The 115,343-nt window shown below is 44.2% G+C and carries 109 protein-coding genes, 2 tRNA genes and 1 pseudogene; 50 read left to right on the forward strand and 62 right to left on the reverse strand.

The window, feature by feature from the left end; genetic code table 11:
• Window positions 1-366: 366 nt before the first annotated feature.
• From CI957_RS04295 to CI957_RS11070, 5 genes are all read left to right on the forward strand, one after another.
• On the forward strand, window positions 367-1,860 hold the full coding sequence (locus CI957_RS04295) for a 2-isopropylmalate synthase (RefSeq protein ID WP_128754276.1): 1,494 nt from the start codon (window positions 367-369) through the stop codon (window positions 1,858-1,860).
• Window positions 1,861-1,865: 5 nt separating this feature from the next.
• Window positions 1,866-2,624 (forward strand): TatD family hydrolase, encoded by a 759-nt coding sequence (locus tag CI957_RS04300; RefSeq protein ID WP_096712882.1) that lies wholly within the window; start codon window positions 1,866-1,868, stop codon window positions 2,622-2,624.
• A gap of 10 nt (window positions 2,625-2,634) precedes the next feature.
• Window positions 2,635-3,270 carry an MBL fold metallo-hydrolase gene (locus CI957_RS04305; RefSeq protein ID WP_096712883.1) on the forward strand — a complete coding sequence of 212 codons (636 nt, stop codon included), beginning with the start codon at window positions 2,635-2,637 and terminating at the stop codon, window positions 3,268-3,270.
• Between the two features lie 9 nt (window positions 3,271-3,279).
• Entirely contained in the window at window positions 3,280-5,133 is a 1,854-nt protein-coding gene (locus tag CI957_RS04310; protein ID WP_128754277.1) for a YgiQ family radical SAM protein, read from the forward strand.
• Window positions 5,134-5,233: 100 nt separating this feature from the next.
• Window positions 5,234-5,356, forward strand: coding sequence for a hypothetical protein (locus CI957_RS11070; protein ID WP_277749684.1), 123 nt, complete (start codon window positions 5,234-5,236; stop codon window positions 5,354-5,356).
• 5 nt (window positions 5,357-5,361) lie between these two features.
• On the opposite strand, the gene CI957_RS04315 is transcribed toward CI957_RS11070, so the two are convergent.
• Both CI957_RS04315 and CI957_RS04320 read right to left on the reverse strand, forming a co-directional pair.
• Window positions 5,362-6,423 (reverse strand): (Fe-S)-binding protein, encoded by a 1,062-nt coding sequence (locus CI957_RS04315; RefSeq protein ID WP_096712885.1) that lies wholly within the window; start codon window positions 6,421-6,423, stop codon window positions 5,362-5,364.
• Window positions 6,420-7,796 carry an FAD-binding oxidoreductase gene (locus CI957_RS04320; protein WP_128754278.1) on the reverse strand — a complete coding sequence of 459 codons (1,377 nt, stop codon included), beginning with the start codon at window positions 7,794-7,796 and terminating at the stop codon, window positions 6,420-6,422. The genes CI957_RS04315 and CI957_RS04320 overlap by 4 nt, the downstream gene beginning before the upstream one ends.
• A gap of 82 nt (window positions 7,797-7,878) precedes the next feature.
• Between CI957_RS04320 and arcS the strand changes: the two genes are divergently transcribed.
• On the forward strand, window positions 7,879-9,711 hold the full coding sequence (gene arcS, locus CI957_RS04325; protein WP_128754279.1) for an archaeosine synthase subunit alpha: 1,833 nt from the start codon (window positions 7,879-7,881) through the stop codon (window positions 9,709-9,711).
• Window positions 9,712-9,730: 19 nt separating this feature from the next.
• A complete protein-coding gene (gene rimI / locus CI957_RS04330) occupies window positions 9,731-10,216 on the forward strand; it encodes a ribosomal protein S18-alanine N-acetyltransferase (RefSeq protein WP_128754280.1) in 486 nt (161 codons plus the stop codon).
• Window positions 10,217-10,223: 7 nt separating this feature from the next.
• On the opposite strand, the gene CI957_RS04335 is transcribed toward rimI, so the two are convergent.
• Together CI957_RS04335 and CI957_RS04340 are read right to left on the reverse strand one after the other, a co-directional pair.
• Window positions 10,224-10,508 (reverse strand): UPF0058 family protein, encoded by a 285-nt coding sequence (locus CI957_RS04335; protein WP_096712889.1) that lies wholly within the window; start codon window positions 10,506-10,508, stop codon window positions 10,224-10,226.
• Window positions 10,509-10,714: 206 nt separating this feature from the next.
• On the reverse strand, window positions 10,715-11,317 hold the full coding sequence (locus CI957_RS04340; protein ID WP_128754281.1) for a hypothetical protein: 603 nt from the start codon (window positions 11,315-11,317) through the stop codon (window positions 10,715-10,717).
• Between the two features lie 204 nt (window positions 11,318-11,521).
• Between CI957_RS04340 and CI957_RS04345 the strand changes: the two genes are divergently transcribed.
• From CI957_RS04345 to tes, 3 genes are all read left to right on the forward strand, one after another.
• Window positions 11,522-12,010 carry a 3-isopropylmalate dehydratase small subunit gene (locus CI957_RS04345; RefSeq protein WP_096712891.1) on the forward strand — a complete coding sequence of 163 codons (489 nt, stop codon included), beginning with the start codon at window positions 11,522-11,524 and terminating at the stop codon, window positions 12,008-12,010.
• A gap of 21 nt (window positions 12,011-12,031) precedes the next feature.
• Window positions 12,032-13,159, forward strand: a complete 1,128-nt coding sequence (locus CI957_RS04350; protein ID WP_128754282.1) for an isocitrate/isopropylmalate dehydrogenase family protein — start codon at window positions 12,032-12,034, stop codon at window positions 13,157-13,159.
• A 106-nt stretch (window positions 13,160-13,265) separates the two neighbouring features.
• Window positions 13,266-14,744: a tetraether lipid synthase Tes gene (gene tes, locus CI957_RS04355; protein WP_128754283.1), complete on the forward strand. Its 1,479-nt coding sequence runs from the start codon at window positions 13,266-13,268 to the stop codon at window positions 14,742-14,744.
• 12 nt (window positions 14,745-14,756) lie between these two features.
• Here the strand turns inward: tes and CI957_RS04360 are convergent, their stop codons facing one another.
• From CI957_RS04360 to CI957_RS04405, 10 genes are all read right to left on the reverse strand, one after another.
• Window positions 14,757-15,722, reverse strand: a complete 966-nt coding sequence (locus CI957_RS04360; protein ID WP_105460917.1) for a DUF128 domain-containing protein — start codon at window positions 15,720-15,722, stop codon at window positions 14,757-14,759.
• 61 nt (window positions 15,723-15,783) lie between these two features.
• Window positions 15,784-17,433 (reverse strand): AarF/ABC1/UbiB kinase family protein, encoded by a 1,650-nt coding sequence (locus CI957_RS04365; protein ID WP_241645907.1) that lies wholly within the window; start codon window positions 17,431-17,433, stop codon window positions 15,784-15,786.
• Window positions 17,434-17,497: 64 nt separating this feature from the next.
• A complete protein-coding gene (locus tag CI957_RS04370; RefSeq protein WP_096712896.1) occupies window positions 17,498-17,866 on the reverse strand; it encodes a phasin family protein in 369 nt (122 codons plus the stop codon).
• Between the two features lie 117 nt (window positions 17,867-17,983).
• Window positions 17,984-19,702, reverse strand: a complete 1,719-nt coding sequence (locus CI957_RS04375; RefSeq protein ID WP_128754284.1) for an ABC transporter ATP-binding protein — start codon at window positions 19,700-19,702, stop codon at window positions 17,984-17,986.
• A gap of 28 nt (window positions 19,703-19,730) precedes the next feature.
• Window positions 19,731-20,474 (reverse strand): geranylgeranylglyceryl/heptaprenylglyceryl phosphate synthase, encoded by a 744-nt coding sequence (locus CI957_RS04380; RefSeq protein ID WP_096712898.1) that lies wholly within the window; start codon window positions 20,472-20,474, stop codon window positions 19,731-19,733.
• 8 nt (window positions 20,475-20,482) lie between these two features.
• Complete coding sequence (locus CI957_RS04385; protein WP_013038400.1) at window positions 20,483-20,632, reverse strand: 50S ribosomal protein L40e; 150 nt, start codon at window positions 20,630-20,632, stop codon at window positions 20,483-20,485.
• A gap of 86 nt (window positions 20,633-20,718) precedes the next feature.
• Complete coding sequence (gene gatB / locus CI957_RS04390; protein ID WP_128754285.1) at window positions 20,719-22,149, reverse strand: Asp-tRNA(Asn)/Glu-tRNA(Gln) amidotransferase subunit GatB; 1,431 nt, start codon at window positions 22,147-22,149, stop codon at window positions 20,719-20,721.
• Complete coding sequence (gene gatA / locus CI957_RS04395) at window positions 22,150-23,571, reverse strand: Asp-tRNA(Asn)/Glu-tRNA(Gln) amidotransferase subunit GatA (protein WP_096712900.1); 1,422 nt, start codon at window positions 23,569-23,571, stop codon at window positions 22,150-22,152.
• A 10-nt stretch (window positions 23,572-23,581) separates the two neighbouring features.
• On the reverse strand, window positions 23,582-23,863 hold the full coding sequence (gene gatC / locus CI957_RS04400) for an Asp-tRNA(Asn)/Glu-tRNA(Gln) amidotransferase subunit GatC (RefSeq protein WP_096712901.1): 282 nt from the start codon (window positions 23,861-23,863) through the stop codon (window positions 23,582-23,584).
• Window positions 23,864-23,934: 71 nt separating this feature from the next.
• Window positions 23,935-25,098: a Coenzyme F420 hydrogenase/dehydrogenase, beta subunit C-terminal domain gene (locus CI957_RS04405; protein ID WP_096712902.1), complete on the reverse strand. Its 1,164-nt coding sequence runs from the start codon at window positions 25,096-25,098 to the stop codon at window positions 23,935-23,937.
• Window positions 25,099-25,196: 98 nt separating this feature from the next.
• Here CI957_RS04405 and CI957_RS04410 point away from each other — a divergent pair, with 98 nt between their 5' ends.
• Entirely contained in the window at window positions 25,197-26,174 is a 978-nt protein-coding gene (locus CI957_RS04410) for a radical SAM protein (protein ID WP_096712903.1), read from the forward strand.
• Between the two features lie 95 nt (window positions 26,175-26,269).
• Window positions 26,270-26,482 (forward strand): hypothetical protein, encoded by a 213-nt coding sequence (locus CI957_RS04415; RefSeq protein WP_128754286.1) that lies wholly within the window; start codon window positions 26,270-26,272, stop codon window positions 26,480-26,482.
• Window positions 26,483-26,485: 3 nt separating this feature from the next.
• On the opposite strand, the gene CI957_RS04420 is transcribed toward CI957_RS04415, so the two are convergent.
• Window positions 26,486-27,466, reverse strand: coding sequence for a restriction endonuclease (locus tag CI957_RS04420; protein ID WP_181079362.1), 981 nt, complete (start codon window positions 27,464-27,466; stop codon window positions 26,486-26,488).
• A gap of 321 nt (window positions 27,467-27,787) precedes the next feature.
• Between CI957_RS04420 and trxA the strand changes: the two genes are divergently transcribed.
• Both trxA and CI957_RS04430 read left to right on the forward strand, forming a co-directional pair.
• Window positions 27,788-28,180, forward strand: coding sequence for a thioredoxin (gene trxA, locus CI957_RS04425; RefSeq protein WP_096712906.1), 393 nt, complete (start codon window positions 27,788-27,790; stop codon window positions 28,178-28,180).
• A 12-nt stretch (window positions 28,181-28,192) separates the two neighbouring features.
• Complete coding sequence (locus tag CI957_RS04430) at window positions 28,193-29,629, forward strand: methanogenesis marker 14 protein (protein ID WP_105460915.1); 1,437 nt, start codon at window positions 28,193-28,195, stop codon at window positions 29,627-29,629.
• A 2-nt stretch (window positions 29,630-29,631) separates the two neighbouring features.
• Here the strand turns inward: CI957_RS04430 and CI957_RS04435 are convergent, their stop codons facing one another.
• Window positions 29,632-30,300 (reverse strand): DUF166 domain-containing protein, encoded by a 669-nt coding sequence (locus CI957_RS04435; RefSeq protein ID WP_096712908.1) that lies wholly within the window; start codon window positions 30,298-30,300, stop codon window positions 29,632-29,634.
• A gap of 62 nt (window positions 30,301-30,362) precedes the next feature.
• On the opposite strand from CI957_RS04435, the gene CI957_RS11075 reads away from it, so the two are divergent.
• Window positions 30,363-30,491: a hypothetical protein gene (locus CI957_RS11075; RefSeq protein ID WP_258082620.1), complete on the forward strand. Its 129-nt coding sequence runs from the start codon at window positions 30,363-30,365 to the stop codon at window positions 30,489-30,491.
• Window positions 30,492-30,500: 9 nt separating this feature from the next.
• On the forward strand, window positions 30,501-31,100 hold the full coding sequence (gene tmk, locus CI957_RS04440) for a dTMP kinase (protein ID WP_096712909.1): 600 nt from the start codon (window positions 30,501-30,503) through the stop codon (window positions 31,098-31,100).
• On the opposite strand, the gene CI957_RS04445 is transcribed toward tmk, so the two are convergent.
• Window positions 31,101-31,331 (reverse strand): hypothetical protein, encoded by a 231-nt coding sequence (locus tag CI957_RS04445; protein WP_096712910.1) that lies wholly within the window; start codon window positions 31,329-31,331, stop codon window positions 31,101-31,103.
• Between the two features lie 16 nt (window positions 31,332-31,347).
• Complete coding sequence (locus CI957_RS04450) at window positions 31,348-32,055, reverse strand: HisA/HisF-related TIM barrel protein (protein WP_128754287.1); 708 nt, start codon at window positions 32,053-32,055, stop codon at window positions 31,348-31,350.
• Window positions 32,056-32,101: 46 nt separating this feature from the next.
• On the opposite strand from CI957_RS04450, the gene CI957_RS04455 reads away from it, so the two are divergent.
• Both CI957_RS04455 and CI957_RS04460 read left to right on the forward strand, forming a co-directional pair.
• Window positions 32,102-32,803 carry a (5-formylfuran-3-yl)methyl phosphate synthase gene (locus tag CI957_RS04455; protein WP_128754288.1) on the forward strand — a complete coding sequence of 234 codons (702 nt, stop codon included), beginning with the start codon at window positions 32,102-32,104 and terminating at the stop codon, window positions 32,801-32,803.
• Between the two features lie 99 nt (window positions 32,804-32,902).
• The gene (locus CI957_RS04460) at window positions 32,903-33,580 is read left to right on the forward strand and encodes an RNA ligase partner protein (protein WP_128754289.1); all 678 of its coding nucleotides are present in this window, start codon (window positions 32,903-32,905) and stop codon (window positions 33,578-33,580) included.
• On the opposite strand, the gene CI957_RS04465 is transcribed toward CI957_RS04460, so the two are convergent.
• The 3 genes from CI957_RS04465 to CI957_RS04475 all read right to left on the reverse strand — a co-directional run bounded on the left by CI957_RS04465 (window position 33,577) and on the right by CI957_RS04475 (window position 36,239).
• On the reverse strand, window positions 33,577-34,416 hold the full coding sequence (locus CI957_RS04465) for a geranylgeranylglycerol-phosphate geranylgeranyltransferase (RefSeq protein WP_128754290.1): 840 nt from the start codon (window positions 34,414-34,416) through the stop codon (window positions 33,577-33,579). The two genes, CI957_RS04460 and CI957_RS04465, sit on opposite strands and share 4 nt — an antisense overlap.
• A gap of 15 nt (window positions 34,417-34,431) precedes the next feature.
• A complete protein-coding gene (nadA, locus tag CI957_RS04470) occupies window positions 34,432-35,349 on the reverse strand; it encodes a quinolinate synthase NadA (RefSeq protein ID WP_128754291.1) in 918 nt (305 codons plus the stop codon).
• Between the two features lie 74 nt (window positions 35,350-35,423).
• The gene (locus CI957_RS04475; protein ID WP_096712916.1) at window positions 35,424-36,239 is read right to left on the reverse strand and encodes an aspartate dehydrogenase; all 816 of its coding nucleotides are present in this window, start codon (window positions 36,237-36,239) and stop codon (window positions 35,424-35,426) included.
• Between the two features lie 101 nt (window positions 36,240-36,340).
• Between CI957_RS04475 and nadC the strand changes: the two genes are divergently transcribed.
• Complete coding sequence (gene nadC, locus CI957_RS04480; RefSeq protein WP_128754292.1) at window positions 36,341-37,177, forward strand: carboxylating nicotinate-nucleotide diphosphorylase; 837 nt, start codon at window positions 36,341-36,343, stop codon at window positions 37,175-37,177.
• A gap of 218 nt (window positions 37,178-37,395) precedes the next feature.
• On the opposite strand, the gene CI957_RS04485 is transcribed toward nadC, so the two are convergent.
• Complete coding sequence (locus tag CI957_RS04485; protein WP_096712918.1) at window positions 37,396-37,668, reverse strand: hypothetical protein; 273 nt, start codon at window positions 37,666-37,668, stop codon at window positions 37,396-37,398.
• Window positions 37,669-38,247: 579 nt separating this feature from the next.
• On the opposite strand from CI957_RS04485, the gene CI957_RS04490 reads away from it, so the two are divergent.
• From CI957_RS04490 to CI957_RS04505, 5 genes are read left to right on the forward strand one after another with little or no spacing between them, the layout of a single operon-like run.
• Window positions 38,248-39,495 (forward strand): COG1361 S-layer family protein, encoded by a 1,248-nt coding sequence (locus CI957_RS04490; protein ID WP_105460802.1) that lies wholly within the window; start codon window positions 38,248-38,250, stop codon window positions 39,493-39,495.
• 20 nt (window positions 39,496-39,515) lie between these two features.
• Window positions 39,516-40,622 carry a cell division protein FtsZ gene (locus tag CI957_RS04495; RefSeq protein WP_128754293.1) on the forward strand — a complete coding sequence of 369 codons (1,107 nt, stop codon included), beginning with the start codon at window positions 39,516-39,518 and terminating at the stop codon, window positions 40,620-40,622.
• A 29-nt stretch (window positions 40,623-40,651) separates the two neighbouring features.
• Complete coding sequence (locus CI957_RS11215; protein ID WP_394342260.1) at window positions 40,652-40,774, forward strand: hypothetical protein; 123 nt, start codon at window positions 40,652-40,654, stop codon at window positions 40,772-40,774.
• Window positions 40,775-40,819: 45 nt separating this feature from the next.
• Window positions 40,820-41,338, forward strand: coding sequence for an ABC transporter ATP-binding protein (locus CI957_RS04500; protein ID WP_308736820.1), 519 nt, complete (start codon window positions 40,820-40,822; stop codon window positions 41,336-41,338).
• 9 nt (window positions 41,339-41,347) lie between these two features.
• Window positions 41,348-41,797: a PPC domain-containing DNA-binding protein gene (locus tag CI957_RS04505; protein ID WP_128754294.1), complete on the forward strand. Its 450-nt coding sequence runs from the start codon at window positions 41,348-41,350 to the stop codon at window positions 41,795-41,797.
• Here CI957_RS04505 and CI957_RS04510 read toward each other — a convergent pair.
• Window positions 41,794-42,171: a transcriptional regulator gene (locus CI957_RS04510; protein WP_128754295.1), complete on the reverse strand. Its 378-nt coding sequence runs from the start codon at window positions 42,169-42,171 to the stop codon at window positions 41,794-41,796. The two genes, CI957_RS04505 and CI957_RS04510, sit on opposite strands and share 4 nt — an antisense overlap.
• Window positions 42,172-42,322: 151 nt before the next feature.
• Between CI957_RS04510 and eno the strand changes: the two genes are divergently transcribed.
• From eno to CI957_RS10865, 3 genes are all read left to right on the forward strand, one after another.
• Window positions 42,323-43,600: a phosphopyruvate hydratase gene (gene eno, locus CI957_RS04515; RefSeq protein WP_128754296.1), complete on the forward strand. Its 1,278-nt coding sequence runs from the start codon at window positions 42,323-42,325 to the stop codon at window positions 43,598-43,600.
• Between the two features lie 6 nt (window positions 43,601-43,606).
• Window positions 43,607-44,257 (forward strand): ABC transporter permease, encoded by a 651-nt coding sequence (locus tag CI957_RS10860; RefSeq protein WP_241645910.1) that lies wholly within the window; start codon window positions 43,607-43,609, stop codon window positions 44,255-44,257.
• Between the two features lie 104 nt (window positions 44,258-44,361).
• Window positions 44,362-44,775, forward strand: coding sequence for an ABC transporter permease (locus CI957_RS10865; protein WP_342764917.1), 414 nt, complete (start codon window positions 44,362-44,364; stop codon window positions 44,773-44,775).
• 1 nt (window position 44,776) lies between these two features.
• Here CI957_RS10865 and CI957_RS04525 read toward each other — a convergent pair whose 3' ends face one another.
• A complete protein-coding gene (locus CI957_RS04525) occupies window positions 44,777-47,533 on the reverse strand; it encodes a DNA-directed DNA polymerase (protein WP_128754297.1) in 2,757 nt (918 codons plus the stop codon).
• Window positions 47,534-48,233: 700 nt separating this feature from the next.
• Window positions 48,234-48,343: transfer RNA gene (locus CI957_RS04530), tRNA-Met, on the reverse strand.
• Between the two features lie 373 nt (window positions 48,344-48,716).
• Between CI957_RS04530 and CI957_RS04535 the strand changes: the two genes are divergently transcribed.
• The 4 genes from CI957_RS04535 to CI957_RS04550 all read left to right on the forward strand — a co-directional run bounded on the left by CI957_RS04535 (window position 48,717) and on the right by CI957_RS04550 (window position 51,383).
• Entirely contained in the window at window positions 48,717-49,766 is a 1,050-nt protein-coding gene (locus tag CI957_RS04535; protein ID WP_128754298.1) for a hypothetical protein, read from the forward strand.
• On the forward strand, window positions 49,753-50,034 hold the full coding sequence (locus CI957_RS04540; RefSeq protein ID WP_105460799.1) for a type II toxin-antitoxin system HicA family toxin: 282 nt from the start codon (window positions 49,753-49,755) through the stop codon (window positions 50,032-50,034). The genes CI957_RS04535 and CI957_RS04540 overlap by 14 nt, the downstream gene beginning before the upstream one ends.
• A 713-nt stretch (window positions 50,035-50,747) precedes the next feature.
• Window positions 50,748-51,032: an AbrB/MazE/SpoVT family DNA-binding domain-containing protein gene (locus tag CI957_RS04545; protein WP_128754299.1), complete on the forward strand. Its 285-nt coding sequence runs from the start codon at window positions 50,748-50,750 to the stop codon at window positions 51,030-51,032.
• Between the two features lie 12 nt (window positions 51,033-51,044).
• Window positions 51,045-51,383, forward strand: a complete 339-nt coding sequence (locus CI957_RS04550) for a type II toxin-antitoxin system PemK/MazF family toxin (RefSeq protein ID WP_128754300.1) — start codon at window positions 51,045-51,047, stop codon at window positions 51,381-51,383.
• Window positions 51,384-51,471: 88 nt separating this feature from the next.
• On the opposite strand, the gene CI957_RS04555 is transcribed toward CI957_RS04550, so the two are convergent.
• On the reverse strand, window positions 51,472-52,026 hold the full coding sequence (locus CI957_RS04555) for a hypothetical protein (RefSeq protein WP_128754301.1): 555 nt from the start codon (window positions 52,024-52,026) through the stop codon (window positions 51,472-51,474).
• A gap of 153 nt (window positions 52,027-52,179) precedes the next feature.
• Complete coding sequence (locus CI957_RS04560; RefSeq protein WP_128754302.1) at window positions 52,180-54,333, reverse strand: S-layer protein domain-containing protein; 2,154 nt, start codon at window positions 54,331-54,333, stop codon at window positions 52,180-52,182.
• Window positions 54,334-54,960: 627 nt separating this feature from the next.
• Here CI957_RS04560 and CI957_RS04565 point away from each other — a divergent pair.
• Window positions 54,961-55,734 carry an ATPase domain-containing protein gene (locus CI957_RS04565; RefSeq protein ID WP_128754303.1) on the forward strand — a complete coding sequence of 258 codons (774 nt, stop codon included), beginning with the start codon at window positions 54,961-54,963 and terminating at the stop codon, window positions 55,732-55,734.
• Window positions 55,735-55,844: 110 nt separating this feature from the next.
• Here CI957_RS04565 and CI957_RS04570 read toward each other — a convergent pair whose 3' ends face one another.
• From CI957_RS04570 to CI957_RS04655, 18 genes are all read right to left on the reverse strand, one after another.
• Window positions 55,845-58,505, reverse strand: coding sequence for an HAD-IC family P-type ATPase (locus tag CI957_RS04570; protein ID WP_128754304.1), 2,661 nt, complete (start codon window positions 58,503-58,505; stop codon window positions 55,845-55,847).
• A 75-nt stretch (window positions 58,506-58,580) separates the two neighbouring features.
• Window positions 58,581-59,753 (reverse strand): cation:proton antiporter, encoded by a 1,173-nt coding sequence (locus tag CI957_RS04575; RefSeq protein ID WP_128754305.1) that lies wholly within the window; start codon window positions 59,751-59,753, stop codon window positions 58,581-58,583.
• A gap of 3 nt (window positions 59,754-59,756) precedes the next feature.
• Complete coding sequence (locus CI957_RS04580; protein WP_241645913.1) at window positions 59,757-60,230, reverse strand: HPP family protein; 474 nt, start codon at window positions 60,228-60,230, stop codon at window positions 59,757-59,759.
• A 75-nt stretch (window positions 60,231-60,305) separates the two neighbouring features.
• On the reverse strand, window positions 60,306-61,613 hold the full coding sequence (locus CI957_RS04585; protein ID WP_128754306.1) for an energy-coupling factor ABC transporter ATP-binding protein: 1,308 nt from the start codon (window positions 61,611-61,613) through the stop codon (window positions 60,306-60,308).
• On the reverse strand, window positions 61,607-62,398 hold the full coding sequence (gene cbiQ, locus CI957_RS04590) for a cobalt ECF transporter T component CbiQ (protein ID WP_128754307.1): 792 nt from the start codon (window positions 62,396-62,398) through the stop codon (window positions 61,607-61,609). Before cbiQ ends, CI957_RS04585 begins: the two co-directional genes overlap by 7 nt.
• Window positions 62,399-62,492: 94 nt before the next feature.
• Window positions 62,493-62,786 carry an energy-coupling factor ABC transporter substrate-binding protein gene (locus CI957_RS04595; protein WP_128754308.1) on the reverse strand — a complete coding sequence of 98 codons (294 nt, stop codon included), beginning with the start codon at window positions 62,784-62,786 and terminating at the stop codon, window positions 62,493-62,495.
• Window positions 62,783-63,478, reverse strand: a complete 696-nt coding sequence (locus CI957_RS04600; RefSeq protein ID WP_128754309.1) for an energy-coupling factor ABC transporter permease — start codon at window positions 63,476-63,478, stop codon at window positions 62,783-62,785. The genes CI957_RS04595 and CI957_RS04600 overlap by 4 nt, the downstream gene beginning before the upstream one ends.
• A gap of 195 nt (window positions 63,479-63,673) precedes the next feature.
• A complete protein-coding gene (locus tag CI957_RS04605; RefSeq protein WP_128754310.1) occupies window positions 63,674-64,255 on the reverse strand; it encodes a cobalt-precorrin-7 (C(5))-methyltransferase in 582 nt (193 codons plus the stop codon).
• Window positions 64,252-65,271 carry a cobalt-precorrin-5B (C(1))-methyltransferase gene (locus tag CI957_RS04610; protein ID WP_128754343.1) on the reverse strand — a complete coding sequence of 340 codons (1,020 nt, stop codon included), beginning with the start codon at window positions 65,269-65,271 and terminating at the stop codon, window positions 64,252-64,254. The genes CI957_RS04605 and CI957_RS04610 overlap by 4 nt, the downstream gene beginning before the upstream one ends.
• Window positions 65,272-65,308: 37 nt before the next feature.
• The gene (mutL, locus tag CI957_RS04615) at window positions 65,309-67,102 is read right to left on the reverse strand and encodes a DNA mismatch repair endonuclease MutL (protein ID WP_128754311.1); all 1,794 of its coding nucleotides are present in this window, start codon (window positions 67,100-67,102) and stop codon (window positions 65,309-65,311) included.
• 2 nt (window positions 67,103-67,104) lie between these two features.
• Window positions 67,105-69,750 (reverse strand): DNA mismatch repair protein MutS, encoded by a 2,646-nt coding sequence (gene mutS / locus CI957_RS04620; RefSeq protein ID WP_128754312.1) that lies wholly within the window; start codon window positions 69,748-69,750, stop codon window positions 67,105-67,107.
• Window positions 69,751-69,787: 37 nt separating this feature from the next.
• Window positions 69,788-70,573 (reverse strand): ABC transporter permease, encoded by a 786-nt coding sequence (locus CI957_RS04625; protein WP_096712854.1) that lies wholly within the window; start codon window positions 70,571-70,573, stop codon window positions 69,788-69,790.
• Window positions 70,570-71,427: an ABC transporter ATP-binding protein gene (locus CI957_RS04630; protein WP_096712855.1), complete on the reverse strand. Its 858-nt coding sequence runs from the start codon at window positions 71,425-71,427 to the stop codon at window positions 70,570-70,572. The genes CI957_RS04625 and CI957_RS04630 overlap by 4 nt, the downstream gene beginning before the upstream one ends.
• A 102-nt stretch (window positions 71,428-71,529) precedes the next feature.
• Entirely contained in the window at window positions 71,530-72,966 is a 1,437-nt protein-coding gene (locus CI957_RS04635; RefSeq protein WP_096712856.1) for a TrkH family potassium uptake protein, read from the reverse strand.
• Between the two features lie 9 nt (window positions 72,967-72,975).
• Entirely contained in the window at window positions 72,976-74,304 is a 1,329-nt protein-coding gene (gene trkA, locus CI957_RS04640) for a Trk system potassium transporter TrkA (protein WP_128754313.1), read from the reverse strand.
• A 158-nt stretch (window positions 74,305-74,462) separates the two neighbouring features.
• Window positions 74,463-74,540, reverse strand: a tRNA-Pro gene (locus CI957_RS04645).
• A 34-nt stretch (window positions 74,541-74,574) separates the two neighbouring features.
• On the reverse strand, window positions 74,575-75,303 hold the full coding sequence (ribB, locus tag CI957_RS04650; protein WP_096712858.1) for a 3,4-dihydroxy-2-butanone-4-phosphate synthase: 729 nt from the start codon (window positions 75,301-75,303) through the stop codon (window positions 74,575-74,577).
• Window positions 75,304-75,318: 15 nt separating this feature from the next.
• The gene (locus CI957_RS04655; protein WP_128754314.1) at window positions 75,319-75,981 is read right to left on the reverse strand and encodes a winged helix-turn-helix domain-containing protein/riboflavin kinase; all 663 of its coding nucleotides are present in this window, start codon (window positions 75,979-75,981) and stop codon (window positions 75,319-75,321) included.
• A 257-nt stretch (window positions 75,982-76,238) separates the two neighbouring features.
• Between CI957_RS04655 and CI957_RS04660 the strand changes: the two genes are divergently transcribed.
• From CI957_RS04660 to CI957_RS04675, 4 genes are all read left to right on the forward strand, one after another.
• Window positions 76,239-78,215, forward strand: coding sequence for a copper-translocating P-type ATPase (locus tag CI957_RS04660; RefSeq protein ID WP_128754315.1), 1,977 nt, complete (start codon window positions 76,239-76,241; stop codon window positions 78,213-78,215).
• A gap of 79 nt (window positions 78,216-78,294) precedes the next feature.
• Window positions 78,295-79,188: a formylmethanofuran--tetrahydromethanopterin N-formyltransferase gene (gene fhcD, locus CI957_RS04665; protein ID WP_128754316.1), complete on the forward strand. Its 894-nt coding sequence runs from the start codon at window positions 78,295-78,297 to the stop codon at window positions 79,186-79,188.
• A gap of 36 nt (window positions 79,189-79,224) precedes the next feature.
• Window positions 79,225-79,713 (forward strand): PH domain-containing protein, encoded by a 489-nt coding sequence (locus CI957_RS04670; protein ID WP_096712880.1) that lies wholly within the window; start codon window positions 79,225-79,227, stop codon window positions 79,711-79,713.
• The gene (locus CI957_RS04675; protein WP_241645915.1) at window positions 79,706-81,133 is read left to right on the forward strand and encodes a PH domain-containing protein; all 1,428 of its coding nucleotides are present in this window, start codon (window positions 79,706-79,708) and stop codon (window positions 81,131-81,133) included. Before CI957_RS04670 ends, CI957_RS04675 begins: the two co-directional genes overlap by 8 nt.
• A 119-nt stretch (window positions 81,134-81,252) precedes the next feature.
• Here the strand turns inward: CI957_RS04675 and CI957_RS04680 are convergent, their stop codons facing one another.
• Both CI957_RS04680 and CI957_RS04685 read right to left on the reverse strand, forming a co-directional pair.
• Window positions 81,253-81,675 (reverse strand): hypothetical protein, encoded by a 423-nt coding sequence (locus tag CI957_RS04680; RefSeq protein ID WP_128754318.1) that lies wholly within the window; start codon window positions 81,673-81,675, stop codon window positions 81,253-81,255.
• Between the two features lie 55 nt (window positions 81,676-81,730).
• The gene (locus CI957_RS04685; RefSeq protein WP_096712864.1) at window positions 81,731-82,747 is read right to left on the reverse strand and encodes a hypothetical protein; all 1,017 of its coding nucleotides are present in this window, start codon (window positions 82,745-82,747) and stop codon (window positions 81,731-81,733) included.
• Window positions 82,748-82,949: 202 nt separating this feature from the next.
• Between CI957_RS04685 and CI957_RS04690 the strand changes: the two genes are divergently transcribed.
• Both CI957_RS04690 and CI957_RS04695 read left to right on the forward strand, forming a co-directional pair.
• Window positions 82,950-83,387 carry a transglutaminase family protein gene (locus CI957_RS04690; protein WP_241645917.1) on the forward strand — a complete coding sequence of 146 codons (438 nt, stop codon included), beginning with the start codon at window positions 82,950-82,952 and terminating at the stop codon, window positions 83,385-83,387.
• A gap of 623 nt (window positions 83,388-84,010) precedes the next feature.
• On the forward strand, window positions 84,011-84,577 hold the full coding sequence (locus CI957_RS04695; protein WP_096712865.1) for a hypothetical protein: 567 nt from the start codon (window positions 84,011-84,013) through the stop codon (window positions 84,575-84,577).
• 168 nt (window positions 84,578-84,745) lie between these two features.
• On the opposite strand, the gene CI957_RS04700 is transcribed toward CI957_RS04695, so the two are convergent.
• The 3 genes and pseudogenes from CI957_RS04700 to mfnA form a co-directional block, all read right to left on the reverse strand.
• A complete protein-coding gene (locus tag CI957_RS04700) occupies window positions 84,746-86,080 on the reverse strand; it encodes a TraB/GumN family protein (RefSeq protein WP_241645919.1) in 1,335 nt (444 codons plus the stop codon).
• 13 nt (window positions 86,081-86,093) lie between these two features.
• Window positions 86,094-87,194, reverse strand: coding sequence for a CBS domain-containing protein (locus tag CI957_RS04705; RefSeq protein WP_128754319.1), 1,101 nt, complete (start codon window positions 87,192-87,194; stop codon window positions 86,094-86,096).
• 230 nt (window positions 87,195-87,424) lie between these two features.
• Window positions 87,425-88,423, reverse strand: a pseudogene (gene mfnA / locus CI957_RS04710) (tyrosine decarboxylase MfnA); the annotation flags it as partial.
• Between the two features lie 697 nt (window positions 88,424-89,120).
• On the opposite strand from mfnA, the gene CI957_RS04715 reads away from it, so the two are divergent.
• On the forward strand, window positions 89,121-90,356 hold the full coding sequence (locus CI957_RS04715) for an ORC1-type DNA replication protein (RefSeq protein ID WP_105460771.1): 1,236 nt from the start codon (window positions 89,121-89,123) through the stop codon (window positions 90,354-90,356).
• A gap of 169 nt (window positions 90,357-90,525) precedes the next feature.
• Here the strand turns inward: CI957_RS04715 and CI957_RS04720 are convergent, their stop codons facing one another.
• Both CI957_RS04720 and CI957_RS04725 read right to left on the reverse strand, forming a co-directional pair.
• Complete coding sequence (locus CI957_RS04720; RefSeq protein WP_128754321.1) at window positions 90,526-91,872, reverse strand: lipopolysaccharide assembly protein LapB; 1,347 nt, start codon at window positions 91,870-91,872, stop codon at window positions 90,526-90,528.
• A gap of 121 nt (window positions 91,873-91,993) precedes the next feature.
• Window positions 91,994-92,548, reverse strand: coding sequence for a signal peptidase I (locus CI957_RS04725; RefSeq protein WP_128754322.1), 555 nt, complete (start codon window positions 92,546-92,548; stop codon window positions 91,994-91,996).
• Between the two features lie 140 nt (window positions 92,549-92,688).
• Here CI957_RS04725 and CI957_RS04730 point away from each other — a divergent pair, with 140 nt between their 5' ends.
• The 7 genes from CI957_RS04730 (at window position 92,689) to CI957_RS04760 (ending at window position 100,416) form a co-directional block, all read left to right on the forward strand.
• Entirely contained in the window at window positions 92,689-94,149 is a 1,461-nt protein-coding gene (locus CI957_RS04730; RefSeq protein WP_128754323.1) for a DNA-directed DNA polymerase II small subunit, read from the forward strand.
• A 39-nt stretch (window positions 94,150-94,188) separates the two neighbouring features.
• Window positions 94,189-95,121 (forward strand): 4-demethylwyosine synthase TYW1, encoded by a 933-nt coding sequence (gene twy1 / locus CI957_RS04735; protein WP_096712873.1) that lies wholly within the window; start codon window positions 94,189-94,191, stop codon window positions 95,119-95,121.
• Window positions 95,122-95,227: 106 nt separating this feature from the next.
• Window positions 95,228-96,475 (forward strand): peptide chain release factor aRF-1, encoded by a 1,248-nt coding sequence (gene prf1 / locus CI957_RS04740; protein ID WP_128754324.1) that lies wholly within the window; start codon window positions 95,228-95,230, stop codon window positions 96,473-96,475.
• A gap of 9 nt (window positions 96,476-96,484) precedes the next feature.
• The gene (argS, locus tag CI957_RS04745; protein ID WP_128754325.1) at window positions 96,485-98,188 is read left to right on the forward strand and encodes an arginine--tRNA ligase; all 1,704 of its coding nucleotides are present in this window, start codon (window positions 96,485-96,487) and stop codon (window positions 98,186-98,188) included.
• Between the two features lie 5 nt (window positions 98,189-98,193).
• Complete coding sequence (locus CI957_RS04750; protein WP_128754326.1) at window positions 98,194-98,463, forward strand: DUF1294 domain-containing protein; 270 nt, start codon at window positions 98,194-98,196, stop codon at window positions 98,461-98,463.
• A 301-nt stretch (window positions 98,464-98,764) separates the two neighbouring features.
• Window positions 98,765-99,868, forward strand: coding sequence for a hypothetical protein (locus CI957_RS04755; protein ID WP_096712877.1), 1,104 nt, complete (start codon window positions 98,765-98,767; stop codon window positions 99,866-99,868).
• 56 nt (window positions 99,869-99,924) lie between these two features.
• Window positions 99,925-100,416: a hypothetical protein gene (locus CI957_RS04760; RefSeq protein WP_128754327.1), complete on the forward strand. Its 492-nt coding sequence runs from the start codon at window positions 99,925-99,927 to the stop codon at window positions 100,414-100,416.
• 513 nt (window positions 100,417-100,929) lie between these two features.
• Here the strand turns inward: CI957_RS04760 and mtaA are convergent.
• The gene (mtaA, locus tag CI957_RS04765) at window positions 100,930-101,949 is read right to left on the reverse strand and encodes a methylcobamide:CoM methyltransferase MtaA (protein WP_128754328.1); all 1,020 of its coding nucleotides are present in this window, start codon (window positions 101,947-101,949) and stop codon (window positions 100,930-100,932) included.
• Between the two features lie 69 nt (window positions 101,950-102,018).
• Here mtaA and CI957_RS04770 point away from each other — a divergent pair, with 69 nt between their 5' ends.
• Entirely contained in the window at window positions 102,019-103,041 is a 1,023-nt protein-coding gene (locus tag CI957_RS04770; protein ID WP_105460765.1) for a methionine synthase, read from the forward strand.
• Here the strand turns inward: CI957_RS04770 and CI957_RS04775 are convergent.
• Window positions 103,031-104,032 (reverse strand): stage II sporulation protein M, encoded by a 1,002-nt coding sequence (locus CI957_RS04775; RefSeq protein WP_128754329.1) that lies wholly within the window; start codon window positions 104,030-104,032, stop codon window positions 103,031-103,033. The genes CI957_RS04770 and CI957_RS04775 overlap by 11 nt on opposite strands.
• Window positions 104,033-104,166: 134 nt before the next feature.
• On the opposite strand from CI957_RS04775, the gene CI957_RS04780 reads away from it, so the two are divergent.
• Complete coding sequence (locus tag CI957_RS04780) at window positions 104,167-104,904, forward strand: ATPase domain-containing protein (RefSeq protein ID WP_128754330.1); 738 nt, start codon at window positions 104,167-104,169, stop codon at window positions 104,902-104,904.
• On the opposite strand, the gene CI957_RS04785 is transcribed toward CI957_RS04780, so the two are convergent.
• The 8 genes from CI957_RS04785 to CI957_RS04820 all read right to left on the reverse strand — a co-directional run bounded on the left by CI957_RS04785 (window position 104,905) and on the right by CI957_RS04820 (window position 112,671).
• Window positions 104,905-105,945, reverse strand: coding sequence for an EF-Tu/IF-2/RF-3 family GTPase (locus tag CI957_RS04785; protein WP_128754331.1), 1,041 nt, complete (start codon window positions 105,943-105,945; stop codon window positions 104,905-104,907).
• Window positions 105,946-105,992: 47 nt separating this feature from the next.
• Window positions 105,993-107,156, reverse strand: coding sequence for an RNA ligase (locus CI957_RS04790; RefSeq protein WP_128754332.1), 1,164 nt, complete (start codon window positions 107,154-107,156; stop codon window positions 105,993-105,995).
• A gap of 9 nt (window positions 107,157-107,165) precedes the next feature.
• Complete coding sequence (locus tag CI957_RS04795) at window positions 107,166-107,942, reverse strand: CBS domain-containing protein (RefSeq protein ID WP_206631035.1); 777 nt, start codon at window positions 107,940-107,942, stop codon at window positions 107,166-107,168.
• Window positions 107,943-107,970: 28 nt separating this feature from the next.
• Window positions 107,971-108,810, reverse strand: coding sequence for a CBS domain-containing protein (locus CI957_RS04800; protein ID WP_128754334.1), 840 nt, complete (start codon window positions 108,808-108,810; stop codon window positions 107,971-107,973).
• A 24-nt stretch (window positions 108,811-108,834) separates the two neighbouring features.
• Window positions 108,835-109,803, reverse strand: a complete 969-nt coding sequence (locus tag CI957_RS04805; protein WP_128754335.1) for a CBS domain-containing protein — start codon at window positions 109,801-109,803, stop codon at window positions 108,835-108,837.
• A gap of 87 nt (window positions 109,804-109,890) precedes the next feature.
• Window positions 109,891-110,643, reverse strand: a complete 753-nt coding sequence (locus tag CI957_RS04810) for a CBS domain-containing protein (protein ID WP_096712657.1) — start codon at window positions 110,641-110,643, stop codon at window positions 109,891-109,893.
• 59 nt (window positions 110,644-110,702) lie between these two features.
• Window positions 110,703-111,305: a cyclic nucleotide-binding/CBS domain-containing protein gene (locus CI957_RS04815; RefSeq protein WP_096712669.1), complete on the reverse strand. Its 603-nt coding sequence runs from the start codon at window positions 111,303-111,305 to the stop codon at window positions 110,703-110,705.
• 241 nt (window positions 111,306-111,546) lie between these two features.
• On the reverse strand, window positions 111,547-112,671 hold the full coding sequence (locus tag CI957_RS04820) for an OB-fold nucleic acid binding domain-containing protein (protein WP_105460758.1): 1,125 nt from the start codon (window positions 112,669-112,671) through the stop codon (window positions 111,547-111,549).
• 130 nt (window positions 112,672-112,801) lie between these two features.
• On the opposite strand from CI957_RS04820, the gene CI957_RS04825 reads away from it, so the two are divergent.
• Together CI957_RS04825 and dnaG are read left to right on the forward strand one after the other, a co-directional pair.
• Entirely contained in the window at window positions 112,802-113,425 is a 624-nt protein-coding gene (locus CI957_RS04825) for an RNA 2'-phosphotransferase (RefSeq protein WP_128754345.1), read from the forward strand.
• A gap of 580 nt (window positions 113,426-114,005) precedes the next feature.
• Complete coding sequence (dnaG, locus tag CI957_RS04830; protein ID WP_128754336.1) at window positions 114,006-115,325, forward strand: DNA primase DnaG; 1,320 nt, start codon at window positions 114,006-114,008, stop codon at window positions 115,323-115,325.
• Window positions 115,326-115,343: the final 18 nt, after the last annotated feature.

Below are 115,343 nucleotides of genomic sequence, written 5' to 3' on the forward strand. Positions count from 1 at the left end.
TGCGTGAGTCAGACAGAATTGTTATCTCCTGTCTCCATGAATATGAAGGTGATTTATTCTCCCACACACGTTCTGTGCGGGAACTCATGAATATTGCTTCTGGTATATAAACCTTATGTTCCGGCCAGACCGGAACATTTCACACGGCAAACCAGGAAGGTTCGCGCATGAAACAGGTCATCGAAAGCAGCCCTAAGATACCATCATAGTATATATAGATTTCGTGGCGGGACATCTCACATAGATTTCCGGAATTAAACCATAAATAACACGCAAATATAAATAGTAGAAAAACAAAGTGGCTTGCAGGAATTATCATGTATGCGAAGAACAAACTGAGGGATCGCTTTTTACAGCGCTGAATCGATTAGAAATAAAGAAATAACCATTTTTGATACTACTCTTCGCGACGGGGAACAGACCCCTAGTGTATCCCTGACCCCAAAACAGAAGCTCAATATTGCAAAGCAGCTTGACAAACTTGGGGTAGATACGATTGAAGCAGGTTTTCCAATTGCATCCGAAGGAGACAAGGATTCGGTTAAATCCATAGCCGATGCAGGTCTAACTTCAGAGGTCTGTGGCCTTGCCAGGGTACTCACAAAAGATATCGACGCCTGTATAGACGCAGGAGTGGACATGGTACACACCTTCGTCTCCACATCGGACATCCAGAGGGAACACACCATACGCAAAAGTCGTGAAGAGGTGCAACAAATGGCCACCCAGGCCGTGGGATACGTAAAAGATCACGGACTGAGATGCATGTTTTCTGCCATGGATGCCACCCGAACCGACCTTGACTACCTGGTAGCAATCTATAGGGCAGCAGAAGAAGCAGGTTGCGACATTATTAACGTGCCAGACACCGTGGGTGTCATGTCCCCGTCGGGCATGTACAACCTGATAAGTGACCTTCGCCAAGAGATCAGTATACCGATAGACACACACTGCCACAACGACTTCGGGCTTGCTGTGGCAAACAGCCTGATGGCAATCGAAGCAGGCGCCAACCAGGCGCAGGTGACGGTAAACGGTCTTGGTGAAAGAGCCGGCAATGCAGACCTGGCGGAAACGGTTATGAGCCTCAAATCCATATACGGTGCCAGTCTGAATATCAATACTGAATATGTGGTTGAAACTGCACGTATGGTCGAGCGCTACACCACGGTTCCAATCACAGCCCATCGACCGGTGGTTGGTGAGAATGCGTTTGCGCATGAATCAGGAATTCATACCCACGGCGTCCTCGAAAATTCTGACACCTTCGAACCGGGCATAATGACTCCGGAGATGGTGGGCCACACGCGCCGTATCGTACTGGGCAAACATGCCGGCAAACATGCAGTACGCAGATCCCTTGAAGCTGCCAACCTTAACCCCAATGATGAACAACTCAATCACATCATTGAAAAGGTAAAAACAATAGCAGACAAGGGCAAACGACTGACAGATGCTGACCTTTACGCGATTGCCTGTGCAGTCATGCACAAACCAATGGGCAAGCCTGCAATCGACCTCAAAGAGCTGTCTGTAATGACGGGTAACGTCACAACACCCACAGCAGTTGTGAAAGCACTGGTTAACGATGAGGAGAGAGTACTCTCCAATATCGGAATCGGGCCGGTCGACGCGGCACTGAAAGCAGTTACAGGAATAATCGGTGAACACGCAAACATCAGTATCCATGACTTCCGTATTGAAGCAATAACCGGAGGATCGGATGCCGTTGCAGAGGTAATAGTCGGCGTACAGGATGAAAACGGACGGATAGTATCCGCACGTTCTGCAAGTGCAGATATTGTATATGCATCCGTTGAAGCACTCGTAACCGCTATTAACATGCTCCTCCAGAAGTGAGGAACATGTCACCTTATTTTATAGATTCACACTGCCATCTTGATTTTTCCAAGTTCAACAAGGATCGTGAAGAAGTCATCCTCCGTGCACAGGAAGCCGGGGCAGGAGAAATGATCAATTCGGGAATTGACCTGAAAACCAACTTTTCAACCCTTGAACTGGCCAAAACCCATTACTGCATCCACCCAACAATAGGGTTAAGCCCCATGCTTGCCACCAATCCCGATAAAGACAGGGTACCGGAAGTCCTTTCCCAGCTTGATGAGTATGCCCCCCAGGCTATCGGCATTGGAGAAGCAGGGATGGACTATTATCACTGCACCGATGAAACTCTACGTAAAAAACAGAGGGAAGTATTTAAACAGGTCATCACGATTGCAGAGAATCATGCAAAACCCCTGGTTATCCATGGCAGGGATGCCGAAGATGAAGCGCTTGCAATGGCAGGTCATCTCGACACAGTAATCTTCCACTGCTATGGCGGCTCCTTAGAGACAATGAAAAAAATAACTGATGCCGGCCACTACATATCCATACCTACCCTGGTTTGCTTCTCCAGCCATCACAAAGAGATCGCTGCCACCGTACCTGAAGAACTTATGCTGATAGAAACAGACAGCCCTTATCTTTCACCGCGTAAAGGCCGCAATGAACCCAAGTTCCTGGTCGATTCCATAAATACAATCGCAGAAATAAAGGACATGGAACCTGCCGATGTGGCAGAAATCACACGGAAAAATACCTATAACGCATTCAAAATCTAAAGGGATTTACATGAAAGTCATACAATGCAATGCCACTACCAATGATGCAAACTCCTACCTTATAAATGACAGTATCCTCATCGATACCGGCCTGAATGGAGAAAGACTTGCCCGGGAAATTGAAAGTCATATAGACCTCAATAAACTGGAACTGATAATCCTGACCCACTGCCACTATGATCATACAGCAGCTGTACCCCTGCTTGTGGAACTCAGCGGGGCAAAGGTCGGTGTCCACAGGGCAGATGGGGCCATGCTCGCGGATGATATGGGAAGCGTATCAACATTCTTTGGGCAAAAAGCGCCTGCTATTGAGCCGGATATCCTCTATGAAGATGGGGATATGATCAAATTAGACGAAATCGAAGCCCTTCAGATAATCCACACACCCGGCCACACTCCGGGAGGCATATGTCTCTACGAACCTTTTTCCAAAAGCCTGTTCTCGGGAGACACAGTCTTTGCATCCGGCGGATTTGGACGCACGGATTTTGAAGGCGGCTCAGCCAGGCAACTCACAGAATCAATCGAAAAACTGGCAGAAATAGATGTAGAAACCCTCTATCCAGGCCATGGACCGGTGATAAAAAGTGATGCCAACCGCCAGATCCAGCTTTCAATGCGTGCATCCCGAACCATATGGTGATCCATAACAATGAAACACGATAAGAAAACATCAAAGCCCCTCCCCATGTCAAAAAAAGAAATGCATCAGAGGGGATGGGACACCCTTGACATAATCATAGTGACAGGCGATGCATACGTTGATCACCCTTCCTTCGGGGCTGCCCTGATAGGCCGCCTCCTTGAGGCCAGAGGATTCAGAGTGGGAATAATAGCCCAGCCGGCTCACGATAAACCGGAAGAGTTTAAGAAACTTGGAAAACCAAAACTTTTCTTTGCCGCCACCGCCGGCAACATGGACTCAATGGTGTCCAACTATACGCCATCCCTCAAGCCACGGAAACGTGATATGTATTCTCCGGGAGGTACTCCCGGTATGCGACCGGACAGGGCGACCATTGTATATTCCAATCGTATACATCAGGCATATCCGGATGCCCCTATTGTGATTGCAGGCGTGGAAGCTTCCCTGCGCAGACTTGCACAATATGATTTCCAGTCAGGAAAGGTAAGGAAATCAATTCTTGCAGATGCCCCGGCAGACCTCCTTATATATGGGATGGGCGAAACCCAGACAGAAGAAATCGCACGCAGATTACAGGCAGGAGAAGATATCAAACAAATAAAGGACATTCCCGGTACCGTCTGGAAAACCCCGGTGAAGAGCTGGAAAGAAGAACTTAAAGGCATGTATTATATCGAACTGGAATCCTACACTACGGTTTCAGAAGAAAAGGAAGCCTTTGCCAGAAATTACAGAACCCTCTGGCAGCAGCAAAATCCGGGAAATGGGAAAGTACTGGTCCAGCCCCACCCCAAAACTATCATTGTCCAGAACCCTCCGGCAAAACCTCTTGAAACCCAAAAACTGGATGAGGTTTATGAGTTACCTTACACCAGACAAAAACACCCCGCTTACAAAGAAGATATCCCTGCTATTGAGCCGGTGCGCTTCTCCCTCACTACCCACAGGGGTTGCTTTGGTGCATGCTCTTTCTGCGCCATCGCCCACCATCAGGGCCGCATGGTTAATTCCAGGAGTATTGAATCACTCTTAAGAGAGGCAAAAAGCCTCACCAAAATGAAAGATTTCAAGGGAAATATCAATGGAGTGGGAGGACCCACCGCAAATATGTATTCAATGGAATGCCCCCAATGGAAAAGCAAGGGCGTGTGTACCGACAAGTTCTGCCTCTACCCCAAGGTCTGTCCCTCAATGAATACTGACCACAGCAAAAACATGGAACTACTAAATCGCCTGGAACAAATTCCGGGGGTGAAAAAGGTTTTCATAACCTACGGTGTGCGCTACGACCTTGCCCTGACCCAACCTGAGTATCTGGAAATGATATGTAAAAAGCATGTCAGTGGGAGACTTGCTGTGGCACCGGAGCATTATTCAAAAAAAGTCACCGACAGCATGAGAAAACCCGGCAGGGATGTTTTTGAAAAGTTTGTGGAAATGTATTCAGCAATCAACAAGAAAATGGGCAAAGAGCAATACCTCCAGACATATCTCATGTCCGGCCATCCGGGTTGCGGGCTAAAAGAGATGATCGAAACTGCCGAATACATACGTGATAATAAACTTTATAGTGAGCAGGTCCAGGATTTTACACCAACCCCCATGACAGCATCCACCTGCATGTATCATACCGGAATTGATCCCTTCACAGGGGAAAATATAGAAGTTGCTACATCACGAAGAGACAAGAAAATCCAGCGCACAATCCTCCATTACAGGGACAAACGAAATCGTAAATATATTCTTGAAGCTTTAAAAACGGCAGACCGAATGGATCTTGTGGGTAACAGCTGGAAATGTCTGATTTCCGGCAAAAACGGCATGTGGGAATCCAACAGCCATAAACAACAGGGAAGATAAAATCAGGGCCTTCAATAATTGTGCAGACGATTTTGTCCTGAAACCAATTGATGAGTTCATACTCAAGAGCCGTATTGAGACCCTGCTAAAAGTAAAAGGATTGCAGGAGCAGATCCGCCAGGAAAGGGACCTGGCACTTAAGTACATAGACACGACAGATTCCATAATATCCATCACAACCCTGAAAAGGGAGGATATCGATATATGGAAACTTCCGCCATAGCAAAATTAACACATTGCCCTTTCGAGCAGCTCAATAAGATCTATGAGCTCACAGTCTTCTGCAGCCATCTCAAGATTGGAGCGGCACAGGGGACAGGAAGTTACGAGTAATTCGGCCTTTTCTGGAATCTCATCCAGTCTTTTGGAGGCAAGAGAGCGGGAAAGATCTGAGAAACTTCTCCTCACACCACCTCCGCCACCACAGCAGTGTGCATTTTCATGGTGGGTGTCCATCTCCTCTAGATTGCAGATACGCCTGATAACATTGCGCGGTGCTTCGTATATACCATGTGCCCTGCCTATATGGCAGGGGTCGTGATAGGACACGGAAATATCAAGTTTGTGGATATCCAGTTCATCGAGTTTTTGTTCTAAAAACTCGGAAACATGAAGTACATCAAACCCATCGGGATAGTCCTTTTTCAGAGTAGTGTAGCAACCAGCACATCCTGTGATTATGGTTTTTGCTCCGCTCTTTTTTATCTGCTCCATGTTGTGCTCGATTAATTCACAGGCATCAGAGCCTGTGCGAAGCAGAGGGGAACCACAGCATACCTCGTCCTCCAAAACACCCACCCCAAACTTCTTGAGTATATCAAAGGTTTTACGTGCAACTTCCGGATACCTGTATGCAGTCATACAACCTGCAAAATAAACATATTCGCATTTATCAGGCAGTTCATCTCTCTCCGTCGGTTCAAGCCAGTGCAGACGTTGCCGGGATTCGCGCAGGGGATTGCCCCATTCAACAGTATCCTTTTTGAGTTTTTCCTGAGCCTTACTGGCTCCGGCCTTGCGCACAACTGCTGCACGTGCATTTTCAACTACATCCGGAGGTATTGCCCCTGAAGGGCACATTTGCTCACATATGCCGCAGGTTGTACAGGTATCCAGGGAAAAACGGAAACTGTCATCAATATCCGCCCCTTCATCTATTTGCTGGGCGATGAGCATTCGGCCCCGTGCATTGGTGGATTCCCAGCCATATTCATTGAATACCGGGCAATAAGCCCTGCAGGTTCCACAGTGCACACATTTCAGGATCGACCTGCGATTTTCATCATTCATTTATCCAACCCCAGTTTTCCTGGATTGAGGATTCCTTTGGGATCAAGGGCTTTCTTGATAAGGGACATTACCGGCAGGGATGTAGGATGCTCAAGTTCCATATAGTTCGAGCGTGCACCACCAATTCCGTGTTCTGCGGAGACAGTCCCCCCCAGTTCTATTGCCTTGCGGTAGATAAGGTCAGCAGCCCTGTGGAGCTTGTCCCATTCTTCCTCACTGAGCATATCGATACTCATACCGGTATGCAGATTGCCATCTCCTATATGGCCATATATCATGATCGGAATTCCTACTTCATCGGATATCCTGTGTACATTCTCGATCATCTCAGGTATCTTTTTTATTGGCACACCGACATCTTCTCCTACATACACCCGATTGCGCAGGGGATCCAGGCGACTTATTGCCGCCCCCACGATACGCCGACCGGCCCATATGCGGTCACTTTCCTGTTCATCCTTTGCCGCACGTATGTCATCTGCAATCCCTTCACATACCTTTTTCACCATTTCTGACGCCTCGGAGACCGCACCTTCTGAACCGTCCACCTCAACCATGAGAATAGCACCTGCATCAGGGATATCAAGACTCGGATCATAGGATTTCAGAGCACGGATAGTGGTACTATCCAGTATTTCACAGGCGGAGGGAATAGTTCCCGAGGAAAGGATACGCACAACTGCGCCTCCCGCTTTTTCTGCACTATCAAAGGAAAGGAGAATTACCAGCCTGGCGCGGGGCAGGGGATAAATCTTCAAAACCGCCTCAGTAATTATGCCCAGGGTTCCTTCAGAACCTACCATCAGGGATGTCAGATCATAACCTGAAGCCATTTTTAGTGTTCTTGAACCGGTCCTTATGATGCTGCCGTCCGCAAGAACTACTTCAAGATCCAGCACATAACGTTTCGTAGTTCCATATTTCACGGAACGCATTCCGCTGCCATTGTTCGCTATAAGGCCCGCCAGGGTACACATAGCAGTACTGCCCGGATCGGGAGGGAAGAAAAAACCATGGGGTTTCAGGGTTTCGTTTAGCCTGGAATGCACGACCCCAGGTCCGATGGTTACCTGCAGATTATCAATGTCTATATCGATAATCTCATCCATACCGCTCATATCCAGCACAATTCCACCACGTACCGGTACTGCACCACCTGCAAGCCCACTGGCAGCACCCCGGGCCACCACAGGCATTTCATTTTCAGAAGCAAGTTTTACTATCTTGCTTACCTGTTCTGAATTATGGGGGCGTACCACATATTCAGGACGACCTTTTACCCGGGATGCATCCGAAGAATAGCAACAAATGTCCGAGGCCGAATTACTTACGTTTTTATCGCCGACTATCTCCTTCAGCCTGTTAAGAAGCATATACGTTCAACCTGTAATGTATTGATCAATATTATGTGATTGAGTAGAAAACGTTTAGATCTATATAGTTCTATTCTATGCCATGACCAGATACTTTGAAGTCCACCAGAGAGATGGGGCTGCAAGAACGGGAAGCCTCTATCTTAACAACACAATCCCTACACCAGCGGTAATTGACCCTTCTTCCCTCAAACCAGAGGCAGAAGGAGATATAATATATCCAGGCAGCCAATGGCATTTCGGGAATGGAAAAGCAGCAACACAAGCTACCCTGAAATTAAGGGAACGTGTGGGAAAAAATAAACTCATAATCATGCCTTCCTGCACATATTCGTCCATGGTAGCAGGAGATGTTACCTGTGAAAAGATTGATGTGCCAGCTGACGAGGGACCCACGGGTATAGCCTATTCTGAAAGAGACCCGGAAACTACACGGGACCTCTATGTGGCAGACGGCATCGGCTGTCATGAAGGCAACCCTCGCAGGCTGCTGGCCGAGCTCATGAAGGTAAGGAAGAACATTGCACCGGATTCGGCCCTGTATGCACCGAATATCGCCCTGCCTGAAAATGTTGCCATGCTGATTTATCTGGGCGTGGACATCCTGGATACGACAAGGGCAACGATCGCTGCCTTTGAAGATAAATACATGACATCTGCCGGTTTCATCCACCTGGACAGACTTGCAGAATTGCCCTGTTGCTGTGCTCATTGCAGCGGTACGAGTGCAAAAGAAGTAAAAGACATGGATAAAAAACAACGCGCCCGGCTACTTGAAAAACATAACATCGCTATTCTTGAGGCAGAAGTGGCCCTTGTCAGACAACGGATACGCAGTGCCTCTCTCAGGGAATACGTGGAAGGAAGATGCCGTCATAACCCCGCCCTTGTGGCAATGCTGCGCCTGAGTGATGCAGAATACGATTTCCTCGAAGAAAGAACAGCCCTATTCAAACCCGCACCCCTGCTTGCAACAACCTCTGAATCCCTGACAAGGCCCGAAGTTGTACGCTTTGCCCGACGAGTACAACAGCGATACACACCACCAGAAAAGGATGTCCTGCTACTTTTACCCTGTTCGGCCCGCAAACCTTACTCTATTTCTATGACCCATTCCAGATTCCGCAAGGCACTTGGCAAAAACCTCAAACTTGTGCAGGAAGTCATAATCACCTCACCCCTGGGAGTAGTACCCCGGGAACTGGAAGTCACATATCCTGCAGCACATTATGACACCACGGTAACGGGCTACTGGGATGCAGAGGAACACAGATGGGTAGGGGAATGTCTGGAGAATTTCCTGCTAAAACATCCTTACAAACATATTGTAGCACATGTGGAAGATGAATATCGCAGTATATGTGAAAACGTATCCAAAAAACTCGGATTGGAAATAACTTACACATCCGACGGAAATGTAACCTCCCAAAACTCCCTGCACAAACTGGAAGATACGATGAAAGAATTGTGTAACGGGCTCAGCTACAGAGGAGATTACAGACGGGACATGCTAAAAGCCATTGCAGATTACCAGTTTGGTGTGGGTTGCGGTGAAGCCCTTTTACCCCCGGATTCAAAAATAAAAGCCCCATTCCCCCGCTACCAGGCATTCCTGGATAAGGAACAACTCATAACCCTGATTCCCGAAAATGGTACAATAGCCCTGACCATTGAAGGAGCTAAAAGGATTATTGAAACAGGAAATTATGTTGTAAATATCGATGATTTCGTGCCACGCGGTTCAATACTGGCACCGGGAGTCATCGATGCAGATGAGCGGATTCGCCCCAATGATGAAGTATTCATATGCGGAGATAAAGCATTCTGTGTCGGACGTGCTGCAATGAGCGGCCCCGAGATGATACATTCCAACCGGGGCATTGCCGTGGATGTGAGGCACGTTAAAAAATTGTAAAGGCCCGGGAGGGGTAACATTGCTGTTTAGAAAATTCGAAGGAAAGGATTTTGCCGAAGTGCTGCAGATTGAAATGGAGGCATTCGAAGACCATGACCCCTACACCTACATGAATTTTTATGAAATGAACCCGGAAGGGTTTCTTGTTGCTGAAAGTGAGAAAACCATTACTGGTTTTGTAATGGGATATCGCAGTAGTGAACAGGAAGGGAGGATATTTTCCCTTGCCGTTAAAAAAGAATTCCAGAGAAGGGGAATCGGTCAGGCATTATTGCAGGTAATACAGAGATATTTTCGCAACCGGAACGTAAAATATGTGCGCCTGGAAGTACGTGCCAGCAATAAAAACGCCCGACGTCTTTATAGTCGCATGGGATTTGTTGACTGCTGGTATGAACCGGGTTATTACATCGACGGGGAATGCGGAATAATTATGAAGAAATATCTATATCCCGCAGGTTTGTATGAAGATTTATTGACAGATAATTGGCCTGTCATATCTTAAGTTCCTTTCAGTTACTATGTGAAAACCCATCTCCCGATCTCTCGGCAAACTCCTGCATCCTGACAGAAGTCCTGCTTATACTGGAGATCTCATCTTCTGATATGATGGATGCCAGGTGATTGCCGAGGATAAAGATTGCATGCTTGTGTTCTGCTTTGCTTCGATGGATGTGGACCGGACTTATGGAGAGGGAATTATAATCCTCAAAATCATGCTCTACACCCTGATCTTCCAGATACCTTTTGATTTGGACCATCAAAGTATGCAACTGGATCAGTTCATCTTTGTGCATTGTAACAACCTGTATTATATCAATTTAAAGCAGCATAAACTCAGAGATAGAATCTAAATGAGCTAGATAAAATCATTCCCTAGGGAAAAGACTTTCCTTGTTGACCCATATATTGTTTTCTATTTAATTTCAACTAATAATAATTAACAATCCTGAATACAAAAATACAGATTCCGATTCAGTGAAAGAGGTTTTTAAAAAATATTTCATACATTAATTTTAAAAAATACTCTTACTAAAAGCATTGCCATAAGTGCAGCAAATGGTATAAAAAGGTTATCATGGCGGGAAATAGAACATTCCGCGACCATACCGGCCACACTACCAACTACAGCCAGCGCTCCAACAAAATAAAATCCTACTATAGAAGACAGGATTATTCCTCCGGTAGTGCCCTCCACCGTCTTGCATGAGCCAGGCAGTTTCAATTTCCCCAGATGACCGATCAGCGGAGCTACTCCATCACCCAGAGCCAAAACTACCATGGAAGCATAACATATACCTTCGTTTACAAAATAACTCAGACCCAGAAGGACAAAGAAAGATAGAATGTAAAAAAAAGGATCCAGTGCAAACACTTCTTTCTCCCTGTTCCTCCATAAAAGACCATATACATACCATTTCTTTTCAGCCGGTTTGATAACTTCCATAATGAGAAAAATAAGTGTTGCACTCGCAAGTGCCAGTGCGGCATATTCTCTGCCATAAATATCCGCGATAAAAGGAACCGCCACTCCCGACATATGCACTATTTTGCGTAAAGGAAGGGATTCATTGACGCACAATGGATTATTATGAGCTGCCATCATCTGGAATCTGGCAGGTAAGTGGATATATTTTGCTATTGGAAACCCGATACAACCATACATGATGCTACAAATTGCTATTTCAGATGAAATGTGGGAAAAATATATCATTCAGGGATGAGATTATTATATGATTATTTGTATTATTAGCACAATTCTGGATACAAGATGCCATCTCATCCAGTGATTTGATTTGCCGGTGATAGAATGGAAGGAAAAGTATGGAAATTCGGAGATGACGTGGATACTGACGCGGTTATCCCGGGAAGATTTCTGGTCCTAAACACCCCTGAAGAACTTGCAGCACATGCATTCGAAGGAGTGAGATCAGATTTTGCAGAAAATGTAAAGGAAAATGACATAATCGTTGCTGGAAGCAATTTTGGCTGCGGTTCATCCAGAGAACATGCACCCCTGGCACTAAAAGGGACAAAGGTTGGATGCGTTATTGCAAAATCCTTTGCAAGAATCTTTTTCAGAAACGCGATCAATATCGGTGTACCATTACTGGAATGTGCTGATACCGACAGGATAGATGAGAACGATAAGCTTAAAGTGGATATTTCCACCGGTGTAATCGAGAACCTGTCCAAAGGAGAAAAGTATCAGGCAACACCCCTCCCTGATTTTGTAAGGGAGATTGTAAATACCGGTGGACTGATAGAGTACACACGAAAGATAATCGATAAATCTTAATAATACCGGAGATAATTAACAATGACCCAATATAAAGTGCCTGTAATTCCCGGAGATGGCATCGGCCCGGAAATTGTAGCAGAAGGAATGAAAGTTATAGATGCCGCAGGAGAAAAATTCGGATTCGATGTGGATTGGATTGATTATCCGCACGGTGCTGACCATTACCTTGAAACCGGAGAACTGATAAGCGAGGACACACTCAAGGAACTGTCCAACTATTCAGCCATATACCTGGGTTCTATAGGAGACCCCAGGGTTGCCCCGGGTGTACTCGAGAAAGGCATCCTGCTTGCTGCACGTTTTTATTTTGACCAGTACGTTAACCTGCGTCCAATAAAACTTCTCGAGGGAGTATGGACTCCTGTAAAAGATAAAACCCCGACAGATATTGATTTTACGGTGGTAAGGGAAAACACTGAAGATTTCTATATCGGAATCGGTGGAAGGTCCAAAAAGGGTACCAGCAAGGAAATGCTTGAAGTCTCACGTTCCCTGTACTCCGCAAAATTTGACCTTGACATCGAAACCGACAGCGAGGAGATCGCCTATCAGATAGGAATGATCTCCAAAGAGGGTACCAAAAGGGTTATCGAGTATGCCTTTGATCTTGCAGAAAAGCGTGACCGGCATGTGGCTTCTGTGGATAAGGCAAATGTGCTCTCCGAGATCTATGGATTCTGGAGAGAAGAATTTGAAGAGGTAGCTGCCACACACCCCGATGTTGATACAGATTTCAACTATGTTGATGCTATTACCATGTGGTTTGTTAAAAATCCCGACTGGTTTGATGTAGTTGTAACCCCCAACATGTTCGGGGACATTATCACCGACCTGGGCGCAATGATACAGGGAGGACTGGGACTTGCACCCGGCGGAAACATCAATCCCGAAGGAACCAGCATGTTCGAACCAATCCACGGTTCTGCACCCAAGTACAAGGGGCAGAACAAGGTCAACCCTATCGCCACAATATGGGCCGGTTCCATGCTGATAGACCAGCTCGGAGAAACCGAAGCTGGTGCAAGTATTGTTTCTGCCATTGAACAGAACATAATGGAAAACAATGTCAAAACCTATGATATGGGAGGCAACTCTAAAACCTCTGATGTGGGAGATGACATAGCAAGAATTATACTTGAAGAATAAGTGATATTTAAGGGAGGTTTGCTGATGGGGTGATATATACCTCCCTTTTATAGGCACCTGATAAATAGATGCAGAACATAAGTTCACAGTTGAGAAGGATACATATATGCATAGCACTAAATCTGTTTGTCCGGAATGTAAGGAAATCATAGAAGCCAGTATATTTGAGAAAAATGGCAGAGTATTGATGGAAAAAGAATGTCCGGAGCATGGCAAATTCGAAGAAGTCTACTGGTCGGATGCCAACCTGTACCGAAAATTCCAGAAATATCGACATGAAGGAAACGAAGTTTCAAACCCGCGGACTTCAGATGATGAGGGTTGTCCCTTGAATTGCGGACTTTGCCCGTCCCATAAAACAACAACCCTTCTTGGAAACATCGATGTTACAAATCGTTGTAACCTCAATTGTCCCATCTGTTTTGCCAATGCAAAGAGCCGGGGCTTCATTTATGAACCTAGTTTCCAGCAGATAGAAGATATGCTAAAAACTCTGAGAGAAGAAAAACCAACCCCCTGTCCGGCAATACAATTCTCAGGCGGAGAACCAACTGTCCGAGATGACCTGCCTGCTATGATCCAGAAGGCAAAGGAACTGGGGTTTGTCCAGATTCAAATTGCTACAAACGGCGTCAGAATCGCAAAGGATATTGAATTTGCCCGAAAACTGAAAAATGCGGGATTGCATACAATATATCTCTCCTTTGATGGGGTCAAAGAAGAAACTTACCAAAAGATACGTAATTTCAATGCCTTGCCTGTAAAAGAAAAAGCAATAAATAATTGCCGTGAAGCGGGTATTCGCAGTATTGTTCTTGTGCCCACCCTGGTTAAAGGGGAAAATGATGATCAACTTGCCGATATCCTTCACTTTGCCGCCGATAAGCTGGACGTGGTGAAAGGAATCAACTTCCAGCCTGTGGCATTCACCGGTAGAATCGACAGACAAAGCAGAGAAAAACAAAGATTCACCATACCTGACCTGATCAAGGGACTTGCAGATCAAACCTCTGGCCAAGTACCCGAAACAGCCTGGTACCCAGTACCTTTTGTTGTACCCATCTCGCGTTTTATAGAAGGAATACAGGGAAAACACCTTCCCGAATTCACAGTCCATCCGCACTGTGGAGCTGCAACATACCTTTTTGTGGAGGAGGGCAGGATAATACCGATTACGGATTTCCTTGATGTTGAGGGATTCGTCGAGTTGCTTGATGATGCCACACAAAATCTCAACGGTAAAAAAACCAGAAATTTAATTACCCTTGCCAAAGTAGTCCGACAGATTCCGGGTTTGGTCAATCAGGAAAAAGCCCCGAAATCAATCAATGTTACAAAAATGCTGATCAACATAATAAAGGAAGGGGATCGGGAAGTAACCAGCCAATTCCACCGAAAAACGCTTTTTGTTGGAGCAATGCATTTCCAGGATCTCTATAATTTTGACCTGGAAAGAGTTTGCCGCTGTGGCATCCATTATGCCACACCGGACGGAAGGATAATACCTTTCTGTAGTTACAATACATTCCACAGGGATGAGGTAGAAGGACAATTCCTTAAACCCTACGATATAAATAAAAAATGAAAATAGATGATCTTACAGGGTTTTCATTGTTCCATAATCCATAATCATTGAAACCGGCCGGGTAGTTACATCGATACCGTATTCTTCAACAACAGCCAGGGCGTTTACACCTACAGAAACAACAATCCCCGACATACCAACATCTACAGGTGCTCCCAGCACATTACCCGATTCATTATCCATTGCAAGTAACCCGCCTATATCAGATTCATGCAATTGCTGGAAAAGAAGACGGGCATCTCCCGCAGCAGATTGTGGAATACTACGCATATTAGCCAGTATGGTCCCAGAACCCGACTGAAGCAATCCTGTTACCAATGTGGATTGGCGCATCAAAAAAATCTTAATCGGGTCTATAGATGTACCCCTGTACGAGATAAGGTCTTTAAACACCACTGGTTCATTGTTTTCCACGGCAAGAATTCCCCCAAAGTTAGGCTTGACCGGAATTCCATGCCGCAGGAGAACCCCATCAAAAGTAATACTGCAAACTGTCGCAATCCCCACTTTCCCCGGTGAAACAAATATATCCTCCGAATCTTCTTCAAATATTCCCACCCTGGGACTTATTGAGTAATTAACTGCACTTCTCATCAAGTCGGCAGTTTTTTCAAAATCATCCTTGTCCACATAAGATACGTTTACTATCACATTCCCTTGCTTTGTTACGGGGTCATAATCTGTGCGATAGATCAAGTCCTCAATCCTTGTGATTACAAAATCAAGCCTGTCACCTATAAGGGCCTCTTCCAGTTCTTCCTTACCTCTTAATGTGATGGAGCGACCTGTATAGCCGTGTTTTTCGGTAAAGCCACGCTCGTCCAGTATCCTGAGGTGATAGCGTACCGCCCTTTCACCAAGATTGTAACCCCTGTTGCGTAATTCGTCGGCAATGATACGGGCACCTACAGGCCTGTCACTTTCATTGATAATACGCATGATTTCGATAAGTTTTCTTTCGATCTGGGGATCAGTCATAGGATTCCTCCGTTTTTATGGGCATTATATTTAGCATATTTGCAATATGTAAATTGTGATATTATAGACTTCCAGTCCTAATAATATATATAATCAGACCCATACCGAAAATCCCGGCAGCAAAAAAGCCAAACAGACCAAATAACGGAACACCCCACACCTGGGGTTCCATACCGGTTTGTATAACCAGGGAAGAACCAACTATAATGGCAGAAATAATAAGACTGAAAGCAAGCCGGTTGGAGGCAACGCTTATTTCCGAAAGGAGACGGTCGGTGCCTTCATGTTCAAATTTAAGATTGAGGTAACCTTTTTCGGCGACCTCGAGAATGTGTGAAAGTTGCAGCGGGGCACGACTGAGAAGCCTGCTTACATACCAGAGATTTTTGGAACTGTTTTTGGCCATATTACGCGGAGAAAAGCGCTTTTTCATGAATTTACGTGCATAGGGCTCGGCGATCTCAGTTACATTGAAATCCGGGACCATTTGCATAGCAAACCCACCCACAGTCATTACTCCTTTAAAAAGCAGGGCAATATTCGGAGGTACCTGTATCTGATGTTTACGCAAAAGAGACAGCATTTCAGAGGAAACCTCTGTGGCATCCACCTGATCCAGCGTGCGTCCGTAATATTTGAAAAGGAAATGATCATAATCAACTTTGAAGGAACGCACATCCAGTTTTTCATCCGCTACTCCCAGATCACGCATAACCTCTATGTATTGGGTGCTATCCCCGTTTGTTACGGCTAGAAGGGCATCTACCAAAAGCCCACGCATATCTTCGGACAGATGACCCGCCATACCGAAATCCAGCAGGGCGATTCTGCCGTCTTCCAGGGCAAATATGTTGCCTGAATGAAGATCAGCATGGAAAAAACCATGTTCAAAAACCTGTTTCATAAAAGCTTCAGAAACATCTGTGGCAATTTTTTCCCGGTCCAGATTCTCATTTGCCAGCTTTTCAAATTTGTTACATTTTATCCCTTCAATATATTCGAGGGTCAGGATGCGATCACTGCTGTAATCATTGTATACACGGGGAATTACAATAACAGGATCGTTTTCAAAGTTGGACAGGAAGTGTTCGATATTTCTTGCTTCCTGAGTATAGTCCATTTCCGAGTGAATTGACCTTGACAGTTCGTCTACAACAGCTACCGGATTATAGAGTTTTATTTCCTCAATATGCTGCTGGGCAAATCCGGCAAGACTGTACATGATATCCAGGTCCGCTTCAATTATGCGGCGGATACCGGGCCTCTGTATCTTTACAACCACATCTTCCCCACTATGGAGGCGTGCTTTATGAACCTGACCTATAGATGCAGCTGCGACCGGTTTTTCATCAAAATCAGAAAAAAGTTCAGGTATATCCCCGCCAAGTTCAGTTTTGAGTACTGCTTTTACATCTTCGAAGGGAAAAGGAGGAACATCGTTCTGAAGTTTTGTAAATTCCTGTGCGTATTTCAGGGGTATCAGGTCTTCCCGCATGCTGAGTAACTGGCCGAATTTGACATAGGTGGGGCCCAGTTCCTCAAGTACCTTACGTGCCCTTTCCGGCCGGGTATCCTTTTCCTGCTCCCTTCCAAACCGACCTTTTACACGGCTGCGAACAGACCCCATTGACCTGAGGCCCATTTTATCCACAAAGTAACCAAATCCGTTCGATACAAGTACGTCTATGATACGCCCGTATCGTTTAACCATTGAATATCTGTGAGAAATACCCGGTACCATGGTATCAAAAAAGAGATGTTAGAAATGAATGGTATCAGGACCACTCATCATCTTTTTCATGCTTGTCTTTTTCTTCAGCGGGTACATCCTCGCCCAAAGATTTTGCAAGCATCTTTTCAAGCCGGTCGATTTTTTCTTCCAGGTTCTTTACATGTTCCTGGGTTGCAACATCGGATTTGTTGACAGCTTCCTTGACCCGGGAAGACATCTTTTCCTCCATCTCTTCCTGCTGCTTTCTCTTGGATTCAATCAAGTCTGTCACGAACTTTTTACCCTCTTCCCTGTTAATTTCCCCCCTTTCGACGAGTTCTTTCACATATTCATTAATCTTCTCTTCGGTCAGGGCATACAAGCCCACGGTAAAAAGCCCAAATTTTTTCATATAATATACTGGATCGTACATTTTATTAAACCTCCAAGAAGTATATTGTATTTCACCATATATAAACAAAATGAAAACAAGCAGAAGAAAGAATTACCACACAGCCTGAAAACTGTATCCGCATAAAAAATATCAGAATTACTTTGAAATCATCCCGTCAATACCCTTTCCAATGTAGGTCACACCGGTTGATTCTATGAATTTATCACATACTTGCCGGGCATCCCCTTCTTCAATAACCGAACCTCCGGATACCAAAACTGCCCTGTGGGCTACTTCTTTCACAAAATCCATGTGATGGCTGACAAAAACTATTGTCGTGCCAAACCTGCGATTTATTTCCTTGAGCGAATTGGTAACATCTCTCAGAGTAATCGGGTCAAGATCTCCAAAAGGTTCATCCAGCATGAGTATATCCGGAGATGTGGCAAGAGATACCGCTATGTAGGACCTCACATGTTCTCCGCCACTTATCTGTGCAGGTTTCTTTTCAAGTATGTCAGGAGAAAGATCCAGAGCATCAAATACAGGTTCTGCATATTTGGCCACATTAAGGTCCGGCCACGCAGGGAATAATTCAAGATAGACCTGTGGCGTCAGTCCCATTTTTGAAAGGGATTGTTCTTTTTCTGCCTCTGCCATATCGGGCAACTGATAAATCGTATCCAGCATCTTTTCAGAAATACCCAACTCCTCTGCTTTTTGACGGGCGTGTTCTATCGCACCCTGTCTTTTGAGCCTGAGTTTAAAGGCAATATGCTGTCCTATTGTGGAATGGGGGGACAACGTAAATTCCTGATGCATGATACTCATTCTGCGACGCATTTCCATTCTTTGCGGGCTGAAACGGGAAATATCAATCCAGTTATCCTCAAGAGAATAAAGGACCCTTCCGCTTTGAGGTTCGAGAAGGCCGGCAAGCATCCGCAGCAGGGTTGTCTTGCCACTTCCGGAAGGGCCTATCAAACCCAGTATCTCACCCCTGTTAACAGAAAGAGAGATATCCTTCAGGTCCAGAACTTCTCCTACCCTCCAGAGGGAATAACGCTTGGCAAGATTTTCTGCCCTGACACAAACCTCCTCTGAAAAAGTACCCAGAGGTTTTTTGTCAGCCATCCCATGAAGGAACTTGTCCAGAACTTGTCCAGAGTCACCTGATGCTACAATTTTTCCTTCATCAATGCAGAGCATATCATCGGCAAGGTAACTCAAAATTTCCGGCAGATGGGATACTACCAGAATAGGAATGTTGAGTTTTTCTTTCAGAAGAAGAATTATGTCCAGTATTTGCTGTTTGGAATCCGGTCCAGCCATTGTGACAGGCTCATCAAGAAGCAGCACGGATGGCCGGGATGCAAGCTGGCGGGCAAGAATCAGACGTTGTTTTTCTCCTCCACTCAATGCTCCGGAGAAATGCAGGGCTTTTTCCTTCAAACCCACAATACCCAGATAGGCCATTGCCTCCTCATACATTTCATCGTAAAGAGGGTGATCGTTATCCGGAAGGGCTTCGTAACCTTCCCTTGCATAATAAAGCCTGCGGATTATATTTTCAACTGCTTTACCGGACCAGAGGCTGAAGTTGCGCTGAAGATGAAGGGCACTATTGCTCATCAAAAAACGTTGACCGGTTTGCCCCATATCCGGACTTATAGCCGTTTCGTCAATCTCAATCGTTCCACTGTCAAAGGTTTCAATTCCACGCAAAATTTTAAGCAAGGTAGATTTGCCACTACCGCTTTTACCTGTAATACCAAGTATTTCGCCATTCTGTACGGTAAAACTGATGTCCTCAAGTACCTGTTTTTTCCCGCAGGGAGAATCGTAAATTTTTGAAATACCTTTTACTTTAAGCATTTCCCACCTCATTAAGGGAAATCCATTTTTAACTTTTGATCGCAGAAACGAATTCAGCAATCTTTGCGCGGACATCGCCAGCATCTTCCACGGCAGTACCTGTCACGATCATATCCGCCCCTGCCTTTGCACAGGCAGCTGCAGCATTACGGTCGCGGATACCTCCACCTACTATCAAGTGTCCTTTATCGATAGCATGTTTCACAGCACCCACCATTTCAACCGGAACCGGATTATCTGCACCCGAACCTGCCTCGAGATAAACATAGCGCATTCCAAAGTAGGATCCTGCAAGAGCATAGGCTGCAGCAAGCTCCGGTTTTGTACGGGGCAGCAAACGTGCATCCCCTACCCATCCAACCGTGCCGCCTGGTTCCACTATCAGGTAGGCCATTGGAATGGGTTCAATGCCGAATTTGCGTACAAGAGGTGCACCCATCGCCTGGTTGGTAACAATATAGTTGATATCCCTGGAATTCAGCAGGCTCATGAAAAAAATAGCATCGGCGTATGAACTCACGCCTGCGGAATCGCCGGGGAAAAGAATAGTTGGCACATCAATTTGTTCTTTCATCAGCTGAAGGGTCTGGTCAAGAACCTGACCCATCGCTCCGGTGGAACCCCCAATCATTATAGCATCGGTGCCTCCCTCAACGGCAGCTTTTGCAATCTCTGCCGCCCTTTCGGGTTTTTGGGAGGCGGGGTCTATAAGTGTCAGATGGACACAACCGTCCCTCTTTACAATATTATTGAGGTACTCTTCCACCTGCATCAGACCGATCAGCCTCTCTTTACTTCCTTGGATTTTACACGGAGATTTTTGTAACCACACTTTCTGCATTTAACAGCCCTTACAGCGTTACGGGCATTGCAATTCATGCAAATCTTCTTATTAAGTATACGTTCCTCAGCTTCGGGGAATCTTGCCATATTCTCACCTTTGTAATAATTGTAATTAAATTAATAGTATCGGGCTGGCTAAATAGCCCTCAAAACATATAATTGTTTTGGGGCAATCATCGATAATTCTTATCAATTTCCTCCAGCATCATCTCACGTACTGAGCGGGCATCCGCACGACCACGTGTTTTCTTCATTACCTGACCTACAAGGAAGTTCAGGGATTTTTCCTTACCTGCAAAATAATCCTCCAGAGCTTGCGGGTTTTCTTTCAAAACTGCCTCTACAGCCTGGTCGACCACATCCCCTTCTACCTTCAGCAGCCCCTTCTCCTTTACAATGTCCATCGGGGACCCGCCTTCATCAAGGATGGTACGTATGATCTCCACAGCTGCCTTTTCGGTAACCTTACCACTGACTACCAGCTCGATGATCTTTACCATATCTTCTACTGTAAAGGAAGCTACGGTGAGATCACGGTAATTGAGCTCTCCCTTGAGGACATCGGAAACCCATACCGCTGCTGCTGCAGGATCTACCTTAGAGGCAACCTCTTCATAGAAATCCGCCACCCTGATGTCAGATGTCAGCGCCTTGGCATGGGTATCCACCATTCCGTAGTCCGAAATGAACCTGCTACGCCTGGCATCAGGCAGCTCGGGAAGGGTTTCAAGGATACCCTCAACCCAGCTTCCAACCCTCATGGGTACCAGATCAGGTTCGGGGAAATAACGATAATCGTGCTCTTCTTCCTTGGTCCTCATGGAAATCGTGACCCCACGGGCCTCGTCAAAGTGACGTGTTTCCATAACAACCTCTTCTCCACGGCGTTTGATATTCTTCTGACGCATGATCTCATAGAGCAGGGCCCTTTCGGCGCCTTTGTGGGAAGAGATGTTCTTAACCTCGGTTCGGTCACCCCCCGCAATAGAGATGTTGGCATCCACCCTCATCGAGCCTTCCAGGGTGCTGTCGAAGACGTCCAGATACTCAAGGATGTTACGCAGCTTGTCCAGGAAACGTCTGGCTTCCCGGGGACTGCGCATATCCGGCTCGGAAACAATCTCAATCAGGGCCATGCCCGAGCGGTTGTAGTCAATCAGTGTACCCTTGGACCTATCAATGGAACCCATGTGCATCAATCTACCCGGATCTTCCTCCATATGGGCGCGCCTGATCCGAACGACATGTTCACCGTCCTCACCTTCAATTACCACCCTGCCATCACTGACAATCGGGTAATCATACTGGGTGGTCTGGAAACCTTTTGGAAGATCGGGATAGTAGTAATTCTTACGATGGAACTGGGTTTGTTCCACAATCTCACAGTTTAGGGCCAGTCCGATCCTGATAGCATATTCCACAGCCCTTTTGTTCAGCACCGGCAGACATCCGGGAAGGCCCATACATACCGGACATACATGAGTATTGGGTTCTGAAGTATGATAGTCCGTGGAACAGCCACAGAATAACTTGGTAGCAAGCTTGTTGAGCTGGACATGTATCTCCAGGCCTATCATGACACCATCGGGATTTTCGTATACCATTTATACCACTCCGGGGGCCAGTTTAGTATGATGATTGGTATTTTTCTCAAAAGAGTGGGCTGCCTTGAGAATGGTAGCTTCATCAAAGTAGTTCCCGATTACCTGCAGTCCTACAGGCAGACCTTCGGAGAAACCACATGGCACTGATATGGAAGGCACTCCTGCAAGATTAATCGGGACAGTGTTGACATCCGAAAGATACAGGGAGAGGGGATCATCCATTTTTTCCCCTATCTTGAAGGCAGGAGTTGGCATTGTGGGTGCCATCAATACATCCACGTCCTCAAAAGCTCTTTCAAAATCCTGTTTTACAAGGGTGCGAACCTTGAGGGCCTTTAGATAATATTTGTCATGATAGCCCGCAGAAAGAGCATAGGTTCCAAGCAGGATACGCCTTTTTACCTCTGCACCAAACTTTTCCTGCCGGGTCTTTGAAGCCATCATATGCCAGTTTTCCCCTTCTGAACGATTTCCATAGCGAGTACCGTCAAAACGGGCAAGGTTGGAGGAGGCTTCACTCATGGCTATGATATAATACGCTGCCAGTGCATAGGGTGTGTTTGGCATCGAAACTTTTGTGTACTCAGCTCCCATATCCTCAAACTTGCCAATAGCCTCCCATACCAATTTCTGTACATTATCATCGATGCCTTCCCCGAAGTATTCGGCAGGAACTCCGATCTTTAACCCTTCCACATCGTCCTGCAGGGCATCAGTATAACCAGCATTATGTTTAACACAGGTTGAATCCCGGTTATCATATGTGCCAATAACGTCCATCAGGGCTGCTACATCTTCCACACGATTTGCCAGTGGACCAATCTGTTCTAAAGAGTTGGCATAAGAAACCAATCCGTATCTGGAGACCGCCCCGTAAGTCGGTTTCAGGCCCACAGTCCCACAAAAGGCCGCCGGACAGCGCACCGAGCCACCTGTATCCGAACCCAGCGAGACAGGAACCTGCCCTGCAGCTACAGCAGCGGCACTGCCACCTGATGACCCCCCGGCCACTCTTTCTGCATCCCAGGGATTAAGAGTCGGGCCATAGGTACTTGTTTCAGTGGAGGTTCCCATACCAAACTCATCCATGTTGGATTTACCGATTATCACTGCACCGGCCTTTCGCAATCTTTCGATCACATGAGCATCATAGGGTGGCACATAACCATCCAGGATGGCAGAACTGCAGGTTGTGGATAACCCTTTCGTGGAAATATTATCCTTAATTGCAATGGGCACACCTGCAAGAGGGCCTTCAATGTCCAGAGAGTCAACTTTTCTAGCCTGATCAATAGCGTCTTCTGCAATACAGGTGAAGGCATTAATATCACTTTTTTCTATTCTTTCCAGATAGGAGGCAACAACATCCTCGGCTGATGAGGAACCTATCTTGTTTTTTAGATCAGATAAACCTTCCAGCATTTTTTGGCCCTCAGATGATCTTTGGAGTTTTTATGTAGCCTTCCTGTATGTCTTCAGCATTTGCAAGAATGGCAGCCTGCTCCAGGGAATCTGTTGGCTTATCTTCCCTGAATACATTCATGACATCGGCAACATGATATGTAGGCTTGACACCCGAGGTTTCCACCTCATCCAGCTGTCCGAAATAATCCAGCACAGTGCTTAGTTCCGATGCAAATTCAAAAGCGTCCTCCTCATCGATATTGACCCGTGCAAGCCAGCCGATGTGTTCTACCTGTTCCTTTGTAATCATAATATGAAGCCTCTGTAAGCGTAATATAGCGTATGTGTTACACAAAAGGTAATGCTATTAATATGTTCTTATCAGGTCTTTTTACTCCTGCGGTTTACACCATACATCTGTACCTTTTTCATCCTGGCAAGATTGAGTACCCTGTCCATCTCATAATCCTCCAGGGCCCGGGCCTCCAGAAAACCATTTTCCACAGCTTCATTGAATATCTCATAACCAATACTGGAGCGGGCAAAAACCGTGGTGTAACCATCCGGCGTACCCACACCCCCGAAACTTATATCGGAATTTTCTGCCGCCATGTCGGTACAGAACTTGCATGAGGAGGACCTGTATTCATCAAATTCGGACAGAGAGAATCTGCTTATCTGACCTGCCTGCTCAAACTCGAACTTACCCTTACGAATCTTCATTGCATCGATATCCGCAAGTCTCATACCATGGGTTTCAACAAATTCCTTAATGCCTTCGTAAGAAAATGTATCCATACAGAATAATCCCAGACGCAACACATTGGCTCTCATGAACAGATGCAAAAAGCCATAGGGACTGCGCTGCATCTTGTGGACCGCATCTATATTGCAACTTGGACCTACAAAAGCAATACTTCGCATACCCTGCTGAATGGCCTGCATCAACTGTTCCATTGTCATGCTGTGAGAATACATGCTACCAGAGGACTCAAGCACCTGTGCACGATCCTCAGCAATAATTGCAACCGGTTTCCAGGGTTGATCCTTTGAATGAGTGGTTACTACCGCACAATCAATCAGGCCTTCCTCCAGTCCATAAGCCAGCAATGCCGTAACAGCACCTCCATCCTGTCCATTATGCCGGGGAAGCAGGCTTTTGGCACTGTATGCAAACCTGAGTTTGCCCACAAGTTCCTCTTCTGTAGTAATAGTGCGAGGGCACTGGTTGTAACACACACCACAGGACGTACATGGGCCTACAATCCTGGGACGTTTACCCTTTATTGCTATGGATTCACAGGATGCGGCACAGGCTCCGCAAAGGGTACATATGCCTGGCTTGATAACATCTTTGTTAAGTTTGCCAAAAGAAACACGTTTTTTCTCATCAAGACTGCGTTTGAGACGTATTACGCTTTTTTTCATCTCATTAAATGTTTTCAGGCATTCACTTGAACAAAAATAATAGGTCTTACCATCATACTCCTGCTGGAAAGAAGTGTCTTCCTCTACTTTTTTTTTACAAATCGGATCCTGTTTCATTATATCCACCGCAAAAACTGTCTATAATAGGATATAGCTGCACTATTATAAACTGATGGCAGAAAACTATAATTAATCTTACTACCCACCATGAGTATATGGATGCCCAGACAAAAGCCGAATTACTGGCAACAGGAAGAGTGGCAATCGATGAAAAACTACTCGGGAAAACTACTGTTTCAACTGCAGGACCGGGTGCCGGCAAAGTAGGATTCTTTTTTAGTTCCGGAGGACGCCGGGTAAAACTTGGAGCAGATGCAAAATCTCCTTTAAAAGCGATTGAAAAGGATGGAAAGATCTGTATCTACAAAGAGGATAAACTGCTTGCCTGCGGACAAATTGAGGAAGAACTGCTTCACTGTCCCGAGCAGGCGTATATTAATATGACCGAGACCTGTATATTTGACTGTAAATTCTGCCCTGTCCCAAAACTCAATGGCAGGGTCAAATCAGTTGAAGAAGTGCTGGATATGATAGAAAAAGCACATGATACGAAAAAGATGAAAGCCATATCCATCACTGCCGGGGTTGATGAGACAGTTGAAAAGGAAGTTGAACGGGCGGTTGAGGTTGTCAGAAAATGCGAAAGATACCATGTACCCATCGGGGTTTCAGTATATCCCACAATCAATTCCAACAAACTGCTAAAAGAAGCCGGCGCAGATGAGATAAAATATAATGTAGAGACCATGGACCGCCAACTGTACAGCGCACTCTGTGGTGAACAGGACCTTGATTTTATACTGGACTGCCTTTCCGAAGCTGTCCGGATGTTTGGCAAGAACAAGGTTTGTTCCAATTTCATAATCGGTCTGGGAGAGAGCGATGAAACCGCAATGGAAGGAATCCGGGAACTTGTACGAAGAGGTGTGGTTCCTATCCTGAGACCCGCAACAAGCCATCCCCTCAGAAAGAAAGAGGTTAATATAGAGAGGCCTTCAAAGGAACGTATCCTCAAACTCACCCGTTTCCTGAAAGAGGAGCTGGATCAAGCAGGGCTTGATACAAGACTGTTCAGGACAATGTGCCTGCCATGCACAGGTTGTGATCTGGGCCCTCATAGAGATCTGGGATAAAAATCAGTCGACAAATTTTGTGCTAATTATAAAATATGCCACTGTGCGATAATAAAGGAAAGTATTTATTGCAAAGGGATTCCAAGGGGTTGACTATGAGTCTGTTAGAAAAACTCTATAATATCAATGTGGGCTATATCATAATAGCAGGGATCGCCCTGAGTGCCCTGCTCTTTAAGTTCCTTCTCCAGTATGCTGAAGAAGGGAATCTGGTACTTGTTATATTGCTTGGTCTTGCTATTGGTTTTGTGGCCACATTAATTACCCGGGTTGTCAAGAACCAGCGCTATTTGCAACAACTTAAATAACATTCATTCCTTTCCCAGGCCTTTCAGGAGTGCCTCCCTCCATTCAGAGGCATTTTCCACATCATATATGTGCCTGGTAATACTTTCCTTTGATTCAAGGATTGCAAGTTTATCCTTGTGCAAAATACCCTGTTTCTCAATCTCTGCCCCTGCAATGTCTTTCAACCTGATAGTTTCGGTGTTGCCTTTATCCATCATGAGAAATCTGCGGTTGGTAAGCACCATACAGCCCTTTTTTTCCTTTTCAAATTTCAGGAGGGTTTCGCCCCGCAGAAAAGAAGGACGAAACAATTCAAGATTCTCTGCAAAACTATTTGGCTCCCTGATAGAAAGGGCCAGTACCTCAGGTTTTTTCTCATCGATTACTATATAAAGCGAGTTTGTATCCTGTTTTAAACCTATAATTGAACTTGCATCTATTCTCCTGATAAGTTCTTTTTTCTTCGAGAAAAGGGTGGCAGTTATTTTTTCAAAATAGATATGTTTCTTTGTGAGTACCAGCCAGATTTTGTTCCCTTCAATTGTTGCGCTATGTCTTCCAAACACTTCCTCTCCTGTTTCAAGTACATCAACACCCCTTCCTTTCCGGTGGAAACTCTCTCCTTCATCAGGACAATAATGATTAAGCATTTCAGTAAGCAGTGGGCCTTCTATCAGCTTGAGATTGTGTTTTGCCCCTTCTTTCCTTCCTTCACCGGTAAAACTGGAAGTAGTAACAATAATTACTCCATCCACATTTTCCCTGTAGGACAGGCTGCCATATTCACGTACTTCCTTGACTCCGACGGGTCCTGAATAACGTTTGGCCTGGACAAGCCATCGATGGGAAAGACCAAAATTATCGATAGATATTTCGATATCTACACCACCATCCCTGCTTTGTTGTGTCGAGCGGGTATTATAGCCCATTTTATCAAAAAGGTGAGCTACGAGCCTTTCAAAATCATACGGGTCAATATTGAGCAGTTGATTAATTTCCCACATCAAATCATTCATCCACGGTATAGGACAGACCACATTCCGGACAGGAATATGTTACTGTTGTGGTAGCATTTTTATTTTTATTCTCTATCCTATCCATCCACGTGCCACAGGTTACACATTTCTGATCGAATATTGTGCGGTTGCTTGATTTTTCACTATCTGCTTTTGTAATGGAAACCCCTCCAGGACGGGCAATTGCTGGTTGTGCACTATTTGTGAATAACCATACAAACCTTTAAATGTATGCAGTACAATATAATTCGTAATTAATCAGAATGACAGATATAGCTTATGAAATATCTAAATGATGCGAGGGGAAGCATGGACGAACTCGAAGAAATAAGGAAGAGAAGAATGGAAGAGATTAAGACAGATCTCGAAAAGACCAACTGGCCTGCAGAAGCCATGATAATATCAGATGCCGATTTTGAAGACTTTGTAAGCCGTTATCCACTTGTTGTAGTGGACTGCTGGGCAGAATGGTGTGGTCCCTGCAAAAGGGTCGGACCGATAATAGATTCCCTTGCCGGGCAGATGCAGGGAGATGTTGTTTTTGGCAAACTTGATACGGACCAGAACCAGGTTACTGCGAGAAAATTCCAGATCACTGCAATTCCAACCCTTCTTGTGTTCAAAAATGGGCAACTTGCAGACCGAATGGTGGGTGCATTGCCACAGGTAAGCATACAGGAAAAAATTAAATCATACCTCTGAGGGACAGACCTTATGTCACACAAACCCAGGATGGCCGAGACTCCTTCCGTTAGACTGATAGACCTGAAATCAAAATCCAATTCCTATTTCATCGTGGCCTCTGTAGAGGTGGGCAATACGACCACCAAATGCATCCTTACGGCCACAGACCTTGAAAAGGGTACGACATACCATGTGGTGAAAACCGTAAGGATGACAAGGGATGTAAGACAACCAAAACCTGGAGAAAAAGTATTCGGCAAGACGCTTACAGGTGTGGAATTAAGCCGCGAATCCGTGGCAGAGCTTGTCAAGAATACGCTTCAGGAGGCTGTAAAGAAAGCCAATCTGGATATTAAAAAAGATATTCACTTCGTTGTCCGCTCCACCGGCGTGGTGGCCGGATTCGATGTACCGGAAGAAGTGGGAGAATTTATCAAAGCTCTTGCAGACGGTTGCCTTATGGCGGGTGTCCCACCCAGGAACATGACGCCTCCGATGTCCCAGGATAACATAAACCCCAGATTCCAGAAGTTCAGTAAACTCAATAAAGTTATTTTTGATGGTGCAGTTGCCAGTGTCCTTCCTCCCACAGGGGCCACAGGTGTGGAAATCGTGGCCAATGAGATGGAGGGAGAACTTGCAACCGCCGGTATAAAAGAAGGAGCTAAATGGGTGGATGTGGATTTCCGTAATCCCTGTTTATCGATGGATTTTGGAACCACACTTGACGGGCGTGTCATCAGCCCGGAGGAACCCTATGCAAAGACCATTGGCAACTTCTGTGGCTATGCCGGAGCCATTCCCGATGCTATAATCCGTGGGACCCAACTTGTGGATTTGGAACTGGGAACCGCTCTGGATGTCTTTGACGAAAGACCACCGGGCATGATTACCATGTTGTTGAAGGGGAAGAAAATAAAAGAATATGCAAACCGCTTAATGGAAAAAATATCTATCGAAAAGGTACCTGAAAATGTCACCCGTTATGGAAGTGTCCCTGTAAATCCTGCCGCTGCAGCTGAAATCGGAGTCGTGCTCATTGGATGTGACGTGGGCACCAATGGTTCAAAAATGCATGAATTAACAGAGTTGGGTGCACAGATATACAAGGAAGAGGGACTCAAGGTACTGTTCGCAGTAATCGATGAAGTGATGGCAGGTGTAATCTACCGCCTTGTGGAAGTGGCACAGAAAGAAGGAGTTGTATTTCCTGAAACTTCCATTGGAATCACCGGAAGGGCCGGCATATCAGGAGATAAACCCAAACTTATCCTTGAAAAACTGGAAACAATGGGATTGGGAGATAAAATTGAAGAAAAAGTCGTATTTGTCGATGACGGGCTAGCCAGAGGTGCAGCCGTTATGGCACGATGTATGAACTCTCTGGGAACGCCTCATAATCCCCTGGGCGGCCATACAGGTGGAAAATGCATCCTCAAGGACAGGATAAAATTGCAAAACCAGTAATTTTATTTTTCGGAGAGGGTTATTAGGGCCCTCTCCATTGCTTTTTTATGTAACTCCGCCGAATCATGAATTCCTCCCAGCTGCCCTCTGACGGCTCTGCAAGGATATTGCTGGATTAACAAACCTGCCTTTGCGGGAGCATCCTCTACTTTTGTACCGATTAGTTTTTCCGCCATTTTCCATGTGCTGCCGCATGGTGCACCCTTCCGGACCCGGACATCCGATATATAGCCGCTTTTAGTGGAGACTTCGAATTCCGGAAGACCAAAGACACTGGAATATGGTGCTGTTTCTTCCTTTTCCGCAAGAGTACAGCATACCTCATCCACCTCGATATAGATACCATATTCCGAAGATATTCTATCCAGTTCGACAAGCGGGGCCCGGGACGAGCCTCCGGGTACGATCAATGATGACACACCGGCCTGTCCGGCCAGGCGGGCAATCACCGGTGTAATATCGGGATGCAGAGAGTAAGTTATAATGGTGTCTGCATTGAATACATCCGGATTGATATCCAGTTTCTTTACAAATTCTTCCGGCTCATCCAGAAAATCGGGTAACCTGGCGGGCAGGGAGGCAGTTTTGACAGAAAAATCCGAATGTTGATGTAGCGTGTCTATCAATCTGTTGCCGTACTTACCCCTTGTAATTACTCCTATAATCGTCATACACTGGAAATGGAGAATAAGTAGTTATATTATTTACCGATAAATATTATGCAGGTGAAAATATGGATGATATAGACCAATCAAAGGTATATTTTGTATGCAATACATGCAGCTTCGTATTTCAGGCAGACCCCAACTTCATACCTATAAAATGTCCCCAATGTGGCAGTGAAGACACTGTCCGTACCTGAGAGGTATAAATGAAAGGAAAACTTGTCACCATTGAAGGGATCGACGGGTCGGGCAAGACCACCATTATGGAATACCTGAAACAAAATCCCGTTTATTCGGATATTATTTTTACACGGGAACCTACAAAAGACTGGATCGGCCAGGCTGTAATGCGGGCAATCCATTCGGACGTTGATCCCCTTGCAGAGCTCTTATTGTTTACAGCCGATCATGCAGAACACATCCGAAATACGATCAAACCTGCAATTAAAACTGGTAGAGTGATAATTTCAGACAGGTACTCAGACAGCAGAGTTGCCTACCAATCGTCTACCCTTAAAGACAGGTTAGATGAGCCGGTGGAGTGGATCAAGCAACTGCACAGGGGATGGACCGTTGTACCGGACCTTACTTTACTACTTGATATCGACCCCGAAATTGCCGTATCAAGATGTAACAGTCGTGATGCACAAACCAAGTTTGAAAAGGTGGATTTCCTTTCGGAGGTTCGCAATGTATTCCTGCAACTTGCAGAGGAGAATCCTCAACGATTTGTAATCATCGACGCATCACAGAGTTTGGACAAAGTGAAAAAGGAAGTAGATAAAGTCATCAATGGACTCGAATGATCAAAGCTCATTGGAGTCGGCAAATTCGATAAGGGCCTCTCCCAGCTGTCTTGCATATTTGGGATTGAGATTAAAACGACCCCGTTTCTGGCCTCCTCTTTCCTTTGCAATTTCCACATATTCTTTTTCATACTTTTCACTGGTTTCCAGTGAGATGGTAAGATACCACCCTCCACCCATTTTTATTTCATGATACGCTGCTTCAACATCCTCAAATGAATCTTCATCCATAGTTATCACCTGATTTTTATCGTAGTTGTTTTACTGGTATAACTTGTTTGTGCACTGCCGTTGCGACAAGTGCACCTGAAATCCCGGCGTTTTCAAGTTCTGCAATATCTGCCATATCCCGCACACCACCCCCCAGCAGAAGGGGATGACGGGATATTTTAGCAAGATGGGAAAGCATATCAATGTCCATCCCTGAAGAGGTGCCTACACGGTCCAGATCAAGGTAAATTATGTCTTTCAAGGGTAAATCATTGAGCATTTCTATTGCCTGATCAGGATTTTCAGGGATATCCGATGATTTGGACAGTAATTGACCATTTTTGCGATCAATGCTCACACTTATGCGGCCCGGATACCGGCCTGCCAGGTTCCTGATCACATCCATTGAAGCCGTTTCAGTGCCCAGCACCAGAGTATCGGCAATTCGCAGCCATTTATCCGCATCCTCCTGTCTGTCTACACCAGCGTCCAACATGACATTAGATGTGGATGAAAGGGATTTTAGTTCATCAATATTGGCTTTGTTTTCCCCTTCCCCCTGCAGGATATTGAGGTCGGCAATATAGACTTCCCGCGGACTGAGAGCTTCTATTATACCACAGGGACTGGAAGTTTCACATACCTGGCTGGATAGATGAACCGCCTGGTAGTTTTTCCGGTCACCTCCCCGGGCATGGACTGCAATACCATTATATATATCCAATACAAAGACAATTCGAAACATATTTAATATGACACTTTATTCCATCCTATAAAAAAGAGGCCATTACATGAAACTGCTGGTTAGTCCAATAAATAACGAAGAAGCAATCTCCGCCCTAAAAGGCGGTGCAGATATAATCGATGTCAAAAATCCAAAGGAAGGCTCTCTTGGTGCCAATTTCCCGGGAGTGATCAAAGAAGTAAAGGAAACTGTAGGAAACCAAAAACCCATCAGTGCCGCCCTGGGGGATTTTAACTACAAACCCGGCACCGCTGCCCTTGCTGCCTATGGTGCAGCAGCTGCAGGTGCGGATTATGTCAAAATCGGCCTGTATGATATCCAGACCGAGGAACAGGCCTATGAGATGCTTGCCGGAATTACTGAAGCTGTCAGGACAATGGACAATGTTGCGAAAGTTGTCGCATGTGCATATTCCGATTATGCGAGGATCAATTCCATCGACCCGGCCCTCTTACCGGCAATCGGTGCAAAAGCAGGAGTTGACCTGGTCATGGTTGATACGGGAGTAAAAGACGGACGTTCCACCTTCGAGTTTCTCAATGAAGCACAGCTTAAGGATTTCGTTGAGAAAGCACATGCAAATGGACTGGAGACGGCTCTGGCAGGCAGTATCAAATTCGAGGATATAGAAGCAATAAAGGCCATCAAGCCGGATATCCTGGGTGTCAGGGGTATTGTCTGTGGGGGGGACCGTAGTACATCCATCAAGCAGGAACTTGTAGAACAGCTTCACGCCCGCCTTGGCTAATTTTTTTTATTACGCTCGTGAATCCCTGCTTGACATATAGACAAACTTTTTTAAACAGCAGGGATATTTTATATTATACTTTTTTAGCGGGGAGGTAACATGTTGAGACAGAGGTTTATAATGGATACCACCGGGCTTACCGACATTCAGGCCCGCCAATCACTGGGACAGGATACCATCTGCGCAGGTATGAAAGATATTCTGGACCTGATAGCCGATGCCCGGCTGCATCTCCAGATCAGCTGCTATGTCCCTTTCCCTTCTGTTTATAATGAACTTCAGGAATTTACCAATAACAATAACTGTGACCCTGAAGTAGTGGCAAAGATCGATACCTGGCTTGTCAAGAAAACCCCTGACAGGTATGAGGTACAGATCCCCTCTCGCATCTTCCACGAATACGTATCCTACATGAGGGAGAGGATCAACAAAGGCATGAATGTGGCAGAGGAAGCAATACGTGAGGCTTCCCGTGAGTGTCTTATCCAGAATTCACAGGCAGAGACAAAACCGATGGTGGAGAAGGATATCGATCGCGAAGTAGTGGGTTCTGTTGTGAACAAATTCCGCAACAAATACCGTTCAGCCCTGCGTTACGGAATACTGGACAGTGCACCTGATATCGACGTGCTACTGCTGGCAAAAGAACTTGATGCAGCTGTGGTTGCCAAGGACTACGGGATTCAGAAATGGGCCGAACAACTGGGTGTACGGTTTGTTCCCGCCGAAACATTTCCCCGGATGTTGCAGGAATATCTCAGGCATACATCCCGTTAAGCACCTGCCACAAAGGCAAACAATGCCATGAACATAGCCAGTTTGAAGCGTTTTGAGGATAGAGCAGGGTCATTTCTCAGTATTGAATAGACAGCCGCGATAAAAAGCAGGTCAGCAATACCCACCAGAGGGAGGTAGTATTCCCCCAGCATGGAATTCAGGTAGGGGTAAGGACTGGCAGCAATACCTATCAGGGCAAGAGACGAAGCTACAAAGCCTGCCTGTTTTTTCCCGATGAGAAGGGGGAGAGTGGTTGCTCCTGCATTTAGGTCCCCCTCCATATCCTCGATATCCTTCACAATTTCACGTGCAATTGTAGCCAGAGTTGCAAGCAGGAATAATACCGAAAGGGCATACAATCCTTCTATCCCAAATACAGCGGCACCGAAAAGAAAAGTGGACCCTGTCAGGTAACCCACCGCAGCATTGCCAAAAAAGGGAGTAGTCTTAAGATTACGGGCATACAGGACAAGCAGGAGAGAATTGAAAAGCGCTATTAAAGCACAGACCAGATTAATGAACCAGGCAATGGTTATTCCAACAATGAAAAGGAATGCAGCGAAAAAAAGAGCCTGTTTCTTACTTACCCTTCCAGAAGGAATTGGCCTGTCAGGCCTGTTTATAGTATCAATAGCCACATCGAAATAATCATTGATGGTATTGCCGGCCCCTGTTACAAGTATTACTGCAATTCCCACACCCCCTGTCTCAAAGAATGGAAGGGCCTGAAAGGGTTGTTCAAAAATGATTCTAAAGGCAATTAACACGCCGATAACTGCGGCAAAGGCTGCCATTGCACAATTGGCAATACGCATTAATTGAAGATAAGCGTGCATGGAACTGGGCCGCCTTTATTCTCTTCCTGCTTCAAGCATGCGATCAAGGGCTTTTTTGGCCTGCGCTGTGACCTTTTCCTCTACTCTTACCTCATATTCTTCATTTTCCAGACAAGCCAGAACAGATGCAGGGTCAATGGTTTTCATATCCGGACATATAGCATATTCGGAGCAGGGGTAAAAGTGCTTATCCGGATTGTCCTTGCGCAGGCGATGGAGAAGGCCGTTTTCTGTAGCTATAATAAATTCTTTTGAACCCGAAGAGGAGCAGTGTCTTGTCATTCCTGTGGTACTGAATATGTGATCAGCTTTTTCAAGTATCTCACGCCTGCATTCCGGATGGGCCAGAATCTCAGCGTCTGCATGGGATATCTTAGATAAATGCATATCTGATTCAAGCATATGATTGTGAGTCGGACAGTAGCCATCCCATAGAATTATTTCTTTATCAGTGTTTTTGGCCACATAGTCCCCCAGGTTTTTGTCAGGAATGAACAGTACTTTCGAGCAATCCAGTGAGTTGACAACTTCCACCGCATTGGCGGAGGTACAGCATACATCACTCTCTGCTTTCACCTCTGCACTGCTGTTTACATAGGACACAACCATCGCATCAGGATGTTGTTTTTTGGCTTTCCTTACCTCATCTGCAGTAGCCATTGCCGCCATCGGACAGCGGGCAAACCTGTCGGGAATGAGGACTTTCTTGAGGGGACTCAGGATAGCAGCGCTTTGCGCCATGAAATCCACACCACAAAAAACAATGATATCAGTGGCCTGCTCGACTGCCTGACGGCTCAGGCCGAGTGAATCACCTACAAAATCAGCTATATCCTGTACATCGCCACGGCAGTAATTGTGGGCAAGGATCACCGCATTTTTTTCTTTTTTCAAGACATTAATCCTGTCTATTATAGCCTGCTTATCCTGCATATTACCACTGCAATCCCGGGATAATGAATTCCGGGCGAATACATAGATTATATAACATATAAGTTTATGCGATTTCAGGTCCCCACGTTGAAGGATTGAGTCAGTTTCTTCAAAGTAGAAATTACGGAAAGAGGAGCCAGATAACTTGTTTTTGGGTTTGTGGGAGAAGGCACGTTTTCCACTCTGGAGGTAAACCTTCCAAACTCACCTTCAACTGCGATTTCATGGATATTTCTTGTCAGGGCAGGATTGAGCACTATCCTTACCCTGGTATTATCAAATCCAATCCCTGCAAGACTTAGAGTAGCAGCCACATTCACATTTGCAGGGAATGACTGTACCGCCTCGGTTGCAGAGCCTTCAAAAAGAACAGTTCTGCCAGTTATGGAATCAATATCGATATTATTTTTAAGGACATAGGGGGCACCCCTTAATCCCTCTGGGGGTTTTTCGGTTGTCAGGGTGACTGAATGCAGAGCAGCTGCTGATGCGGATATCAGCCCATCTATTCCACAAATGGCACCAGAAGGGACGTAAATCCGGCAATTTTTTTCACGGGCTATGTTTTCGGCCATTTCAAGAAGTTGTGTGTCAACAAAGGCCCCTACACTTACTACCATGACATCACATTTTGCATGCAACGCCGCGGGAACCACTTCATAAACCGCCTGCTGGGAAGCACATTCTACCACCAGGTCTACCTCCCTGACCATTTCAACAATTTCCATGATCTGCGGGTCAAAATTTTCCAGTGAACTTTTCACCCATTCTAGGGATTCATCATGGTGGTCATATATAGCATAGAGTTCTGCTTCAATCTGGCCATTATCAATAGCCCTACAGATCTCGCCACCAATGGCACCACAACCGAAAACTCCTATTTTAAGCATTAATGAGACTCCTTTATGTTCTAGAGAGCCAGCGCATAAAAGTATTATCATTACAAAGCATATTAAAACTCCCCGAACATAAAGTAAAACTGGTGAAAAGGATGCTGAAAGGACAGATAGAGAGTTTCATCCGGGAAGACCTGGGTTATTATGATATCTCATGCCAGCTGGTGCCGGACACAATTGCAGAAGCGGTGATTTTTGCAAAGCAGGATTGTGTGGTTGCCGGTGCAGAGGTTGCAGAGGCCATATTTGATTATTTTGATATCGAATATGAAAGAAAGGTTGCAGAAGGAGAAAAGATCCAGAATAACGATGTGGTCTTTGAACTTAAAGGGAGAACGGTATCCTTATTACGTGCTGAAAGGTTGAGTTTGAATTTCCTGGGACACCTGAGCGGTATTGCGACCCTTACAAGAGATTGCGTGGAAGCTGTAAATCAGTGTTCTGAAGCAGTTGTGGCTGCAACCCGTAAAACAACTCCGGGAATCCGGGAGTTCGAAAAACTGGCCGTAATCGCAGGTGGAGGTGACCCACACAGGTTCAACCTCTCCGATTCCATTATGATAAAAGACAACCACAGGAATATAATGGGCCTGGAAAATGCAATCCTCAAAGCAAAGGAAATGGCAAGTTTTACCCAAAAGATAGAAGCTGAAGTTGAATCCGCAACCGATGCCATCCTGGCTGCAAGGATGGGAGTGGACATCGTTATGCTGGACAATATGTCCCCTTCAGAAATAATATCAACCGTGGAAAAGTTGCGTCACGAAGGATTAAGGAATAAGGTAATAGTAGAGGTATCGGGAGATATAAACACCGAAAACCTTGCCGAATACGCAAAAACCGGAATTGACGTAATCTCTATGGGCTCCCTGATCCATAAAGCACAATGGGCCGATCTGAGTATGGAGATGAAAGGGTATTTTATGCCATGAATTCCGTAGCCGAGTTGAGGTTTCTTCCTTTTCTTTTACCCTGTTTGCAACTCTCTTAAAATCTTTCGGCCTTAGGTGTGTGTAGAGTGGAGGGAAGTGGGAGCAAAGAGCCTCTCTCCAATCATCAGGATCGCAATCAACCATTATTTTATCTATATAAACAAAATTCATTTGTGTATTGCATTTTGGACAATTGGCAGTCATCATAATCACCCCATTCAGATTATTTCTGCATAATATTCATTATCTTGAATCCCAAACTCAACATTTGCAGGAAATGCATTAAGGCCACTATGTGCTAAAGCAACACAATCATATGCCCATCCAGATAATTCTTGAGGTAATTTACAAATTTGACCATTTTTCAAGTGAGCCAAAGGAAGATTTTCTATTGCTTCTTTGGTCTTATGCCTTACAAAAGCCACCTTTTTGACATTATATATTTGACCCTCATTACCATCACTAATATTAGGTATTTTTAATTCTGGCAATTTATCTCATTCTTCTTTAGATTCAATCATTATTACACCAATTGAAAATTGTACTCCCAGTTTAAACAAATGTTTCAACTGATGTGAAAGTAATTAACCATATAAATGACAGTCAAGCCTGTTAACCCTACACCATTTCCACTCGAACACAAAAGTGCCCGGCGTGGCAAAAATAATCCCTCTATTTTTATTCCACAAATTCCTTGATAGCGATTTCTAAACCACTCCTCTTTTCAAAATACCCAGTACCCGGCATCTTCCATGCTACGTAATGCCTCTGGCTTTTGATTCTGCCGTACCCTTAGGTACACGATTAAGGAGTGTGTGCCACTTCTGGCAGACACAAAGAGGGGCTTGTTCTACACTTTCTTCTACCTTTTTTAGTGCATGCAGTATCTAAGAATAAATACTCATGACAGAGCTCTAGTATCCGTGTACTTTTTTAGCCCAGCCTTAGCAAGGTGAAAGGGATTTTAACTCGGGCTACAGTTTTATGTCATAAACTTTATATTGGTTTCCAGTAGTGTATTTAGGCAGTATTCAGATAATAAATTATGAAAAAATCATGGCGAGGGGAACATGGAATTCAAAAAAATGATCGTATGCCTGCTCTTGATAGCAGCCTTGTCCTCAGTGGCATTTGTGGGCTCTGCCTCTGCAAAAAGTGTTCTTTATGAAGGAGAGATACAAGCCGGTGACGGGTACCAGATAAACAATCATGTAATAGATGTAGCCGATGTGTTCCCTTCAAACGAATATGCATCGTTTTATGTGTATGAAAAGGACACTGAATTGATGGACAAAGGGCTGGATATTAACGACACTTTTACCTTTGAAATCGATAATGAAGAAGTTGAAGTAAAACTTCTCGATACAAAGAAAGCTACTTTAAATCTTGTCAATATACTCATTACAATTACCGATGAGGACATAATCAATACAAAGGGAGTTGTCGATGGTGGTCATGAAAAGGCGGAATTTTCCGGTACACCCATTATTGAAATTACCAAAAGTGTAAGTTCAAATACCATACAAGCAGGTGATTCAGTAACAGTTACCGTCAGCGCAGAAAACAAAGGGGATGACGAGGCAACTGATCTCAGATTTTCCAACAACCTCCCCGAGAAATTCATCCTGGAGGAAACATTCGTAAGCCAATCCGGCAAGATGTCCCTGAGCATTGGGGAATCTCAGCAAATTTTTGTCTACCGCATCAAATCGACAGAACCCGGCACATTTACACTCAAACCTACTACTGCAACCTTTTCTAACAATGCAGGAGTTGATTTCCCGCAGGCAAGTTCCAATACTCCTACAATCACAGTGGAAGGCGAACCCGCAGCCATGGCAGATGTGGAAGTCTCGGCAGAGCTTCAGGAACCTGTTATACCGCGGGGCGAGAGTACTGAAGTAACTTTACTCATAAGAAATAACGGTGAAGGGGGTGCTGAAGCAGTTTCCGTGGACATCCAGCTTCCCGATGGACTTGAGTATGAAAGCGGGGACAGTGAGATCGAGATTATCAGTGGTACCCCCACAATATACCTGCAAACCCTGGGAGTGCAACAGGAAAAGGAATTCACTTTCAACGTCAAAGCAGAGGAAATGGGAAGTTATCCGGTAACAGCCTCCTATTCCTACATCAGTACTGAGGACCCTGAAGCAGAAAAAGTAAACAGTGAAACAACAACAAATGCACTGGAAGTCACAAAAGGCAAATACGATGTGGTCTTCGAGCAGCCGCTATATGTATATATCGTGCCTGTAGTCATTATCCTTGGGGCAGCAGCATGGATATATTACCGCCGCCAACAATACCGCTTTTAAATATCACCTGGAGGAATTAATTGCTCAATATACTTATGGTCGGAAACGGACAGTGTGGCAACCGTATTCTGGACTCTATAAACAGGCAGGCATTCGGCTCCAAAAGTCGATTTGCCAAATTCTACGCAAAACAACAGTATAAAAGTAATGTACAAACCCTTGCCATAAATACTGCCGTAAACGACCTCAAGGAAATGAAATATACCAAGGCAAAGGATCGAATCCATATACCTCACCTGCATGGAGTTGGTGCAAACCGGAATGTGGGAAGGAAAGTTTTTGATGAAAATAAATCCCAGATTATGCGCAACCTCGATGAAAGAGGCAGTTTCGATATTGCTTTTGTTATAACTTCTGCCTCCGGAGGTACAGGATCATCTTTTACTCCGTCCCTGATCAGGGAATTGAAAGAACAAAATGATTATCCGGTATATGCAGTCGTTGTCCTCCCCTTCAGGGAAGAAGGGACATTATACCTGCAAAACGCCGCCTTTGCCCTCAAAGATATAAGGGAAAGTGGGGTTGACGGGATAATCCTTGCAGATAACCAGTACCTCAAACAGATGGGCGGGGACGTCGAATCTGCCTATGATTCCATAAATGAGATGATTGCAAAAAGACTTATTTTCCTGCTGGATTCCCTGGACAGCGAGATGATGATGGTCACAGACCTGGGTGATTTCAAGACGGTCATGAGCGGAGGAGCAGGGATTGCAACCATTGGTTACTACGAAGCAGACGGGGAAGTGCCTATCAGGACAGCTATACAGAAGGCTATATCCCCAAGTGGATTACTGTTTAATACCAATGTTTACGAGGAAGCAAGCAGGTCTATGATAATCATCAAGGGTGACAAGAGTTACCTGAGTATCGATGAAATCTCTAATGAAGTTGAGAAATTGTCTGATTCAGTAGGCCATGTTTTCAAAGGAATAATTGTCCGCAAAGGTGAATACCCCAAAGTACTGTCTGTCCTTACCCTTGAATCCGCTTCCGAGCTGGAAGAACTTTATCATCTTGCAGTCGATGCAATCAATACCGAAAAAGAGAAAAAAGAACGGGTCCAGGAAGAAAAAGAAGTAGACAAGGCATTCTCCCAGATCGAAGGTCTGGAACCGCATTACTGACATTAGGTGCAATGTTTCCAGGGAGGGACATGCCACAAACAGACAATATCATCGAAATCCATGGATTGACAAAAGTTTATGGGGATGGTGTCGAGGTTAAGGCGCTTGACGGACTGGACCTTGATGTAAAAAAGGAGAAATCCTTTCCATAGTTACCCTTCCGGATCCGACAAAAGTACCTTCGTACCTTGCTCCACATGATAGATATTCTGGACACGCCCACAAAAGGCACTATCCTGATTGATGGCCAGGATATCACCAGCATGGATGACCGGCAGCGATCCAGTGCACGAAACGAATTGCTTGGCTTTATATTCCAGTACCATCATCTTTTACCTGACTTCACCGCACTGGAAAACGTCATGATGCCTCTTTTGATAGCCGGCAAGAAAAAGGATGAAGCTACCAGAGAAACTGAAAAACTGCTCAATGAAGTTGGACTTAAAGACCGTCTGCATCATTTTCCAGACCAGCTTTCAGGGGGACAAAACCAGCGTGTCGCCGTGGCAAGGGCACTTGCCAACCAGCCAAAGATCATTATCGGGGACGAACCTACAGGGAATCTGGATAGCCATTCCAGTGACAAGGTCTACGAACTTTTAAAGAAACTGAACCGAGAATTTGACCAGACATTCATCCTGGTGACCCATGATGAAAACATGGCCCGCAAAACTGACAGAATCGTCAGGATCGTAGATGGCAAAATTACTGAATAAGGGAATAACATGGAATACAGAGAAGGAAAAGTAGGAAGAGTATTTGTCCTCAGGGTAGATGACGGTGAAGACATACTGGAAAGTATAACCGCCCTTGCAGAAGAAAAAACTATAGAAAAGGCATTTCTTTTCATGCTGGGAGCATGCAGAAATTCAAATCTGGTCACCGGCCCACTCAAAGATATGATTCCTCCGGAGCCCATATGGAATTCATTTGTGGACCCGCATGAAATAATCGGTATTGGCAACATAATGCTTGAGAACAAAAAACCCGTAGTTCACCTCCATACCGGTCTGGGCAGGGATGGAAAGGCCAGTATTGGATGCATGCGAAAGCACAATGAAGCCTTCATGGTAACGGAAATTCTTCTTCTTGAAATTGACGGAATGGATGCTTTACGCAAATTTGATAGTACAAGAGGATTTGCCCCCATAAATTTCGGGGAAGAAGAGAATTAAGTACAGATCTGCTTTAACCTATTAAGAGCATAAGATTTGCACTCTATTTCGGCCGATATGTCATTTTCCAGATTCCTCATGAATTTATCAAAGGGTAATTTTAATTTATAGTAACGACGAGGCCTGCCCCGATCCTTTGATATTTTCTGATCCCAGGACTCCACTATACCTTTTTTGCAGAGAGGTTTCATGGCAACACTTACTTCAGGCTGTCTCAGGCCGGTGAGATTTTCAATCTGGCTTGATGTAAGCGAATCGCCATCAATAAGGCAGGTCATAGCTAGAGCTTCTATCCGGGAGAGGGAGAGGTTTTGAAGTAGGCCTGCAATTTCCCTCTTGCTGGAATCAAGCTGTATGAAAGCAGCATCATTCATAAAGGAAGAAAAATGGCTCCATTAATATATATTTTATGAATGTATTATAGGAAAGGATGTACAAAGCATTAGCAACAAGGATTTCAGGGACAAGAATATTATATATACAGTAATTCCCTATTCAGTAAACAAAGTCCAAGGCGGAATTATCATGAGTTACAGGGCAGAAGAAGCAGGATACCGGATAGAAAAGATTCATGCAAGAGAGATATTGGACTCCAGGGGAAATCCCACAGTGGAGGTTGATGTGTTCACGCCAAAGGGTTTTGGCAGGGCCAGTGTCCCTTCAGGAGCTTCCACAGGAACAAATGAAGCCATTGAAATGCGGGATAAGGAGGATGAACGCTACAATGGTAAAGGTGTCCTCGATGCCGTGGACAATGTCAATACAACAATAGCCGGGGAATTGACGGGTTATGATGTGCGCAGCCAGAGGGAGATCGATGGGTTAATGATTGCCCTTGACGGAACCGACAACAAGATAACTTTCGGTGCAAATGCCATCCTGGGTGTTTCAATGGCTGTTGCCAATGCAGCTGCGGATTCGCTCAATATGCCCCTGTACAGGTATCTTGGAGGATCGAATTCCTTTGCACTACCCGTTCCCACAATGAACGTCCTCAACGGCGGCAAACATGCAGGCAATGGTCTTGCAATCCAGGAATTCATGATCCAGCCCAAAGGGACTGATACTTATTCAAATGCCCTGCAGATGGGAAGCGAGACCTATCATACCCTGGGAAAGGTCCTTGAGGACAAATATGGTGCTTCAGCAACCAATGTGGGATATGAGGGAGGATATGCTCCACCCATCGACCAGACAGTGGATGCCCTTGATGCTTTGGTAAGTGGGATCGAAGAAGCAGGATATACCGAATCCGAGGTGACCATAGGGATGGATGCAGCTGCCTCTGAGTTTTTCGATGGGGAGAACTACAATATCGACGGGACCACCATGACCGGAGCGGAACTTACCGATTTCTACGTCGACCTTATTGACACATACCCTATAGTAATGATTGAAGATCCCTTCCAGGAGGAAGCTTTTGAGGATTTCGCAAACCTCACAAATGAAGCCTGGGAAACCATCATTGTGGGGGATGACCTATTTGTCACAAATGTTTCAAGGCTTGCCAAAGGCATCGAAATGGAAGCCGCAAATGCCCTTCTGCTCAAGGTAAACCAGATCGGTACTCTTTCTGAGGCTTTCGATGCTGCAAGTATGGCATTCCGCAGCGGCTATAATGTAGTGGTAAGCCACAGGTCCGCAGAAACCGAGGATGCGATGATTGCAGATATTTCAGTGGCAATCGGAGCGGATCTCATCAAGACCGGTGCCCCTGCAAGGGGAGAAAGAACTGCCAAGTACAACCAGCTTCTGCGTATTGAAGAAAACCTGGGAGATGCTGCACGTTATGTGCAGCTCTGAAACTTTATGTTCGAATTCAGGATTGCGCGCAGGCATATCGTTTCAAAACAGCGGAATACATTCTTTTCCATTCTTGCTGTAGCCCTTGCTGTGGTGGTTATTGTAGTCCTGATGTCCCTTATGAGCGGGTTTACCGATGAACTGATAGAAAAGACAGTGGAAAACTCTCCTCATATAGTGGTGTATCCTGCAGAAGAAAAGGATGCAGGTATACATCTCTACGATTATTATAAATCTGTAATCGAAAGCACCCCTACAGTTACTGCTTCCTCTTCATACCTTGAAAAGCAGGCCGTGATTACATACCGGGATAATTCCGCAGGGATCAACATATTCGGAGTGAACCCACCGGATGAAGACAATGTGATGCATCTTAAATCCGATATTGTGGAGGGAAATTATGAAGACCTTGCCAGGAATGGCAAAGGTATACTTATCGGGGATGGCCTAGCCGATGACCTGGAAACAAGGCCTGGTGAATGGATACAGATCACCTCCCCTCAAGCCGGTGACCTATCCCTGAAAGTTATCGGGATTTTTGACAGTGGTACAGGTCGCGACACAAGTGTTGCATATGCAAGACTGGAAACCCTGCAGGATTTTTATGATGAGAAGGGGACAATCACTGCAATATCCATGCATGTCACAGATCCGTAAATGCAAAGACAACCACTTTAGAAATTGAAAAAGAAACAGGCCTAAGAGCTGATAGCTGGATTGAGATCAACAGTCAACTCCTGGATCTACTCAATACCCAGAAGGTGTTTGTTTGGCTTTACTATATCCTGATTTATATAACCGCAGGGTTTGGTATTGCCAATACACTGATCAATATTGTTATGGACAAGAAAAGTGAGATCGGAATGCTCATGGCAATGGGCACTTCCAAAAAAAGCATCACTAAAATATTCCTGATAGAATCCACGATCCTGGGAGCTTTCGGCATCCTGCTGGGTCTTGTAGTGGGATATTTTACAGCTGTGGCAATTGGGTCCTACGAAATTGAATTGCCTGCCGAAATGTATCTGGGACTTACACGTATGCCCATGAAAATTGAGGCAATGAATTTCATTTATGCCTCCATTTTTGCTTTTATAATAAATGTGATCGCAGGGGTATATCCGGCAAGAAAAGCATCAAAACTGGATCCCGTGGAAGCTATAGAAAGTATATGATTCAGAAATCAAGAAGGGAACTCTGGTTGCCGCTTTCTGGAAGTTTTTCCTTTTCAGGTTCCCTTACTTCGGCATTCATCTGACATCCTTTGTCAGCAGGTTTGGATTTTGCAAAATCAAAAAGCCCTTTTTGCCTGGAGTCATGATCTAGGGTTGCCATATTCACACCGAATACTGAAAGGATACGTTCCACCGGCGGAAGGAGCTGTTTCTGTATATAGTAATCAACATCCAGAGCTAGGTTGTGCTGCCTGACATACTCAGGGTCTTCCGCACGATTTACAAAAAGATCCTTCCCCGCAACTATCACAAAGGGAATCCTCTCTCCGATGGAAGGACGCATTCCGGTACGCCGCTCTATCTTCTCCACAACGGTGAGATGAGGTTGCTTGTTCTTGTAACTGGAAGGACTCTTGGAAAAGGTCTTTGTCAGTACCAGATCATCAATTATATCAGAATCCCGGGTGACGTCCAGATTGCGCACCCTGTCCACGGTGGTTTTCACATGTTCCACTGCCTTTTCGACATTACCTTCTTTCAGGACATATTCCAGTACCTGATTTAACATATTGGATGTTAACTCACACCAGTCACGTCTGACGGTTTCCAGACCTTTGACCTTGATCTTATCTTTCCAGCCATCTCCCTCAGGTTCAAACAACCATTGTGCATAGCGTTTCTTTGCTACAAGTAAAACACGCCTGGCGGTGGCTTCGAACTCAAGTTCCATGGGATCCGGTAAGGATGCGGTCACCAGGGAAGCAACTTTGCTGCCCACCCGGGCAGATTCTTCCAAAGTCAGGTCATCAGAAGACAGTTCCTTGCTATCCCTGTCCATACAGTGCACAAAAACACTGTCCGTATCGCCGTAAACAATGGAAAGGTTAACTTCTCTGTCATCAGGCTTCAACTCACCTGCTTCATCCCTGAAATAGACCTTGTCATTCCTGAGAATCACACTGCCTATCTGGCTGCAGACAATCTCCTCGGTGCGGGCGATATTTTCCCTGCCAATACTTGTTACTGAACCGGCCATTCCCAGACTGTACAGACGGGCCCGGGCATAACCGGAATAGCCATAAAAACTGTTGAGCAGGATTTTCAGGGCAAGCTGGGTGGCATCAAGGACACGGTGTTGATTTTCATCCCGGGTCTTTTTCATTATTTGCTTTGTCTCACTGCGCCTTCTCAAAAGTTCCTCGAGTACCGAGGGTACGATGCCTTTGTATAAATGGGGCTTGACAAATTTATCCCCGGTAGGAGAGACTATAAGGTCATCTGCCTGTAAATTGGTGTTTTCCACAACGGTAGTATAGCAGAGATTGTGGGCCATTATAATGGTGGGATAAAGTGACTTATAATCCAGCACAAGAACGTTTTCATGTAACCCCTTATGGGGCTCAAGGACTGCCCCTCCTTTCAGATTCTCATTCAGCTTCCTTCTTTGCTGGGATGTATGTTCATCGGGTTTGGATGACATGACCCTGTTCTGCTTGCCATATTCACTCAGGAGCAACTGTTCGACCATATTGGTCTGGCCACCGCTTATAACGTCCTGAAGCAGAGTTCCGCTGACCTGGGATACCGCTATATGTTTATCGAGTAATTTTAGTTGCAGGAGCAGTTCAAGGGCAAGCTCGGAGTCACGTCTGGCATAATTAATAAATTCGTAGAGTTTGGCGCCATCATCTTCCCAATATTCTTCCATGTCCTGAGGCGAAACATCCAGTTTTTCCTTGTCGAGCAATTCATGAGAGACATTCCTGAGTGTATAGCGTTTCAGGCTGAATTCCTGTCTGATCAGGGGCAAAACATCGACAACGGCCCTGCCGGTTATATCAACCATTGTGCGAGTACCTATTTTCCTGTAACCCAGGCTTCTGCCATCCCTTCCAACATCGGATTTAATCCTGTGACCATTTTTGTTGAGAATGGATACACGATCTGTTACATAGGGAATATCAAAATCATTGCTGTTGTAGCCGGTCACTACGTCGGGATCATATTCCCTGAAGATCTCAAAAAACCGGGACAACATGGAAGCTTCATCCTGACAGGCTTCCACATCAGTGTCCACGCCATCAGCTGGTTTGGCTATCAGGACTATGGTTTCTTTGCCCTGATAGGCCGGTGCAAAGGAGATACTGATCATTATCACGGGAGAGGTTTCAGGAGTGGGCATATTGCCATCCACTGGTAAACACTCGATGTCAAAGGCCAGATGTCTCAGAGGGGCAGGTTCCTTTCTTTCAAATTCTTCCACGTCCTCACTGCTGCAGGTTATATTGCAGAGAGGAAGGTCCTGCAGGGCAGTCTGAGGAGTCAACCGCATCCAGCCCATCCCATGCAGGCCCCTGTCAATCAGAAAGCGATTCCTGAATAGGATGTCTGCCTCGTAGATCTCTTTTACAGCAGGCATGGCGGCTATATCATCCCTGATCTCCGGCACGTTACCCGGATCATGGGTGATTATCTTTAACATGCGGGTGGGTGTGGTCTGGTAGCCTACCGGTTCAAATCTCTCAACCTCATCAATGGCTTTTACCTGCTCGAACTTTTGCTTTATATCAGATGCAACCTGTTCCAGATCTGCATTACAATTTACATAAAAATAAGGTTCAAAGCCGGGTACCTGACAGCATATACTTTTACCTTCTGAAGAACGCCCAAACAGGCGGATTACAGGAGAGTTGTCCTGTCTGAAGTAGTCGGCATCTATGAGCTGGAACTCTAATTGATCAGGTAGGTTTGTGGTCATGGTTTTCACTGTGAAAGATGATTGATTATGGGTTGCTGTATGAGATTTCTTATTTATAACTTAAACCCCGTGACATATCTACAAAAGCCAAAGTGTTTGGAATTCATACCAAACAACCCTCACGCAAAATATTTTAGTATGTTGATGCAAAGCCACAATTTAATCCTGCGATGGAAGACCGCAATCATAGTTGAATATGATTTACTTTTCAGTTGTCTTTGTAACGCTCTTTTTTCTCCTGAATGCAAGTTTTTCAACTTCCTTTACATCCAGTCCCGTATCGATGTGCCACCTCGGACTGTAGATTCCATTACCGGGGCTTTGCTATCTTCGTTCATGATTTTTTCCCCTTTCATTGTTTGAGTTTATGCACTGTGCTGCTATGATTATCGTACTGCGGTGCCCAACTTCCTAGTTAATGTTAGCAGATTTATCAAAAAAACCAATCAAGTAATAAGCTAAGACAGATGCTTAATTATACTCTCAAACCCACTAACATTTTTCGTTTTGCTCTATAAATAGAATCTCATATTTTCAAATGGTGTTGATATCTTAGTCTTGATGGATGATAGAATGTGAGCCAAATGATATGTAAGTGGTTATACGATGTGAGAATGAGTCAGAGATCCAAACAACAGATAATTTCTGTGCCTCTAAGTTCTATTTAGCAAAAAAGGGAACTAAAAATGAGAAAGTAAAGTGCCCGGAGCGTGACTCGAACACGCGGCCTCCAGATGTCTCAGGAGACATGGGAGCACCCAATCGTTTACCCTATGAGTCTGGCGCCCCAACCAACTAGGCTATCCGGGCCTGGTAGCACATACAGAAGGTAAAAGTGATATTAAAAAGTATCGATTATAATCGAGTTGCATTGCAAGAAGGTGTCTATCGATTAGAAGTGTGATCAGGATTAAGGGGAGCTTACATCCCGATGCGCCATTTTAAAAATGAAACTCCTATTAAATCTGATTTGATGCGATTCAAAAAACACAGAAGTTTTACGTTTAAATTATAAAAACAAATTAGAATTAAATATTTTCTCTGCACGTTCCAATTTGATATTGCTATAGTTATCCTTTATAGTGCAAGTATTTCCCAAAATGTATATAAACTTTAAAGTGTTATACCCAGTACAAGGGTAGAAAATTTAATATACTGATAGCATATCCTTTCAGGTGGTACAATGGAAACTCCAAAAGATAAAGGTAAAATGTCTCTATCTATAGATGGAGAAAAGAAGATTCCTGTACTGGATGTGGCTAATGCAATCCAGAATCTTCAAAATATCATTTACAATCTTGGTGATTACTATTTTGAAAATCCTTGTCGTGAAGCCGGAGATTTCCCACAGGATGTGAAAAAATACTGCACATTACTTTTTACTGATATTGAAATGGGTAGTGTACATGCCGACCTCCAAATAAGTAATGAGCAGACAGCTCTTGGAGAAAGTAGAACTATCGGTGAAAGGTCTATAGTCGCTACCAGGAATCTTCTTGAAGTTCTCTCTAAAAAAGATATTCCAAAAGAAGAATTGTACGATATTGTTAATGATCCTCATCGAGTTAACAAATTACTTAGAGAATTTTATGCAATGTGGCCAGATGAACATTCCAAACGTATATTATCGATAGGATTCCAGGGCAATTCGCAAATACAACTAAAGGGTTTTCGAAAAGAGAGTATAAAGAAACTTTTACACAAACCCATTGAAGAATATGAAAAGGAAATTTTTGGATGGATATTCGGAATAAATATTGGCCAGAGTAAGAAGATTACGGTTGAAAGTAATCAAGGGAAAATATATTGCTATTTTGATCCTGAAATTAAAGATTGGGTGCAAGAGCATCTTGGAAAATTTGTAGTATTACGTGGAACGATGAAACCGATACATAAAGGAAACTTTGGATTGTTCATTGATAGTGAAGATTCGATAGAACAAACCTGTTACTATACTCTTGATAATATGTCTTCCCCGGATAGAATTATGGAACTAAAGAATAAAGTCCCCATTGAATTTATGTTAGAAGATGAACTTTTTATTGGTTCCAACGATGAACTGGGTCTTTTTGCTATGAATACAAGGATGAAAGATATTTTTAAAGAACTAGAAGAACAACTCTTCATATTATATCAGGAATATGTCCTGACTGATGATGAGTTATCTAAAAGTGGCCAGCTACTGAGGGAGAGACTGATTTCAATCGTGGGGGACTCTCGTGGCCTCATATAAAGCAAAAACGATACAAAAAGCATTGCCCAAAAAAGGTTTTGAAGAAAGACGTAAAGGTCATCACATATTGTATGTTTATTATCTGGATGGCAAGAAAACCGGTAATAGAACATTCATAAGCCACGGGAGCAAAGTGGAATATAATAGCAATCTTTTAAGTAAAATGGGCAAACAACTAAATCTTTCTAAGGAACAGTTATGTGATCTTATAGATTGTCCTTTGACCAAAGAAGAACTTCAACAGATTTACATCCAAAAAGAGAGGTAAGTCATTTATTCAGCCCCGCAAATATTCGAATCCGCTTCATAGTTTATACATACGTTTTTTCGGACAAAGCTGATCAAAGTCTTCCGTATTTTTTATGTGCCTGTTCGGCTGTCAGGACATCAAAAACAGTTGATGGAACCCCATCAAATAGATTCGGCAATATTAATACATCATATTTCATCGACACTAATAAATTCCTCTTTCCGATCAGTTACAATTTTTCGTGAATATTCCAGGAAAGAGTTACGGTTATGCTCTATAATCAATTTCTCAATTACAGAGTTATAATCATCCCCCATGGAGCCTATTTATCTCAAAGCGTTACGAGTCTGCACTTTAACCTGTATTGTTGTACTGTCCACCATTTGGTTTTCATTCTTTTTTCTATTTGATTTATGTTACTTCTGGTTATTATGATTTTCATTGGATTCTATAGTTATTATAATAATTGATGTTGGCTATAATAATTATAGTTTATTATAGTATATATAATTGTACCATTTCCGCTCCATCCTTAAACCCCAATATAATCCGGATAGACAAAACACAAAGAGGATGTATGTATTTTCCAGATTGAAAAATCTGGCACCATAAATTTATGTATCATTCCTGAGCAATACAGAGTAAGATGAAATTTTACCAAAGATTTTGTCTTACATAAACTCCAAATAAATGAGAGATATCGTTATACAAAATAAAGAGGAGAATTTGGAATGGACGCAATAATTGGATTCAAAGAAATGACAGTGTCCTCAAAAGGACAAATTGTCATACCTAAGAATCTGCGAAACAGCACATTCCCGGAAGGCTCACATGCCGCAATTGTGGCATACGCGGATCATATAGAGATCCGCCCCCTCTCATACGTATTGGAAAAATTAGAATGTGCTTTAACATCCCAGCCTTCGTTTGCCAAGGAGTGGGATACACCAGAGGAAGATCAAGCATGGGACAACTTGCTTGAACATGCCCTGGAAAATGAACAGACCGAAACATGAGGTATTTTACCAATGGCAGGAGCGGTCAAAAAAGGGGATGTGGTGGTTATACCATTTCCCTATACAGATATGTCGAAGTTAAAAACCCGACCAGTATTGGTAGTTGCCTGTCCTAGAGGGACTAATGTAATTGTATGTCAAATTACAAGTCAAACGACACGCAATGACGAATATGCAATACAGGTGAACTCAAAAGATTTCACAAAAGGATCATTACCATCATCCAGTCTTGTAAAAACTAACATGATAATGACCCTGGATGTAGATACAATTCTTGCAAAATCAGGAACACTGAGTTCAGAAAAGATGCAACAAGTCGAAGAGAAATTAATTGAAGTATTTACTTCCTGACTACCTGTTATTCTGCCCGGTAGCAATCATAGCAATGATCGATTAGATATTTTTCAAATAAAAAAAGAAGATGGGGAAAAACTCCCCATCAGTAACCTGTGGCCTCTGCAAAGGCAAACAGCAGGTTGGGATCAGAAGTAGTGCCCCTGACCTGGATTACCATGCTGTCATTGTTCCAGACATAGGCATAACGTGGCACGTCCTCGCCGCCCTCGGTCACATGCCAGATGATGCGTGTGGCGAAGTGGTCATTGATGGAGTGCTCGGTGAACCTCTCTCCCTGTGCCATTGGATTAAATTCGTTTTTGTAGTCGTTGACCAGGGTTTGGGCAGCCTCCGTGTCAGTGCATTCAATGGCGCTGATTTGCACTTCCACACTATCCCCGTTTTTGTAGATACCCTGCGTGGCTTCAACTACCGTATCTTCACTGCCCACACCGTCCAGCACACTTCCAAAGTCCAGCTGGCGCTCACCTATCATCTCAAACCCTGCCGGCACTTCGTCAAGTGACACTGCATCTGAAACAGACCCGATCTCAGGATTATCGATTTCTTCACCAGTACTGCCTGTATCGGTACATCCCGACACTGCAAGCATTATCATTGTAATGGCCAAAAGCAATGCTACTATCTTCATTTTCATAAAAATCCCTTTTCAAAAGTGGATAAACTGTAATTAAGATTCAGATATTTAAAAGTAATCCGCAATGAGCAGATCAAAAAAAGAATAAAACACAAACCAAAAAAAAGAAAAGAGAAGTAGAAGGGATTATTCCCTTCTATCATTCAAGTCTGCTTAGTTTCTCCTTACGAGGTAGGCAACTGCCAGAAGTCCGGCGATTGCGAAGACTGCTTCAAAGCCAGGGATTCCTGGTTCTTCAGTTTCGTTGGTTGCTGGTTCCTCAGGCTCGGTTGGCTCGGTTGGCTCGGTTGGCTCGGTTGGCTCGGTTGGCTCGGTTGGCTCAGTTGGCTCAGTTACGTTGTCCTTTGGCTCGGTTACGTTGTCCTTTGGCTCGGTTGGCTCGGTTGGCTCAGCTGGTTCTTCGCCTTCGATGGTGACTTCCTTGTACAGATAGTACCTCAGTGTGTCATTGCCAGATTCAACATCAGCCGTCCTGAAGGCAAGACCTTCAGCAATTTCCTCTGTATCATCTTCATCAAGGGTCATGGAATTATCATTCCACATCATAATTCCATAAACATCATTACCGAGATTACCTGCTGTCTGAACTTCGAGCTCGCCAAATGTGTCGTCATCTTCGATTTCAACAACATTCATATAGTCAATCATCCAGACACCCTCAATTACAGCGAGGCTGTCGACCTGACCCTGGAAGACATCAGTGACGCGTACTCTGAGAACTTCAACATCGTCCTCACCGGCAACGTCTTCTTCATAACTCCAGGTTGCAGAGCCAGTTTCTCCTGTAAGATCAACTACCTGATCCTCTACAAACTCTCCATCCTTGCTAAGCTCCATCCAGACCTTGTCACCCTCAACATCGATCTGCTGTGCGGTCAACTCATAACCGTGACCAAGATCATATGATGAACCGGTTCTGAGAGTTACCTCGTCATCATTGTCCAGGATAAGTTTGGCGAGAAGGTCAGGTGTGTCGTTCTTGAGTGGAACATATGCTTCGGCAAAGAGACCAATAACTGGATACGTTTGGCGGATTTTGTCCCCATCTGTATCATTGTTATTGTAATCGATCTCAAAGCCGGTTTCTGTGATGTTGGCATAGTAAACCAACTCTGTATCATTAATTTTTGAACTGGTTTGGTTGAATGTACCTGATTTATCTATGATCAAAGATTCACTTGTAAGATTGTCATCAAGGTCATAGTAGAATCCAGCAAAGTTTGCATAAGTCCAGTTTCCTGGCTCATCTTCAAAGACCTCTCCTCTGATTTCATATGTACCTGGTTCGGTGTATTCTTTCATGAGGTAGAATCTCATTGGGCCACCAGATTCAACATCAGCCGTCTTGAAGGAAAGACCTTCAGCGATTTCCTCTGTATCATCTTCATCAAGGGTCATGGAATTATCATTCCACATCATGATACCTTGATCATCGAAACCTTCGATATTACCTGTTGTCTGAACTTCGAGTTCGCCAAATGTGTCGTCATCTTCGATTTCAACAACATTCATATAGTCAATCATCCAGACACCCTCAATTACAGCGAGGCTGTCGACCTGGCCCTGGAAGACATCAGTGACGCGTACTCTGAGAACTTCAACATCATCCTCACCGGCAACGTCTTCTTCATAACTCCAGATTGCATAGTTCTTATCTGTAAGATCAACTACCTGATCCTCCACAAACTCTCCATCCTTGCTAAGCTCCATCCAGACCTTGTCACCTTCAACATCGATCTGCTGTGCGGTCAACTCATAACCGTGACCAAGATCATATGATGTACCGGTTCTGAGAGTTACCTCGTCATCATTGTCCTGGATAAGTTTGGCGAGAAGGTCAGGTGTGGTGTTCTTGAGTGGAACATATTCCTCGGCAAAGAGACCAATAACTGGATACTGGCTGCGGATTGGGTCCCCATCTGTATCTACTTCAGTTTCATTGTATGCGTACTCATAGTCGGTCATGTTGATAACGGAATAATAAACAAGTCCACCTTCTGGTATCTTGTCACCGCTCAAAGGATCAGCATCCTTAGTACCTTCCTTTCCTTTATTGTATATCCTGAGATATTCGAATTCGAGTCCGTCATCAAGATCGTAGTAGAATCCTGCAAAATTCGTTGCATTCATTTCAATGTATTTGTTACCGTTAGTGTCAGTTGTGCCATAGTTTTCTACTATCTTTTGCACACTAGAACCGTTATAGACCGGTCCCCTGACCTCCACAGTATCTGCAGCGCTTGCTACGCCAGCAAATACTGTCAAGACCATAAGGGCAGCCATTAAAGTTGCTGTTAGTCTTTTCATAATTCTCCTCCGTTAGTTAATTTGTAGATATATGGTCAAGGTAAAGAGTGATTGATAAACAATAAAACGTACACATGTACGTCAAATCAACCTTTCATCGGTGAACATTACGCTCATTGACGAAAGGAAGCTCATCACCCTCTTGATCCCGTCATATTGGTTTGCAACCCTCTAATAAGAAAATTGCTTATTAAATCTTTTGTGGTCTCCAGGGTCAAAAAACGCTCTTTTTACTGGTAAATATCGATGTATTTCACGGCATATGCCGAATAAATTTCGTCCGAATTAATAAAGGGACCATTGAAAATACAGCTGATACTTGGCATATTGTCGACTTCCATATTTTTCGCATACACTCCCGGCCATGAGTTGCCCGGGGGCAAAGAGCCGGATACATTCGACATAGTATCAATGGTCTTAATCCTTTATCAGTTTGACCCCCAGATAGGGTAATGACGTACATTACCTATTTATATTAATCCATATCAATACTTTTTATACGAATATACGAAAACACTGATAAATCGTAAACCCGATTCCAGTAAAGTGAATGAGTGCTCATAAATAATTGCTATACATGAATTCATCAGGGGTACTACCCGACTTACACGAAAAAGGCGATGCTAAATGTTTACAGGCGCAGAGAATATTTCCACTGAAGACGAAGGAAACAGGGTTAAGACCGGCATTCCCGGCTTTGACGAATTGTGCGGGGGAGGCCTTGTACGTGACAGGAGTTATCTGGTATCCGGCACCTCAGGAGCCGGCAAATCCATATTCTCAACCCAGTACATCTACAACGGGATCACCCGGTACGGGGAAAACGGGATAATCGTGGCCACAGAGGAGCGGCCCGAACAGATACGTGAGAACATGATGCGTTTTGGCTGGGACCTGCAGGCCTTAGAAGAAGAGAACAAACTCGCAATAGTCGATGCCTGTTCGACAAAGATAGGAATCCCCTCCCAGGAAAAATATGTGGACGTGCGTCCCTTCGACATTCGCTCAATGATGGACCAGATCATCGCCACACAGGAAGAGATCGATGCCAAAAGGGCCCTGGTCGATTCAACGACATCCATCAGTTTCTATCTGCATGAAGCCGCCCGGATACGTGTGGAATTACTCAAACTCAGCACCACCCTTGAAATAATCGGTCTGACATCCCTGATGACCTGTGAAGTAATCGACGAGAAACAGCCCTCCAGATTCGGTGTGGAAAACTTCGTCACCGATGGTACATTCTCCCTCTACTACGACATGCATGACAATGTCCGCACCCGCAGTGTCGAGGTCTGCAAGATGCGCGGCTCAGACCACAGTAAAAAGGTCCACCCCTATGAAATCACAAAAGAAGGCTTCGTGATCCATCCCCACGAAGAAGTCTATACCCCCTTCTAAGCCCGGCCCCTAAGATCGGGCTACATTTCCCCGTTTTCATATTGGATACACCTGTATACTACAGGGTTGCGTCCAGACTGTAGTCATGGCGCTTAAGGATCTCCACCTGCTTACCCGTAATTCTTCCTGAACAGCAACCCCTTCAAAACTTCCACAAATCCCAGTGTAACTGCCGCAAAGCCAAGAGGCAACAACCAGTCCTGCAAAGCAAGCGGCACAAGGTCAAATACATCAGCCAGGAAAGGCACATACATAACCAGCAGTGTCAGGAGCAACGTGCTCAAAACGCCTGCAATGATCAATTTATTCCTGAAACCGGTTTTCAGCACAGACATCTCAAGGGAGCGGAAAGCAAACGGCACAAACATGATCATACTCACCACCGTAGCAAACGTGATTGTGCGTGCCCGCTCCAGATCTGCGGTCGGGTCTGCAAGCAAAAAGGAAGCAAAACAGGCAAGTCCCATCACCCCGGCCACAGAACCCACAAGTACAAGTTTCCTGCCGGCCAGGATTCCTTCACCCACAGGCCGGGGTCTGCGGTGCATTACTTCTTCTCTTGCCGGATCAAGGCCCAGCGCAATTGAAGGCATAATCTCGCCGAACATATTGATAAACAGGATCTGCAGGGCAAGCAGGGGAACCAGTTCATAGCCCAGCAGGGAAATCCCCAGCATAATCAGTATAATCTCATTGAAATTGCGTGAAACAAGGTAACTTGTAAATTTCTCTATATTATCATAAATGGTCCTGCCCCTCTTGACAGCCTCCACAATAGTAGCAAAATTATCATCCTGCAGCACCATATCACTGGATTGGCGGGCCACATCCGTGCCCTTAAGCCCCATCGACACACCGATATCAGCTCTTTTAAGCGCAGGAGCATCATTCACCCCGTCCCCGGTCATGGCAACAACATGTCCCTCTGCCTGCAGGGCTTTAACGATCCTCAATTTCTGCTCTGGCATAACCCTGGCATACACATGGATGTGATCCGCAATCTTTGCAAAGGCTTCATCACTCAAACCGGCCAGTTCATCTCCCGTAATCGCCCCGTCAGCCAGTATACCATCGGGATCTGAAATATTATCAGGCTGCTCTACAGGAATTCCCAGTTTGTCAGAGATAGCCAGTGCGGTTTTTACATTGTCCCCGGTAATCATCACCACTTTGATACCCGCCTGATGACACAAACCGATAGCCTCGGTAACACCTTCCCTTACCGGATCGGTCATTGCCATCAGTCCCAGGAAGGTCATCCCCTCTTCCAGATCAGTTTCATCCCACTTATCCCCCACATCCTTGCGGGCAATTGCAATCACCCTGTAGGCTCCGGAGGCAAGCCTGCCGTTTTCTTCCAGAATGGTCTTCCTGATGGTCTGGTCAAGCTGCACCCGCTCATTATCTTTAAGAATGTGATCACAACGCTCCAGCACAACCTCCACAGCCCCTTTGGTAAAGGAGATCGATCCCTGATTTTCCCGGTGAACTGTAGTCATCATTTTTCTATCAGAAGTGAAAAGGATCTCATGCAACCTTTCATGCTCCCCGGCAAACCCCTCCTTGCGGATACCCGCCTTTGAGGCAGCCGCCAGCAGGGCAAGTTCTGTGGGATCTCCCACCACATCCTCTGAATTGCCGTTTTGATTCAGGGATGCATTGTTGCAAAGGGTTGCCCCTTTCAACAGCAATTCCAGTGTGGAATCTTTGGGATTGAAACTATTCCCCTCAAGCACAAATTCCCCTTCAGCTCCATAACCCGAACCCGTAACCTCAAACAAACCTTCCATGGTCCAAATCTTTTCAACCGTCATCTCATTACGGGTCAGGGTCCCGGTCTTATCCGTACATATCACCGAGGTCGAGCCCAGGGTTTCTACCGCAAGCATTTTGCGTATGATGGCGTTTTTGGCAGCCATGCGGCGCATCCCGTAGGCCAGCGTAATAGTCAGGGTCAGAGGAAGGCCTTCGGGCACCGCGGCCACTGCCAGTGCCAGGGCAATGATCAACATCTCCTCGACAGGAGCCCCCGCAAAAATACCCAGCCCCAGAGCCATCCCTGATGCCAGCAAGGCCACAACTGCCAGTTTTTTGGAAAATGCCGAGATCTCCCTTTGCAGGGGAGTAACTTCCTTTTCAGGTTGAATCAGGGAAGCGATTGACCCCAGTTCCGTATCCATACCCGTGGCCATCACCACAGCCCTGCATTTACCTCTGACAACCTGAGTTCCGGCATAAAGAGGCTCATTCAAGTTTTTCTCCACAGGCAAACTTTCCCCGGTCAATGCCGATTCATCCACCTTAAGTTCCTGCAATTCAAAGACACAGGCATCTGCAGGTATACTGTCACCGGCTTCCAGTACCAGAATATCGCCTGTAACAACTTCCCTTGTGGCAATCTGGCGCAGGGTACCTTCACGTAAAACAGTGGTCTTTGGCCGCACAATCCCCTTGAGGGATTCCATGGCCTTTTCAGCCCTGTATTCCTGCACAAAACCCAGTAAGATTACAAAAATAATAAGCCCTAAAATCACCCAGAAATTTACCACTTCATCTATATACAGGGAAATCAGGGCCGCTGCAGCCAGCACCCATACAATAACATTACCCAGCTGGCCAATGAAGATCTTAAACGGAGTGGTTTTTTCCGTCTCTTCCAGCTCATTATACCCTTGCCTCTGGAGTTTGGCAGAAACTTCAGCTCTTCCAAGCCCTTCAGAATCTGCGATATTCTCGGGCAATTGCATACAACCCTGCTCTGATAATTTCATAACCTGCCAGCTCCCCGCTTAACTTTGAAATATACTATATTAAATCTTTATTGCAGTCATAAATGCAGGCAAAAGTCAGCCTGAAGCAGAATTCTTGTTCTCCTTGTCCTTTTGTATAGCAAATTTAAGCAATATTGGTGCAACAAAGATAGAAACAGCAGCCAACAATACAACTGCCGAAAATATTTCCTCTCCTATTATGCCCATCTCCCTGCCAATAGAAATCGTCACAAGAGTAACCTCTGCCCTGGGCATAACTCCTGCGCCGAATATAAGACTTTCATAAAAATTAAAGCCAACCGTTTTAGCACCTACAAAACCACCTACAAGTTTACCCAATAAACCAAAAACCACAATCAATACAGTAAAAATACCTGCAGCTCCCAGAGACGTTGGATCAACAGACATTCCTATATATACGAAAAAAACCGGTGTAAGCATACCATAAGCCAATCCTGAAACCTTACTTTGCACATCTTCGATTTTGGCAACGGATATATTTGAAAGCAGTACACCCCCCACAAAAGCACCGATAACGGCATGTAATCCCATCGCTTCTGCAAAATAGGCAGCAAACAGTGCAATCAATATTACAGTAGCAAATATGGATTCTCTTGAATGCATTTTTCTTACATATCCAAAAAGACGGGAAAAGACATAATGGGAAAGAAGAAACATTACACCAATGAATACAACCAGCTTGCCTATCATTGTCAAAAATTGCATGGATGAAGGAATTGCATTATGCTGCGCCATGGTACTAACAATAGATACCAGGAAAATGCTGATAATATCATCAAAGATCGCTGAACTTAACATCATTGACCCGGCTTTACTGGATAAATAATTCATATCCAATAATGTTTTTACAGTAACTCCTATACTCGTCGGGCTGAAAGCCACTGCCAGAACAAGACTTTCCAGATTTCCCAGGCCAAAAAGATATCCCAGTCCAAAACCAGATATAAAAGCTATCAATATCTGGAAAACTGTCGCAACGATCGCCTTTTTAGAAGATGCTTTCAAATCCTCAATATGAACTTCTTTATAACCTGCAATAAATAAAAGAAAAATGACACCCAGCTCTGCAACAGAAGAAATTGTATCAGTATTTTCCAGAACCGTCATCCCGAGGAATATACCTGCCAAAATTTCCCCCAGTATACCCGGCATCCCGGCTCTTTCAGAAACCTCGGATAGCACTCTGGCAGATAGCAAAATAATGAGGATCTGGAATAAAAACTCCATCTGTTAACCCCTTATACTGTAGATTGCCTTTATAACATCCGGTTTGCATATTATGCCCACAAGTTTATCGTTATCGACCACACAGAAACGGTCCACTTTATGTTTTATCATTATTTCTGCTACTTCACATAGATCCATCTCAGGTGGAATGGTGACAGGATGAGGAATCATAATTCCCCGGGCAAATTCACTGAGGGATTTCACTGCCATAAGATGAGTATGATCAAGCCGGGACACACGGTGGGTTAGCAATAACTGCAGGATAATATTCTGGTCAATTATACCCAGAAAATCGCCATTATCCTCCACCACTGGATAGGTATGGAACTCATTTTCATTAAATACTTCAAGTACCCTTTCCACAGAATCATCTGCCTTAATGGTAACCGGACGTGTCTCCATTATATCTTTCACATAAATCCGGCTGCACTTCTCATCAAGGTCTGAATATCCTTCTTCAGTAGATAAACGATTCATATCAAGTTCCCTTCCAGAAAACACACCTATCCAATGACAATATATTTCTTTTTCTACAAAGACATTATCCAAATATCAATTCTCATTCAGGACCCTGACATTCAGGGCTATGCCACTTCTTTCAATATATTCATTGATCCTTTGCATTGAATGGGGAATCATGCCACCACTGGTCAGTATCATACATCTTTTCCCGCACAGTGCCATCAGGATGGTGCGATCGATAACTCCGGTTGCTATATCGACACATATCGAATAATCCTCGGCAAGTAACTTGCTCTTTTTACCCATGGCCCCCACAATATCTATTTCCTCTTTTTCCATGTAACCTTCAAAATCAGCCGGATCGAACCTATCCATATCGTAGATCAGGATACCGCCGGCCTTTATTCCATGTCTGGTAAGTTCCACGATAGCCTTATTGTTCTCATGGATGTGTAAAACCCTGGCGTTAACCGCTTCATAAGGACAGTGCAGGGCATACTCTCCATGCAGTACCCCCAGATTCAATATGTCGCCTTCCCGGGTTTCAGGAGGCACCTCCACCCACATCAGTTCCGGAGGTTTCAGGGAATCCACTATTTCAGGAACCGTTTTGGGCTGCCTGTTGCCATGAGCAAGCCCGCGCCTTTCAATCTCCTTATATATATCAAAGGTCACCGGGCGTTTCAGGTGGGCCTGTCGCAGCAGTTCATCATCCTGGAATACTTCATCCGGAGTACCTTCCCCGATAACCTCCCCGTCCACCATGAAGAAAACATAATCCGCCCAGCTGTAGGCCAGATCAACATCATGGGTGGAAATGATCAGACTGGTACCCATGTGATTGAGCTCATGGAGGACATCCAGAAGTTCATCGGCACCCACCGGGTCCAGGCTTGCCAGTGGCTCATCCAGTATGATAGCCTGGGGATCCATAGCCACGATCCCGGCTATGGCAACCCTCTTTTTCTGGCCGCCACTCAAATGATGCGGAGGTTTATCCCTAAGTTCACTCAGGCCGAAATATTCCAGGGTCCCGTTTACCTTCTTTTCTATCTCTGCTTTGCTGTAGCCAAGATTGACCGGCCCAAAAGCCACATCCTGATATACGGTGGGTGCAAATACCTGATCATCGGAATTCTGGAAAACAATACCAATGTTTTTTCTTATTTCCCTCAGGGAAGCCTGATCGTAAACAAGTTCCCTGCCATCATAAAATATCTTGCCTTCAGCAGGCTTGAGGGTACCGTTAAGTAACAAAAATAAGGTGGACTTGCCCGAGCCGTTTTTTCCCACAAAAGCAATCCTTTTGCCCTTCTTTAACTTTATGTCTACACCTTTAACAGCTGTAGTCCCGTCAGGATAGGAATATTTCAGTCCGCGTGTTTCAAGTATTACCATAAACTAACCTCCAGCATACCATTAGAAACGTACCATACCCCCACGATTGCAACCATGTACCCCAGACTCAATGCAACTTCTGAAAAATTCACCGGTCTTTTCTCTTCAAAAATCATCATTTTCCCGTCATAACAGCGGGCATTCATTGCCACAAACGTTTTTTCTCCCTGCTCCCAGGACCTCAAAAAGAGAGTCGAACAGAGCATGGCCATTGAATGCAGGGATGTCCTCAGATCATGATAACCCAGCCTTACTGTCTGGGCATGCTTGATGCACCACGCAACATCCAGAAACACAAAGATGTACCTGTACATCATCATTGACAGTTCGATGAAAGAATCCGGCAGGCGTGTTTTTTTCAGGACTGAGAAAAGCTCCACCATGGGGGTTGTCAGTGCCAGGAAGAACAGGCAGCACATTCCTCCCAGGGTCCTGGAAAATACCAGGAAAGCCATTGACAATCCACCGGTATTCACACCCAGATGATAGTCCAGCACATTGAAACCAAAAAGTTCAGGACCACTGCCAAAAAAGAAGGCAATAATGATTACACTTAACACAACAAAAAATGCAGGTCCCATCAAAAGCTTCAGGTAGAATCTCGGAGGGACCCTGCCAAAAATAAGCGTTGCCAGCGACATACAGATAGCTATAGAAAAAGGCACAAGCGGAGATTGAGAGGATATACCCATAAGAATTCCAAAGCCAACCACCCCAATTTTCAGCCAGTTATTGGTATAACGCAGGGGGCTGAGCAGTGCATAATCATCAAGCATCTTGGTCATAATAAAGATTTCCGTATGTGAATTGTAGTGCACAAAATTGATTTTTAGGTATTAATATATGTCGTCAAAAAAAGGAAAGGAGGTAAAAAGCAAATCAGTCAGAGCGACCTTTACCCTTATAGTAACCAAAGAAGTATCCTATCACAACTGCACCGATAGCTGCCTGCAGTGCGAACAGGAGACTTTCAGTTTCCCCGCCTGGAGGCTCGAATCCAATGTTACCGATCCAGGGCTCATAACCACCCGTTACATCAGTGATCACTTCCTCGGCAGCACCGTCTACACCCCCGAACTCAGAACCCGGGTTTGCAGCCATCCCATAGAAGAAGGATGCCACAAAGAGTACAGCGATCACAGCAAATAGGATCTCACCTTTGCCGACCTTCATGCGGGAGTCCCCCTTATCTTATTAATCGTCTCCTGAGAGACCACTTTCAATTCCACAAGAGCATCACTTTTGACCTGTATAATGTACTTGAATATTAATGCTGTCAGAGCCCCTTCCATTATAGCCAGTGGAACCTGGGTTGTAGCAAATATTGCTGCAAAGGCCTGGAAGGATCCCCAAAATCCGCCGGCTTGCGACGGGAACGCCAGGGCAAGCTGGGTGGACGTTACCACATAGGTAATCCAATCCGCAAAGGTAGCCGCAAGGAAAACCACCACATAGAAATTGATGTTGGCCTTCATGCCTGCCTTATAGATCAAATATGCGACTACCGGACCTATAATACCCATTGAAGCCACATTTGCACCCAGGGTTGTCAGTCCGCCATGTGCCAGGAATAGAGCCTGGTACAACAATACGATTACACTCAGTACTGCTGTGACTGCAGGTCCAAACATTATGGCGGCCATTCCTGTTCCCGTGGGATGTGACGAACTACCCGTTACAGAGGGTAATTTCAGGGAAGACAGGACAAATATGAACGCACCTGCCACCGCCAGTAACGGCAGGAGATCACGTCTTTCAGAGACCAGTTTGTTGAGACGATACATACCAAACATTATAACCGGAATAGAGAATACAAACCACAATTGCCACCATGGGGAGGGCAGAAATCCTTCGAATATATGCATACTATATCACTCCTGATTGCAACATTTTACAAGTAAACTTAACTAAACAACACATTAGTTGATAGATCCCATAGAGAATTTATTGTATAAATATCTTGTTGTTTAATAAACCAAACTTGATTACAATACAAAACAAAGGCCTACCAGTTGGTTAAATTTTTTAAACAATGAAAATAAAACAAAATTGCTGGATTCTTATCTGACAACCAGCAGACAGTGAAGAGCCGATTGTGCCACAGGGGGATTGTCAACTGTGCCCTCAATTATACTTTCCTCAGGATAGCCCAGTTTTTCACAGACGTATATCCTGGCCTGTAATCCCATCCCTTCCAGGATTTTAGCAACTTCCACGGAGCCGAAAGTGTCTGCAGGAAGCAGGAGGACATTCTTCCCCAGTTCGATTTCAGCAACAAAAGCCTCTCTTGCAGGATGGGGATCTCTGCCATGAGCCGTTATCACCGCCAGCCCGTTCATACTCGTTTTTGTCCTCGCACAGGCAACATGCATCGAGGATATACCCGGAATTATACTGTCCCCTTCTCCGGCAAACTTGCCCAGGCCGGAAAACATGGGGTCCCCAGTGGAAAGCACTACCGCATCTTCGCCCAGCAGATGCAGGTTCTTGTAATCCTTTATCTTCTTTGCCTCTCCCTTTATATAGGGACCAGCGAGCTCAAGAGATCGCGGAGAACCATAAATTTCACCTGCAGTTTCGATTATCTCGATAGCCTGTTCTGTGAGCATTCCGGGCCCCACTCCCACACCCACAACTATCATTTCTTTTCCCCGCTGTCCATAAGCACAGTACCGTCACGCTCAACGATCACAACACGGGCACCCTTTGCCTTTTCCACGGTTTTTTCAAAGGCCCTGCGCAGATGCTGCCCTTCAGGTTCCATTTCCACCATTTCGGCAACCGTAGCAAAACCCGTGCCTTCAAGTACATCCGGGTAACCCCATTTTATGATAAGTCCGGGCAGGCCACAGATTATGACATCTCCTGTGGCAGCCTCGAGTGCTTCGGAAATGCGGCTGCCTGCAAGTACAACAGTGTAATCGGGAAACAGCATTGTGGAATAACGAATACCTATGCGGCCGGTTGTGAGGACAACTTTATCGGAACACCGGATCAGATCACCTTTCATTTCCCCGAGATGGTCATTCCAGGGTTCTACAAACCCGGTGGTACCCAGAATGGAAATACCTTCCTCCACACCGATAGTGGAATTTAGGGTCTGTCGTGCAATTTCTTCTCCCCTGGGCAGGGATATTTCCACTTCCGCACCCTTAAGACCCAGTTGTTCAACAGCTTCAAACACGGCCATCTTAATTTGCTGCAGGGGTTTGGGATTGATAGCAGGGTGGCCTTTTTTAGCCTGCAGGCCCCCGCGTGTTACTGTACCTATCCCCTCACCGGCATTAATTATAATTGAATCTGCTTCACGGGCATTCCCTACAAACTCAAGCCCCCGGGTAATATCGGACTCATGGTCATTATTGACCTTGGTCACCATCGCATAACCCCTGTCCGTTTCCTTTACATCAATATATGCACGCAGACCCACAGGAGTAGGGATGGAAACGGTCTTCACTTGCTCTTGCAGGGAAAGCACAGCTGCTTTGGCAGCCGCAGCCGCAGTTGTCCCTGTGGTATAGCCTCTCTTGAGAACTGAACCGTCACTTAAAACTACGAGCCTTCCGTTCTTTATACCCTCCACGAGTTCCTCATGTGGCATGGTCGCCTTTTCAAGCCACTCATCGGGAATTTTGGATTTATTCACAGGATCGATCATTGTCATTTACTCCATCTGTACGGTTATAAAATTAGCGTCATACACCTGTACGCTTGAACAGCTTATCCAGTTCTGCTTTGCCCAGGGTTATCATTGTGGGTCTGCCGTGGGGACATGTATAGGGATTTTCGGTCTTTTCAAGCTGGTCCAGCAAATTTTGCATCTGTTCCATATTACAGGGTGCCCCTGCCTTAATGGCACTCCTGCAGGCCATTGTCTTGCACAACATGTCTTCCATGCCCTTCTTCTCCTTTATCCTTCCCTGTTCAAAGAGATCAGCCAGTAAATCGTGCACGACCGAAGGGTCCTCTATCTTCCCCATCACAGTGGGAACGGTTGTTATCACATAGGTCTGCGTACCGAATTCTGACAGGGAAAATCCTAGGTTTTCCAGACAGGGTATGTATTCTTCCAGTAACACTTTTTCCCTTGTGGTCAGATCAACTGTCACAGGAGAGATCAGTTCCTGCCAGTTGTGTTTTACTCTCCTGGATATCTGTTCATACATTATCCGTTCATGTGCAGCATGCTGGTCTATCAGCAAAAGTCCCTCATCGGTCTCAGCCACTATATAGAGGTCATTGACCTGCCCCAGGATACGTGCCTCTGACACACCCGATCCCACCCTTTCAGGTTGAGCTTTTTCTTCTGCCAGGGCCCTTTCTGAGCTTTTGAGTCGGCGCTGGGTATCTCTGGCAGGGGCAGTGTAATTTGAGGTGTTTTCCCGGATAACAGGAGATTCAGAAGAGATAGGTTCCTTTGGAGTTGGTTTTTCAGGAGATGCCAGGGATGACTGCATGGTCTTGGTGCGGGACGGCTTTACTTCGGGTACCAGTTTCTCCTGTTTCAGCGCCTGCTCAACAGCCGCCGTGATGCCATCCATTATTTCATTCTCCCTGCTCAGCCTGACATAACGTTTTGCCGGATGGACATTGACATCCACCTCTTCCAGATTAATCCTCACGTTAAGTACCGCGGCAGGATAGCGACCTTTGGGCAGCATGGTATAATATCCAAGTCTCACAGCATTACTGATAGCAGGGGACAATATATTCCTTTTATTAACGAAAAAATAATTCATCTCACGGTTGCTGCGATAATATCCCGGTTTTGAGATATATCCCCACAGAGATAACAGGTCATCCTTGTATTCCACGGGTATCAACTGTCTTGCAACATCTGCTCCCAGCACCTGTACCATTCTGTCGAATAGTCCACCTTGCCCGCAACGCAGCACCACCTTGCCCTCATTTAACAAAGTAAAGGCAACCCCCGGGTTACCAAGTGCCTGACGGGTTACGGTATCAGTTATGTGGGAAAGTTCGGTCCTTTTGCTCTTGAGATACTTGCGCCTGGCCGGTGTATTATAGAACAGGTCCCGTACCTCTACACGTGTACCCACCGAAGATCCGGTCTCTGTTACCTCCCCAACTAAACCTCCTTCCACCCCGATTTTTACAGCCGAAAGACAATCTGCGGTTCTGCTGATAAGTTCTACTCTGGAAACCGCCGCAATAGAGGAGAGCGCCTCGCCCCTGAAACCCAGGGTAATTATCCTGTGCAGGTCATCCTTGCTTTCGATCTTGCTTGTAGAATGCTTGGAAAAGGCCAGCGGAGCTTCGTCCCGGCCTATCCCTCTGCCATCATCTATCACGGTGATGTTTTTTGATCCGGCCCCCTCTATTTCCACTCGAATATCCGATGCTCCTGCGTCCAGAGAGTTATCTATCAACTCCTTGACCACAGAGGCAGGTCTTTCTATGACCTCTCCTGCAGCGATCTGGTTGATTGTGGCCTCATCAAGTAAATGGATATGCTCCGGCTTTTCCATAATCAACTCTCCTTCAGTTTTTTCTGTATATCATGCAATCTGTTCAACGCTTCCATTGGAGTGAGGTTATTGATATCCAGGTCCCTTATTTCCTCTGCAACCGGATCAAAATCCTTCTCCCCACTATTTTCCGGATCTACCAGCAAAAGCTGGGTATACTTGGCACCACTCTTGCGTTTTCTGGAACCTTCACTTTCCCTGCTGATCACACTCTCACTTTCAATATCTTCCAGGATCGACTGCGCCCTTTTAGTCACCTTATGGGGAACTCCTGCAAGCCTGGCCACATGGATACCATAACTTTTGTCAGTGGCACCGGGTACAATCTTGCGTAAAAACACCAGATCATCTCCGTCCTCCTTGACTGCTATATGATAATTCTTAACCCTCTTGAGCGATTCAGCGATCTCGGTCAGCTGGTGATAATGGGTAGCAAAAAGGGAGCGTACGCCCTGGCGGGCCTTGTTATGGATATACTCCACAACGGCCTTGGCTATGCTGTAACCGTCATAGGTACTGGTCCCCCTGCCGATCTCATCCAGCAGCACCAAGCTTTTCGGAGTGGAATTATTCAGGATATTGGCAAGTTCCACCATTTCCACCATGAAAGTACTCTGTCCGCTTGCCAGGTCATCAAAAGCCCCCACACGGGTGAATATCCTGTCCACGATGCCCACCGATGCATGGGTAGCAGGTACAAAGGATCCCGCCTGGGCCATTATGACAATCAGGGCAACCTGTCTCATGTAGGTGGATTTACCCGCCATATTGGGCCCCGTTATAAGAAGGAACTGCTCGTCAGAACAATCCATTTCCACATCATTGGGAACAAATCCTCCATCCACCGAGTTTTCCACAACAGGATGCCTGCCTTCCCGTATCAGTATCCTGCAGTCATCGGTTATGGAAGGACGCACATAATTATTGTTCACCGCAACCTCTGCCAGGGAGGCCAAAACGTCCAGCTCTCCCAGCAATACTGCCATCTCCTGCAACTGTTTCGAATGATTTGCTACCACCGAGATTACTTCATTGAACAGTTCATATTCCAGTGCCACCCTTTTCTCATCGGCAGACAGGATTTTACCTTCCCAATCCTTGAGCTGTGGGGTGTAAAAACGCTCGGCATTGGTCATGGTCTGTTTGCGGATGTAATCATCGGGTACCTGAGAAATATTGGGCTTGGTAACCTCCAGATAGTAACCTATCACCTTGTTGTAGCCTACCTTGAGGGATTTGATCCCGGTCCTGTCCCTCTCCTTCTGCTGGAATGAGGCTATCCAGGATTTGGCATTACTGGAAGTTTCCTTCAGTTCATCCAGTTCCTCACTGTAGCCGGGTTTGATCAAACCGCCCTCACGCACGGACAGAGGTGGCTCCTCCACAATAGCCCGCTCGATCAGGTCAGTGAGAGTATCGATTTCCCTGAAATCTTCCATCCCCTGTACTATCCGGGCAAGCATTGCCTTATGCTCCCCCTTCAGGGTTTCCAGGAGAGAGGGCACAGATTGCAGGGATTTTTTGAGAGCAACAAGGTCCCTGGCATTGGAATTGCCATAAACTACCCTGCCCACCAGTCTCTCCACATCCTTTACATAGGAGAGATGGGAGCGCACATCAAATCTCAACAGGGTGTTATCAGACAATTCTTCCACAGCATCCAGCCGTTTATTTATAAGGGAGACATCAAGCAGGGGCTTGAGGATCCATTTTTGAAGCAGACGGCTTCCCATTGGCGTTTTGGTCTCATCCAGTACCTGGAGAAGAGTAGTATCCTTTCCTTCTCCCCGGACATTTCTCACAACCTCCAGATTACGCAGTGTAATGGAATCCAGTATCATGAATTCGGAGGATGAATAGGTATGGAGGGACTGGACATGATTTAATTCACGCATCTGGGTTTCCAGGGCATATTCCAGAGCACAGCTGGCCGCCATTTTTGCATAGGTAAGACCCGCACAACCCATGCCTTCCAATGTGGAGACACCCAGATGTTCACATAGATGCCTATCCGCATAGTCCGGGTCTGTGGAAGCAGCATCAAATTCATTGGTGGAAAGCTTCAACTCTGCCAACCTCCTTTGTAATTCCTCATTTTCCCTTAATTGAGGGAGGACAATACATTCTGCAGGTCGCATTCGTGCCACCTCTCCCGCAATTCCGTCAAAAGGAGGTTGATCGTTGATCTGGGTGGTCAGGAATTCTCCTGTGGATACATCCAAAAAGGCCACACCAAAATCCTGACCCCTACCGGCAATTGCCATCAGGTAATTGTTCGATGGATCAGAAAGCATGGAAGGATCTATAACAGTACCGGGGGTGACCACCCTTACCACCCCTCTTTTGACAACTCCTTTCGCCGTTTTGGGATCTTCCAGCTGCTCACATACTGCTACCTTGTAGCCTTTCCTGACCAGCCTGGGAAGATAGTTATCCACCGCATGATAGGGAATTCCTGCCAGAGGCATTTTTTCCCCCTCTTTTCCCTTACCGCGGGTGGTGAGAGTTATGTCAAGTTCATGTGCGATGGTCTTTGCATCCTCCCCGAAGGATTCATAGAAATCCCCCATACGGAAGAATATCAGGGAATCGGGATGTTGCTCCTTGGCAGCATAATACTGTTGCATCGCAGGTGTAATCTTGCTCATTGGTAATCTATCCGGCAAACGTGTAATTCTTGGTCTATTACACTATAAGCCTCTTTTTCATAAGGTTTATTGACAGCAGGAAAACCAGCAGGGTTGCTCCAAACATCCAGGCAATGTTCAACAGCAGGGAAGCCTCTATAATTCCACTCATCAGTGACCTGACAACAATCACTATATGTGCCAGGGGCAGGATTGCCAGTGATATGTACTGTACCGTTTCCGGGAGCAGGGATAGCGGGAAAAAGGTACCGCTGAACAGGAACATGGGGGTTATCAGCAGGATGGAAGGGTAGGTCAGGGAATTGATATTGGGAGTGATTGCCGTAAAACACATGGCAATACAGGAAAACATCAATCCTGCCAGAAAGGCAAAGGGGATTACCAGCAGGGAATGCGGATAGACAGCCAGGCCAAAAATTGACAGGATAGGCAGGATAATACTGGCATTGATCACACCCCGCGTCGCTCCCCAAAATAGTTCCCCGGCTATGACTTCATCTATGTTCAGGGGAGTTGCAATAATGGCATCAAAGGTTTTCTGGTAATACATTCGCACATAGGAGCCAAAGGTACATTCATAAAAAGCGGCAAACATTATGGAAACCGATATCAGAGCAGGAGCAATGAACTTTGTATAGGGTACACCTTCGATTTCATTGATGTAATTACCCAATCCAAATCCCAATGCAAACAAATACAGGGTGGGTTCCACCAGTGGGGGGAGGAAGTTCACCGTCAAAGTGGCCATGAACACATCCCGGTTGCGCATCCAGACTTTCAGGACACGCGGGGTAATATCCGGCAGGGCAAAATACGACATCATTCCCGCAACTTCCTCCCTGTAAGTTTAAGGAACACGTCCTCCAGTGTTGCAGCCCTTGCAGTAATCTTACCCAGCCTGCATTCACTAAAAAGATGTTCAGTAATGTCATGAGGATCATTGGTATATATCTGGACCATATCTCCGGTTTTTTCATACCTTGCATTGCTGTTTTCAAGACAGGCTATCACTTCAGGGGTATTTTCAGCTTCTACTATATCCGTACCGATATGCTCCCTTATTATCGATGAAGGGCTGCCTTCCACAAGAATATTGCCATAATCCATTATAACCAGCCTGTCACACAGCTGGGCGGCCTCTTCCAGATAATGGGTGGTCATTACAATGGTAACTCCTTGTTTTTTGAGACTGCGCAGTTTATCCCACATCACATGCCTGGACTGGGGGTCCAGGCCCACTGTGGGTTCATCCAGAATCAGTAACCGGGGTTCATTCACAAGCGCCCTGGCAAGAACAAGTCGCCTTTTCATACCCCCTGACAGAGAATCGGTCATTGTATCCTTTTTTTCATTTAGCTGCACAAAATCCAGCAACTCATCAATTTTTTGTTCGGCTTTTCTTTTGGGGATATCAAAGTAACGTGAATATACATAGAGATTCTTGTAAACGGAAAAATCGATGTCCAGATTGTTTTCCTGAGGTACAACTCCCATTAAATTTTTAATTTTGCGCTGGTCACGTGTTACATCCATATCGAAGACTTTGAGACTGCCTCCGCCGGGAGGAGATACACATTGTATAATCCGCATTGCAGTAGTCTTGCCGGCTCCGTTGGGTCCCAGAAAACCGAACAGTTCACCTTTATTTACCTCAAAACTGACATCATCAACAGCCACAAAGCTTCCAAATTTCTTGTGTAAATTTTTCGCAACGATTACAGGTTCAATAGGCCATCACCACATCATCCATAATAAACTGAAATAGGGTTTATTAATATTTCATTTTTTCCAGAAAGCAAAAGTCAGCATTACCATCACTGTAAATACTTCCAATCTGCCAATCCACATATTCAAAACAAGCAATAATTTACCCATAAACGGCAACAGGTCATAATTTGCCATCGGTCCGAAAAGATTGAAAGCCGGCCCAATGTTACCCAGTGTTGCTATGGATGCACTCAATGAACTGAACACATCCATTCCCATCATCGAAAGCAGACCCGAGCTTACGAAAAAAATGATGAAATAAATTATAACAAAAGATACAATGGAATGCATTACATCATCAGGTACTGCTTTTCCATTGAAACGAATAATACGCACAGCTTTAGGGTGAACAGCTTTGAAAAGCTCCCTGTTTGCATACCTTAAAAGAAGAAGGATACGCACAATCTTAATTCCGCCTCCGGTTGAGCCGGCACATCCCCCAAAAAACATCACTATAAACAAAAGCATCCTGCCTGAATCTGGCCATTGGTTAAAGTCAGCACTTGCATAACCCGTAGATGTCAAAATAGATAGTACCTGAAATACAGAATACCTGAAAGAATTACCCAGATCATAGATACGGTCCTTAAAAAGAAGAAGTGTAAGAATTGTGGTTGCAATTACAATAATCAATGTATAAAATTTGAATTCGTCATCTTTTAAAAGACTGCCTTTATCCACATAGAACATTCTGTAATGCAGTGCAAAATTTGCACCTGCAAGGAATATAAAGAAGCATATTATACCTTCCACAACCGGATTATCAAAAGCAGCTATACCGGCTGCATAAGGTGAAAAACCCCCACATGCCATGGTAGTAAAAGTGTGAGTGACAGAGTCATACAGGTTTAGTCCGGCAAGGTAGAGTGCTACACATTCTACAACAGAAATAGCCACATATACCATCCAGAGAATTTTTGCAGTCTCTCTGATACGTGGGCGTAGTTTGTCCTCCTGCGGGCCAGGTACTTCAGCCCTGAACATCTGCCTTCCGGCAACACCCAATTTTGGAAGAATGGCTATAAACAGCATAATTATACCCATTCCACCAAGCCACTGGGTCATAGACCTCCAGAATAAAAGACCTCTACTATGACTTTCAATATTCACCATCACCGTAGCTCCGGTAGTAGTAAAACCGGACATGGATTCAAAAAAAGCATTGATTGGAGTCATTCCTTCAAGAACAAAGGGTATTGCACCGAAAATTGCTGCTGCAAGCCATCCAAAAGCAACAATCATAAAACTTTCTTTAAGTTCCCAGTCTTCTTTTGCAGGCTCTATCCTGAAAGCAAAAACCGTACCTGCTATCATTGTTATAGTAAAAGCTATAGCGAATGTCTGGGGGGATTCACCATAATACATACCTACAAAAAGAGGTATGAGCATCAATAATCCAAGAAGCCATAGTAAAGTTCCCAGAACGCCCATTACAACTTTGAAATTCATGCAAGCACCTTATTTGAACAGTTTTTCTACATCTGGAAGTACAGAAGGTATAGAAAACACAAGAATATGATCTCCTTCTTTTACTTTATAATTTCCACGGGGAACAATAGTTGAGTTCTCATTGATAACCATACTTGCAATTGAACCCTCCGGGAAGTTCACATTTTTGAGAAGTTTGTCGTTTATTTTTGATTTTTTAGAAACTGTGTACTCCACAATTTCAGCCTTATCTCCTTCAATGGTTGTCAGAGCCTCTATTCCTGTACCCATTGTGAGTTTGAGCACTTCATTGATCGTTGCTTGCCTGGGACTTACAGCACGATCTACACCAACCATCTCAAATAATGGTACATAATCAAAATGGTCTGCTCTTACTACCACCTTTTTTGATCCTAGCTGTTTGGCCAGAAGAGAGCAGAGCAAATTTTTTTCATCACTGTCCGTAACAGATATTACCACATCCATTTCCCCCACAGCCTCCTCCCTGAGGAGGTTGAGGTCAGAGCCATCCCCAAAAAGCACAAGAGTTTTTTTGAGATGGTTCGCTATCATTTCAGATCGGTGTCTATCTTTTTCTATTATCTTTATTTTCATATCAGTCGTTTCAAGCAACTGAGCCAGATAAAGTCCAACGATTCCGCCACCAATAATCATAGCAGTATTTTTTTTGATCTTTCCAAAAAAGGAAGATATATCTTTCATTGCAGATTTTTCACCGATAATTACAACGTGATCTTCTGCACGGATAATGTCGTCACCATGGGGAATAATAATTTGCGAACCCCTGAAAAGGGCACTCACAATACAGCAGTCAAATAAGCCAATATCACGGATGTGTTTATCTACGAGATGACTGTCTTCTTTGACAACAAATTCCATCATTTTTATTTTTCCATCGTCAAATGACTCCGAATCAATCGCAGAAGGTATAGAAAGAATATCAGCAATTTCAGATGCAAGCGCGAGTTCAGGGCATATCATTACATCGATACCAACCTGGGTACGTTTGGCTATTGGCCTGTCTATGTAATCAGGATTACTGACTCGTGCCATGGTTTTAAAGGTATTACTGGATTGCTTTATCAATTTAGTTGCCATACAGGCGACAATATTTATCTCATCATCACCTGTTAAAGCCAGAAGAAGATCGGCATCGATCAAAACTTTTTCAAGAATTGTAGCGTTTGCACCATTTCCCTTGATTACCTGTACGTCAAGTTCATCCGCTCTCTGGCAGGCATCTTCATCTTCATCAATGACAACAATATCATTTTCCAGATACAATGATTTTGCTATATGGTAGCCAACTTCCCCTGCACCTATAATGACAATTTTCATCCATATTCCCCATAAAATTATACTATATAAAACAAATTCATAATCCTACTATTAAGATCACTCATATTAATCTTTGTTAGTTTACCATCCTTCCTGTGTGTTAATATAGGGAAAATGAACAAAGCCACAGAAATATCATTTAAAAAAAAGCCGATGTATGGTGGGACCGCGGAGATTTGAACTCCAGTCGCAAGACCCCCAGCCTTGCAGGATGGACCAGGCTACCCTACGGTCCCACGGGGATTGGTTCTAATAGGAACTTTCCCTATATCACTTTTTCTGCCGGGCTACCCATTCCTTATAGACCTTTGTGATCTGGGCACCTTCCAGGAAAACACATCCATGCAACTGGGCATAGGTCCTGGCATCCTCTTTTGAAAGGGCTTTGCCGTTGGTATCATCGAGCATTTCACAGACTACCATAACAGGGGTTATACCGGCCATCTGTGCAAGAGCAACCGACAGCTCGGTCTGGCCCCGGCGGTTTTCCACAAGTCCTTCAGCTGCCCGTAGCAATGCAACATGACCCGGTGCACGGAAATCGTCTCCAAAAACAACGGCTTCCCCGTTTCTACCCTTTTCAGAAATCTCAGCCAGCTTGTTTATGGTCAGGGCCCGGTCATTATCCGGAATACCCGTACGGGTGTCCCTGTGATTGACCCAGATGGAAAAGGATGAACGACTATCATACGCCAGGTCACCGGCCTGCTCCACGATATTACCAATTGCAGGCCATCTGCCTGCCCCTTCTGCCAGCAAATCTGCCATGAAAGGCAAACCCAGCGTAGTACAGACCTCATCGGCCAGGGCAGTACAGATCAGACCACCACCATCGCGACGCATCCAGCGTACATCATCAGGAGTAATAGCCGAAGCCGCAATCACAAAATCCGTCTCTCCTTCCCGGCTGTCCGAATCAAATATAAATACCATTTCTCCCCGCTCAACCGCCTCAACGCCCTTTTTAACTTCGGGATCTGAAAATTTAAAATTGTCCATAATAGATACCTCCAATCAATAATCAACAGTAACCTCAACCTCATCTCCGTCCTTCAAATCAAGCTCATCACGCAATTTCACGGGAGAGATTATCTCCAGCAGATCAACCGGATAATGGGTCCTGTCGGGAACCACAACTGCTGCCTCAAAACCCTCAACTTTCACACAGAAACAATGACATGCACCGAAAGTACGCTCCCCGCTTGTGAAACCGGAGATAGGAATCACAGCACTTTCTGCAAGTTTATCCCTGAACTTCAGGCTAAGGTCATCCAGATGCACATTGAGAGTTCCCGGGTAAGGGGCAAAACCGAGTTTGTCCCCGAACTGGCGCTGGTAGCCTTCCTGGCCAATATAGTAGTGACCCTCACCAAGCCCGCTTACAATATGTCCCCGCAGGTGAATCGGGTTTTTCTCAACGGTTTCGGTGAATATATGCCTGTAATCTTCGTATTCTTTTTTTAGCAATTGCCGGCCAGCAGCTGAGAGCAGCACTTCCTGTCCACCAGGCACAATACGCCTCTCAATATAACCTTCATCTTCCAGGGATTTGAGAATCCTGGCTGAAGTCTTGGAGCTGGTCGCCATGTATTCGGCAAACTCAGCTGAGGATAGTTTAACCGGCTGGTTCAGAGCCCCTAAAAGGCCCAGTTCTTTCAGTGCTGGAATTAGATGCATGTGAAATACTCCATCTCAAAATTGAGACGTATCTCATATCTGGCTTATCGTTAATAAATGTTCGCCTGGCAACAGAGTAAATTATAACCATCGGGAAAACCATGAGAAGTTAGGGATATGCATCGCTAAAGCAAAAATCGTAGAACAGACAAAAGGAAATATGCCTTTAAAAATATCCGGGTTGTGCTTTTCAGGGACATGACCTGGATGCTGCCTACTGTAAAAGTTGCGGAGGAAAGACTTGAGGAGGAATAAAAATGGAACATGGAGATAATAATGGACATTCGCATCATGCAATGATGCTTGAAGATTTCAGGAAACGCTTTTTCGTATCTGTAGTTCTTACATTACCGGTTTTATTCCTGTCACCTATAATTCGACAGGGGTTGGAAAGTGCAGGAGTGAGCCTGCCGACAATTGCAGGTGCTTCTTATCTGCTTTTTGCCTTTTCCACACTGATCTTCTTCTACGGTGGCAAACCCTTCCTTACCGGCCTGCTGGATGAACTCAAATCCCGCCAGCCCGGCATGATGACATTGATTGCCGTTGCCATAAGCGTGGCCTATATTTACAGCAGCCTTGTGGTATTCGGTCTGGCAGGCAAATTCTTTTTCTGGGAACTGGCAACCCTTATCGACATCATGCTCCTGGGCCACTGGATCGAGATGAGATCTGTGATGGGAGCCTCCATGGCTCTTGAGGAACTGGCAAAACTCATGCCTTCCCAGGCCCACCGTATAGGAGAAGATGGTGAGACCGAGGATGTAGCTCTTAAGGATTTACAAAACGGGGACAGGTTACTGGTCAAACCCGGGGAAAAACTTCCCGCAGACGGCAGGGTGGCAAAAGGGCAGTCCTCGGTCAATGAAGCAATGCTGTCCGGGGAAACCACTCCTGTATCCAAAGAAAAAGATGATGAAGTGATTGGAGGTTCCATCAACGGGGAAGGGTCCCTGGAGATTATTATCGAAAAGACCGGTTCCGATTCTTTCCTTTCGCAGGTAATTGAGCTTGTAAAACAGGCCCAGGAAAGTCGCTCCCGTGCCCAGGACCTGGCCAACCGGGCCGCCCTGTGGCTGACTGTCATAGCCTTAAGTGCAGGTGCAATAACACTGTTTGCCTGGGTTAATCTGGCAGGCTATGATTTCGCCTTTTCCCTGGAAAGAGCGGTTACAGTAATGGTAATCACATGTCCCCATGCCCTTGGCCTGGCAATTCCCCTTGTGATTGCAGTATCCTCTGCACTGGCCGCCAACAACGGCCTGCTGATCAAGGACAGGGCGGCTTTTGAGAAGGCATATGAGGTCGATGCAGTGGTTTTTGACAAGACCGGCACCCTGACTGAAGGAAAATTCGGGGTCACCGACATAATTGCCTTTGAGAATGTATCAGAAGAAGAAATCCTGAAACTGGCTGCTTCGGTGGAAGCCGAATCGGAACATTCCATAGCCCGGGGTATTGTGGAATCAGCAGAGGAAAAATATTCTATTGAGGATTTTAACAGTATCCCGGGTAAGGGCGCCTTTGCTACAGTTAAAGGCAAGCAAATCACTGTTGCAAGTGGTTCCTATATAGCTGACCAGGGGTTCGAACCTGGCGCAGCTGAAACCGAGGGGTTAACAGCTCAGGGTAAGACTGTTGTTTTCGTGGTTGAGGAGGATAGGTTAATAGGTGCCATAGCCCTTGCAGACATTATACGTCCTGAATCAAAACAGGCTATTGCAACCCTTAAAGAGCGGGGCATACGCTGTATGATGCTTACAGGGGATAATGAAAATGTAGCTCGCTGGGTATCGGAAAGCATAGGTCTTGACGAATATTTTGCTGAAGTACTCCCCCAGGAAAAAGAAGGGAAGATTAAGGAAATCCAGAATCGAGGACTGCGTGTAGCAATGACTGGTGATGGTGTGAATGATGCGCCTGCCCTGGCCCGCGCAGACCTGGGTGTAGCCATCGGGGCCGGAACTGATGTGGCAGTGGAGACAGCAGATATTGTGCTGGTACGCAGCAATCCCCTTGATATGATAACTGTCCTGGACCTCTCGGCAAAGACCTACGGGAAAATGAAGCAGAACCTTTTCTGGGCCACAGGTTACAATGCCATCGCCATCCCACTTGCAGCAGGGGTGCTGGCCGGCCAGGGAATCCTGCTGTCCCCGGCTGTGGGAGCGGTGCTTATGTCGCTGAGTACGGTTATAGTTGCAGTCAATGCAAAATTCCTCTCTCTTGAATGAAGCAAAAAGCAATGTCGAAGATTATTTGTACTGCAAACAGTATCTCCCTTGTACCCTTAATTAAAGAGCAGGTGTCATTATGGAAATTAACGGAGTAGAAATCGAAGATACTTTTGCAGAAGCATTTCCGATAAAGATCGGAAGAGTACTGATCACAGCCTTGAACGAAAAATGGGCAAGGGTAGCTGCACAGGAAGCCACAGGTTTTGGTACCTCTGTCATCATGTGTCCCGCAGAAGGCGGTATCGAAAGGGTTGCCAGTCCGGATGAAACCCCTGACGGAAGACCTGGTGTGTACATCCAGATCTGCACCTTCGGCTACAAATCCCTGGAAGAACAGCTCCTGGAAAGACTGGGCCAGTGTGTATTGACCGCTCCCACAACAGCAATGTTCAACGGTCTGCCGGATGCTGAAAAACAGTTTGACACAGGTTTCAAGCTCAAATTCTTCGCAGACGGTACCGAATCCGAAACCGAGGTCGATGGCAGGAAAGCCTACAAGATTCCAATAATGGAAGGCGACTTCATCACCGAACACTCCATGGGTGGAGTAAAAGGTGTAGCAGGCGGCAATTTTTTTATATTAGGAGACTGCCAGATGAGCGCTCTCAATGCCGCAGAAGCAGCAGTTGAAGCCATAGAAAAGGTCGAAGGTTCCATTACTCCATTCCCCGGCGGTATAGTGGCCAGTGGCTCCAAACCAGGTGCCAACAAGTACACTTTCCTCAAGGCAACAGCAAACGAAAAATTCTGCCCCTCCATCAGGGACCAGATCGAGGATACCCAGATCCCCGAAGATGTGGGAGCAGTTTACGAGATCGTTATCAACGGTATCAGTGAAGAAGCAATTTCCAGCGCAATGTCAGCCGGTATAAAGGCATCCGTAAAGGTGCCTGGTATCAAGAAGATCTCCGCAGGCAACTACGGCGGAAACCTTGGCCCCTACAAATTCAATCTCCATGACCTCGTATGAGCCGGGGTCCTCTTTTTTTCTTTTTCGGATCCGGTAATGATGTTTGAAAATGAACCTTCTGAGTGTATCGATTCACGTGCATTGAAATCCTGGTTTGTAAGCGGACTCTTGCTAGGTATTGTCGCCTTTTCGATTCCATTAGCATACATTTTTCTGATAAGTCCTGCATGGGATTTACCTCGAGAATGGGGCTGGATAGGTATAGCACTGGTTACAGTATACACATTATGGTCAGCAATAATTGCACCACAACTCAGGATACGTTTCTGGCGCTATGAAATAAGAGAAAATGAAGTAGATATCCAGAACGGTATTTTCATAATCAAAAGGACCCTTATCCCTATGGTCAGGATTCAGCATGTTGATACTGAACACGGTCCTGTGATGAGATTCTTCGGGCTGGCAACATTAAGGATCTCCACAGCTGCTACAGACCATTACATTCCCGCTCTATCAAGGGAAAAAGCTGCAGAGCTCATGGGAGAAATAGCAGCTCTTGCAAAAGTAAGTGATGAAGATGTCTGAGTATAAACACCAGCATCCATTCATGATAATCCTGGAAACTGTCAAAAGCATAGTATATGCAATACCACCAATATTCTTTTTTGCATTATCACGAAGGGATGAATTGGGTAATGTGAACATTCCTCTCCTGGCTGCTATTGCTTTGATCGCAATCCTTACCTATTCTACAACAAAATGGTATTTTTTCACCTATCAGTATGAAAACGGCTACCTGCACATAAGAAGGGGATTGCTGTTTAAAAAGGAAAGATCAATCAAGAGGGAAAGAGTCCAGACGGTTAATGTAATCACAAATTTTATACAAAAACTCCTGGGTGTCACGAGTTTACATGTCAAAACAGCCGGCAGCATGGAAGCAGAACTATCACTCACCGCTGTAACCCTGCAGGAAAGCCAGAACATAAAGACCTATTTAGAAAACCATACAACAAACGGGTCCGGCAAAAATCATGCAGAGGAGTCAGAAACCGGGAACGCCAATGTAAATACTTACAATGTCCCCCTATTGAACCTGCTTCTGGCAGGAGCCACTTCAGGAAGGTTCATGTTGCTTTTTTCCCTTATAGCGGCTGCATTATCCCAGCTTTATCCATATATTCCTGAAAGTTATATGGGACTCATTCTTGAGCAGGTAATTCCCCGGAACAATATCAATATCAGTCTACTCCTGATACTAATATTTGGATTATTGCTGCTTTCATGGATCATATCAACCCTGGTCTTTGCAGTCCAATACTCCAATTTTACCCTGCAACGCCAGGAAGATGACATCCGGATATCCTACGGCCTTATTGAACAGAAGGAATACAACCTGAATATGAAACGAATCCAGGCTCTGTCTGTAAAGGATAGTTTGCTGCGACAGCCCCTTAACCTGTGTTCGATCTATGCAGAAGTTGCCGGAGGCAGCTCTGAAAAACAGGATTACGTGACTACATTATATCCCCTGCTGAATTTAAGGGAACTGTCAAGATTCATGGACAACATGTTCCCTGAATATATTATTCCTGAAAATATGCATCCTCTGCCATTAAGGTCAAGGAAACGCTATATTATACGCTTACTGGTTCCGGCTATTGTTATTGTTTTATTGCTCCAGCTGGTTCCCTACGGATGGGTCTCCCTGCTGGTCCTGCCCCCTACCTTCCTATTGGGGCTTTCCCGCTACAATACAGGAGGAACTGCCATCCTGGAAAAACAATTAACGCTCAGATTCCGCAATATCCACCGCTATCATGTATTCGTATTGAGAGACCATATCCAGACTATGCAGATAAGTTCCAACCCTTTCCAGCGCATGAGTGACCTGAACACAATCGGGATTTCCGTATTATCATCAAGAGGCGGAAACAGGTTTGCACTCGCTGATATTGACAGAAAAGAAAGTGGGAAAATCTGGAACTGGTTTTCCCGCAACTAAACACGATCCACATTAGAGACCCAGCAGGGATAATCCCAACGAGAAGCAGCTGCTTATCAGCTCCAGTGGAACCATTCCTGAAAAAGTTATTCTTACATGCATATACGAAGCGATGGAAGTTACATTGAATCAACAAGTTTATCAATTGTTACAAGATCAAGAGGTGAGTTAATGACATCATAGTAAACTTCATCAACTTGCATAATTTTAGAATCTACAATAACTATATTTGAGATTTTACTGGAACCACTGTAAAATTTTATTGAATAACGATACCCGAACATAGGCTCTTGATTACCTTTTTCTTCCAATGAATACCTATCAAGTTGACTGATTAATTTTTCTATTTTTACTCTATCATTTGTTGTACTCAAATCTCCACTCATTCCATTCCTGACGGAAACTTTTGTGATTATATGCTGATCGATATCTGTCAGTTCAGTGACTTTTTTTTCTTCAGTTTGATTTGATATACAACCAGAATAAATTACTGTGCTGCACAGGATTAAACATAAAATTAAACTGTTCATTATTTTGCTCATTTTAAATCCCCAAAAATAAAAAAGAAAATATTCTAATAGAATATTTTCAGGAAAATTATTCGATCCACACTTGGTTAATAAGATAGTCACCAACAAGAACATTGATATTGTTATCTCCCCACCCATTATTGACCACGATATACGGTTGCGGAACAACATATGGGACATCCTGTACAAAGTATCCATGTGCTATTATCCAATGGTCATCAAAAGTTGGATGATTATTAGTCGAAACATCGACAGGTTTATCGTCATCTATGAGAGACATTAATTTACTGTAATCGAAAGCAATTGCGTAAGCACTGTACTCATTAGCAAGATTTCTATCTTCAATATAACTGTTCAATCCATTCCTTAATTGCCATGCATACGTCCCACTATTATCAATATAACCATTGGTTATAAAATCTAGCAAATCATTCTGATTTTCATAACCGGAGGCTACAAAATCATTATCAAGGTAATCATCCAAATAAATTAAATTGATTCCAGCAGCAATTGGACCACAATAAATATTGTTGTCTTCCCAAGTCCTTAATGAATGGCTCAAAATACCACTTGCACCCGAAAGTAATTGAACATTAGAAGTTTCCATAAATATCTTCTTCAATTCAGAGAGTCTCTTAGATTTATTCACCCTTTCCTTTTTGTAAATGTAAGCAGTTTTGATTCTTTCACTTTTTAGTTCTCCTTCAACATAAGCAAGGGGTCCATTGTAGTAATAGTTTTTATTTTTGTCAACAAATGGATTTTCGCTTGTCATTGAATATTCAGGCACAGATAAATCGTTTACATTAATAATGATGTAACCTTCATTATTTACCGAAAAAGCAACAGCTTCAACATTACCTTCCAGATTCTTCAATGGAATTGAAGAAGTCAATTCTGCAGAATAGCCCATTTTTTCTAGGAATAATTTACCATATTCTTTTTCAATACTGAAATCAATATTTTCAGCCTTTACTCCCACATTTTCATTTGCTTGAGCACTCACCGTAGGCACAAATGCCATGCTCACCAGCAACATTGCAGTTAGTATTATACCCACTCCAGATTTTGCATTTATTTGCATTTATTTTATCTCCTGATTTATTCAGTTCAGGAGGCAAAGCCATGCTTATATAGCGTAAAAAACAAACCTAGCTTTGCCTCAGGGCACTGGGGTTCAGCCATCACTGCTAGGTCAAACTGAACCCCAAAATATCTTCACGATATTCTAAAAGAGAGTTTTTTTATTACTATAAATATTTTATGACCATATCATCAAACTGAAGGTGAACAAAATTAAAAATAGAGAAGATATGCAGGATTACCTGAGAGTGACTGAAATAATCGACTGGAACCACCCAGAGGTACTAAAAAGGCAAAGGAGCTTGCAGCTGATCATACTAGATTCGGTTGAAATATCCAGACACTGTTTTGAATGGGTGCGGGATGAAATACTGCACAACAATGATTACAAAATGAATCCTGTTACCTTAAAAGCCTCAGAAGTTCTGGAACACGGTACAGGTTACTGCTATGCTAAAAGCCACCTGATGGCAGCCTTTTTGAGGGCAAACTCCATTCCTTGTGGAATTTGTTATCAGCGTTTGAGCAGGGATGATAACGGGGAACCGTTCTGTCTTCACACTCTTAATGCCGTATATCTTCCTTCCGGTGGATGGTATCGCATTGATGCAAGGGGTAATAAAGAAGGAGTTGATGCCTGATTAACACCCCCTGAAGAACAACTGGCCTTTGGGATAAAATTCGAAGAGGAGGCAGATCTGCCTGAAATCTGTCCAGACCCGCTTCCTGTTATCGTTGAGGTGTTGAAAAAATACACCAGCTATGACGATGTTGCCGAAAATCTGCCAGATATACAGCTAATACAAAAAAAAGGAATGTTGATGATTTGAAATTCTTACAATCCAAACCTTATCATCAAATTGTTAAAACAGATGCTCACAAGCACAAGTTCCTATCAAGAGGCGGAAACCGATTTGCACTCGCTGATGTTGACAGAGAGGAAAGTGGGAAAATCTGGAACTGGTTTTCCCGCAACTAAAGTTACCTATAATATTGGTAATATACCGGGACCACAGTTCCTGTTCAAATGAAGGGATTCTACAGAGATTTATCTTTTAGATGAATATTAACCCAAGTGATGAATCTTCATTATGATTATTAATTTATAGAATACTGTACATAAGAAGTTGCAATGTGGGGCTCACTTGAACCTTGTAAGAACCGTTGAGTCCCACATGTACGCTCAAAGGCATCGCTAAGTTTGCTGTTTATACTACATAAGCGTAGCTTTGCCTCTGGAGTAAACAAACGAGGTAAACAAAGAATGAACAAAAATAGATTAGCTGGAATGGGCCTGTTGCTTATGACATTGCTGTTAGTAAGTATGGCTTTTGTATCTTCTGTGAGTGCACAAACTGATTCATTGAGCAAAAATAATTCGATTGATAACCAGAGCCTCAATAGAAACATCGTTTTAGATGCAGATATTGATATCTATCCTGACACGTATTCTTACAACAAGTATGATTATGGAACAATTAATGTAAACATCGATAATTATGTACTTCCTGGTGGATTTAGCAACTATTTTTTAAAAATACCAGACGGTGTCGAATATAAAGAAGTATACGATGGCAAAGAGCCAGACAACGTATATTATCTTGGAAATGGCGAATCGACTATTATTCCAGAGTGGGGAAGTGTTAATGGACCTGCTACAGTATTATATTGGATGGACCTTCATACATTTGGATACGATGAAAATATGAAGGTAAAAGTAAAATTCAATAGTATAGATGACTTTGAATTTTATGCCGGAGATTCTGCAACTGAAGCAATAACAGGAGCTACAGCAACTGATAATGATAGGTTTACTGTAAACGTATCTTAATTGAAAAATATAGAATGGTCTAGTTTAATATGACCATTCTATATCTCTTTTTATATATTTAGTTGAAACACAAGATTGTCTATCCTATTTAATCTATCTAAAGTTAAACAATTTTTTATTCAAATGTTAGTAGCACAATAACCAAATATCCTATTTTTCTCTCATTATTTAAATACCAAGTCTTATCATCAGGTTATTAAGGCCCGCTTCAATAATATCTCTGGGATCAAGTCCTGTTATAGTCACGACTACATATAGTGCAATTATACTACCGATTACACTTCCAATATTTGCAAGACCAGCTACTAATATTACCCTGAAGAAATTATTCTTCTTCATTTCACTGAAGGTTTCAAGCTTCATTATTTCCTTGAGATCATCGGTCGTGGGATGGCGCTGTTTTGCTTCCACAATACCTGCAAACCAGCCTGCAGCCATCATGGGATTCAAGGAAGTCAGCCAAGCCACACCAAAGGATGTTGCAATCGAATAGGGGTGGCCACCTGCAATAATCGTTCCTAGAGCACTGAGTGTACCATTTATTGCAAACCACCACCCAAAAGCAATCAATAAAAGTTCGATAGAAGTACCTGAAATGATAAGCAAAAGGAAGATAGCAAGTGCCAGAGCCACGATACCGATACCGAATACCTTCATCAAACTAAAGCGTTTCTTGGGCAGGGTTACCAGCGAGGATAACGGGGGTATGGTCCTGGGGTCGGAGAGATATTTCTCGATACCACTCCTGTGACCCGCACCCACAACAGCCACTATATTCTTACCGCCACCTGCAGCCGTTCTTGCCAGGCTGCCCGCAATGTAGGCATCCCTCTCATCAATCAGTACTTCTGCAGCATTGGGGGATGTATGACGTAATTCCTCGATCAGGACTGTAACTGTATCCTGCTCGGTGATATTATCTATATCTATCTCATCGCCGCCTCCAATTCCCAGGGCTGCGGCTATCAGGGTCCCTACCATTTTTGTTTTTTCGATCAAACCCATTTTTCCCCAGAAACGCTGGAGAGTAACCTGGATATCCCGGTCCACAAGGGCAACATCTGCCCCTATTTCCTCTGCTGCTTCAATCGCAGCTAACATTTCAGCACCGGGCTGTACACCCATATCCTTCCCTATCCTTTTCTGGACATGGGCAAGCAGCATATGGACCAGGAAAAAATAGACCTTACCCTCTGCAAGCAGTTCCTTAACAGATATATCCGAGGTTTGGGTCTTACCTTTAAGGGCATCATAGCGGCCCTTGCACAGTTCAACCGCAACTACATCAGGTTGCTGGTTGTGAATTGTCTCCTTTACTTCACGGATACTTTTTTCCGAAACATGGGCCGTTCCCACCAGGCTTATCCTGGAAGGAGCAGGAGCCACATTTTCAGAAGTGGAATCTGTTGAAAAATCGTGTTCCAAAACTTCTGAAGAGCTGGTGGCGCTCTCATAGTTGTAACTCATGGTGTCCTGCCGGGAATCGGTAATATACTTAGCCATTAAAATCCCTGTTTTACTCACTTAGAAGTGTCATTGTATGCATAAGGTCTGTTCTTGAAAGGATGCCGATAACCTCTCCATCTTCCATTACCACAAGGCGACCCACATTATTATTGTTCAGGACTTTGAAGGCTTCCGATGCATTATCATCAGGTGAGATAGTAACCACATCTCTTGTCATCACATCGGAAACGAGGGTACTTATCCTGTCCAGTTGCGTTACCTTATGTACATCCGTAAACGTAACAATACCTTTTAAAACATTGTGCTGGATTACGGGATAACCCATGTGTTTATGCTCAAACATGAATTGTACGAGCTCTTCCAGGTTCATCTCAGGAGAAACTGAAATAATATCACTGCTCATCACATCCTTTACCTTGACATTTTCAAGGGTACGGGTAACAGCAGTGGAACGTTCCTCTCCTGAGGCTCCCATATAAACAAATACCGCAATCAACAAAAGCCAGGGATTCCAGGGATTGGAAAGAAGACCCAGAAGTGCCATCAGAAAAGCAAAAAATTTACCGACATTCGCTGCGTTACGGGTTGCCTGTATATAATTCATATTGCGGGCAAAAAATGCACGCAAGATCCGGCCACCATCCATGGGGAAGGCAGGAATCAAGTTAAATGCCCCCAACACAATATTGATGGAAGCAAGGATATACACAAGACGATAAGGTATGGTATTAGAATAACCTGCAACCACCATATCTATCACAAAATTTAATCCAAACAGGATACCACCAATCAAAAAACTTACAAATGGTCCTGCAAAAGCCATCTTAGCTTCCTGGCCGGGTTCACGGGGCATCTCTTCCATGGAAGATACACCGCCTATCAAAAAAAGGGTGATATTATCTATCTTAACCCCATATTTTTTTGCAAAATAGGAATGACCCAGCTCATGCAAGAGTACACATGTAAAAAGCAGAATCGTTAACATGAGAGACAGACCGTAACCCAATACGGCAGGCTGGACATCTGCAAATCCAACGGGTTCGGGTACACTTGAAAAAACAAATGCAAAGAGAAACAGTACAATAAGAAAAGTAATATGGATCAATATAGGAATACCCATTACAGTACCGATTTTGAAAGAAGTTTTCATAACTGAACCTTTTAAAGTTCCTATTATTTAGTTATTTAGTTCCATTAACGTTAAGCAGTGTTCGGCAAAATAATACTTTCACAACGCTTGGTTTTAAAATATATACCCTGTCGACCTATTAGAAAATAGTCACGGATTCGATGGGCACACGCCTTTACAAGTTTCAAGGCTAGGTGCCATCGATCATCCCCTCAACCGTGATACCAAGCACCCTTTTTATTTTTTTATTTTCAAGATTGGTTTACAACTGCATCCAGATCCGCAAGAAACATATCTATAATCTCATTATCCAGATGGGGCATGATAACCAATCTTAGTGCCTGCGGATTTCTCGTAAGAGAAACACGCCATCCAAAATCCTCGTAAAGTCTGTTTTGGATTTCAACTGGTGACTCTACATCCAGAGCCACGATATTCATCACCGGTTCTATCACCGGCTGGATTTCTATATTCCTGGCTCCTGCAACAAGCCTGTCAGTCATATCCATACATCGTTGTACGATGGCACCATAACCTTTCCTTCCAAGATGGCGCATAACTGCGTAAGTGGATACTACAGCTGCTCCACTACGGGTACCTGTCAGGGAATACTGACTGCTTACAGTAAGATAAGGGGTCTTTACCGTCAGATTGTCAAGATCAAGACTGTGGCGCAGAAGCAATCCTCCTGAAGGAATGGTACTTAGACCCATTTTGTGGGGATCTATTGTTACAGAAGATACACCTGCAATTTCAAAATCAAATTTATATTTAGGTTTGAGGAAAGGCAGCACAAAGCCCCCGAAAGCCGCATCTACGTGGAAAGGTAAACCCTTTTCGATAGCTATGCCAGAAAGGGTTTCAAGAGGATCTACCTGCCCAAACTCGGTAGTACCAGCTATACCCACCAATCCTACGGTATTGCTATCTATCAGGGAATTAACTGCATCCGGATCCACCTGTAAATTGTCAGAAAGAGTCGCTCTGCGTATATCTATACCTGAAAGATCACCAACCTTATCAAAGGAAAAATGAGCTGAATCAGGAACAACAATGTTAGGATTTACAATTGATTTATTACGATTACGCATAGCTCTTACAGCCTGGATATTTGATTCAGTACCTCCTGTACTGATATAACCACAGGCATCCGGAAGATGTAACATATCACCCAGCATCTTTACGACCTGTTCTTCCAGTTCAAAGGTTCCCTGAAAAAGACCTGGATCTCCCATATTAGCTTCGATGAAAGTACAATGAGCATGCTATGCTATTTCATGAGGATAGGTGCACATGGAACTCAGAACTTTCCTGTAATCACTATCCCTGTTTTTTTTTTGAGATAATTCCTTTAGAACTGAATCTCTTGTGATGCCATTGTTATACATGGGAATCCTTTTCCTAGAAGAGCTTTTTAATTATAATCGTTTTGAGTTAGATTTGATTTTGAGATTTTTAAAATTTCAGGAATTGCTAGAGGGGCACCCCATAGTTTCTATTGGAAACATAGTTCAATTTGAAAAAAGGGATTTTTGTAAAACAAAGTTTTATATACTAAAACCTCTCTACTTACACTGCTATATTTTTTCAACATATTAAAAATATGTATTTCATATTTTTTCCTTATCTCCAGTTGAAACCATAGGGTCTCTCCCCTTTATAAACTTTCCAAGCGAAACAAAGGGGGTCTACCTTTTTTGTCGTTTAAACATTTCTAATATCAATCCAGAATATTTAATTTATTTTATAGGTGCAGTTGAAACAAAGGGGTCTTTACCATAACTGTTAAGAATAGATACCTATATTTCCATTAGAGTACTAACAGAGGAAAAATTACGTCCTTTTGCATATACCAAATATTGCTAAGAGGAGGTACCCGCTTTGGTTTCAATCTACTAAAAAAAACGATTATACGGTATTGGCATATTACAAATCGAAGGTGTTTGGATGGATAATGGTTCACTTGATGGGTTATTTGAAGAGTTATTGGAGACAGAATCCCTTTTTAAGAATAAGGAAGTGTTGAGACCTGCGTATACACCGGAAAATCTTCCTCATCGTAGTAACCAGATAAATAATATTGCTACGGTACTGGTATCAGCTTTGAAAGGTCATACACCTTCTAACATTCTCATTTATGGAAAAACAGGTACAGGTAAAACTGCTGTTGCTAGATATGTGGGTATTGAACTTGAAAGGAAAAGTGATCATCTCAATGTACAATGTAATGTGCTGTACATAAATTGCGAAGTAATAGATACACAGTACAGGTTACTGGCTAATCTTGCAAAACAATTCGGTGAAGATGTCCCTATGACAGGATGGCCTACAGATCAGGTCTTTTTCCGATTTAAAGAGGCAGTGGATACCCGCAAACAGGTAATCATAATAATTCTTGATGAAATTGATAAATTGATAAAAAAAGGGGATGATGTCCTCTATAATCTTTCCCGGATGAATACGGATCTTAAAAATGCCCGGGTAAGCATGATAGGTATTTCCAATGATCTGAAGTTCACTGAATTTCTGGATCCACGTGTAAAAAGTTCTCTGGGAGAGGAGGAAATTATTTTTCCACCCTATGATGCCGAACAGATAAGTGATATTCTCAGGCAGCGTGCTGCTATTGCTTATAAGGAAAACAGTATGGATGATATGGTAATTCCTCTATGTTCTGCTTTTGCGGCACAGGAACACGGGGACGCACGGCGTGCTCTTGATCTTATGAGGGTTGCCGGAGAAATAGCCGAGCGTGAGAAGAAGAACATAATCGAGGAAGAACACGTCAGGCAGGCTCAGGAAAAGATCGAAGTGGATCGTATAGTGGAAGTTATACGCACTCTTCCTACCCAGTCCAAACTAGCTCTCTATAGTGTAATGCTGCTGCGCAATAATGGCCACCGTAATGTGACAACGGGTGAGGTGTATAACGTTTACAGGCAGTTATGCCGCAATGTTGATACCGATATCCTGACCCAGAGAAGGGTCACCGATCTCATCTCAGAACTTGATATGCTGGGTATCCTCAATGCTATAGTCGTGAGCAAGGGCAGATATGGCCGTACCAAGGAAATTATATTGAGTGTGCCTGTTGAAAGCACCAAAAAAGTATTGCTTGAAGATTATCGCCTCAATATGCTGGCCGATTTTAAACCGGTATTGACAGCCCAGATGCATCTTTGAAACGGAATTATTGAGATACTTTGTTGTTAAGTATGTGATTCCTACAGATAACTACAATTTGTATTTCTAATTGTAGATTATCAAGAGATTCCTAGTAGCCTATCCAGATGACATTCTGTGATAGGTATGCTAACATTATTGATCAATGTCAGTATAAAAAGTTTAAATTTTACAAATTGCTTATTTCTTCAAGGAACGCGGGTCTGTTCTTAAATTCAAATTTCAAAGCATTTAACCTTTCATCCCACATAGACCTTTCCTTTAATATGTCAATGTATATCTCCTTGGCCTTATCCAGATAGGTATTTGCAATCCTGTAAGTTTTCCTGTTTCCTCCCGGGATGTTACAGTAGGCTTTCTGCCAATAGTATTCTATGACCCTTTTGGGAAATTCGTCTTTCAATTGATCTGCGAAATCATCGAGTTCATCGGACCGGAACCTCAACTGGGGATTTTCCAACCTATTTATCAGCATATCCATTACCTGATTTTTCATGCCCTTATCCATGCAGACATGCAGATAAGCAATTACATTCCTGTCCCTGAGAGATTCGAAAATACTAGGTTCGATCTTATTCCAGTCTTCAATTTTGAGATAACTTTTGATCTTCCTGTATTCTTTGTATTTATTGCCACCATCATATGCAAAAGATCTCAAAAGAGCATCTTTGGCTTTTCCATAGTTACCTTGTGACCTGTAGTAATCGAATAGTTTATTCAGCATTTCCTTTTCATCTTCTCTACGTTCCACTGCAATGTGAACAATACGTTCCACATTTACAATATCCCCAATTTCGGCAAAATGATCGAACAGGAACTCAAACAGTTCTGTAAGGCGTCCTTTTCCTTTCAACAGGCCCTCTTCGGCAGTTTCCACAGCCTTTTTAATGTTGTTATGTTCAACATAAAAACATGCCAACTGGTAGTAATCAATTCCGTATTCAAGATTCTTTGAACGAAATTCCAGATAAGCATCATTATCGTTAAGATGGTATCGAAGTATTTCAATAATAAGATTTTTATTCCAATCCGACGGGTTTTTATTAAGTTTTGCAATCAGATATCTCCATTCCTCTTCTGTTTGGCACAACTCAAAAAATATCTCTGTCAAACTGTCTTCAAAACCGGAGTTATACTTGTTATATTCAATAAATGCACTATCCATAAAAGATATCTTTGCCTCATGGGATATGTTTCCCTCTTCTATAAGTTCGGAAAGTTTATCAAGCCAATAATATGCTGTTTCCTCTTTCTCTTCCGGCCCACCGCCATACTCATTGAATTCAGAAATGATGTATCCTGCATATCCCCAGTATTCCATTAACAGGGCATTATCCAGCTGTTCAGAACTTTCCTTTTGGAGTGAATCTTCTGACAGTTTCAGTGTTTCTTTGTACCACTCCAGAATTAAATAAGGAACCTCCGGGTCATTTGATATGAGGTACTCGATCAGGTCACATCGTTGTTTATTATTCAGAGATTTCATTATTTCTTGAATATTGTGTTCGTAGTTCACTTATTATATCCTCCAAAAACATAAAAGCAGCATATCCGTGTTTTCCATCCTTCTGCTACTATCTACAATTTGTAACACATTAACAAATACTTTGATAAATAAGGATGTCATTATTAAAATATCAGGACAATAGTAACCTGATATGTCCAATATATGGAATCTTGTACCGGGCAACACCTATAATCCATTCTTCTTTTACAGGAGAAAGATAACTGATCTGGCCCTGCTGGTCATAGTAGCTATTTGTTTTCGTATTATCCCCTTTGGTTATGTAACCTTCATGTGGAGCTTTAGGTCCCCCTTCCCACATTGGTTCGCCTTCTTCAACAAAATACATAGCCCTGTGGATTACCGGGGTCACCCCCTTCTGGCCGTAGGGTCGGTATAAGATGACATCTCCTTTTTTTCCAAATGAGATATAGTCCGCAGGTGCATTCCGGAGTGTTTCTATCTGTGTCCTGTCCAGATCTTCGATAAAGATTATGTCTCCCCTGTACATGTGGGGTTCCATACTTCCCGACTCCACTGCAACCATTGGAGTCCATAACCCGAAAAATAGCTGGGAGAGGACGCCGATAAGTGCAAGAATAACCAGTACTGATAAAGCGTCACGGATGATTCCCACCCAAAAATTATCGCGGTTTTTAAAAGTATCAATTATTTCCCTGATATCCATGAATATTTCTCCAAATTGACAAACCAAATTTGTCTGTATCAAGTTAAACTTATTGGTTTATTTCTAGTAGAATAATGTTTACCAAAGTATTGTTATACAGGAAAATTCTTGTAACTACATTATCAATACAGAGGTCTGTAATGCAAGAAATGTCTCTTCTCTCCGATTTGCTTGAAGCAGGCTACCAGGTAAGTCCTCAGGCAGCCGAGCTTATAACTTCTCACCACAATCCCCATGCCCTTATCAATCACATACTGGGAAGTGTGGATGATTCGGTATTCGTGATAGACGTTGAGGATATTGATTTCACGGGATTTGAAGAAGTAAGAAAAACAGAGATTCCATGCAAACAGGAACCTGTTTCAAAAACAACTTCTGCAAATCCTATTTCGGTGCTTTGCGATATAACCGATTGTTCCACCTGTGTGGGGGAATACATGGAATTTGTACAGTATTTCCGCAACCGTTACAGCCGGCTGAGTGAGATGATCCGCGGCAGGGTCAATGCCAGACCCATGGAAAGCCTGAAAGGAAACAGACGTGTGCCCGGGGATGAGATTTCCATAATCGGTATGGTATCGGAGATTAAAAATACATCCAATGGTCATCGGCTGGTACGTTTTGAAGACCCTACGGGTTCCTTCCAGGTCCTTTTCAGTATGAATGATAAGGATATTTATGAGCAATCGAACAAACTTGTCCTGGATGATGTGGTGGGAGTAAGTGGCAATCTCACCAATGACGGCAAACTCCTGATAGCCAAAAAACTTGTTTTTCCGGATCTGCCCAATATGGGTTTATCTAAAAACGGTAGCCAGGGAAAAGCTCTTTTCATTTCAGATGTGCATATAGGCAGTAATACCTTCCTGCAGGAGCAATGGGAAGATTTCATGACTTTTGTCAAGAGGCAATCGGAAAACCCGGAGCTTAACAAAATAGCACAGCAATTACGCTATATTGTGGTTGCCGGTGATATTGTAGATGGGGTGGGTATTTATCCAGGACAGGAAGAAGAACTTACCATACCGGATATTTATGATCAGTATGAGGAAGTTGCCCACTATTTTAACCAGATACCTTCTGATATCACAGTAGTTATTGGTCCTGGTAACCATGATGCTGTGCGCCAGGCCGAACCCCAGCCCACATTCCCGGAGCGTATCAGGAAAATGTTTGATCCGAGGATAAAATTCGTGGGCAATCCTGCTCTGGTGGATCTGGATGGTGTACTTGTGCTGATGTACCATGGCCGCTCAATAGATGATTTTGTGGCGAGTATACAGGGACTCTCCTACAGTGAACCGGAAAAAGCAATGCTGGAAATGGTAAAGCGTCGCCATCTATCCCCTACCTATGGCAGCAGGGTTTCTATAGCCCCGGAGAAGACTGACCATTTTGTGATTGATCACATACCCGATATACTGCATTGTGGACATGTCCATACCGTAGGGGTGAAGCAGTACAGGGGGACCCTGCTAATCAATTCAGGAACCTGGCAGGACCAGACCGAATTCCAGAAGCGGGTGAATGTGGTACCCGAACCTGCAAGGGTGCCGGTGGTTGATCTTGCCACTTTCCAGCCGACCATGCTGCAGTTTTGAACGTGCATTTTATATAATGCCAGTTAAGAGTTAGTCCGGATGGCTTCAGATTTATTACCTGATATTGATACATTAATAAAAAAACAGGGATACAGACTTGCAGGATCCCATTCAGCTGTCAAAACATGTCTGTGGATGAGAAGGGCTGTGCGTGAGGAAGGAGAATGTTATAAAGCCCGTTTTTATGGGATAGCTTCCCACAGATGTTTGCAGATGACTCCTACCCTGTGCTGTAACCAGCGTTGCCTGCACTGCTGGAGGCCGGTTGAGCTTGATGTCCCAACTCCCTCAAAATGGGATTCTCCAGTGGAAATAATGGGGTCTTCAATAGAAGGTCAGCGCAACCTCATTTCGGGTTTTGGAGGTTTTGCCTCAAGAGAATTGTGGAAACAGGCCAATGAACCCGCACATGTGGCTATCTCCCTATCCGGTGAACCCACCCTTTATCCTTATCTTGATGAACTGATCGAAGAATTTCGCAGCAGAGGTGTGAGTACCTTTGTGGTAACCAACGGCACTGTTGTTGAAATGGTCAAACGTATTAAACCTTCCCAACTCTACATGAGCCTGGATGCTCCTGACAGGCAGACCTATCTGGAGGTTTGTTCTCCAAAGGACCCCTGCTTGTGGGATAACATAAATGAATCCCTCAGTGTCCTTAAGGATAAAGAATGCAGGACTGCTATTCGTATTACCTTAATCAAGGGTGTGAATATGTTTGATGTGAAAGGTTATGCGGACCTTATCAGAAAGGCACAGCCTGATATTATTGAAGTCAAAGCCTATATGCACCTGGGTTTTTCCAGAAACCGGCTTGAAAGGGATGCCATGCCAGATCATGAAGAAGTCTTTGATTTTGCAAATCAGCTCGGCTATGAATTGGGTTATGAAGTTACCGATCAGGTTGAAATAAGTCGTGTTGTCATGCTTTGTCGTGATGGAAAATTTATCGCTTCTAAATTACCCGTTTGACGCACTGTCATAACTTATATTTATAATAATGGCTTATATGGTAAGCCTAGAGCATAGCGAATATCCCGACATTTTGATTAATTTTTGATTATGGAGTATCCTTACAATGGCCGAACAATCTGCTCATGAGAAATATGAATTCAAGAAAAAACTTGAATCCCTCCGAAACAAAAAGGGAAGGGGTACTGAACTCATATCCCTTTACATACCGCCTGACAAACAGCTGTCTGATGTGACCTCACAGCTTAAGACTGAACATAGTCAGGCTTCCAACATTAAATCCAAGGTCACAAGGACCAATGTGCAGTCTGCAATAGATTCCCTGCTTTCCCGTCTTAAATATCTTGAGATCCCGGAAAACGGTATCGTTTATTTTACCGGAGCTGTGGATATAGGTGCGGACAAAACGAATATGGAAACCACAACCATAATTCCTCCCCAGCCGATCACGATCTATAAGTATCACTGTGACTCTGCCTTTTTCCTTGAACCATTGGAAGGGATGCTCAAGGATGCCAAGACCTATGGTTTGCTTGTGCTTGACAGAAGGGAAGCTACAATTGGTTTACTTACAGGTAAACATATAGAACCCTATCGTAACCTTACCTCTACAGTTCCCGGTAAACAGAGGAAAGGGGGTCAGAGTGCTCAGCGTTTCCAGCAGCTTAGGCTTATAGCGATACACGATTTCTACAAGCGTATAGGAGATGCGGCCAGTGAAATTTTCCTGACGGTTGACATGAAGGATTTTGAGGGAATATTGCTGGGTGGGCCTTCCCCGACCAAGGAAGAATTCCAATCAGGGGAATTCCTGCATCATGAGCTGCAAAGGAAAATACTGGGACTCTTTGATGTGGCCTACACCGATGAATCAGGATTGCAGGAACTTGTCAATGCTGCAAGTGAGCGTCTGCAGGACCTGGACCTGATGGTTGAAAAGAACCTGATGCAAAAGTTTTTCAAGGAACTGGTATCCGATTCCGGAAAGGCTGCCTATGGTGAGGAAGTTGTGCGTCAGAACCTGATGATAGGGGCCGTGGAAAAACTGCTGATATCCGAGGACTTAAGGTCTGAAAGAATAAAGCTCAGGTGTACCAACGGGGATTATGAAGACAATATAACCCGGGAAAATCAACCGGACCAGGAAAGTGTAGATGACTTTGGTAACTGCCCTAAATGTGGGTCTTCCCTGGAAGTTGTCGAAAGGGTAGATATCGTGGATGAACTCTCGGAACTGAGCGATCAGATGGGAAGTGAGGTGGCTTTTATATCAACTGATTTTGAGGAAGGTGGCCAGCTTCTCAATGCTTTTGGCGGCATTGTTGCGATTTTGCGGTATAATACAGGTATGTAAGGTGATCATTTGTATCTTGAATTTGTTAAGCAGGTAGTATCGGTACTGGAAAATGCCGTACAAAGAGCGGGTTTTGAACCGATGGAGATAGCCCCCGAGCCTTCCCAGCACGCAGATCTCTCTTCCAGGGTTGCTTTCAAGCTGGCCACAGTTGCCAGGAAAAGTCCGGTGGAAGTAGCAAATCAGATCGTGGAAAATGTCCAGCTTCGAAAAAATTGTCTGATAGAAAGTATCGGGACTACTGGGCCCTACATCAATATCAAGGCCAGCAGGACCTATATTGACCGTACCTTTGAGACTGTCAGAAGCAAAAAGGAAGATTTTGGCGGAAATTTTTATTCAGGAAAAATATTGCTGGAACACACTTCAGCCAATCCCAATGGTCCTTTGCATGTGGGCCACATACGCAATTCCATAATAGGTGACACTCTGACCAGGATTCTGAGAAAAACCGGCTATGATGTGGATGCCCAGTATTACGTTAATGATATGGGCAGGCAGATTGCTATAGTCTCTTGGGCCCTGGAACATTTCGAAATGGATCCCGATCTCAAATCGGATCATGCTATTGCCAATGTATATATCAAGGCCAATGCCCGGCTTGAAGATAATCCCCAGCTGGTTGAACACATCGATAATTTGATGCAGCTGGTGGAATCCGGGGATGAGGAGGTCATAAAACGCTTTGATGATGCCGTGGACCTTGCTGTAAAAGGTATCCGCAGTACCTTACTTCGTATGAATGTCCATCATGATTCTTTTGTTAATGAATCCGGTTTTGTCCGCTCGGGGGAAGTGTCGGATATTGTGGATAAAATCCGAAAAACCGGTCGCACTTATGTGGATGATGGAGCCCTTGTGGTGGATCTTTCCGATTACGGATTTGAAAAAACCCTGGTTGTGCAGCGCAGGGATGGTACTTCCCTTTATACTACAAGGGACCTTGCCTATCATGAATGGAAAGCCATGCAGGCAGATCGGGTAATTGATATTCTGGGAGCGGATCACAAACTTATCTCAGGCCAGCTCAAAGCTACCCTCAACGCTCTGGGCTTAAAGGAACCTGACATTGTAATCTTTGAATTTGTATCCCTGCCCGAGGGTTCCATGAGTACCCGCAGGGGTCAGTTCATAACCGCTGATGAATTGCTGGACAAAGTAGAAGCAAGAGCCTTCGAGGAAGTTGAAAAGCGCCGCCCTGAAATGTCACCTGAATTTATGGAAGAAGTGGCCGGTATGGTCGGTATCGGTGCTGTAAGGTATGATATAATCAAGGTTTCTCCGGAAAAATCAACGGTCTTTGACTGGAAAGCAGCCCTTGATTTCGAAAAACAGGGTGGGCCCTTTATACAGTATTCTCATGCCCGGGCAAGCAGTATCCTCAAAAAGGCCGATGAGGAAGGAATCTGGGATCCTGCATCAAACCCGGACCCTTCAGTACTGACCGATGAATCCGAGATTACCCTGATAAAACAAATTGCTTTATTTGATAAAGTATTGAAACAGGCTGCAGACGATCTCAAACCTCACATAATCGCTATTTATGGCAGGGATCTGGCGGATGCTTTCAACCAGTTCTACCGTTTCTCCCCTGTACTGGGTGCCGAAACTGAAGAACTCAGGAATGCCAGATTGGGTCTTGTGGACTGTGCCCGGATAGTGCTGGCCAATGTACTGGATACCCTGGGTATGGGTGCTCCAGAATCAATGTGACACCCATGTCTGTCCTCGAACACCTGATACTGGCCTATATTGGCCTTGCCAGTCTTTTTTCATTTGGGATAATGGGAATTGATAAGAGAAAAGCTGTAAAGGGATCTTACCGCATATCGGAGAAATTCCTTTTCACCTGCGCCTTTGCAGGGGGCAGTGCGGGTATCCTGGCAGGCATGTACATCTTCAGGCATAAGGTTCGCCGCTGGAAGTTCAAACTGGGCATTCCTGTAATTCTTATTCTGGAACTTTATCTTTACCTGAAATTCTTTTAAAATTAAAATCTAGAGGGTCCTTTTGTCAGCTTTCTTAATCTGACATCTCCGCAATATTTTTTGGATAGTAGCATCCAGATCCGGAGAATCACATTATTATGTGTTAGCTCAATGGGTAACACATGTATACATAATACCAGAGTATATATAGGAGTTAGATTATTTTACAATGTGAGGTTCAACTCAACCCACCAGAGAATAGTTGAACCCCTGTATCGCCCGAAGGCATGGTAATATTGGTTTTGAGGGTACTTAAAACTTGCTTGCTTCTGCCTCTTGGGCAAACTAAGAGGTGAATAAAATGCAAAAGAACAACAAACTTGGATTTGGACTGCTGGTCGCAATGTTGCTGGTGAGCATGGCATTTGTGCCGGCTGTGAGTGCTCAAAGTACTGATGAAGCACTAGATGATAAGATAGTACATTCACATCAAGACAAAAAATTTGTGTGTATGGTGCAAAATTTCTCAAACCCAATTTCAATAAAAGAATTAAATGGGACAAGAGAAACAGTAATCAATAATTACAGAAAAGAGAAGGGAACTGCAAACAATTCAATAATATACTCAGTACCCCAAGTTCCGGAAGGAGGGCGCATTGTAGCATACTGTTTTAGAATTAATGATGATGGAACAACAAGTCAATATGTAGGAATTGCTGGTGATGAGAAGTCCGTGTCTAAGATTCGGGAAAGGGCAAAAACGTGGTACAATACTGAAGTCTTGGAATTTGAAAAAGCAGAAACAAATATTGATTCAGAACTCATTTCCAATAACTTAAGCCCAACTTCATCCGAAAGTGGAGCGCAATGGAGTGATCCATGCAGATTCTATGATGATTATTATTTATCTCCCTATGGAGGAGTAACAAATAATTATGAATTATATTGTCTTTACAATGACGGTAGCAGTACAGTAGATTGGTTTGCTATTGTTCAAGAATTTGGACTTGAACCGGGCTATCGTGCATTTGCTCCATCTTCATGGAAAAACGATGTAGGTTATGCTAAACAAGAATGGTGCGATGGTAATTTAGGAAATCCACAATTGTACAGTTATAGGCCAAACGGACCATACACAGGACAAACATCACAAAGTGTAACTATAACCGGAGGATCTGGGGGAGTTTCGGCAGGACTTACTTGGACATATACTCAACCAGATGTATCGACAGAATGCTATAGCAGTACAAATACAGACATTGCTGAATGGAAGATTACGTGTAATAGTGATACTGCTAAGACTTCTACTGTAGGTATGAACCCGGGGAGTACATGTAGTGCAAATCAACATAGTAGTGGAAACTACAAAATACTGGATGTCAAAGGTGTAGGCATATTTAGAGAAAGTTTTCTAAGTTCTAAAATTTTGTCCACTACGTCTTCACCATACATCAGCTATAATTAAGAAAATATTGCTGCCAAAAGGCAGTAATATTTCAATTTTTAGAAATTTGGTGGCACATGGAAAAATTGAATAGGATACTATTATTAATGCTCACAATAGCTTTCCTGTTGTTCTTTTATTATGTGATTCCTGTTGAGGTGGAAGGCGTGGTTGAAACCAAAGCGATTAACGGAAGGATGAGTGGAAATACCGGAGCTACTATTTTGTTGAACAGACAAGTTCCGGGCGAACCCTGGATACTTGTAGAGGATAAAGACTTTGAGCAGTTTTTCTCTCCAGAGGACAGGAATGTCTTCATCAACGATTCATTGCACGAACAGATGGATATGAAATATGTCAGCATTGACTATATTGTTTCCATACAAGTGAGTTCTGATGATCCTGTCAATGATGTAAGAAAAGGGCAAACTTATGCTTACTATGCCAGCAGAGAAGATTTCAATATGGCAGAAATAGGAGATACTGTAAGATACAGGGTTTCAAGGTTTGAAGACTATAGAATTGAAGAAATACTGGAATCGTCCAATCGAAGAGGGATAGTTCGATGATATGGACACAAAATGCTTATAATGCGGATCCTATGGAAGAAGATGTAGATATCAAAAAATATTGGATTTATTTAAATGAAACTTTCAGAGTAGATTTGAACTCCGTATCCCCAAAGGTATGGTAATATTGGCTTTGAGAATACTTAAAGCTTGTCTGATTGTGCCTCTGGAGTAAATTGAGTGGGGATAAAGAAAGAATGAAAACATATGCAGTTAATTTTTTACATATTATTAATATATTTTAAGAAAGATTTGCATATTGGGTTTGAATAAAGATCAAAAGGACTGGTTGATATGGAAAAGACATATAAAATTGTTATAGGCTTTATATTATTACTTCTTGTAGTTTATACTTTCTTTTTGATATTAAATTATAGATAATGCGTATGGTGACAATAATTTATTATATCTTTGAAATGCGCATTCTCTAATTAGCACTGCTAAAAACAAAACCGTCTTTTTATATATCAAAAAATTTTCTATGACACAGATTGTAAATCTTGAAATTATAATTTATTCAAAATTATTCAGATATTTATCTCTTGCCTGTTCCATTGCCCTGATGTTTACAACCGGGGTTTCAGGTGAAAGACCGCAACCTGGAGCCAGTATATCCACTCCTTCCTCCAGGCATTTGAGTGCTTCTTCCTCAACCTCATCCGGTGTGCTGTAAAGCAGGGTATTTGTTGTTGATATGTTCCCTATAAGAATGGTTCTTGATCCAATCTGAGATTTTGCTTCAGCTACGCTGACACTTTCCTCAATACTGATTCCTTCAAAACCACAGTTTGCCAGTGAGGAGAGGATGGATGTCGTATTACCACACATATGCATAACAACCGGTCCTTCAATGGAATGAGTAAAATGCTGATATGACGGTTTGATAAGGGTCTCGAATAACAGACAATCCAGCATATCCAGTCCGGCAACCGTATCACTCAGGCAGATTACATCGGCTCCGGCTTCAAAAAGTAATTCTGCATACCCTTCACAAATGCAGGTTGCTTCCCTGATATACATCTTGAAAGTTTCAGGTTTGAAAAGAGCCCACTTCAGGTAATTCTGTGTTCCTATAATATGGTATACCAATGTAGCCGGGCCTTCCATTCCTGCAATCAGCGGCACATCCGGTGCAAGGTTTTTCAACCTGCGGGTGGTTTCCAGTACCACCGGTACCCTCGCCCTGTTATAAAGGTCGGGGGGGATATCGGGTTTTTCCTCTTTTTCGGCAAAAGGATGGGATATCACTTCAGGAGGCTTATTTATGGTTCCCAGGTCAACTTCACATCCAACCGCTTCGGCAAGGACTGTCAGGCAGAAGGGGTAGCGTATTGCTTCCAGTCCTCCTACAGTATGTGCTGCCAGAGAGAGTTCTGCCATCTGAAATGCGCTGGAGTGAGCCTGTGGCCAGAACGCTCCAGTAGTTTCCATCAGGCCGCTTGTGGCTGTCTGGGTTACCGATAGTACAGGAATTTGTCCTTCCTCGTTTCCGGCTAGAACATTGAGTAAGTTTTCTCTGAGTCCAGATTGCATTTTGCTTTCCATTCTCCTACCATTAAATATTGCGCAATTGTTATTAATGAAGCTTGCTCATTATGTAACATGACTGAACTGATTTTCGATGATATCGGCAGTTTCCCCCTTCAAGGAGGAATAAGTGCAGAGTGGTTAAGAGAAGCAATACCCGCACATGAACCTGCGGCTTTTGATGTCATCAAATCCACATTCCGGCAAAAACTGGATGCCGGTGTGGACGTTGCAACCTATCCTCAGTTTCAGGATATGAATAAGCAATTCCTTTCAGTTCTCAATGATCCTGAATGTATAGAGGGACCCTTTGACGTAAAGACAAGTTGCGCGAAGATTATTGAACTTGAAGCGATTGAAAAAGCTGCAGAAGAGTATCAAGCGGAAACCGGTACAAAACCCGATGTCCGTGTGTGTGTGACCGGGCCACTGGAATTATACTTGCAGGAATTCGGTGGAACTTCTTATGATGATATACTGGAACTCTTTGGACAAAGCATTGACAAATTTGTAACCAATGCCATTGATGAGGCATCCAATTTCAATGTACATACCGTATCCATTGATGAACCCAGTATTGGTATCAACCCGCAGGTCATGTTTGATGATGATGAGATTATAAATGCACTGGAAAAAGCCTCTGCAACCGCTTCCCACAAGGGAGTGGACGTAGAGATCCACCTGCATTCCCCGCTGTACTACGAGCTTGCCTGTCGTACATCAGGTATCAATGTAATTGGTGTGGAATCAGCAGCCAATCCCACCTATCTGGAACTTATTGATAAAAAAGTCCTTGAGGAAACAGATTCTTTCCTCAGGGCCGGTGTGGCACGAACTGATGTTTTCAATCTTGTAGCCACTCTCAATGAAAAATATTCAACCAATGCCTGGCAGAAGCCTGCAATGCTCCAGGAACTGGTAACTAACATGGAAACTCCCTCTATCATCCTCAAGCGTCTGGAACATGCTTATGGAATATTTGGGGATCGGGTCAAATATGTCGGGCCGGATTGTGGCCTGGGTTCCTGGCCGACTCCGGAAATAGCTTCCACCCTGCTTGGTAATGTAGCAGAGGCTCTTGATACTTTCAGGAATTGAGCAATGAGGATACAAAGGGCTCCACGAATGAAAGGGCCCGGGTAATTATGTGGGGTGTAACCTGCGTCTCTATGAAAGCGGTTATCAGAAGCAACAGTACAAATAATAAGTAAATTTTCCAGAATAAGGCAGAAAACAGGATTGTTCCTGTATTCCTCTCTTCTGTTGCTATATCGGCCTGCAGGTTCGCTATATTATCGGAGACGAAAAGATTTTTGTCCCTTACAAGTCGGCAATTGGAATCTGCAATTACATACCCGATAGAAGTACTGGCAAGAATGACTGGAATTTCGATTATCCCGTGGGGCAGGATTGCGGATATGAAAAAAGTAATATTATAGACAGCTCCGCCCACAATTCCATTGATTCCGGCCAGCTGGTAGCCCGAAAAAGCTCCGTTGAATAGGTGGAAAGCAAAAAGCATTCCCAGAATGGCCCCGTTGGCGGCTGCTACGAGGAGGGGAACTGAAAATGGGACTATTGCTGCAAGTAGCTGGAAATGATACCTGCTGTAGCCTGTATAATTCCATACTGAATTTTCTGCTGTTTGGGTACTGATGGGCCGGAATCCAAAAAAGCGCTCAGCAGGCCACTCCAGTACCCTGTAGATCGGACAGAGTCCTTTTTCCATTGCAATGGAGATTTTTGCATAATTGTGATGCTGCCTGCGGGATGTGATATCTTTCAACAGGAAGCGGTTGAAATAGACAAAAAGTGCAGTACCTGCCGAAGCGGTAAGGGCAGCGAGGCTGTTAAAAAGGAATATCGACCATGTAATTCCCACGTATCCTGCGCCCCGATGGACTTTTGAAGTTGCGGTGGAGGTGGCTCTCTCAATAGTCTCATTTATAGTTACAGGTTCTGCCAGGGCCGTCATAATTGCATAAGTTGCCAGTGCCAGTAAAGCTGTCAATGTGGCTGAATAGGTAAATATTTTCAGACACCACAGAAAAGCAGGCCATTTTATCAGGGAATTTGGTTTGGATGACATGTTGCGACCATTTTTGGTAATGTTAACTATAACTTCAATATACCCTTGAAGTATAATATTAATTTAGTTCAATATAACCTGATGTATGCATTGGATACCTGGAAATTTTTTGCATATATTATTTGAGGGTAGTGATGAAGGCAGAGACTGGAATTGAAGGACTTGATGAACTGATAGGAGGAGGTTTGCCACAGGGGCGGGTCTATCTATTGAATGGCTCCCCCGGAAGTGGTAAAACTACCTTTGGTATGCAGTACCTGATACACGGGGCGTCTTTCGGGGATGCTGGTCTCTATGTCACATTGATCCAGAATTCCGAACATATTATAGCCGATATCTCTACTTACTCCCTCAACCTGCCGGCCCTGATGAAAATGAAAAAAATATTCTTTGCAGATCTGGGCCCGGAGATGGAATACGGGTACATGGATGAATTAAAGGAAGTCATAAATCCAGAATCCAACATGAATCCCTATCCTGTGGAAGGAGAGCCTCCCTCTGCTTCAACTGTTTTCAAGGAAATAGCTGCACATGTAGCGACCAATGATATCAAAAGGGTTGTAGTTGACCCTCTCTCATCCATACGTTTTTCCAATCAGGACAAATGTCTGGAAAAAATGGAAATGGCACGGTTTTTACGCAATCTACAGGGGCTGGGTTGTACTACTCTTCTTATAGATGACAACCCCACTCCCGTGTGTGTATCTTCCGAACATTTCGCTGCCGATGGTGTGATATTGTTCCATAACCCGTCTTCAGATGATGAAGATCGCTCTCTCCAGATCGTAAAAATGAGAGGTGTGCCTCATCCCGTATCCAGACAGGCTTTCCGGTTTGGGGAAAAAGGCATTGAGGTACTCGGCAGAAGATAATTACTCTTTTACGAAGCCATAACCTGTAAACCGCTGTTTTGCATCCAGGTTCGTGATTATGAACCTGTCCTGCTGCCTGTAGGCTATTTCACGGGAGCCATTCAAATGAAGTGTGCATTGCTGACTGGCATTTACCTGCTCGGCTTCCTTTCCATCAATTTCGATCTTCTCAATACGCATGGGTGATGACTGCAGGCCTGTGAAAATATGGGGTACATCGGATATCTTGAGAGGAGAAGCAAAGGAGGAAAGGGTACATTCCAGTACAAGGGATTCAGCAACCTCCTCTTTTTCAGAAATAATGAAACCCCTCTCAATATCCTTTGACTGGACACCCTTAAGGGCAAGGCCGACTCTGGCACCTGCAGGAGCGTTTTTTACATCTTCATCATGCATCTGGATAGACCTGACTTCCAGGGGTTTGTCTGCAGGATAGGCTGTCAGTTTTTCTTTTGCATTCACCGTACCCTGTTCCACAATTCCCAGTACCACACAGCCAATTCCCGTGACATTGAAGGACTGGTCAACAGTTATACGGACCGGTTTATCGTTGAGCTTTTCATATTCGGAATTGACCTGCTCGTCAAGTTCAAAGATCTTTTCCTTGATCTCATCCAGACCTTCGAAGGACTCGGTGGACAGGTTTACAAATTCCCAGTTTGCCAGGGTGGTTGGGGACAGGATTTTCTGCAAGTTTTTCTGCAGCTCTTCCTGGGCGTAAGGGTATGAGGTATCCGCTTTGGTGAGTACGACAATCCCGTGCTTGTACTGCATGAGGTCCAGGGCCATGATACATTCCCCTGCAAAGGCATCAGGGCCTTGCGGTGGAATACAGAGCAGGGCTATGTCGGAAAGTTGCAGGGCAGTGACAAGAGGTTTGACGGATTTGGGGTAACCATTGGCATCGATGGTTGTCATCACCACATCGTTCTTGGCATAATCATACATGGTGATATCTGCAGCTGTGCTTTTTTTACCCAGTTTTGCCGCCAGGGAAGTCCTGCCGCTTCCCTCACTTCCGATAATTGCGATTTTAGTCATTGGTACACCTATGCACTAACAGGTGCTTGGTACATAAATGTGTTACTTCACCAGAGGTTGCCTTCCCACATTGCTTCTGTCTTGTCGGTGGTACTCTGGTTGAGTTTTTGCAGGTTAACCATAAGTTCTCCGCCTGAATATCCCACCCGGTCAAAAATAGCATCTATGCCAAGCCGGCGGAAATATTCCTCAAATTCCTGCAGGGTTTGTGGATTCTGAAAACGCAGGGTAACCTCATCATAGAGTTTTTCACCGCTGCCAACCCTTCGGACAGAATCGGCCATAGGAGAGATGATGCTTCTGCCAAGCCTTAAAGCTCGTTTATCCATTGCATCTTCGTCTTCATCCCATTCCACGGTCTGGAAACCTTCCCTGACTACCCTGGAATACAGGTAATCCCGTCCCACCTCGTTGTAGAACTTGAAAGCATGTTCAAGATCGGCGCAATTACTCTGAGAGCATGTATATTTGATAGGTGCCAGGTCCATGTCCAAATCCTTGATGACCACCCCTTCATGTCCCATCTCACCCAGTTTTTTTATAATTTGCATAATCTTTTCAGCAGCCTCTTTCCTTGCAAACTCTCCCAGGAAAGGAACCTGCTTGAAACCAAATGAGGCGGCCAGTTTTCTTCTTTGTCTGACAGGCAGGGGTTGTCCAGTCTTTTTGTGGCGTATATCGAAAACAAAAAAATCCAATGTCTGCGTATCGTAGACCTTTTTGGAGACATAAGGATTCTCTGGTCCTGCCATTTCCCCGTGCACTACCAGGTCAGGATATTGTCTGAAAAAGGAGGTGTTTAAAAGATAATTGACCTTTTCTGTGGAATAGGGACAGATATGCCCGCTGCGGGTGAAAGCGATAAGTTTCCCTGCGTTCTCAATCACACGGACATTATAGCCGTTCATCTTTTCTTCGACTATGAGTTTATCAATTTCTGAAAAATGGTTGTTTATGGAAGGCCCAAGCAGCATTGCACGCTGTATTTTTGGGAAGCCCAGGATAAAGTCCAGTTTTCCATCGCTTTTTTGCAGGAGGACACTTCCTCTTTCTATACCTGAGACTGAAGTTTCGAACCTGAAAAAATTTGTGTAATTCCCCCAGTTTCTTGATAGGAATCCTTTTTCAAGCAGTCTTTCCAGTCTGGAGACTGACAGCCCTAAAAACCGGGCTGTCTTTTCCATATCATCTGGTTTCTCCGAACCTTTCATTCTTTGCCTTCATTTTGCCAGGGTATCAACAAGGGTGCGCCGGGTGATAAAGCCCGCGAAATCCTCCTCCAGATTGAGTACCGGTACTCCACCGATATTGTTCTTGAGCATCATATCAACCACCTCGGCAACCGGTGTGTTGGTGTAGGCGGTCTTGGCACCCATTTGCATTATATCCTCGACAATGAGATTCTTGATTCTGGAATCCTGCTGGTTTCCGGATACAAGTTCCCGGAAGGATTTCATCGCTTTGGCAATATCCTGTTCGGTAATAATGCCCAGCAGTTCACCGCTATCCATTACAGGGAACCTGCCCATATTGTTCTCGAGTATTATGTGCCTTACATGACTTACCCTGTCGGCCGGATTGACGACTACAGGTTCCTTTATCATTATTTCACCGGCAAAACCATCGAAATACAGGTTTTGAAGGATTTCCTGGGGAGTAACCCAGCCCATTATATCCTCGTTATCGGTGACTATCAGAACCCCGCCTTTCTTTTTCATCAAAGTAATGGCATCATCAAGGTCGGTATCTGGCAGAACTTTAACGAAATTATCCGATACAGCAGTGGCCACATGAAGGGAAGAGGCAGGTTTGGCCCCCTTCTTGCGGGTTCCCAGTTCCTTGGTAAGATTTCTCATGGTCAGGACACCTACAAGCTGACCGTTGTGAGTAACCAGCAGTCTTCTTGTATCGTTCTTTTCCATTATGTCCAGTGCATGAGAAATAGTGTCTGCTTTATCTACGCTTATTGGTTGTACCATTATGTCCTTTACCTGCATAATAAACATCTCCTGGGAATTTACCTGCTTAAGCAGCCCTTATTATATCGATTCTGCTCAAGATTCCTACTATCTTTCCTTCCTTTTCGACAGGAAGGCCTGTACGATTGTTTTCTACCATTACTTTGGCCGCATCTGAGAGGTTATCTTCGATATTTACAACCCCGTCAAGTTCGACCATTATATCCTCTGCTACCAGAGGTACATCTTTTACATACCTGTATGTTTTTTCACCCCCCTGCGTGGGTTTACGTGCCATTTTGATATTCTTTGACTGCATTTTACCTTCATTATCCTCCATGGCACTAAGAGCAATATCCCTGGTGGAGATCATACCGACGGAGTCTCCAACATCGTTTATCACTATTACTTTACTGACTCTGTGCTTTTCCATTTCATCTATTACATGGTTGATTGTGTGATGGCGGTGAACCTCCACAGCGTCATCGGTAAGCATTTCGGAAATTTTAGTTGTTATGGCTTTATCTGCTACATAACGGACTACATCCCCGATTGTTACTATTCCCTGAAGCTTGTTCTTGAACACCGGCAGGTTGTTGATCTGATTTTCCAGCATTAGGTTAATGGCCTGGGATACGGATGCATCGGGATAAATAGTGATAATCGGTTCAGCAGTCATCACTATTTTTGCCGGGATCTTGTCAATAGGGCGCCGTCTCCACATTGGTTCTGCCTGTGCAAGGCGGCTGCTAATATCACTTTTTGTGATAATTCCCTTTATTTCCTCCTCTTCAACAACTATCAAAGTACTAATCTTGTGACGAAACATCAGGTTCCTTGCGTGTGATACAGGTTCCTCTGTTCCAATCACATAGACCGGAGTACTCATTATATCCGATACATTCATTTTCCTTGTCCTCCGTAAGAAATTTTATTGTTTGTCTGCCAGTGCAAGCAGGATATCCCTTTCTGTCAGGATTCCCTCCAGATTACCATCTTTTATTACAGGAAGACATCCGATGCTTTTTTCAAGCATAATTTCTGCTGCTTCCCCGAGATCAGCATCCGGTATTGTCCAGATAAGATCGTTATGCAAAAGATTGCCAATCGGGCTGTCGAAAGCCTCATGTACGTTACCCGTGGTGAGTTTTTCAAAAGCTTCCCCGGTTCCCAGATAATTGAGGATGTCGGAAGATGTAACGACTCCCACAAGTATATTGTTCCTGACAATAGGAACCCTTTTGAACTCATTTTCAACCATTGTTCTGGCAACATCCCAGATCGAAGTTGCTGCATCCGCAGTTTTGACATTTCTGGTCTGCCACTTTTCTACCTTTTTCCCGGTCAGCACTCCTTCTATAAAGGTAAGGAAATCCCTTTCGGTGCAGATTGCTTCCAGATGACCATCATTGTCCACTAAGGGCACGCATCCAATATGTTTGTCTATCATCAACTCAAAGGCCTTTTTAATATGTGCATCATTCCTCAAACTGTGGACGTCATGCTCCATTATGTAGCGCACCTGGGCATTTATAGCTGATAGCAGGTTGCCTTTGAATTTTTTCTCCAAAAAAAGGCTTCTTTCTCCTCCACCCAGCAGGTCCATTATATCCACTGAAGTGATTATACCTTCAAGTTTTGATGTACCTGCATTGACAATAGGCATATGCTTGAAATGCATCTTGCTCATTTTTTTTATGATATCTATTATGGGGGTGGTGGGGTTTGCGCAAACAACATCTTTTGTTGCAACGGCCATCATACTTCCCTCATGCTGGGCTATATGAGCCTTGAAGTTGACATTTCCCCTGTCCATAGTACTCTCCATGCTGTAGGCCTTTGGATCCTTGCTGATATCTGTCCCTCCTGGGTTACCGGTATTTTTTTGTCTGTAACTCATCTTATCCTCTTTTTGAATACGTGTTTTATCCTTTGAATTTACCTATACCACCCGTATAATGTGTTATATCATCTCTACAAAGCCTACTTATTCGGTATAGGCCCTGAGCAGGTCGCTTCTGTCTACAATGCCTACGGGTTTATCTTCAACAGCCACTGTTAATCTGCCGACATCATAATGCAGGATTTTTTCTGTGCATTCTTTCACGGATGTATCCTGTTTGATGCTGTAGGCAGGTGTTGACATTACTTTCTCAACTGGCTGATTGTGTATGCGGCCGTCATTTTCCCTGACTCCTATACGTGCAAACCCCGATTTTATCAGGTCTCTCCTGGTAACCATGCCCATCAGTTTATTTTTCTTTGAGACCACCGGAAGGCCTGTATAATCATTTTCAAGCATAGCAGACCAGATTTCCCCGATGTTATCTGTCGGTGTGCATGTGGTGACAGGAGAGGTCATGATCTCCCTGACTGATTTTGATAAATCCCGACTCACCATTTTGCCAAGAAGATCGGTATTGCTTACAATTCCTACCAGGTTTTGCTCAATGGTACTTTTAACCACGGGACATCTTTCAAGTTTTGCTTCCAGTAGCAAGGAAGCGGCCCTGTAAATATCAGTCTCAGGTGTTATCTGTGGGACCGGTTTCACAAAACCGGCAACAGTGACATTTGATTTTGTGGATCCCACTTTCAAAATATCCTGATCAGTGATCATTCCCGAAACCTTCCTATTGTCATTCACAACAGGAACTCCCCTTAGAAAATGATCTCTCATCAACTGGCGAGCATGGGTCACAGTGTCACTTTCGTGCAGATACACTGCGTCCCCTGACATAGTTTCATTTATCTGCGTACAAAAATCCCCCTTATTTGCGGCGTTGGTTTGATGGTTTTTTAGTCGTAGTATCCTTCTTCTTCCTTGCAGTCTTCACAGAGAGCCAGTCCGTTTACGCTTGTGAGTTCATCCACATACGAACCGCAACGCTGGCAGATTCCTCTTTCCAGATAGCTCTCTTCAGGAATCCCTGTTTCCCGGTTCATTTCAATGAGGTTCTCTAAAATAGTGTTGAGGCCCGGAGAAATTGTAAGGATATCTCTATCTGTAATAATACCAACAATATCTTCCCCCTTATTGACTGCAAGTCTACGTATATTCGACTTTACCATCAGCCTGGATGCTTCTATAACGGTAGTAGAAGCTTCTACCATTATAATCGGAGATGACATGACCTCTGTTGCCGGGACAGAGCTGGGTGTTAGGTCCTGTTTTACCACTTTGCCAACAATATCACGCTCTGTGATTATGCCAATAGGTTTACTTCCCCTGCTTATTATGACGCTGCCGGTACCTTTAGCCATCATTTCCCTGGCAACCTCAAAAACGTTGCAGGTAGCATCTATGCTTACAACATTGTGGGACATAAGATCCCCCACAGGTATTTGACTCTCGATTCCCCCATAAGACGAGTCCTCGCTGTTATGCTCCTGCACGACCATTGGCATCACACTCCTACATAGAATATTTCTGTTTATGCCTTATATAGATGTCCATTTTGCATTCAAAAGAAATTTTCTGGGAAAATGGTAGAGTATTGATTATGAAAATAAGCATACCTGAAGGCTAATATTACCAAATATTATTTAAGTAAGCATTAAAACCTGTCCTAGAACATGTGCAGAAGTAAAAGAAGTACACGACCTTAAACCGTGGAAAAATTGGAAGACAAAATTCACTTTTTCAGTCAACTATTACTTTACTCCGTCCTCCGGCGTTGAGTTCCACTTCTTCATTGAAACCGGATTTAGCAAAAGCATCGATGATCTTGATCGGTGTATCTATATCGACTTTGTCCACAAGCTCGGCCTTTTCATCCCAGAGTGCAATCCTGATTCTGCCCGTTTCATCGGAGACATATATATTGGAAACCTTCCCTTCACTGCCATTGCTGCGGGTAAATTCCTTGAGGTCTCCCATACCGGAAACTGCTCCTTTAATAGAATAGGGCTGGCCGGGGATTATGTCGGCAATCGGGGTATAATCTTCTTTAAACTCCACTTCCCTGTCGGTTTTGCGCAGACTGCTGTGGTTGCCCACCTGTATCTCTACTTCCTGGCTGTAGTTGTTAAGCCGGGCGTAACCATTGATAATTTCCACGCTATCCCCGGTTTCAAGCTTATCCGCAAGTTCGGTACGTCCATCCCACAGGGTAATCCGGATCTTGCCGGTTTCATCCCCTATTGTAATGTTGCGTACCCGTCCTTCAGAACCATCGCGTTTCTGGAAAGTGCGAACATCCGATACATCCAGCACCATTCCAACGACATTAACATCAGAATCTCCGTCCTTTATCTTCGAGATACCGGAGAGGTTAATATTTGCCTTGACATTTTCCTCACTTTCAGAAATGCCTCCACCTCTGCCGATATTGACTTCAATTCCTGAATAACCTTCTTTGGCGTAGCCACTGATATTGTAACTCTTACCAGTACTGATATCACCGGTTTTTAAAAGGTCTGCAAGATCGTCCCAGAGAGTTACCCTGATCGAACCGGTTTCATCCGCCACTATAATATTTCCAACCCTGCCTGTGGTGCCATCGTCACGGCTGAATTCCTTTGGTTCAAAAACAGAAATTGCCTTTCCTGTGAAATTCACGTTGGATGATGCCTCATTTATGTCTGCAATCTTAATCGTTTCAACGCCCACATCCGTAGCACCGAGGTTATGTGCTACCAGCAGGGCGGCTGTTTGGACATCACAGAGGTTATGCATCTCCTCTATTTTTTCCTCTACCTTTGCTTCAAATTCTTCCCTGGAAATTATGCCTTCCAGTTTTTCATATACTGTATCGATATCGTCCATCAGCACACCTGCATTCTTTAATAAACAATGATTGGTTTAGTCTTCATTGCAGGGCGAATGTGATAAACCTAACGAAACAGGTCATTCCGATAATATAATTAACCATAAGTTCCATCCCCCTTCTGGTATCATGATCCGAAAATGTGGAGAACACGGCTATTTCCGTGGTGAGGAATGCCCCCGATGCGGGGAAAGAGGTAAATTTATGCTCGATGATGAGCATGAGATGAGACTGGGACGTTTCGTTTCCGGTGTCCTCAGGCATTTTCCGGATGATGTAGGGCTGGATATGGACGCTCAGGGATGGATCGAGCTTGATGCTTTTTGTGAGGCAATGAAAAAACGGTATAAGTGGGCAGGCAAGATGCGTCTGGTGTCCCTTGTGGAATCTGATCCCAAACAGAGATATGAAATTGATGACTCTTTTATACGTGCCCGCTATGGTCATTCTATAGATGTGAATCTTGATTATCCCCTGTATGATTCTGATGTACTCTATTATGGGGTCAGTCAGGAAGAGGTTGATATGCTTCTGGAAAATGGTATCAAACCTTACAGGCAGACCTATATTCATCTGAGTACTACCAGCCAGCAAGCAAGACAGGCGGCATCGGTGCATACCGATAATCCCATAATTCTTGAGATAGATGCAGCCAGTGCTGCAAAGGATGGATATGAGTTCCTCTGTGCCAATGAGGAAATAGTACTCAGTAAAGTGGTGTTACCAGAATATATAGATATTGCAGATGACTGAGTTATTCGGGCTGTCTGCAAACAGGATTAGCAGCAGACCCCCATATTTCCACTGGAGATGTATATACACTTTTTTAACTCTGCTGTTTTGTTCCTTTGGTAAGTACCATAAAGTTCTTAAAGGACAAAATCCAACTAGAATTGATCATTAAAAGTGTATGATCATTATTAAGATAATCAAATTTCATTAGGTGTTATGATCTAATGAATAATCAGCCAATGCAGATAAATTTGGATCATTACGATTGGCTGCCAACATGGGTGGCCAATGATCAATAAAACGGAAGCATTATCAGATTTCATCACTCATAGAAGCATATATTTCCGATAGGGTCGGTTATATAACATTGGATAATTTAGATAAGATCCAATCACACAAGCAAAATTGAACTTAAACAAGTTAGTTCACAGTCTTATGTGTTCATTCGGACTGTTGGTACAACATTTGTCCGTGGGGGACAAAAGCATAGAGCCGGCATTATCCGGGCTTGATGTGGTGACTTCTGGAAATATTGATTCTGTTTTTCTTTGTTCTGATCGCTATTTTACTGCATTCTCTAAGAATAAGGAGTGAATCAACAATGCAAAGTACTGATACAACAAAATATATCATTCATTCAAAAATCAATGCTGACGGGGTGATAGAACGCCCTGATATAGTAGGAGCCATCTTCGGACAGACCGAAGGTTTGCTGGGATCTGATCTTGACCTGCGTGATCTCCAGAAGACAGGCAGGATTGGCAGGATCGAGGTCGTTGTAAGCACCAAAGGCGGAAAGACCAAGGGCAACATACACATTCCTTCCAGTCTGGACAGGATCGAGACATCAATCCTTGCAGCATCCCTGGAAACCATTGACAGGGTAGGTCCCTGTTCTGCGAATATCGAGGTTAGCAATATAGAGGATGTTCGCGCGACCAAACGCAAACATATAGTTGAAAGGGCCAAGTTCATTCTCACAGGTATGTTCGATGCCAACCTGCCTGAATCCCAGGAAATCGCTGACGAAGTACGTCAATCCGTGCGCATTGAAGAGATGCAGTTCTTTGGTAAGAATAAGAACATCCCCTGCGGTCCCAATGTTGTTGATTCTGATGCCATTGTAGTGGTAGAAGGACGTGCCGATGTCCTGAACCTGCTGCGTTACGGTATTAAGAATGCTATCTGTGTGGGTGGTACCAATGTGCCTCCAGAGGTTGCAGAACTTACCAGGAAAAAGACCGTAACCGCATTTACCGACGGTGACAGGGGAGGCAAACTCATTATCAAGGAACTGCTGCAGGTAGCAGATATAGATTATGTGGCACGTGCGCCGGATGGTAAAAGTGTTGAAGACCTTGTACAGCGGGAAATCATACGTGCCCTTCGCCAGAAAGTACCGGTAGAACAGGCAATGGAAGCCTATTCTATCGATAAACCTGCTGAAAAAGCCAAATCATCCAGCTCTTCAGGTCCTAAAAAGGGTGGTCGTATCGCCAGGGTTCCAAAACGTGAGAAAAGGGTCAAACCCGATCGTGCCAGGAATCCCGCTGCCAAAATTAAAAAGATCGCCGAGCCACCTATCAAAAAAGAAAAGCCTAAACCTTCCAGGTCAAAACCTACAACCTCGCAACATCCCGTTCTGAAACGTTTAAGTTCTCACTCGGAATCTCTTGCAGGTACCCTTGGAGCACGCCTGCTTGACCAGGATGATAAGGTTGTCAATGAAACACCTGTACGTGATCTTGTGAATACCTTGAAGAATTCAGAGAATAATGTAAAAAGTGTGGTATTTGATGGTGTTGTTACCCAGCGTATACTGGACATAGCATCCAACAAAGGGATCGATACCCTGATTGGCGTGAAAAAAGGCAATATCACAAAAAGTCCTGCAAACGTAAAGGTTTACACATCTGCCTGATACATATCCCGTAAATTA

It is taken from the genome of Methanohalophilus sp. WG1-DM, from assembly GCF_004104135.1.
Classification (GTDB): domain Archaea; phylum Halobacteriota; class Methanosarcinia; order Methanosarcinales; family Methanosarcinaceae; genus Methanohalophilus; species Methanohalophilus euhalobius.

What these genes read in the sequence shown, in the direction of transcription:
- CI957_RS04300 (WP_096712882.1), top strand. Translation starts at nt 1,866, where the DNA reads ATGTCACCTTATTTTATAGATTCACACTGCCATCTTGATTTTTCCAAG.
- CI957_RS04305 (WP_096712883.1), top strand. Translation starts at nt 2,635, where the DNA reads ATGAAAGTCATACAATGCAATGCCACTACCAATGATGCAAACTCCTAC.
- CI957_RS04310 (WP_128754277.1), top strand. Translation starts at nt 3,280, where the DNA reads ATGAAACACGATAAGAAAACATCAAAGCCCCTCCCCATGTCAAAAAAA.
- CI957_RS04315 (WP_096712885.1), bottom strand. Translation starts at nt 6,423, where the DNA reads ATGAATGATGAAAATCGCAGGTCGATCCTGAAATGTGTGCACTGTGGA.
- CI957_RS04320 (WP_128754278.1), bottom strand. Translation starts at nt 7,796, where the DNA reads ATGCTTCTTAACAGGCTGAAGGAGATAGTCGGCGATAAAAACGTAAGT.
- arcS (WP_128754279.1), top strand. Translation starts at nt 7,879, where the DNA reads ATGACCAGATACTTTGAAGTCCACCAGAGAGATGGGGCTGCAAGAACG.
- CI957_RS04335 (WP_096712889.1), bottom strand. Translation starts at nt 10,508, where the DNA reads ATGCACAAAGATGAACTGATCCAGTTGCATACTTTGATGGTCCAAATC.
- CI957_RS04340 (WP_128754281.1), bottom strand. Translation starts at nt 11,317, where the DNA reads ATGATGGCAGCTCATAATAATCCATTGTGCGTCAATGAATCCCTTCCT.
- CI957_RS04345 (WP_096712891.1), top strand. Translation starts at nt 11,522, where the DNA reads ATGGAAGGAAAAGTATGGAAATTCGGAGATGACGTGGATACTGACGCG.
- CI957_RS04350 (WP_128754282.1), top strand. Translation starts at nt 12,032, where the DNA reads ATGACCCAATATAAAGTGCCTGTAATTCCCGGAGATGGCATCGGCCCG.
- tes (WP_128754283.1), top strand. Translation starts at nt 13,266, where the DNA reads ATGCATAGCACTAAATCTGTTTGTCCGGAATGTAAGGAAATCATAGAA.
- CI957_RS04360 (WP_105460917.1), bottom strand. Translation starts at nt 15,722, where the DNA reads ATGACTGATCCCCAGATCGAAAGAAAACTTATCGAAATCATGCGTATT.
- CI957_RS04365 (WP_241645907.1), bottom strand. Translation starts at nt 17,433, where the DNA reads ATGGTTAAACGATACGGGCGTATCATAGACGTACTTGTATCGAACGGA.
- CI957_RS04370 (WP_096712896.1), bottom strand. Translation starts at nt 17,866, where the DNA reads ATGTACGATCCAGTATATTATATGAAAAAATTTGGGCTTTTTACCGTG.
- CI957_RS04375 (WP_128754284.1), bottom strand. Translation starts at nt 19,702, where the DNA reads ATGCTTAAAGTAAAAGGTATTTCAAAAATTTACGATTCTCCCTGCGGG.
- CI957_RS04380 (WP_096712898.1), bottom strand. Translation starts at nt 20,474, where the DNA reads ATGCAGGTGGAAGAGTACCTCAATAATATTGTAAAGAGGGACGGTTGT.
- CI957_RS04385 (WP_013038400.1), bottom strand. Translation starts at nt 20,632, where the DNA reads ATGGCAAGATTCCCCGAAGCTGAGGAACGTATACTTAATAAGAAGATT.
- gatB (WP_128754285.1), bottom strand. Translation starts at nt 22,149, where the DNA reads ATGGTATACGAAAATCCCGATGGTGTCATGATAGGCCTGGAGATACAT.
- gatA (WP_096712900.1), bottom strand. Translation starts at nt 23,571, where the DNA reads ATGCTGGAAGGTTTATCTGATCTAAAAAACAAGATAGGTTCCTCATCA.
- gatC (WP_096712901.1), bottom strand. Translation starts at nt 23,863, where the DNA reads ATGATTACAAAGGAACAGGTAGAACACATCGGCTGGCTTGCACGGGTC.
- CI957_RS04405 (WP_096712902.1), bottom strand. Translation starts at nt 25,098, where the DNA reads ATGAAACAGGATCCGATTTGTAAAAAAAAAGTAGAGGAAGACACTTCT.
- CI957_RS04410 (WP_096712903.1), top strand. Translation starts at nt 25,197, where the DNA reads ATGGATGCCCAGACAAAAGCCGAATTACTGGCAACAGGAAGAGTGGCA.
- CI957_RS04415 (WP_128754286.1), top strand. Translation starts at nt 26,270, where the DNA reads ATGAGTCTGTTAGAAAAACTCTATAATATCAATGTGGGCTATATCATA.
- CI957_RS04420 (WP_181079362.1), bottom strand. Translation starts at nt 27,466, where the DNA reads ATGTGGGAAATTAATCAACTGCTCAATATTGACCCGTATGATTTTGAA.
- trxA (WP_096712906.1), top strand. Translation starts at nt 27,788, where the DNA reads ATGGACGAACTCGAAGAAATAAGGAAGAGAAGAATGGAAGAGATTAAG.
- CI957_RS04430 (WP_105460915.1), top strand. Translation starts at nt 28,193, where the DNA reads ATGTCACACAAACCCAGGATGGCCGAGACTCCTTCCGTTAGACTGATA.
- CI957_RS04435 (WP_096712908.1), bottom strand. Translation starts at nt 30,300, where the DNA reads ATGACGATTATAGGAGTAATTACAAGGGGTAAGTACGGCAACAGATTG.
- CI957_RS11075 (WP_258082620.1), top strand. Translation starts at nt 30,363, where the DNA reads ATGGATGATATAGACCAATCAAAGGTATATTTTGTATGCAATACATGC.
- tmk (WP_096712909.1), top strand. Translation starts at nt 30,501, where the DNA reads ATGAAAGGAAAACTTGTCACCATTGAAGGGATCGACGGGTCGGGCAAG.
- CI957_RS04445 (WP_096712910.1), bottom strand. Translation starts at nt 31,331, where the DNA reads ATGGATGAAGATTCATTTGAGGATGTTGAAGCAGCGTATCATGAAATA.
- CI957_RS04450 (WP_128754287.1), bottom strand. Translation starts at nt 32,055, where the DNA reads ATGTTTCGAATTGTCTTTGTATTGGATATATATAATGGTATTGCAGTC.
- CI957_RS04455 (WP_128754288.1), top strand. Translation starts at nt 32,102, where the DNA reads ATGAAACTGCTGGTTAGTCCAATAAATAACGAAGAAGCAATCTCCGCC.
- CI957_RS04460 (WP_128754289.1), top strand. Translation starts at nt 32,903, where the DNA reads ATGTTGAGACAGAGGTTTATAATGGATACCACCGGGCTTACCGACATT.
- CI957_RS04465 (WP_128754290.1), bottom strand. Translation starts at nt 34,416, where the DNA reads ATGCACGCTTATCTTCAATTAATGCGTATTGCCAATTGTGCAATGGCA.
- nadA (WP_128754291.1), bottom strand. Translation starts at nt 35,349, where the DNA reads ATGCAGGATAAGCAGGCTATAATAGACAGGATTAATGTCTTGAAAAAA.
- CI957_RS04475 (WP_096712916.1), bottom strand. Translation starts at nt 36,239, where the DNA reads ATGCTTAAAATAGGAGTTTTCGGTTGTGGTGCCATTGGTGGCGAGATC.
- nadC (WP_128754292.1), top strand. Translation starts at nt 36,341, where the DNA reads ATGCTGAAAGGACAGATAGAGAGTTTCATCCGGGAAGACCTGGGTTAT.
- CI957_RS04490 (WP_105460802.1), top strand. Translation starts at nt 38,248, where the DNA reads ATGGAATTCAAAAAAATGATCGTATGCCTGCTCTTGATAGCAGCCTTG.
- CI957_RS11215 (WP_394342260.1), top strand. Translation starts at nt 40,652, where the DNA reads ATGCCACAAACAGACAATATCATCGAAATCCATGGATTGACAAAAGTT.
- CI957_RS04500 (WP_308736820.1), top strand. Translation starts at nt 40,820, where the DNA reads ATGATAGATATTCTGGACACGCCCACAAAAGGCACTATCCTGATTGAT.
- CI957_RS04505 (WP_128754294.1), top strand. Translation starts at nt 41,348, where the DNA reads ATGGAATACAGAGAAGGAAAAGTAGGAAGAGTATTTGTCCTCAGGGTA.
- CI957_RS04510 (WP_128754295.1), bottom strand. Translation starts at nt 42,171, where the DNA reads ATGAATGATGCTGCTTTCATACAGCTTGATTCCAGCAAGAGGGAAATT.
- eno (WP_128754296.1), top strand. Translation starts at nt 42,323, where the DNA reads ATGAGTTACAGGGCAGAAGAAGCAGGATACCGGATAGAAAAGATTCAT.
- CI957_RS10860 (WP_241645910.1), top strand. Translation starts at nt 43,607, where the DNA reads ATGTTCGAATTCAGGATTGCGCGCAGGCATATCGTTTCAAAACAGCGG.
- CI957_RS04525 (WP_128754297.1), bottom strand. Translation starts at nt 47,533, where the DNA reads ATGACCACAAACCTACCTGATCAATTAGAGTTCCAGCTCATAGATGCC.
- CI957_RS04535 (WP_128754298.1), top strand. Translation starts at nt 48,717, where the DNA reads ATGGAAACTCCAAAAGATAAAGGTAAAATGTCTCTATCTATAGATGGA.
- CI957_RS04545 (WP_128754299.1), top strand. Translation starts at nt 50,748, where the DNA reads ATGGACGCAATAATTGGATTCAAAGAAATGACAGTGTCCTCAAAAGGA.
- CI957_RS04550 (WP_128754300.1), top strand. Translation starts at nt 51,045, where the DNA reads ATGGCAGGAGCGGTCAAAAAAGGGGATGTGGTGGTTATACCATTTCCC.
- CI957_RS04555 (WP_128754301.1), bottom strand. Translation starts at nt 52,026, where the DNA reads ATGAAAATGAAGATAGTAGCATTGCTTTTGGCCATTACAATGATAATG.
- CI957_RS04560 (WP_128754302.1), bottom strand. Translation starts at nt 54,333, where the DNA reads ATGAAAAGACTAACAGCAACTTTAATGGCTGCCCTTATGGTCTTGACA.
- CI957_RS04565 (WP_128754303.1), top strand. Translation starts at nt 54,961, where the DNA reads ATGTTTACAGGCGCAGAGAATATTTCCACTGAAGACGAAGGAAACAGG.
- CI957_RS04570 (WP_128754304.1), bottom strand. Translation starts at nt 58,505, where the DNA reads ATGAAATTATCAGAGCAGGGTTGTATGCAATTGCCCGAGAATATCGCA.
- CI957_RS04575 (WP_128754305.1), bottom strand. Translation starts at nt 59,753, where the DNA reads ATGGAGTTTTTATTCCAGATCCTCATTATTTTGCTATCTGCCAGAGTG.
- CI957_RS04580 (WP_241645913.1), bottom strand. Translation starts at nt 60,230, where the DNA reads ATGAATCGTTTATCTACTGAAGAAGGATATTCAGACCTTGATGAGAAG.
- CI957_RS04585 (WP_128754306.1), bottom strand. Translation starts at nt 61,613, where the DNA reads ATGGTAATACTTGAAACACGCGGACTGAAATATTCCTATCCTGACGGG.
- cbiQ (WP_128754307.1), bottom strand. Translation starts at nt 62,398, where the DNA reads ATGACCAAGATGCTTGATGATTATGCACTGCTCAGCCCCCTGCGTTAT.
- CI957_RS04595 (WP_128754308.1), bottom strand. Translation starts at nt 62,786, where the DNA reads ATGAAGGTCGGCAAAGGTGAGATCCTATTTGCTGTGATCGCTGTACTC.
- CI957_RS04600 (WP_128754309.1), bottom strand. Translation starts at nt 63,478, where the DNA reads ATGCATATATTCGAAGGATTTCTGCCCTCCCCATGGTGGCAATTGTGG.
- CI957_RS04605 (WP_128754310.1), bottom strand. Translation starts at nt 64,255, where the DNA reads ATGATAGTTGTGGGTGTGGGAGTGGGGCCCGGAATGCTCACAGAACAG.
- CI957_RS04610 (WP_128754343.1), bottom strand. Translation starts at nt 65,271, where the DNA reads ATGATCGATCCTGTGAATAAATCCAAAATTCCCGATGAGTGGCTTGAA.
- mutL (WP_128754311.1), bottom strand. Translation starts at nt 67,102, where the DNA reads ATGGAAAAGCCGGAGCATATCCATTTACTTGATGAGGCCACAATCAAC.
- mutS (WP_128754312.1), bottom strand. Translation starts at nt 69,750, where the DNA reads ATGAGCAAGATTACACCTGCGATGCAACAGTATTATGCTGCCAAGGAG.
- CI957_RS04625 (WP_096712854.1), bottom strand. Translation starts at nt 70,573, where the DNA reads ATGATGTCGTATTTTGCCCTGCCGGATATTACCCCGCGTGTCCTGAAA.
- CI957_RS04635 (WP_096712856.1), bottom strand. Translation starts at nt 72,966, where the DNA reads ATGAATTTCAAAGTTGTAATGGGCGTTCTGGGAACTTTACTATGGCTT.
- trkA (WP_128754313.1), bottom strand. Translation starts at nt 74,304, where the DNA reads ATGAAAATTGTCATTATAGGTGCAGGGGAAGTTGGCTACCATATAGCA.
- ribB (WP_096712858.1), bottom strand. Translation starts at nt 75,303, where the DNA reads ATGGACAATTTTAAATTTTCAGATCCCGAAGTTAAAAAGGGCGTTGAG.
- CI957_RS04655 (WP_128754314.1), bottom strand. Translation starts at nt 75,981, where the DNA reads ATGCATCTAATTCCAGCACTGAAAGAACTGGGCCTTTTAGGGGCTCTG.
- CI957_RS04660 (WP_128754315.1), top strand. Translation starts at nt 76,239, where the DNA reads ATGGAACATGGAGATAATAATGGACATTCGCATCATGCAATGATGCTT.
- fhcD (WP_128754316.1), top strand. Translation starts at nt 78,295, where the DNA reads ATGGAAATTAACGGAGTAGAAATCGAAGATACTTTTGCAGAAGCATTT.
- CI957_RS04670 (WP_096712880.1), top strand. Translation starts at nt 79,225, where the DNA reads ATGATGTTTGAAAATGAACCTTCTGAGTGTATCGATTCACGTGCATTG.
- CI957_RS04675 (WP_241645915.1), top strand. Translation starts at nt 79,706, where the DNA reads ATGTCTGAGTATAAACACCAGCATCCATTCATGATAATCCTGGAAACT.
- CI957_RS04680 (WP_128754318.1), bottom strand. Translation starts at nt 81,675, where the DNA reads ATGAGCAAAATAATGAACAGTTTAATTTTATGTTTAATCCTGTGCAGC.
- CI957_RS04685 (WP_096712864.1), bottom strand. Translation starts at nt 82,747, where the DNA reads ATGCAAATAAATGCAAAATCTGGAGTGGGTATAATACTAACTGCAATG.
- CI957_RS04695 (WP_096712865.1), top strand. Translation starts at nt 84,011, where the DNA reads ATGAACAAAAATAGATTAGCTGGAATGGGCCTGTTGCTTATGACATTG.
- CI957_RS04700 (WP_241645919.1), bottom strand. Translation starts at nt 86,080, where the DNA reads ATGGCTAAGTATATTACCGATTCCCGGCAGGACACCATGAGTTACAAC.
- CI957_RS04705 (WP_128754319.1), bottom strand. Translation starts at nt 87,194, where the DNA reads ATGAAAACTTCTTTCAAAATCGGTACTGTAATGGGTATTCCTATATTG.
- CI957_RS04715 (WP_105460771.1), top strand. Translation starts at nt 89,121, where the DNA reads ATGGATAATGGTTCACTTGATGGGTTATTTGAAGAGTTATTGGAGACA.
- CI957_RS04725 (WP_128754322.1), bottom strand. Translation starts at nt 92,548, where the DNA reads ATGGATATCAGGGAAATAATTGATACTTTTAAAAACCGCGATAATTTT.
- CI957_RS04730 (WP_128754323.1), top strand. Translation starts at nt 92,689, where the DNA reads ATGCAAGAAATGTCTCTTCTCTCCGATTTGCTTGAAGCAGGCTACCAG.
- twy1 (WP_096712873.1), top strand. Translation starts at nt 94,189, where the DNA reads ATGGCTTCAGATTTATTACCTGATATTGATACATTAATAAAAAAACAG.
- prf1 (WP_128754324.1), top strand. Translation starts at nt 95,228, where the DNA reads ATGGCCGAACAATCTGCTCATGAGAAATATGAATTCAAGAAAAAACTT.
- CI957_RS04750 (WP_128754326.1), top strand. Translation starts at nt 98,194, where the DNA reads ATGTCTGTCCTCGAACACCTGATACTGGCCTATATTGGCCTTGCCAGT.
- CI957_RS04755 (WP_096712877.1), top strand. Translation starts at nt 98,765, where the DNA reads ATGCAAAAGAACAACAAACTTGGATTTGGACTGCTGGTCGCAATGTTG.
- CI957_RS04760 (WP_128754327.1), top strand. Translation starts at nt 99,925, where the DNA reads ATGGAAAAATTGAATAGGATACTATTATTAATGCTCACAATAGCTTTC.
- mtaA (WP_128754328.1), bottom strand. Translation starts at nt 101,949, where the DNA reads ATGCAATCTGGACTCAGAGAAAACTTACTCAATGTTCTAGCCGGAAAC.
- CI957_RS04770 (WP_105460765.1), top strand. Translation starts at nt 102,019, where the DNA reads ATGACTGAACTGATTTTCGATGATATCGGCAGTTTCCCCCTTCAAGGA.
- CI957_RS04775 (WP_128754329.1), bottom strand. Translation starts at nt 104,032, where the DNA reads ATGTCATCCAAACCAAATTCCCTGATAAAATGGCCTGCTTTTCTGTGG.
- CI957_RS04780 (WP_128754330.1), top strand. Translation starts at nt 104,167, where the DNA reads ATGAAGGCAGAGACTGGAATTGAAGGACTTGATGAACTGATAGGAGGA.
- CI957_RS04785 (WP_128754331.1), bottom strand. Translation starts at nt 105,945, where the DNA reads ATGACTAAAATCGCAATTATCGGAAGTGAGGGAAGCGGCAGGACTTCC.
- CI957_RS04790 (WP_128754332.1), bottom strand. Translation starts at nt 107,156, where the DNA reads ATGAAAGGTTCGGAGAAACCAGATGATATGGAAAAGACAGCCCGGTTT.
- CI957_RS04795 (WP_206631035.1), bottom strand. Translation starts at nt 107,942, where the DNA reads ATGCAGGTAAAGGACATAATGGTACAACCAATAAGCGTAGATAAAGCA.
- CI957_RS04800 (WP_128754334.1), bottom strand. Translation starts at nt 108,810, where the DNA reads ATGAATGTATCGGATATAATGAGTACTCCGGTCTATGTGATTGGAACA.
- CI957_RS04805 (WP_128754335.1), bottom strand. Translation starts at nt 109,803, where the DNA reads ATGAGTTACAGACAAAAAAATACCGGTAACCCAGGAGGGACAGATATC.
- CI957_RS04810 (WP_096712657.1), bottom strand. Translation starts at nt 110,643, where the DNA reads ATGTCAGGGGACGCAGTGTATCTGCACGAAAGTGACACTGTGACCCAT.
- CI957_RS04815 (WP_096712669.1), bottom strand. Translation starts at nt 111,305, where the DNA reads ATGGTCGTGCAGGAGCATAACAGCGAGGACTCGTCTTATGGGGGAATC.
- CI957_RS04820 (WP_105460758.1), bottom strand. Translation starts at nt 112,671, where the DNA reads ATGGACGATATCGATACAGTATATGAAAAACTGGAAGGCATAATTTCC.
- CI957_RS04825 (WP_128754345.1), top strand. Translation starts at nt 112,802, where the DNA reads ATGATCCGAAAATGTGGAGAACACGGCTATTTCCGTGGTGAGGAATGC.
- dnaG (WP_128754336.1), top strand. Translation starts at nt 114,006, where the DNA reads ATGCAAAGTACTGATACAACAAAATATATCATTCATTCAAAAATCAAT.